101 protein-coding genes and 1 pseudogene (1 of these 102 cut by a window edge) are annotated in these 113,662 nt (G+C 71.6%); 55 read left to right on the top strand and 47 right to left on the bottom strand.

Annotation, left to right across the window (positions count from 1 at the left end; translation table 11 throughout):
* Window positions 1–260: 260 nt before the first annotated feature.
* Complete coding sequence (locus IE317_RS24140) at window positions 261–1,043, top strand: alpha/beta fold hydrolase (protein WP_191313611.1); 783 nt, start codon at window positions 261–263, stop codon at window positions 1,041–1,043.
* Window positions 1,040–1,798, top strand: a complete 759-nt coding sequence (locus IE317_RS24145; RefSeq protein ID WP_191313612.1) for an SDR family oxidoreductase — start codon at window positions 1,040–1,042, stop codon at window positions 1,796–1,798. The genes IE317_RS24140 and IE317_RS24145 overlap by 4 nt, the downstream gene beginning before the upstream one ends.
* On the opposite strand, the gene IE317_RS24150 is transcribed toward IE317_RS24145, so the two are convergent.
* Window positions 1,783–3,324, bottom strand: coding sequence for an IS1634 family transposase (locus IE317_RS24150; protein ID WP_191313721.1), 1,542 nt, complete (start codon window positions 3,322–3,324; stop codon window positions 1,783–1,785). The genes IE317_RS24145 and IE317_RS24150 overlap by 16 nt on opposite strands.
* Window positions 3,325–3,477: 153 nt before the next feature.
* Here IE317_RS24150 and IE317_RS24155 point away from each other — a divergent pair, with 153 nt between their 5' ends.
* The 5 genes from IE317_RS24155 to IE317_RS24175 all read left to right on the top strand — a co-directional run bounded on the left by IE317_RS24155 (window position 3,478) and on the right by IE317_RS24175 (window position 10,180).
* Window positions 3,478–6,075 (top strand): bifunctional FO biosynthesis protein CofGH, encoded by a 2,598-nt coding sequence (locus IE317_RS24155; protein WP_191313613.1) that lies wholly within the window; start codon window positions 3,478–3,480, stop codon window positions 6,073–6,075.
* Window positions 6,076–6,190: 115 nt separating this feature from the next.
* The gene (locus tag IE317_RS24160) at window positions 6,191–6,682 is read left to right on the top strand and encodes a DUF4232 domain-containing protein (RefSeq protein WP_268246900.1); all 492 of its coding nucleotides are present in this window, start codon (window positions 6,191–6,193) and stop codon (window positions 6,680–6,682) included.
* 90 nt (window positions 6,683–6,772) lie between these two features.
* A complete protein-coding gene (locus IE317_RS24165; protein WP_191313615.1) occupies window positions 6,773–7,627 on the top strand; it encodes a HalD/BesD family halogenase in 855 nt (284 codons plus the stop codon).
* 10 nt (window positions 7,628–7,637) lie between these two features.
* The gene (locus tag IE317_RS24170) at window positions 7,638–8,447 is read left to right on the top strand and encodes a class I SAM-dependent methyltransferase (protein WP_191313616.1); all 810 of its coding nucleotides are present in this window, start codon (window positions 7,638–7,640) and stop codon (window positions 8,445–8,447) included.
* The gene (locus IE317_RS24175; protein WP_191313617.1) at window positions 8,444–10,180 is read left to right on the top strand and encodes a choline/carnitine O-acyltransferase; all 1,737 of its coding nucleotides are present in this window, start codon (window positions 8,444–8,446) and stop codon (window positions 10,178–10,180) included. Before IE317_RS24170 ends, IE317_RS24175 begins: the two co-directional genes overlap by 4 nt.
* Before the next feature lie 28 nt (window positions 10,181–10,208).
* Here IE317_RS24175 and IE317_RS24180 read toward each other — a convergent pair whose 3' ends face one another.
* A complete protein-coding gene (locus IE317_RS24180; protein WP_191313618.1) occupies window positions 10,209–10,991 on the bottom strand; it encodes a class I SAM-dependent methyltransferase in 783 nt (260 codons plus the stop codon).
* A gap of 198 nt (window positions 10,992–11,189) precedes the next feature.
* Here IE317_RS24180 and IE317_RS24185 point away from each other — a divergent pair, with 198 nt between their 5' ends.
* The 9 genes from IE317_RS24185 (at window position 11,190) to IE317_RS24225 (ending at window position 25,452) form a co-directional block, all read left to right on the top strand.
* Window positions 11,190–13,427 (top strand): discoidin domain-containing protein, encoded by a 2,238-nt coding sequence (locus tag IE317_RS24185; RefSeq protein ID WP_191313619.1) that lies wholly within the window; start codon window positions 11,190–11,192, stop codon window positions 13,425–13,427.
* A 6-nt stretch (window positions 13,428–13,433) separates the two neighbouring features.
* Complete coding sequence (locus IE317_RS24190) at window positions 13,434–15,614, top strand: discoidin domain-containing protein (RefSeq protein WP_191313620.1); 2,181 nt, start codon at window positions 13,434–13,436, stop codon at window positions 15,612–15,614.
* A gap of 114 nt (window positions 15,615–15,728) precedes the next feature.
* Entirely contained in the window at window positions 15,729–16,403 is a 675-nt protein-coding gene (locus IE317_RS24195) for a response regulator transcription factor (RefSeq protein WP_191313621.1), read from the top strand.
* Window positions 16,400–17,827 carry a sensor histidine kinase gene (locus IE317_RS24200; RefSeq protein WP_191313622.1) on the top strand — a complete coding sequence of 476 codons (1,428 nt, stop codon included), beginning with the start codon at window positions 16,400–16,402 and terminating at the stop codon, window positions 17,825–17,827. Before IE317_RS24195 ends, IE317_RS24200 begins: the two co-directional genes overlap by 4 nt.
* A 1,122-nt stretch (window positions 17,828–18,949) precedes the next feature.
* A complete protein-coding gene (locus IE317_RS24205) occupies window positions 18,950–19,957 on the top strand; it encodes a LacI family DNA-binding transcriptional regulator (RefSeq protein WP_191313623.1) in 1,008 nt (335 codons plus the stop codon).
* 697 nt (window positions 19,958–20,654) lie between these two features.
* Window positions 20,655–22,031 carry an ABC transporter substrate-binding protein gene (locus tag IE317_RS24210; protein WP_191313624.1) on the top strand — a complete coding sequence of 459 codons (1,377 nt, stop codon included), beginning with the start codon at window positions 20,655–20,657 and terminating at the stop codon, window positions 22,029–22,031.
* Entirely contained in the window at window positions 22,009–22,977 is a 969-nt protein-coding gene (locus IE317_RS24215; protein ID WP_191313625.1) for a carbohydrate ABC transporter permease, read from the top strand. The genes IE317_RS24210 and IE317_RS24215 overlap by 23 nt, the downstream gene beginning before the upstream one ends.
* Entirely contained in the window at window positions 22,974–23,843 is an 870-nt protein-coding gene (locus IE317_RS24220) for a carbohydrate ABC transporter permease (protein ID WP_191313626.1), read from the top strand. Before IE317_RS24215 ends, IE317_RS24220 begins: the two co-directional genes overlap by 4 nt.
* A 31-nt stretch (window positions 23,844–23,874) precedes the next feature.
* Window positions 23,875–25,452, top strand: a complete 1,578-nt coding sequence (locus IE317_RS24225; RefSeq protein WP_191313627.1) for a glycoside hydrolase family 13 protein — start codon at window positions 23,875–23,877, stop codon at window positions 25,450–25,452.
* Window positions 25,453–25,509: 57 nt separating this feature from the next.
* Here the strand turns inward: IE317_RS24225 and IE317_RS24230 are convergent, their stop codons facing one another.
* Window positions 25,510–26,844 (bottom strand): LVIVD repeat-containing protein, encoded by a 1,335-nt coding sequence (locus tag IE317_RS24230; RefSeq protein WP_191313628.1) that lies wholly within the window; start codon window positions 26,842–26,844, stop codon window positions 25,510–25,512.
* A gap of 103 nt (window positions 26,845–26,947) precedes the next feature.
* Here IE317_RS24230 and IE317_RS24235 point away from each other — a divergent pair, with 103 nt between their 5' ends.
* Together IE317_RS24235 and IE317_RS24240 are read left to right on the top strand one after the other, a co-directional pair.
* Window positions 26,948–28,396 carry a peptide ABC transporter substrate-binding protein gene (locus tag IE317_RS24235; RefSeq protein ID WP_191313629.1) on the top strand — a complete coding sequence of 483 codons (1,449 nt, stop codon included), beginning with the start codon at window positions 26,948–26,950 and terminating at the stop codon, window positions 28,394–28,396.
* On the top strand, window positions 28,393–28,980 hold the full coding sequence (locus tag IE317_RS24240) for a nucleotidyltransferase domain-containing protein (RefSeq protein ID WP_191313630.1): 588 nt from the start codon (window positions 28,393–28,395) through the stop codon (window positions 28,978–28,980). Before IE317_RS24235 ends, IE317_RS24240 begins: the two co-directional genes overlap by 4 nt.
* Window positions 28,981–29,012: 32 nt before the next feature.
* On the opposite strand, the gene IE317_RS24245 is transcribed toward IE317_RS24240, so the two are convergent.
* Window positions 29,013–29,894 carry a LysR family transcriptional regulator gene (locus IE317_RS24245; protein WP_191313631.1) on the bottom strand — a complete coding sequence of 294 codons (882 nt, stop codon included), beginning with the start codon at window positions 29,892–29,894 and terminating at the stop codon, window positions 29,013–29,015.
* Window positions 29,895–29,964: 70 nt separating this feature from the next.
* Here IE317_RS24245 and IE317_RS24250 point away from each other — a divergent pair, with 70 nt between their 5' ends.
* The gene (locus IE317_RS24250; RefSeq protein WP_191313632.1) at window positions 29,965–30,972 is read left to right on the top strand and encodes an SDR family oxidoreductase; all 1,008 of its coding nucleotides are present in this window, start codon (window positions 29,965–29,967) and stop codon (window positions 30,970–30,972) included.
* Here the strand turns inward: IE317_RS24250 and IE317_RS24255 are convergent.
* From IE317_RS24255 to IE317_RS24270, 4 genes are all read right to left on the bottom strand, one after another.
* Window positions 30,969–31,703, bottom strand: coding sequence for an SDR family oxidoreductase (locus IE317_RS24255; RefSeq protein WP_191313633.1), 735 nt, complete (start codon window positions 31,701–31,703; stop codon window positions 30,969–30,971). The two genes, IE317_RS24250 and IE317_RS24255, sit on opposite strands and share 4 nt — an antisense overlap.
* 60 nt (window positions 31,704–31,763) lie before the next feature.
* Entirely contained in the window at window positions 31,764–33,668 is a 1,905-nt protein-coding gene (locus tag IE317_RS24260) for a S8 family peptidase (protein ID WP_191313634.1), read from the bottom strand.
* A 131-nt stretch (window positions 33,669–33,799) separates the two neighbouring features.
* Window positions 33,800–34,696 (bottom strand): NADP-dependent oxidoreductase, encoded by an 897-nt coding sequence (locus IE317_RS24265; protein ID WP_191313635.1) that lies wholly within the window; start codon window positions 34,694–34,696, stop codon window positions 33,800–33,802.
* A 23-nt stretch (window positions 34,697–34,719) separates the two neighbouring features.
* Window positions 34,720–35,292 carry a nucleotidyltransferase family protein gene (locus tag IE317_RS24270; RefSeq protein WP_191313636.1) on the bottom strand — a complete coding sequence of 191 codons (573 nt, stop codon included), beginning with the start codon at window positions 35,290–35,292 and terminating at the stop codon, window positions 34,720–34,722.
* Window positions 35,293–35,315: 23 nt separating this feature from the next.
* Between IE317_RS24270 and IE317_RS24275 the strand changes: the two genes are divergently transcribed.
* Complete coding sequence (locus IE317_RS24275) at window positions 35,316–35,762, top strand: GNAT family N-acetyltransferase (RefSeq protein ID WP_191313637.1); 447 nt, start codon at window positions 35,316–35,318, stop codon at window positions 35,760–35,762.
* Here the strand turns inward: IE317_RS24275 and lpdA are convergent.
* The 4 genes from lpdA to IE317_RS24295 all read right to left on the bottom strand — a co-directional run bounded on the left by lpdA (window position 35,752) and on the right by IE317_RS24295 (window position 39,664).
* A complete protein-coding gene (gene lpdA, locus IE317_RS24280) occupies window positions 35,752–37,143 on the bottom strand; it encodes a dihydrolipoyl dehydrogenase (protein ID WP_191313638.1) in 1,392 nt (463 codons plus the stop codon). The genes IE317_RS24275 and lpdA overlap by 11 nt on opposite strands.
* Before the next feature lie 373 nt (window positions 37,144–37,516).
* Window positions 37,517–38,380 carry an alpha/beta fold hydrolase gene (locus IE317_RS24285; protein ID WP_191313639.1) on the bottom strand — a complete coding sequence of 288 codons (864 nt, stop codon included), beginning with the start codon at window positions 38,378–38,380 and terminating at the stop codon, window positions 37,517–37,519.
* A gap of 39 nt (window positions 38,381–38,419) precedes the next feature.
* Window positions 38,420–39,181: a lysophospholipid acyltransferase family protein gene (locus tag IE317_RS24290; protein ID WP_373309104.1), complete on the bottom strand. Its 762-nt coding sequence runs from the start codon at window positions 39,179–39,181 to the stop codon at window positions 38,420–38,422.
* 78 nt (window positions 39,182–39,259) lie between these two features.
* Window positions 39,260–39,664 (bottom strand): nitroreductase family deazaflavin-dependent oxidoreductase, encoded by a 405-nt coding sequence (locus IE317_RS24295; RefSeq protein ID WP_191313641.1) that lies wholly within the window; start codon window positions 39,662–39,664, stop codon window positions 39,260–39,262.
* A gap of 216 nt (window positions 39,665–39,880) precedes the next feature.
* On the opposite strand from IE317_RS24295, the gene IE317_RS24300 reads away from it, so the two are divergent.
* From IE317_RS24300 to IE317_RS24325, 6 genes are all read left to right on the top strand, one after another.
* Complete coding sequence (locus IE317_RS24300; protein ID WP_191313642.1) at window positions 39,881–40,921, top strand: LacI family DNA-binding transcriptional regulator; 1,041 nt, start codon at window positions 39,881–39,883, stop codon at window positions 40,919–40,921.
* Window positions 40,922–41,002: 81 nt separating this feature from the next.
* Entirely contained in the window at window positions 41,003–42,136 is a 1,134-nt protein-coding gene (locus IE317_RS24305; protein ID WP_191313643.1) for a DUF993 family protein, read from the top strand.
* Window positions 42,136–42,948 (top strand): sugar phosphate isomerase/epimerase family protein, encoded by an 813-nt coding sequence (locus tag IE317_RS24310; RefSeq protein ID WP_191313644.1) that lies wholly within the window; start codon window positions 42,136–42,138, stop codon window positions 42,946–42,948. The genes IE317_RS24305 and IE317_RS24310 overlap by 1 nt, the downstream gene beginning before the upstream one ends.
* A 50-nt stretch (window positions 42,949–42,998) precedes the next feature.
* On the top strand, window positions 42,999–43,661 hold the full coding sequence (locus tag IE317_RS24315; RefSeq protein WP_191313645.1) for an IclR family transcriptional regulator: 663 nt from the start codon (window positions 42,999–43,001) through the stop codon (window positions 43,659–43,661).
* A 46-nt stretch (window positions 43,662–43,707) separates the two neighbouring features.
* Window positions 43,708–44,418 (top strand): response regulator transcription factor, encoded by a 711-nt coding sequence (locus IE317_RS24320; RefSeq protein ID WP_191313646.1) that lies wholly within the window; start codon window positions 43,708–43,710, stop codon window positions 44,416–44,418.
* Between the two features lie 2 nt (window positions 44,419–44,420).
* Window positions 44,421–45,701: a sensor histidine kinase gene (locus IE317_RS24325; protein ID WP_191313647.1), complete on the top strand. Its 1,281-nt coding sequence runs from the start codon at window positions 44,421–44,423 to the stop codon at window positions 45,699–45,701.
* Between the two features lie 174 nt (window positions 45,702–45,875).
* Here IE317_RS24325 and IE317_RS24330 read toward each other — a convergent pair whose 3' ends face one another.
* Window positions 45,876–46,697 (bottom strand): SCO6745 family protein, encoded by an 822-nt coding sequence (locus IE317_RS24330; RefSeq protein ID WP_415306552.1) that lies wholly within the window; start codon window positions 46,695–46,697, stop codon window positions 45,876–45,878.
* Between the two features lie 219 nt (window positions 46,698–46,916).
* Between IE317_RS24330 and IE317_RS24335 the strand changes: the two genes are divergently transcribed.
* The 4 genes from IE317_RS24335 (at window position 46,917) to IE317_RS24350 (ending at window position 51,482) form a co-directional block, all read left to right on the top strand.
* Complete coding sequence (locus IE317_RS24335) at window positions 46,917–48,308, top strand: amino acid permease (RefSeq protein WP_191313648.1); 1,392 nt, start codon at window positions 46,917–46,919, stop codon at window positions 48,306–48,308.
* On the top strand, window positions 48,305–49,048 hold the full coding sequence (locus IE317_RS24340) for a carbon-nitrogen hydrolase family protein (protein WP_191313649.1): 744 nt from the start codon (window positions 48,305–48,307) through the stop codon (window positions 49,046–49,048). Before IE317_RS24335 ends, IE317_RS24340 begins: the two co-directional genes overlap by 4 nt.
* A complete protein-coding gene (locus IE317_RS24345) occupies window positions 49,045–50,736 on the top strand; it encodes a flavin monoamine oxidase family protein (RefSeq protein ID WP_191313650.1) in 1,692 nt (563 codons plus the stop codon). The genes IE317_RS24340 and IE317_RS24345 overlap by 4 nt, the downstream gene beginning before the upstream one ends.
* An 80-nt stretch (window positions 50,737–50,816) precedes the next feature.
* Window positions 50,817–51,482 (top strand): TetR/AcrR family transcriptional regulator, encoded by a 666-nt coding sequence (locus IE317_RS24350; protein ID WP_191313651.1) that lies wholly within the window; start codon window positions 50,817–50,819, stop codon window positions 51,480–51,482.
* A gap of 108 nt (window positions 51,483–51,590) precedes the next feature.
* Here IE317_RS24350 and IE317_RS24355 read toward each other — a convergent pair whose 3' ends face one another.
* Window positions 51,591–52,322 (bottom strand): TetR/AcrR family transcriptional regulator, encoded by a 732-nt coding sequence (locus IE317_RS24355; protein ID WP_191313652.1) that lies wholly within the window; start codon window positions 52,320–52,322, stop codon window positions 51,591–51,593.
* Window positions 52,323–52,389: 67 nt separating this feature from the next.
* Between IE317_RS24355 and IE317_RS24360 the strand changes: the two genes are divergently transcribed.
* Together IE317_RS24360 and IE317_RS24365 are read left to right on the top strand one after the other, a co-directional pair.
* Window positions 52,390–53,268 (top strand): alpha/beta fold hydrolase, encoded by an 879-nt coding sequence (locus IE317_RS24360; RefSeq protein WP_191313653.1) that lies wholly within the window; start codon window positions 52,390–52,392, stop codon window positions 53,266–53,268.
* A gap of 73 nt (window positions 53,269–53,341) precedes the next feature.
* Window positions 53,342–53,821, top strand: coding sequence for a hypothetical protein (locus IE317_RS24365; protein WP_191313654.1), 480 nt, complete (start codon window positions 53,342–53,344; stop codon window positions 53,819–53,821).
* A gap of 243 nt (window positions 53,822–54,064) precedes the next feature.
* On the opposite strand, the gene IE317_RS24370 is transcribed toward IE317_RS24365, so the two are convergent.
* On the bottom strand, window positions 54,065–55,291 hold the full coding sequence (locus IE317_RS24370; protein WP_191313655.1) for a PucR family transcriptional regulator: 1,227 nt from the start codon (window positions 55,289–55,291) through the stop codon (window positions 54,065–54,067).
* A gap of 111 nt (window positions 55,292–55,402) precedes the next feature.
* Here IE317_RS24370 and IE317_RS24375 point away from each other — a divergent pair.
* Window positions 55,403–56,249: pseudogene (locus tag IE317_RS24375) on the top strand (SGNH/GDSL hydrolase family protein).
* Here the strand turns inward: IE317_RS24375 and IE317_RS24380 are convergent.
* The 3 genes from IE317_RS24380 to IE317_RS24390 all read right to left on the bottom strand — a co-directional run bounded on the left by IE317_RS24380 (window position 56,239) and on the right by IE317_RS24390 (window position 59,580).
* On the bottom strand, window positions 56,239–56,760 hold the full coding sequence (locus IE317_RS24380; protein WP_191313656.1) for a pyridoxamine 5'-phosphate oxidase family protein: 522 nt from the start codon (window positions 56,758–56,760) through the stop codon (window positions 56,239–56,241). The pseudogene IE317_RS24375 and the gene IE317_RS24380 overlap by 11 nt on opposite strands.
* A 2-nt stretch (window positions 56,761–56,762) precedes the next feature.
* A complete protein-coding gene (locus IE317_RS24385; protein ID WP_191313657.1) occupies window positions 56,763–57,746 on the bottom strand; it encodes an LLM class F420-dependent oxidoreductase in 984 nt (327 codons plus the stop codon).
* Between the two features lie 361 nt (window positions 57,747–58,107).
* Window positions 58,108–59,580, bottom strand: coding sequence for a carotenoid oxygenase family protein (locus IE317_RS24390; protein WP_191313658.1), 1,473 nt, complete (start codon window positions 59,578–59,580; stop codon window positions 58,108–58,110).
* A gap of 125 nt (window positions 59,581–59,705) precedes the next feature.
* Here IE317_RS24390 and IE317_RS24395 point away from each other — a divergent pair, with 125 nt between their 5' ends.
* Together IE317_RS24395 and IE317_RS24400 are read left to right on the top strand one after the other, a co-directional pair.
* Window positions 59,706–60,662, top strand: coding sequence for a winged helix-turn-helix transcriptional regulator (locus IE317_RS24395; protein ID WP_191313659.1), 957 nt, complete (start codon window positions 59,706–59,708; stop codon window positions 60,660–60,662).
* Between the two features lie 83 nt (window positions 60,663–60,745).
* Entirely contained in the window at window positions 60,746–60,931 is a 186-nt protein-coding gene (locus tag IE317_RS24400; RefSeq protein WP_191313660.1) for a DUF5302 domain-containing protein, read from the top strand.
* A 47-nt stretch (window positions 60,932–60,978) separates the two neighbouring features.
* Here IE317_RS24400 and IE317_RS24405 read toward each other — a convergent pair whose 3' ends face one another.
* Window positions 60,979–61,905 (bottom strand): MBL fold metallo-hydrolase, encoded by a 927-nt coding sequence (locus IE317_RS24405; protein WP_191313661.1) that lies wholly within the window; start codon window positions 61,903–61,905, stop codon window positions 60,979–60,981.
* An 84-nt stretch (window positions 61,906–61,989) separates the two neighbouring features.
* Between IE317_RS24405 and IE317_RS24410 the strand changes: the two genes are divergently transcribed.
* Window positions 61,990–62,934 (top strand): LysR substrate-binding domain-containing protein, encoded by a 945-nt coding sequence (locus IE317_RS24410; RefSeq protein WP_191313662.1) that lies wholly within the window; start codon window positions 61,990–61,992, stop codon window positions 62,932–62,934.
* Between the two features lie 38 nt (window positions 62,935–62,972).
* Here the strand turns inward: IE317_RS24410 and IE317_RS24415 are convergent, their stop codons facing one another.
* From IE317_RS24415 to IE317_RS24435, 5 genes are all read right to left on the bottom strand, one after another.
* On the bottom strand, window positions 62,973–63,773 hold the full coding sequence (locus IE317_RS24415) for a serine hydrolase (RefSeq protein ID WP_191313663.1): 801 nt from the start codon (window positions 63,771–63,773) through the stop codon (window positions 62,973–62,975).
* Complete coding sequence (locus IE317_RS24420; RefSeq protein WP_191313664.1) at window positions 63,770–64,843, bottom strand: Glu/Leu/Phe/Val dehydrogenase; 1,074 nt, start codon at window positions 64,841–64,843, stop codon at window positions 63,770–63,772. The genes IE317_RS24415 and IE317_RS24420 overlap by 4 nt, the downstream gene beginning before the upstream one ends.
* 161 nt (window positions 64,844–65,004) lie before the next feature.
* Window positions 65,005–66,198 (bottom strand): kynureninase, encoded by a 1,194-nt coding sequence (locus tag IE317_RS24425; RefSeq protein WP_191313665.1) that lies wholly within the window; start codon window positions 66,196–66,198, stop codon window positions 65,005–65,007.
* The gene (locus IE317_RS24430; protein WP_191313666.1) at window positions 66,195–66,989 is read right to left on the bottom strand and encodes a tryptophan 2,3-dioxygenase; all 795 of its coding nucleotides are present in this window, start codon (window positions 66,987–66,989) and stop codon (window positions 66,195–66,197) included. Before IE317_RS24430 ends, IE317_RS24425 begins: the two co-directional genes overlap by 4 nt.
* A complete protein-coding gene (locus IE317_RS24435; RefSeq protein ID WP_191313667.1) occupies window positions 66,986–67,801 on the bottom strand; it encodes a PaaX family transcriptional regulator in 816 nt (271 codons plus the stop codon). The genes IE317_RS24430 and IE317_RS24435 overlap by 4 nt, the downstream gene beginning before the upstream one ends.
* A gap of 48 nt (window positions 67,802–67,849) precedes the next feature.
* Between IE317_RS24435 and IE317_RS24440 the strand changes: the two genes are divergently transcribed.
* Genes IE317_RS24440 through IE317_RS24455 form a run of 4 tightly spaced genes read left to right on the top strand, consistent with a single transcriptional unit; the run spans window position 67,850 to window position 71,622 of the window.
* The gene (locus IE317_RS24440; RefSeq protein ID WP_191313668.1) at window positions 67,850–68,602 is read left to right on the top strand and encodes a creatininase family protein; all 753 of its coding nucleotides are present in this window, start codon (window positions 67,850–67,852) and stop codon (window positions 68,600–68,602) included.
* Window positions 68,595–70,109, top strand: coding sequence for a benzoate-CoA ligase family protein (locus IE317_RS24445; protein ID WP_191313669.1), 1,515 nt, complete (start codon window positions 68,595–68,597; stop codon window positions 70,107–70,109). Before IE317_RS24440 ends, IE317_RS24445 begins: the two co-directional genes overlap by 8 nt.
* Entirely contained in the window at window positions 70,106–70,798 is a 693-nt protein-coding gene (locus IE317_RS24450; protein ID WP_191313670.1) for an SDR family NAD(P)-dependent oxidoreductase, read from the top strand. The genes IE317_RS24445 and IE317_RS24450 overlap by 4 nt, the downstream gene beginning before the upstream one ends.
* Window positions 70,795–71,622 carry an enoyl-CoA hydratase family protein gene (locus IE317_RS24455; protein WP_191313671.1) on the top strand — a complete coding sequence of 276 codons (828 nt, stop codon included), beginning with the start codon at window positions 70,795–70,797 and terminating at the stop codon, window positions 71,620–71,622. The genes IE317_RS24450 and IE317_RS24455 overlap by 4 nt, the downstream gene beginning before the upstream one ends.
* Before the next feature lie 17 nt (window positions 71,623–71,639).
* On the opposite strand, the gene IE317_RS24460 is transcribed toward IE317_RS24455, so the two are convergent.
* Genes IE317_RS24460 through IE317_RS24480 form a run of 5 tightly spaced genes read right to left on the bottom strand, consistent with a single transcriptional unit; the run spans window position 71,640 to window position 75,418 of the window.
* A complete protein-coding gene (locus IE317_RS24460) occupies window positions 71,640–72,029 on the bottom strand; it encodes a VOC family protein (RefSeq protein ID WP_229902894.1) in 390 nt (129 codons plus the stop codon).
* Complete coding sequence (locus tag IE317_RS24465) at window positions 72,029–72,946, bottom strand: SMP-30/gluconolactonase/LRE family protein (protein WP_191313673.1); 918 nt, start codon at window positions 72,944–72,946, stop codon at window positions 72,029–72,031. Before IE317_RS24465 ends, IE317_RS24460 begins: the two co-directional genes overlap by 1 nt.
* A gap of 8 nt (window positions 72,947–72,954) precedes the next feature.
* A complete protein-coding gene (locus tag IE317_RS24470) occupies window positions 72,955–73,611 on the bottom strand; it encodes a histidine phosphatase family protein (protein ID WP_191313674.1) in 657 nt (218 codons plus the stop codon).
* Complete coding sequence (locus IE317_RS24475) at window positions 73,611–74,669, bottom strand: phosphotransferase family protein (protein ID WP_191313675.1); 1,059 nt, start codon at window positions 74,667–74,669, stop codon at window positions 73,611–73,613. Before IE317_RS24475 ends, IE317_RS24470 begins: the two co-directional genes overlap by 1 nt.
* Entirely contained in the window at window positions 74,666–75,418 is a 753-nt protein-coding gene (locus IE317_RS24480; RefSeq protein ID WP_191313676.1) for an SDR family oxidoreductase, read from the bottom strand. Before IE317_RS24480 ends, IE317_RS24475 begins: the two co-directional genes overlap by 4 nt.
* Window positions 75,419–75,811: 393 nt before the next feature.
* Here IE317_RS24480 and IE317_RS24485 point away from each other — a divergent pair, with 393 nt between their 5' ends.
* On the top strand, window positions 75,812–76,741 hold the full coding sequence (locus IE317_RS24485) for a hypothetical protein (RefSeq protein WP_191313677.1): 930 nt from the start codon (window positions 75,812–75,814) through the stop codon (window positions 76,739–76,741).
* A 152-nt stretch (window positions 76,742–76,893) separates the two neighbouring features.
* Here the strand turns inward: IE317_RS24485 and IE317_RS24490 are convergent, their stop codons facing one another.
* Entirely contained in the window at window positions 76,894–79,833 is a 2,940-nt protein-coding gene (locus IE317_RS24490; protein ID WP_191313678.1) for a helix-turn-helix transcriptional regulator, read from the bottom strand.
* Window positions 79,834–79,908: 75 nt separating this feature from the next.
* On the opposite strand from IE317_RS24490, the gene IE317_RS24495 reads away from it, so the two are divergent.
* Window positions 79,909–80,205, top strand: coding sequence for a nuclear transport factor 2 family protein (locus IE317_RS24495; protein ID WP_191313679.1), 297 nt, complete (start codon window positions 79,909–79,911; stop codon window positions 80,203–80,205).
* On the opposite strand, the gene IE317_RS24500 is transcribed toward IE317_RS24495, so the two are convergent.
* Window positions 80,200–81,834, bottom strand: a complete 1,635-nt coding sequence (locus tag IE317_RS24500) for an acyl-CoA synthetase (protein ID WP_191313680.1) — start codon at window positions 81,832–81,834, stop codon at window positions 80,200–80,202. The two genes, IE317_RS24495 and IE317_RS24500, sit on opposite strands and share 6 nt — an antisense overlap.
* 204 nt (window positions 81,835–82,038) lie before the next feature.
* Here IE317_RS24500 and IE317_RS24505 point away from each other — a divergent pair, with 204 nt between their 5' ends.
* Entirely contained in the window at window positions 82,039–83,727 is a 1,689-nt protein-coding gene (locus IE317_RS24505; protein WP_191313681.1) for a bifunctional 3'-5' exonuclease/DNA polymerase, read from the top strand.
* Window positions 83,728–83,948: 221 nt separating this feature from the next.
* Here IE317_RS24505 and IE317_RS24510 read toward each other — a convergent pair whose 3' ends face one another.
* The 4 genes from IE317_RS24510 to IE317_RS24525 all read right to left on the bottom strand — a co-directional run bounded on the left by IE317_RS24510 (window position 83,949) and on the right by IE317_RS24525 (window position 91,348).
* Window positions 83,949–85,709 carry a sialidase family protein gene (locus IE317_RS24510; RefSeq protein WP_191313682.1) on the bottom strand — a complete coding sequence of 587 codons (1,761 nt, stop codon included), beginning with the start codon at window positions 85,707–85,709 and terminating at the stop codon, window positions 83,949–83,951.
* 99 nt (window positions 85,710–85,808) lie between these two features.
* The gene (gene hrpA, locus IE317_RS24515) at window positions 85,809–89,648 is read right to left on the bottom strand and encodes an ATP-dependent RNA helicase HrpA (RefSeq protein WP_444859546.1); all 3,840 of its coding nucleotides are present in this window, start codon (window positions 89,646–89,648) and stop codon (window positions 85,809–85,811) included.
* Between the two features lie 168 nt (window positions 89,649–89,816).
* Window positions 89,817–90,065, bottom strand: coding sequence for a hypothetical protein (locus IE317_RS24520; protein ID WP_191313684.1), 249 nt, complete (start codon window positions 90,063–90,065; stop codon window positions 89,817–89,819).
* Window positions 90,066–90,184: 119 nt separating this feature from the next.
* Entirely contained in the window at window positions 90,185–91,348 is a 1,164-nt protein-coding gene (locus IE317_RS24525; RefSeq protein WP_191313685.1) for a lactate 2-monooxygenase, read from the bottom strand.
* Between the two features lie 112 nt (window positions 91,349–91,460).
* Between IE317_RS24525 and IE317_RS24530 the strand changes: the two genes are divergently transcribed.
* Entirely contained in the window at window positions 91,461–92,621 is a 1,161-nt protein-coding gene (locus IE317_RS24530; RefSeq protein WP_191313686.1) for a saccharopine dehydrogenase family protein, read from the top strand.
* Window positions 92,622–92,700: 79 nt separating this feature from the next.
* On the opposite strand, the gene IE317_RS24535 is transcribed toward IE317_RS24530, so the two are convergent.
* Window positions 92,701–94,170, bottom strand: coding sequence for a flavin-containing monooxygenase (locus tag IE317_RS24535; RefSeq protein ID WP_191313687.1), 1,470 nt, complete (start codon window positions 94,168–94,170; stop codon window positions 92,701–92,703).
* Window positions 94,171–94,236: 66 nt separating this feature from the next.
* On the opposite strand from IE317_RS24535, the gene IE317_RS24540 reads away from it, so the two are divergent.
* Both IE317_RS24540 and IE317_RS24545 read left to right on the top strand, forming a co-directional pair.
* A complete protein-coding gene (locus IE317_RS24540) occupies window positions 94,237–94,827 on the top strand; it encodes a TetR/AcrR family transcriptional regulator (protein WP_191313688.1) in 591 nt (196 codons plus the stop codon).
* A 175-nt stretch (window positions 94,828–95,002) separates the two neighbouring features.
* Window positions 95,003–95,839: a chitosanase gene (locus IE317_RS24545; protein ID WP_191313689.1), complete on the top strand. Its 837-nt coding sequence runs from the start codon at window positions 95,003–95,005 to the stop codon at window positions 95,837–95,839.
* 6 nt (window positions 95,840–95,845) lie between these two features.
* On the opposite strand, the gene IE317_RS24550 is transcribed toward IE317_RS24545, so the two are convergent.
* Genes IE317_RS24550 through IE317_RS24560 form a run of 3 tightly spaced genes read right to left on the bottom strand, consistent with a single transcriptional unit; the run spans window position 95,846 to window position 97,995 of the window.
* Entirely contained in the window at window positions 95,846–96,832 is a 987-nt protein-coding gene (locus IE317_RS24550; RefSeq protein WP_191313690.1) for a PHP domain-containing protein, read from the bottom strand.
* Window positions 96,833–96,841: 9 nt separating this feature from the next.
* On the bottom strand, window positions 96,842–97,345 hold the full coding sequence (locus IE317_RS24555; protein WP_191313691.1) for a metallophosphoesterase family protein: 504 nt from the start codon (window positions 97,343–97,345) through the stop codon (window positions 96,842–96,844).
* Window positions 97,342–97,995: a GntR family transcriptional regulator gene (locus tag IE317_RS24560; protein ID WP_191313692.1), complete on the bottom strand. Its 654-nt coding sequence runs from the start codon at window positions 97,993–97,995 to the stop codon at window positions 97,342–97,344. The genes IE317_RS24555 and IE317_RS24560 overlap by 4 nt, the downstream gene beginning before the upstream one ends.
* A 77-nt stretch (window positions 97,996–98,072) precedes the next feature.
* Here IE317_RS24560 and araD point away from each other — a divergent pair, with 77 nt between their 5' ends.
* The 3 genes from araD (at window position 98,073) to IE317_RS24575 (ending at window position 102,971) form a co-directional block, all read left to right on the top strand.
* Complete coding sequence (gene araD, locus IE317_RS24565; protein ID WP_191313693.1) at window positions 98,073–99,785, top strand: L-arabinonate dehydratase; 1,713 nt, start codon at window positions 98,073–98,075, stop codon at window positions 99,783–99,785.
* A gap of 153 nt (window positions 99,786–99,938) precedes the next feature.
* Window positions 99,939–101,720, top strand: coding sequence for a VanW family protein (locus tag IE317_RS24570; RefSeq protein ID WP_191313694.1), 1,782 nt, complete (start codon window positions 99,939–99,941; stop codon window positions 101,718–101,720).
* Window positions 101,721–101,771: 51 nt separating this feature from the next.
* On the top strand, window positions 101,772–102,971 hold the full coding sequence (locus IE317_RS24575; protein ID WP_191313695.1) for an MFS transporter: 1,200 nt from the start codon (window positions 101,772–101,774) through the stop codon (window positions 102,969–102,971).
* Between the two features lie 30 nt (window positions 102,972–103,001).
* Here IE317_RS24575 and IE317_RS24580 read toward each other — a convergent pair whose 3' ends face one another.
* Complete coding sequence (locus IE317_RS24580; RefSeq protein ID WP_191313696.1) at window positions 103,002–103,259, bottom strand: hypothetical protein; 258 nt, start codon at window positions 103,257–103,259, stop codon at window positions 103,002–103,004.
* A 210-nt stretch (window positions 103,260–103,469) separates the two neighbouring features.
* On the opposite strand from IE317_RS24580, the gene IE317_RS24585 reads away from it, so the two are divergent.
* On the top strand, window positions 103,470–104,744 hold the full coding sequence (locus IE317_RS24585; RefSeq protein WP_191313697.1) for a diguanylate cyclase: 1,275 nt from the start codon (window positions 103,470–103,472) through the stop codon (window positions 104,742–104,744).
* A 3-nt stretch (window positions 104,745–104,747) separates the two neighbouring features.
* Here the strand turns inward: IE317_RS24585 and IE317_RS24590 are convergent, their stop codons facing one another.
* Window positions 104,748–106,100: a TrpB-like pyridoxal phosphate-dependent enzyme gene (locus IE317_RS24590; RefSeq protein ID WP_191313698.1), complete on the bottom strand. Its 1,353-nt coding sequence runs from the start codon at window positions 106,098–106,100 to the stop codon at window positions 104,748–104,750.
* Between the two features lie 65 nt (window positions 106,101–106,165).
* On the opposite strand from IE317_RS24590, the gene IE317_RS24595 reads away from it, so the two are divergent.
* The 4 genes from IE317_RS24595 (at window position 106,166) to IE317_RS24610 (ending at window position 108,484) form a co-directional block, all read left to right on the top strand.
* A complete protein-coding gene (locus tag IE317_RS24595) occupies window positions 106,166–106,843 on the top strand; it encodes a dienelactone hydrolase family protein (RefSeq protein ID WP_191313699.1) in 678 nt (225 codons plus the stop codon).
* On the top strand, window positions 106,840–107,556 hold the full coding sequence (locus tag IE317_RS24600) for a phosphatase PAP2 family protein (RefSeq protein ID WP_229902895.1): 717 nt from the start codon (window positions 106,840–106,842) through the stop codon (window positions 107,554–107,556). Before IE317_RS24595 ends, IE317_RS24600 begins: the two co-directional genes overlap by 4 nt.
* 61 nt (window positions 107,557–107,617) lie before the next feature.
* Window positions 107,618–107,965: a GntR family transcriptional regulator gene (locus IE317_RS24605; RefSeq protein ID WP_229902896.1), complete on the top strand. Its 348-nt coding sequence runs from the start codon at window positions 107,618–107,620 to the stop codon at window positions 107,963–107,965.
* 21 nt (window positions 107,966–107,986) lie between these two features.
* Window positions 107,987–108,484, top strand: a complete 498-nt coding sequence (locus IE317_RS24610; protein WP_191313700.1) for a hypothetical protein — start codon at window positions 107,987–107,989, stop codon at window positions 108,482–108,484.
* Window positions 108,485–108,517: 33 nt separating this feature from the next.
* Here the strand turns inward: IE317_RS24610 and IE317_RS24615 are convergent, their stop codons facing one another.
* The 3 genes from IE317_RS24615 to IE317_RS24625 form a co-directional block, all read right to left on the bottom strand.
* The gene (locus tag IE317_RS24615) at window positions 108,518–110,119 is read right to left on the bottom strand and encodes a hypothetical protein (protein WP_191313701.1); all 1,602 of its coding nucleotides are present in this window, start codon (window positions 110,117–110,119) and stop codon (window positions 108,518–108,520) included.
* A 93-nt stretch (window positions 110,120–110,212) separates the two neighbouring features.
* Window positions 110,213–111,436, bottom strand: coding sequence for an RNA polymerase sigma factor (locus IE317_RS24620; protein WP_191313702.1), 1,224 nt, complete (start codon window positions 111,434–111,436; stop codon window positions 110,213–110,215).
* On the bottom strand, window positions 111,433–111,756 hold the full coding sequence (locus IE317_RS24625; RefSeq protein WP_191313703.1) for a YciI family protein: 324 nt from the start codon (window positions 111,754–111,756) through the stop codon (window positions 111,433–111,435). The genes IE317_RS24620 and IE317_RS24625 overlap by 4 nt, the downstream gene beginning before the upstream one ends.
* Window positions 111,757–111,818: 62 nt before the next feature.
* Between IE317_RS24625 and IE317_RS24630 the strand changes: the two genes are divergently transcribed.
* The gene (locus IE317_RS24630; protein ID WP_191313704.1) at window positions 111,819–112,280 is read left to right on the top strand and encodes a phage tail protein; all 462 of its coding nucleotides are present in this window, start codon (window positions 111,819–111,821) and stop codon (window positions 112,278–112,280) included.
* Window positions 112,281–112,284: 4 nt separating this feature from the next.
* Here IE317_RS24630 and IE317_RS24635 read toward each other — a convergent pair whose 3' ends face one another.
* The 3 genes in view from IE317_RS24635 to IE317_RS24645 are tightly spaced (at most 57 nt apart) and all read right to left on the bottom strand, a layout consistent with a single transcriptional unit that may run on beyond the window.
* On the bottom strand, window positions 112,285–113,151 hold the full coding sequence (locus IE317_RS24635; RefSeq protein ID WP_191313705.1) for an aminoglycoside phosphotransferase family protein: 867 nt from the start codon (window positions 113,149–113,151) through the stop codon (window positions 112,285–112,287).
* Window positions 113,152–113,208: 57 nt separating this feature from the next.
* A complete protein-coding gene (gene infA / locus IE317_RS24640; RefSeq protein WP_191313706.1) occupies window positions 113,209–113,430 on the bottom strand; it encodes a translation initiation factor IF-1 in 222 nt (73 codons plus the stop codon).
* A protein-coding gene (locus IE317_RS24645; protein ID WP_191313707.1) for a GNAT family N-acetyltransferase crosses the window boundary here: on the bottom strand, window positions 113,430–113,662 show its 3' end. Its footprint extends 466 nt past the window's final position; 233 of the gene's 699 nt are visible here — the last part of the coding sequence; its start codon lies off the right edge, out of view; its stop codon occupies window positions 113,430–113,432. The genes infA and IE317_RS24645 overlap by 1 nt, the downstream gene beginning before the upstream one ends.

A 113,662-nucleotide genomic window follows, 5' to 3' on the forward strand; every position in this document is an offset into this window, starting at 1 on the left:
CTCAATCGCGATCCGCGAGAGCTTGGTTCGTGTCCCGGCGGCCACCCGGTTTCCCTGGCGACTTGGAGAACTTTACATGCCCCGAAAGGGCCCGAAACAGGGGGGTCCCTTAACAAGATCAGCGCAGGTCAGACCCCGTGACGGAGCCCGTCCACGGCTCAGTCTGCCCCGAACCGGCCCGGAGCGCCACCGAAAGAGCATTGCTCCGACTACATTGCACCGTATTGCTCCGAAGCAAAGCTCCGCCTAGCGTCGGCGGCATGAACCTCGCGTACGACGACCTCGGGAGCGGGCAGCCCGTCCTCCTCGTCCACGGCCACCCCTTCGACCGCTCGATGTGGCGTCCCCAGGCCGAGCACCTCGCCAAGAGCGGCTACCGGGTCATCACCCCGGACCTCCGCGGCTACGGCACCTCGCCCACCCAGGACAAGACGACCGGCCTCGACGTCTTCGCGGACGACCTCGTCGAGCTGGCCGACCAGCTCGAGCTGGCGAGCTTCGTCCTCGGCGGCCTCTCCATGGGCGGCCAGATCGTCATGCAGCTGGTGCGGGACCACCCCGGCCGCGTCGAAGCCCTCCTCCTCGCCGACACCTTCGCCGGCCTGGACACCCCGCAGGCGAAACAGGCCCGCTACGACACCGCGGACCGCATCACCGAGGAGGGCATGGAGCAGTACGCCGAGGAGCTCCTCCCGAAGATGATCTCGAAAGAGACCCGCGCGACCAGGCCGGACGTCGAGACGCACGTCCACCGGATGATGCGCAACGCCCCGAAGGAAGGAGCGGCGGCGGCCCTGAGAGGACGTGCCGAGCGCCCCGACTACACGCCGACGCTGAAGCACATCGACGTCCCCACCCTGGTCGTCGTCGGCAGCGAGGACGAATTCACCCCGGTCAGCGACGCCGAGCTCATCCAGCGGGAAATCGGACCTTCGACCCTGGTGGTGATCGAGGGCGCGGGCCACCTGCCTAACCTGGAACGCGAGGCCGAGTTCAACGACGCCCTCACCACGTTCCTGACCAGCAGCGGAGCAACTTCATGACCCAGCAGACCGTGTTCGTGACCGGCGCGAGCGCCGGCTTCGGCGACGCCATCGCGCGCCGGTTCGCCGCCGAGGGCGCCCGCGTGATCGCCGTCGCCCGCAGCGCGGACAAGCTCGAGAAGCTGGCCGGCGAGCTCGGCGACGCCGTCCTCCCGGTGACCCTCGACGTCAGCGACCCCGAAGGCGTGCGAGGAACGATCGGCGCCCTCCCGGAGGAGTGGAACCAGGTCGACGTCCTGGTCAACAACGCCGGCCTGGCCAAGGGCCTCGAGCCCGCGCACCGGGCGGACCTGCGGGACTGGGACGAGATGATCGCGACCAACGTCCGCGGCCTCGCGCACGTCACGCGCGCCCTGCTCCCGGGCATGGTCGAGCGCGGCCGCGGCCACGTCATCAACATCGGCTCGATCGCCGGCACCTACCCCTACCCCGGCGGCAACGTCTACGGCGCGACCAAGGCGTTCGTCCACCAGTTCAGCCTCAACCTGCGCAGCGACCTGCACGGCACCGGCGTCCGGGTCACGAACGTCGAGCCCGGCCTGGTCGGCGGCACGGACTTCTCGAAGGTCCGGTTCGACGGCGATCAGGCCAAGGCCGACAAGGTCTACGAAGGCACCACGCCGCTGACCGCCGACGACGTCGCCGAGTCCGTCTTCTGGGCCGCGAACCAGCCGAAGCACGTGAACATCAACGTCATCGAGCTGATGCCGGTGGTGCAGAGCTTCTCGGCGCTGCAGATCTACCGCGAGAGCTGAAACAGCGAGAACAACGCCTGCCGGCCGGGGTCCAGCTCGGTCAGCAGGCGCTTGGTCCGCGGCCGCCCGCCGGTGGACGGGTACGTCAGGACCAGCTCGCCGATGCCCGCGAGCTGGTCCAGCAGCTCCCGCACCGACAGGTTCATCCCCGCCCGGTCGGCCTCGCGCCGCATCAGGTGGGTCACCGTCGCGGCGAGCACCGAGATCAGGCCGTGCGCGGCGATGCGCTGCCGCGTCCACTCCCAGCGCGGGGTCGGGCCGGTGACGGCGGGCCCGGTCAGCCAGCGGAACGTCGATTCGAGGTGGGTGCGGGCGCGGTAGGCGGTGACGACCTCGGCGACCGGCCAGTCCCGGTCGGTGACCAGCACCTGCTTGCCGAAGAACTCCTCGTCCAGCCGGGCCAGCGCCGCCGCGTCGATCCGCCGTTCGAGCCGGATCTCGCCGGGCCGGTTCCCGCTCAGGACGGCGGTGAGCACGCGCTCGATGCGCCGGCCGCGGGTCACGCGGCCGATTTCGGCGTGGACCTGGGCCCGGTCGCCGCGGTGGGTGCCCGCGGCGAGGGCCTCGGCGAGGCCGTCGAGTTCGCGGGTCGCGGTGGCCAGCTCGTCGGCGAACGCGCGGGACTGGGCGGCGTGCAGCGTCGCCGAGTGGGTCAGGATCACCCGCCGCCGGACGCCGTCGACGACCGCGTGCGTGTCGAGCGCGGTGAGGCCGGCGAACCGCTCGGGGTCGACGCGCTTGCGTGCGGACGCGGGCTGGGTCAGCAGCTCCGGGTGGTCGGTCAGCGGCAGTGATCCGACGAAGCCGCTGCGGGAGCCCAGGTCGAGCTGGGCGGCCTGGCCGGAGTGGAAGACGAGGGTGGCCGGGCCCAGTTGCCCCATCAGCGAGGCGAACGTCGGTGCTGTTCCGTCGTCACGCCGGTAGACCCGTGACGCCAGGGGAATGGCGCCGTCGCGGGTCACGCGCAGGCCCGCGCCGGCGAGCACCCCCTGGCAGGCCGAGGGCAGGGTGCAGTCGGCCGGGGCGAAGGCGGCGAACTGCGGGACGTCGACGGCGAGTGCCGCGTGGTCGTCGAGGGTCGCCAGCACGGCGGAGGCGACGGTTTCTTCGATGCCCTCGATGCGTTCCGGGGTGAGGCGCTCCAGGGCCCGCCACAACCCATCCACTGTGGACAGCCGGGGCCGGACGACGTCCGCGGCCGAGGCCCACCACGATTCGATCGGCGTCTCCGGGGCGGTCGCGCGGTGCAGGACCGCGACGGCGAGGGTCAGCCCGAGCGATGGCTTTGCGCGCACGACGTCGTCGACGCGGGCGACGAAGTCCAGCCGGGTCAGCGTCGCCCACACCGCGGCGACGTCGCCGTAGGTCCGGTACGACACCGAGGCGGGTTCGCCGCCCGGAACGGCGCGGGCGATCTCGTCGGCCGTGCCGAGGTAACGCTGGGTCACCACCCGCGGCTTGCCGTCCACCCGCGCGGACTCCGCCAGGTAGTAGTACGTCCGTCCGCCGATCTTCTTGCCGACCACCGATGCCACCCTTTAGGTAATACACGCCGACGCGCTGATCGACAACCACGTGAACCCGCTGACCTGCGGCGACGATCACGCGCCCGACCAGGCCCCGACAGGTGCGGAACACACACTGGCTGGTCGCGCGAGGACGGTCCTAGCGTGGGCGGAATGGGACCCGAACCCGACGCCACCACCCCGACCGCCTCCGCGATGCGCCGCGCGCTCGCCCGGGCGCGTGACGGAAAGACACTGGACGTCACCGAAGCGAGCGTCCTGCTGCACGCGCGCGGTGACGACCTGGCCAAGCTGTCCGAGTACGCCTCCCGCATCCGCGACGCGGGGCTGGCCGAAGCCGGCCGCGCCGGCGTCATCACCTACAGCCGCAAGGTGTTCATCCCGCTGACCCGGCTCTGCCGCGACCGCTGCGGCTACTGCACGTTCGTCACCGTGCCCGGCCGGCTCGAATCGCCGTTCCTGTCCCCGGACGAGGTCCTCGACATCGCCCGCAAGGGTGCCGAGATGGGCTGCAAGGAAGCCCTCTTCACGCTCGGCGACCGGCCGGAGGACCGCTGGAAGGCCGCCCGCGAGTGGCTGGACGCGCACGGCTACGACGACACGCTGTCCTACGTCCGGGCGATGGCGATCCGGGTGCTCGAAGAGACCGGCCTGCTGCCGCACCTCAACCCGGGTGTGCTGACCTGGCAGGACTTCCAGCGGCTCAAGCCGGTCGCGCCGTCGATGGGCATGATGCTGGAGACGACCGCGACCCGGCTGTGGAGCGAGAAGGGCGGCCCGCACTACGGCTCGCCGGACAAGGACCCGGCCGTCCGGCTGCGGGTGCTCGAAGACGCCGGGCGCAGCAGCGTCCCGTTCACCACGGGTGTCCTCATCGGCATCGGCGAGACGTTCGAAGAGCGCGCGGACGCGCTGTTCGAGATCCGCAAGGTCGCCAAGACCTACGGCGGCATCCAGGAAGTCATCGTCCAGAACTTCCGGGCCAAGCCGGACACGAAGATGCGCGCGACCCCGGACGCCGACCTCGAAGAGCTGGCCGCGAACATCGCCGTCGCGCGGCTGGTGCTCGGCCCGAAGATGCGCATCCAGGCGCCGCCGAACCTGATCGGCAACCAGTACGACCTGATGATCCGCGCCGGCATCGACGACTGGGGCGGCGTGTCGCCGCTGACCCCGGACCACGTCAACCCGGAACGCGCCTGGCCGCAGATCGACGAGCTCGCCCGCCGCACCGAGAAGGCCGGCTTCGAGCTCAAGGAGCGGCTGACCATCTACCCGGAGTACGTCAAGGCCGGCGAGCCGTGGCTGGACCCGCGGATCACGCGACACGTCGCCGCGCTCGTCGACTACGACACCGGGCTGGCCCGCGAAGGGGCGATGCCGGTCGGCCTCCCGTGGCAGGAGCCGGACGGCGGCTGGCAGGAGTCCGGGCGCACCGACCTGCACACCGAGATCGACTCGAGCGGCCGCACCGAGGACCGCCGCAGCGACTTCGACTCCGTGTACGGGGACTGGAAGGAGATCGGCGACCGGATCAAGACCGGGCCGGCGAAGTTCGACACGGACATCCTGGAAGCGTTGCGCAGCGCGGAAAAGGACCCCGCCGGGCTCTCCGACGACGCCGCGCTGGCGCTGTTGCACGCCGACGGCCGCGAACTCGACGCGTTCACGAAGATCGCCGACGACCTGCGCCGGGAGACGGTCGGCGACGACGTCACCTTCGTCGTCACGCGGAACATCAACTTCACCAACGTCTGCTACACGGGTTGCCGCTTCTGTGCCTTCGCACAGCGTCGCACCGACGCCGACGCGTACACGCTCTCGCTGGAGCAGGTCGGCGACCGCGTCGACGAGGCGTGGGCCGCCGGCGCGACCGAGATCTGCATGCAGGGCGGCATCCACCCGGACCTGCCGGGCACCGCGTACTTCGACCTCGCGGCCGAGGTCAAGCGCCGTCAGCCGGAGATCCACCTGCACTCCTACAGCCCGATGGAGGTCGTGAACGGCGCTTCGCGGACCAACCTCTCGCTTCGCGACTGGCTGATCGCGGCGAAGGAGTCCGGCGTGGACTCGCTGCCGGGCACGGCGGCGGAGATCCTCGACGACGACGTCCGCTGGGTGCTCACCAAGGGCAAGCTGCCGACGTCGGAGTGGATCAAGGTGGTGACGACCGCGCACGAGGTCGGGCTGCCGACGACGTCCACGATGATGTACGGCCACGTCGACACACCCGCGCACTGGGTCGCGCACCTGAAGCTGCTCGCGCGGCTGCAGCGCGAGGGCCTGGAGAAGCACGGCCGGCGCGGGTTCACCGAGTTCGTGCTGCTGCCGTTCATCCACCAGAGCGCGCCGATCTACCTGGCCGGTCTCGCCCGCCCGGGCACGACGCTGCGCGAGAACCGCGCGGTGCACGCGCTGGCCCGGCTGCTGCTGCACGGCATGATCGACAACATCCAGAGCTCCTGGGTGAAGCTCGGCGAGGAGGGCAGCCGCGCGGTGCTGCAGGGCGGCGTCAACGACATCGGCGGGACGCTGATGGAAGAGACGATCAGCCGGATGGCGGGCGCCTCGCACGGGTCGTACAAGACGATCAGCGACATGCGCGCGATGGTCGAGCCGCTGGGCCGCCCGCTGGTCCAGCGCACGACGGGCTACGGACGGCCGTCGGCCGAGCGGCTCGCCGCGGCGGCGGCGTCGGACGGCGTCGCGACGCAGGTGCGCAAGCCGCTCCTGCCGCTGCTGACCCCGTGAAGCAACGCAGTGAATGACTCATTCCTGGCGTCCGACGTCAGGAATGAGTCATTCACTGCGTCCGCTAGCCTTGCGCCGCATGGGGGTTTCTCGCTTCGCACCGCTTCTCGCCGTAGTGCTTCTCGCGGGTTGCGGCAGTACGCCGCCACCCGCTCCGACACCCACCCCGCCGCCGAGCCCGACGTACGGGCCGCCGCCGCAGGGCGGGCTGTCCCTTTCGGTCGGCCAGGTGGAAGCGGGCCTCGGGCACCGCGCCAGCGTCCTGACGCTGACCAACCGGGACACCGTGCCGCGGAAGGTCACCGGCTACCCGGACCTGAAGGTCCTGGCGGGCGACGGCAGCCCGCTCGACGTCCAGGTCCTGCACGAGACGTCCTACTTCGCCCCGGATCCGGGACCGCAGGACCTGACGCTCCAGCCGGGTGAGAAGGCGCTGTCGGTGCTCGCCTGGTCGGCGACCGTCACCAGCGGCGGCCGGCACACCGGCGCGGCGATCGCGGTCGTCCCGATACCCGGGGAGCCGGTGCAGAAGCAGCCCCTGGAGACCGACCTCGGCACCACCGACACGGTCAAGCTCAGCGCGTGGGCGACGAAAACCGGCCATTGACGACCGTGTGTCACCGCTCACAAACCGACGGTTGACCAGCGGGCTTCTGTGCTACCTCTGTTCCTTCACCCGCCGGAAGGGACCTCGACGATGAGCACCTCCGTAGCGCCACTGGAAATGGTCGACACCGGCCGCTACCCGCTCACCGACCCGGGCGGGCACGCCTGGCGGGAGACGGTCGAGCGCACGCGCGCGGACCTCGCCGCCGTCGGCTGCAGCGTCCTCACCGACTTCATCCGCCCCGAACTGCACGAGGTGCTCCGCGCCGAGTGCGCCGCACTCGAACCGCACGCCTACACGAAGATCGAACAGGTCAACGCCTACAACACCGCGATCGGCGAGCCGCTGCCCGAAGACCACCCCGGCCGGACGATCATGGAACGCGGCAACGCCTTCGTCGCGCGCGACCGCATCCCGGCGTCGTCGATCATCAGCCGGCTCTACACGAGCCCGGTGTTCCAGCGGTTCGTCGCCGACTGCTTCGGGCTGCCGGAGCTGCACGAACTCGCCGACCCGCTGTCCGGGCTGACGCTCAACGTGATCGCGCCCGGCCGCGCGCACCCGTGGCACTTCGACACGAACACCCACACCGTGAGCATGCTGACGCAGGCCGCGGCGGACGGCGGGACCTTCGAGTACTGCCCGAACATCCGGTCCGCCGCGGACGAGAACTTCGCCGCCGTGCGCTCGGTGCTGGCCGGCGACACCGGGCCGGTCCGGCGCCTGGACCTGCAGCCCGGTGATCTCCAGCTGTTCAAAGGACGCTTCGCGCTGCACCGCGTGAGCACCGTGAAAGGGGCGACCGCGCGGCACTCCGCGATCTTCGCCTACAGCGAGCGCCCGGGGGTCATCGGCAGCGCGGAGCGAACGCGCCAGCTGTTCGGCCGCGTCCTGCCCGCCCACCTCGCGGAGCGGACCGCCCGCGGCGACGAACTGCTCGACTAGGAGCTGGCCCGTGCCTTTCGACTCGACCGGCAAGATCTCCTTCGACCACATCTACACCGCGCCCGACCCGCGTCCGTTCTTCGGCACGCTCAAGCGCGTCGGCTACGGAATCCCGCAGCTGGCGAAGCCGTACTTCGCGAAGCTGATCGCCGCGCACCCCGCCGAGCGGCCCACCGTGCTCGACGTCGGCTGCTCGTACGGCATCAACGCGGCCCTCCAGCGCTGCGAAGCGACGATGGACGACCTCTATGCCCACTACACGGCCCCGGCCGTGCGCGCGCTGGACCACGCGGCGCTGGTCGAGGCGGACCGCAAGCGCGTGCGCCCCGGCGGCCCGAAGTTCTACGGCCTGGACAGCTCGGCCCCGGCCGTGGAGTACGCGCTTTCCGCCGGCTTCCTCGACGAAGCGATCCACGCCGACCTCGAGCGCGACGACCCGGACAGCACCCAGCAGAAGCTCCTGGACGACGTCGACCTCGTCATCTCGACCGGTTGCGTCGGGTACGTCACGGAGAAGACGCTGTCCCGGGTCGCGCGCGGCTCGCGGCCGTGGATGGCGCACTTCGTGCTGCGGATGTTCTCCTACGAGCCGATCGCCGACACCCTCGCCGAGCTGGGGTACGAGACCACGAGCGTCGGCGGGGTGTTCCGGCAGCGGCAGTTCGCCTCCGCCGAAGAGCAGACGCAGATCCTGGACACGCTGAGCGCGGCCGGGGTCGACCCCACCGGGCTGGAGTCCGACGGGTGGCTCTACGCGCAGCTGTATGTTTCCCGTCCTGCAGGCTTGCCCGAACTCGAACTCCCCGACGAAGAAGGATGACCGTGAGCAGTCCGGAATGGTCCACCCGCACCTTCGGCAACGAGGACCGGCTCCCCCGCGTCCCGCTCCCCACGCTGGAGGACAGCTGCCACCGGTTCCTCGAGTGGTGCGCCCCGCTGCTGACGCTGCCCGAGCAGGTGGAAACCGAAGCGGCGGTCGCGGCGTTCCTGGCGTCTCCCGGGCCGGAGCTGCAGGCCCGGCTCGAGGAGTACGACCGCTCGCCCGGCGTGCGCAGCTGGCTCGACACGTTCTGGCCGTACCGCTACCTCGGCCGCCGCGACCGGATCGCGCTCAACGCCAACTTCTTCTTCCTGTTCCAGGACTCCCCGCTCGGCCAGGTCGAGCGCGCGGCCGAGCTGACCGCGGGCGCCGTGGACTACAAGCTGAAGCTCGACCGCGAACTCGTCCCGCCGGTGCTCCTGCGCGGCACGCCGCAGTCGATGGTGCAGCACCAGTACCTGTTCTCCGCGACGCGGATCCCGGGCGAGCTGCTCGACACCGCGCGCACCCGGTACCCGTCGCCCGAGCGGCACATCGTCGTGTTCTCGAAGGGCACGCCGTTCCGGATGGACGTCCTCGCCGAAGACGGCCGCCCGTACTCGCCGGCGCAGCTGGCCGACGGGCTGCGCGCGATCCTCAAGGACGACCACGTCACCGACGTCCCGGCCGGGTCCTTCACCACGAAGGCGCGTGCCGAGTGGGCCGCTTCGCGGGCCGCGCTGCTCGACGCGGGCAACGCCGCCGCGCTGGAAACCATCGAGACCGCGTTGTTCTGCCTGTGCCTGGACGACTTCACGCCGCCGGACGCCCTCGAAGCGGGCAACCGGCTGCTGTACGGCGACAACCGCTGGTACGACAAGGCCGTGTCGCTGATCGTGTTCGAGGACGGCACCGCGGGGATCAACGTCGAGCACTGCGAACTCGACGGCACGACGATCCTCGGCTTCACCGACGCGCTGCTGAGCGGCTCGCGCGAGGAGCGCACGCCGGCGGACGGCGTCCCGGGCTACGAAGTCGTCGAGTTCACGCTGACCGACGCCCTCCGCGAAGACGCACGCGCGGCCGCCGCGGCCTTCAAGGCGTACGCGGACGCGACGGCGACGCAGACGGTGTCGTTCGACTTCGGGGCCAATCGGGCGAAGGAGCTCGGGATGTCCCCGGACGCCTTCGCGCAGATGTCGTACCAGCTGGCGCATCGTCGCGCGAAGGGCCTGACGGGCGCGACGTACGAGTCGATCGCGACCCGGCAGTTCCAGAACGGCCGGACCGAGGCCATGCGGGTCGTGACGCCGGAGGTCGTGCGCTTCGTCGACGTCATGACGTCAGATGCCTCTCGCGAGGAGAAGCGCTCGGCGTTCCGCGAGGCCGCGGCGAAGCACGTCGCGCGGGCGAAGGAGTGCCAGGCCGGGGACGCGCCGGAGCAGCATCTGTGGGAGCTGCAGCTGATCGCGAAACGCCACGGGGAAGCGACGGACCTGCCGCTGTACTCCTCACCGGGCTGGCTGAAGATGCGCGACGACTTCCTGAGCACGAGCTCGGCGCCGTCGGTCAACATCCAGTACTTCGGGTTCGGCTCGACCAGCCCGCAGTGCATCGGGATCGCGTACGTGCTGCTGCCGGATCGGTGGAACATCTACCTGAGCACGCCGAAGCACGTGTCGGCGGAGATGTACCGCTTTGCGGACGAGCTCGCTGTGGCGGTGCGGGAGCTGCAGGAGCTGCTGGCCGAGTAAGCAGCGAGCCGGGGACCCCGCGGCGGAGTCACGCCGTGGGGTCCGACACCACCAGCACCAGCGAGCCTTCGAACGACGGCTGTTCCCGCAGCCTGCCGTACCGGCGTTCCCACGTGCCGTCGTCGAGGTCGTGCCGGAGTTCCGCCGCGAAACGGTGGTGCACGCGGTCGTCGACGAAGCTCCAGGCCGAGCACGACAGGCGGGCGCCCGGGTCCAGGAGACGTTCCGGGCGGGCGTAGTAGGCCTCGTTGAAGCCGTCCGTGCAGTCGATCGGGATCGGGACTCCGATGATCGACGTGTGGCCGCCGAGGCCGTCGGCGATGTCGTCGACCGACGGGTAGCGCCGCGCTTCGGTCTCGATCACCTCGGGGGCGTAGTCGAGCAGCCAGAAGCGGCGCAGCCGATCCGGGTCGCAGGTCAGGATGGCGATCGGGCCGCGGGTGACGCGGCGCATCTCCTTGAGGCCGGCCCACAGGTCGTTCCACTGGTGCACGCTGAACGTGCTCATCGCGCCCTCGAACGCCCGGTCCGGGAACGGCAGCTTCTCGGCGACGGCGTCGACCGCCGGCGGCAGGCCCGCCGGGCGCTGCGCGCGCATCGACGCCGACGGCTCGACGGCGGTCACTTCACGATCTTCGGGTTCGTACGCGCCCGCGCCCGCGCCGACGTTCAGCACGGTCCGGGCATCCCCCAGCGCGTCGAGGATGTACCGGCCGATCCGGGGATCCGGCTTGCGGTAGTCGGTGTAGACCCCGCCGATGGCGCCGTAGTCGGCGTCCCCGGCGCTCCCGTCCGCACGTCGCTGGCTCATGACGGAAAACTATCAGCGCGGACCACCGGCGGAGGCGTTGCTCCGCCGGGCGTAAGCGGACGTCGGGCGTGCGGCTCAATCGTCAATTCCTGTCGCAAACTTGCGTAAGTTCGTTCGACTATTGCGATTTCTTGTCCACGATTCGTATGATCCCGATCACAGAGGTCCCCACCAGCTGCGGAAAGGCCAGTGCTGCCCATGTCTCCCAGCTCTGTGTTCAGTGCGCCCAAGTTCCGGTTCGGTGCCCTCGCCGCCGCGGTCGTCGCCGCGGCCGGCGCCACCGTCGCCGCGGTTCCGGCCGGGGCGGTCGCCGCCGGGCGCGGCGCGACCGTTCCCTTCGTCGAACAGGAAGCGGAAACCGCCGCCACGAACGGTGCGGTCATCGGCCCGAACCGGGCCGCGGGCACCCTCGCGGGCGAAGCCTCCGGCCGGAAGGCGGTGACGCTGTCCGGCCAAGGCCAGTACGTCGAGTTCACGCTCACCGCGCCGGCGAACTCGATCGACTTCCGGTACAGCGTCCCGGATGCCGTCACCGGGACGATCTCGCTGTACGTCGGCGGAACCCACAACCGGGACATCGCCCTGACGTCGAAGTGGGCCTGGTACTACGGCTCGTACCCGTTCACCAACAACCCGGGTGACGGCCACGCGCACCACTTCTACGACGAAACCCGCGCGCTGCTCGGCACGTCCTACCCGGCCGGCACCAAGATCAAGCTGCAGGTCGACGCGGGTGACGTCACCCCGGCCACCATCGACCTGGCCGACTTCGAGCAGGTCGGCGCGGCCGCCGCACGGCCCGCGAACTCGGTGTCCGTCACCGACTACGGCGCCACCGCGAACGACACGACCGATGACGCGGGCGCGTTCGACGCCGCCGTAGCCGCCGCGAAGAGCCAGGGCAAGGAAGTCTGGATCCCGTCCGGCACCTTCACCCTCGGCCACCACATCACCGTCGACCAGGTGACGATCCGCGGCGCCGGACCCTGGTACTCGGTGCTCACCGGGCCACGCGCCGGGATCTTCGGCAAGGGCGAACCGGCGAGCTGCGGAACGCCGACGTATCCCGGGAACCCGGCCGTGCCGGGCGTCAGCAGCGCGGTCAAGCTCTACGACTTCGCGATCATCGGCCAGGTCGACGCGCGCGTGGACTGCGACCAGTCGAACGCGATCGGCGGGGCACTGGGCGGCGGCTCGGTCGTGCAGAACCTGTGGCTGCAGCACACGAAGGTCGGGCTGTGGCTCGACGGGCCGTTCGACGGGCTCACCGTGTCCGGCAACCGGATCCTCGACCAGACCGCCGACGGGCTCAACCTGCACCAGGGCATCAGCAACACCGTGGTGACGAACAACTTCCTGCGCAACACCGGCGACGACGGCCTGGCGATGTGGTCCGAGCACGACGCCGACCACCACAACACGTTCTCCTTCAACACCGTGCTGCTGCCGATCCTCGCCAACAACATCGCGGTCTACGGCGGGCACGACAACACCGTGTCCGACAACGTCGTGGCCGACAACCAGGACCAGGGCGGCGGCCTGCACATCGCCAACCGGTTCAGCGCCGTGCCGCTGTCGGGAACGACGACGGTCGCGCGCAACACGGCGATCCGCACCGGCGTGCTGGACTCGAACTGGCAGTTCGGCGTGGGCGCCCTGTGGTTCGACGGCCGCGACTCGGCCATCACCGGCCGCATCGACGTCACGGACAACGACCTGGTGGACAACAACTACGAGGCGATCCAGTTCATCGACGGCGCCACCACGGACGTGCACTTCGACGGCGTCCGGATCACCGGTGCCGGCACGTTCGCCTGGCAGCTGCAGTCGAAGCCGTCGGGGTCGGTGAAGAACGTCGTCGCGACCGGGATCGGCCGCGCGGGCGTCTACAACTGCATGGGTCCGGACGCCATGAGCGGCCTGGCCGACCAGGGCGGCAACTCCGGCTGGACGACGACGTACTGCGGCTCGTGGCCGGCGCCGGTGTACGGCTCGGACAACGGCGGCACGACGACTCCGCCGACCACCACGCCGACCCAGCCGGGCGGGAACCTGGCGCTGCACAAGAGCGTCAGCGCGTCCGGCTCGCAGGGCGGCTTCCCGCCGGGCAACGCCGTCGACGGCGACGCGAACTCCTATTGGGAGAGCACGAACAACGCCTTCCCGCAGACGCTCACGGTGGACTTCGGCAGCACGGTCAGCGTCTCCCGGCTGGTGCTGAAGCTGCCGCCGTCTTCGGCGTGGGGCACGCGCACGCAGACGATCTCGGTCGACGGGATCAAGGCCGCGGCCGGCTACTCGTTCAACCCCGCGTCCGGCAACACCGCAACCGTGACCTTCCCGGCGGCCTCGGTGCGCACCCTGCGGCTCACCTTCACCGGCAACACCGGCTGGCCCGCCGGGCAGCTGTCCGAACTCGAAGCCTATTCCTCCTGAGAGGTGATGACGATGTCCCGCATTCCGGCGTTGCTCGCCGCCGCGCTCGCCGCGTCCGGCCTGACCGTGCTCTCCGGCGCCACTCCGGCCGCCGCGGCCACCTGTCCCACCACCGCGTCCGGCGGCGCCAGTGTGCCCTTCCGGACCGTCGAGGCCGAGTGCTCGGCGACGAACGGCTCGGCCGTCGGCCCCGACTACACGCAGGCGTCGATCGCCTCGGAGGCCTCCGGACGCCAAGCCGTGCGGATCACGACCGGCCAGTACGTCGAGTTCACGCTGCCCGCCGCGGCGAACTCGATCAACGTCCACTACAACCTGCCGGACGGTTCGTCCGGCCGTCTCACGGTGCTGGTCAACGGGACCAGGCTGGCCCTGCCGGTCTCCTCCCGCTATTCCTATGTGGACACCGGCTGGATCCCCGGCGCGAAGACGCACCACTTCTTCGACGACGCCCGGCTCCTGCTGGGCCAGAACCTGGCGGCCGGCGCGAAGGTGCGCGTGCAGGCCGATTCCGGGGACGTCGGCCAGGCGACCATCGACCTCGCCGACTTCGAGCAGGTCGGCGGCGCGGGCACGAAACCGGCGAACGCGCTGTCGGTGACCGACTACGGCGCCACGCCCAACGACTCGTCGGACGACTCGCAGGCGTTCCGCACCGCATTCTCGGCGGCCCGTTCGCAGGGGCGTGAGGTGTGGGTTCCGTCGGGGCGGTTCGAAATCGGATCGGCCCTGCAGATCGACCAGACGACCGTCCGCGGCGCCGGACAGTGGTACACCGTGCTGCACGGCAACAACATCTTCAACAACGGCAGCGCGTCCGGCAACATCAAGCTGTACGACTTCGCGGTGTTCGGTGACGTGACCGAGCGCAACGACGGCAGTCCCGACAACGCGTTCCACGGCGTCCTCGGCAACGGATCGGTCGTATCCGGCCTGTGGATCCAGGACACGAAGTGCGGGCTGTGGCTGATGAACGGCGCGTCGTCGAACGTCACCATCGAGAACAACCGCATCCTCGACACCCAGGCCGACGGCGTGAACTTCGACGGCGCGGTCACGAACTCGACGCTGCGCAACAACTACCTGCGCAACAACGGCGACGACGGGCTCGCGCTGTGGTCCAACGGCCAGGCCGACTCGGGCAACACCATCGCGAACAACACGGTCGTGCAGCCGAACCTGGCCAACGGCATCGCGCTGTACGGCGGGTCGAACAACACAGTCAGCGGCAACCTCGTCCAAGACACCAACGCCCTCGGCGGCGGCTACCTGGTGGCGAACCGGTTCAACTCGGTCCCCCTGAGCGGCACGGTCACGCTGTCGAACAACACCGCGCTGCGGGCCGGTGCGCTCGACCCGAACTGGCAGTTCGGCGTCGGCGCGCTGTGGTTCGACGCCCGCGACCAGGCCATCACCGGCGTGACCATCCGCGTGACCGGGTTCACCGCGATCCAGAGCCCGTACGAGGCCATCCAGTTCATCGACGGCAACGGCGCGGGCAAGCCGATCCAGGGCATCACGATCGACGGCGTTTCGGTGCAGGGTGCCGGCACGTTCGTGGCCCAGTCCCAGACCCAGGGTTCGGTCTCGATCAGCAACCTGACGGCCTCCGGCGTCGGCGTGACCGGGACGTACAACTGCCCCTACCCGGCGTCGATCCCGCGGATGACCTTCAGCGGCTCCGGCAACAGCGGCTGGACCGGCACCTGGAGCGACTGCTCGACCTGGCCCGCGCCGAACTCGGGCCCGCAGCAGCCGCAGCAGCCCGGCTCGAACATCGCCCGCGGGAAGGCGATCAGCGCGTCCGGGTCGCAGGGCGGGTTCCCGCCGTCGAACGCGAACGACGGCGACGCGAACTCCTACTGGGAGAGCACGAACAACGCCTTCCCGCAGACGCTGACGGTGGACCTGGGCACGGCCTCGTCGATCAACAAGGTGACGCTGAAGCTGCCGCCGTCCTCGGCCTGGGGCGCGCGCACCCAGACGGTGACGATCTCCGGCAGCACCGACGGCGGTTCGTACACGACCCTGGTGGGCTCGCGCGGCTACGCGTTCGATCCGGCGTCCGGCAACACGGCGTCGGTGTCCTTCGCGACGACGTCCCAGCGGTTCGTGCGGCTGACGTTCACCGGCAACACCGGCTGGCCCGCCGGTCAGGTGTCGGAGTTCGAGGTGGCCGCGGCCTGATCCCGGCCGGCACAGTGTGACGAAAGGGCACGGCGGCTCGACGGTTCCGCACGGAACCGCCGGGCCGCCGTGCCCTGCATTAATCTCGCCGGGAGATCATCCCGGGGAGGACCAGTGCCACGTCTGCTGCTCGTCGAAGACGACGAAGCCCTGGCCGAAGCGCTTTCGCTGGCGTTGCGCGCACTGGGCCACGACGTCGTCCACGCCCCCACCGGCGAGCACGCGCTGACGTCGCTGGGCGACGCCGAGTTCGTCCTCCTCGACGTCATGCTGCCCGGCATCGACGGTTTTGAGGTCTGCCGCCGCATCCGCGCCCGCAGCCGGCTGCCGATCGTGCTGCTGACCGCGCGCGGCGACCCGATCGACGTCGTGGCCGGGCTCGAGTGCGGCGCCGACGACTACGTGGTCAAACCGGCCGAGCCGCGGGTGCTCGACGCGCGGATCAAGGCGATCGGCCGCCGCGCGCAGCCGGCCGTGCCGGAAGCCGGGCTGCTGCGCGTGGGCGAGCTGGAGATCGACGCCGCCGCGATGAGCGTCACCCGCGGCGGCGACGAACTCGCGCTGACGGCCACGGAGATCCGGCTGCTCGTCGAATTCGCCGAGCACCCGAACCAGGTGCTGAGCCGTCAGGTGCTGCTCAAGCGGGTCTGGGACTACGGCTACGTCGGTGATTCGCGGATCGTCGACGCGGCGGTCGCGCGGCTGCGGGCGAAGGTGGAGGACGACCCGGCGAACCCGGTCCTGCTGCGCACGGTCCGGGGCCTCGGCTACCGCCTGGTGACGAAGTGAGGCTCCCGGCCGTCAGCCTGCGGACGCGGATCGTCGCGGCGATCGTCGGCGTGACCACGACGGCGACCGCGGTCATGGCCTACTCGGCCTACCAGGTGCAGGCCGACGAAGCACTGGGCCGGTTCGCCTTCTCGTCCGTGCGGAACGCGGCGGCCGACCGGAAGGCCATCGTGGAGTTCTCGCCGGACGACACCGCCGTGTCGCTGGGCACCGTCGCCGACCACCTCGGCCCCAACCCGGACTGGGCGCTGATAACCGAACGGCCCGGGGGCCCGGTCGCGGTCGTGCGCAACGCCATCGATGCCGGCACCCTGCCCGCGACCATCCCGGCGCCCGACAAGCTCGAAATGCTGGGCGCCGTCCGCGACGAGCTGTTCCGCCAGCGGGGGCCCGACCAGATGGGCGTGGCGTACACGAGAGTGCCGCGGACCGGCCGGAAGGTGTTCGTGGTCAACGCGAACCTGCCGAAGGACGGTTACCACCTCGTCGAGTTCTTCGACTTCAGCCAGTTCGACGGCGACCTGACCGAGCTGCGCTGGAAGCTGGTCCGCATCGCACTCGGGGTCAGCGTGCTCGGCGCCGGCGTCGCGTTCTTGATCGGCCGCCGGATCCGCCGTCCGATCAAGGCGCTGTCCACGGCCGCCGACGAGCTCGGCGCGGGCGCGCTCGAGACCCGCGTGCCGGTCAAGGGCCGGGACGAGATCGCCGCGCTCGCCGGGTCGTTCAACACCATGGCGGCCCGGCTCGGCGAGTCGATCGACGAACTGCACGCGAAAGACCGCCAGCAGCGGCGGTTCGTCGCCGACGTCGCCCACGACCTGCGGACGCCGCTCGCCTCGATGATCGCCACCGTCGACAGCCTCGACCATTCCGAGCCCGCCACCCGCACCCGCGCCGCCGAAATCCTCGGCACCCAGGCCCGGCGGCTCGCCAAGCTCGTCGAAGACCTCCTCGAAATCGCCCGGTTCGACGCTGGGAAGGCCGACCTGAGGCTGGCGCCGGTCGACCTCGCCGACCTGGTCGCCGACGCCGCCGAGGTCACCGGCGTCGAGGCCGCCGTGACGGCGAGCGGGGACGTCACGGTCGTCGCCGACCCGCGGCGGGTGCACACCGTGGTGGCGAACCTGCTGAGCAACGCCGTCCGGCACGGGGCCGCCCCGGTGACGGTCACCCTCGACGGAACCGGTGACGACGTCGTCGTGCGCGTCGCCGACGCCGGTCCCGGGGTCCCGGAGGACCTGCTGCCGCTCCTGTTCGACCGGTTCACCCGCGGCGACCACGCGCGTCAGGCGACCGAAGGCAGCGGACTCGGGCTGGCGATCGCCCGGGAGAACGTGCTGGCGCACGGCGGCTCGCTCGCGGTGCACAACGACGGCGGTGCCGTGTTCACCGTGCGGCTCCCCCGGGGCGTCGAGAACGCCTGAGCGGCGGTCAGCTCGCGCGGGTGCAGCCCGTCGAAGTACGGCAGCGGCAGGGAGGCGAGCAGCGCCGCGGCGGCGAGCAGCGGGAGCGGGCGGAGGTCCCGCGCCGGGCTCAGCCACAGCACCACAGCGAAGTTGACGACGAGCAGGAAGCCCCAGCGCGCCCAGTCCCAGCCGGCGAAGGCGAGCAACGCGGGCGCCGCGACGGCCGCGACGGCGAGCGCGTCGAGGCGCTGCAGCAGCGCACCGAACACGACCACGGCGAAGATCGGGGCCACGTACAGCAGCACCTCGGTGATCGAATACAGCTGCCAGCTCTGGCTCTGGGTGCGTTCGAACAAGGCCAGCGCGTCGGCTCGCGGGGTGAAGTCCGCGGCGGCCAGCGCGGTTTCGAGCCGCGCGACCGCGCCCGGGCCCGACGCCGGGAGCGCGAGCACGGCGAGTTCCGCGACGACCGGCGTCACGAGCAGCATCGCCGTGGTGCGTATGGGGAACCGCCGGAACAGCACGATCGCGAAGACGGGAAGGACCGTGAGGGCCGCGATCTCGTGGGTGAACACCGCGGCGGTCATCAGCCCGGAGGCCACCGCGGGCCGGCGCGGCAGCTGCCACAGCGCGGCGAACAGCAGCAGGTACAGGACCTGGTCGAAGTAGCCGACCTCGTGGAAGAGGAACCCGCCGGAAGGCAGCAGCAACCAGCCGGCGACCAGGAGCTTCCGGGCCGGGTGACGGGCGCGGGCGAACGCGACAGCCACCACCCCGAGCACCGCGGCGAGGACGGCGAACGCGGCGGCCGCGAACACCCAGTACGCGTACCCGGTCGCGAGGGCGAGCGGGTGGAGCAGGGTGCCGACGAGGAACCGGCGGTGGAAGCCGTCGGTCAGCGAAACGGCCTCCAGCGTCACGGCCCAGTCGCCCGGCAGCCGGAACCCGCGGTAGGCGGCGAGGAGGAGGGCGGCGGCGAAGAGCGCGTTGAGCCCGCGAGACGTGGTGGTGCGGTCGAGGGTGCTGGTCACGACGGCCAAGCTAGGAACGGGATGTGCGGGTGCCGTGACGATTTATCACCGGGTCCGCACCGGTTCCGCACGTCGTGCTTTTGCGCTCGGTTGCTGTAAAGTTTCGGCCATGACGCGTCGTCTTGCCGAAGTCGCCCGCCAGGTGGGGGTCAGCGAAGCCACGGTCAGCCGGGTGCTCAACGGCCGGTCGGGGGTGTCGGCGAGCACCCGTGCCGCCGTGCTCACCGCGCTGGACGTGATGGGGTACGAGCGGCCCACCCAGCTGCGGGGCGAGCGCGCCCGCCTGGTCGGGCTGGTGCTGCCGGAGCTGCAGAACCCGATCTTCCCGGCGCTGGCCGAGATCATGGGCAACGCGCTCGCCCAGCAGGGGTTCACGCCGGTGCTCTGCACCCGGACGGCGGGCGGGGTGTCCGAAGCCGAGTACGTCGAGCTGCTCCTGCAGCAGCAGGTGTCGGGGGTGGTGTTCGCCGGCGGGCTGTACGCGCAGGCGGACGCGATCCACACCCACTACCACCACCTCGTCGAGCGCCGGTTGCCGACGGTGCTGATCAACGCGGCGGTCGACCACCTCGGACTGCCCCAGGTCTCGTGCGACGACGCCGTGGCCGTCGAGCAGGTCGTCGGGCACCTGAGTTCGCTCGGCCACGAGAAGATCGGCCTGGTGCTCGGGCCCTCGGACCACGTGCCGTCGCAGCGGAAACTGTCGGCGTTCCGCTCGTATGCGGCGAAGCTGGGGTTGCCGGTACTGGACGAGCTGGTCGAGCACGGCATGTTTTCGATCGAGGGCGGCCACGCGGCGGCGGCCCGCCTGTACCCCCGCGGCGCGACGGCGGTGCTGTGCGCGAGCGACCTGCTGGCGTTGGGCGCGATCCGCGCGGCCCGGCGGCAGGGCCGGTCGGTGCCGGAGGAGATTTCGGTGGTCGGCTACGACGACTCGGCCCTGATGAACTGCACCGACCCGCCCCTGACGACCACCCGGCAGCCGATCGAGGCCATGGGCCGCGCGGTGGTGGAACTGCTGGTCAAGCGCATCAACGGCGGCGAGGTGGCGGCGGAGGAGCTGCTGTTCGCGCCGGAACTGGTGGTACGGGGGTCCACGGCCCGGCGCACCGCCTGATCTGCGGTTTCGAGTAGCGCGACGGCTTGCGAGCCGTCGCGCTCTTTTGTGCGCCTGCCTGGCCCGGCCGGCTGGTTCTCGCCGCCGGAGACTCCCCGCCCCTCGGCCAGGGTTCCGGCAGTCGGTCGCCGCAGCGGCGATCCGGGGTGGAAGCCGGGGTCTGCCGGTGGGCTTGGTCCGAAGGTGCGGCTGACCTGGGTGGGTGTCAGGTCGCCTTGGCCGACAAGCCAGGGCTTCCTGACCGGCTGGCAGCTTGGTGCCCACCACCCCGAAGCCGCGATTGTGACTACGGCCGGCAGTACCGCGTCAAGGCGGGAAAGCGTGCCTTGACCCGGCGCCACCGGCCGTGTTCTGGCTTCGGATCGGGGCGGTGGGGAGGCCTGGGTGGGGTGCGGGTTCGGGCGTCAGCGTCCCGTTCGTGCCGGTGGGGCAGCTGAGGAGCACAGCCACTGGCCCGGCCGAACTCCCCGCCCTCCCTGGGGGCCGTGCCCATGTCCAGCTTATCGGCCCCCTCCGACACAAAGCCGGAAAAGACCCCCGTCGCAGCCTCCCTGCCCACATCGCACTCCTCCTGTGGACAACCATCGCCTGTTCGTAACTTGCAAAGTCTCGTCGGCTTATTGCGCCGATCCGGTCTGCCACTTTAGAGTGACCGCAATCACGTGACAGCCGTCGCGACCCCGAGAAGAGGCTTGAGATGAGCAGTCCCTGGTCCAGAACCGCCGCCCGTCGGGTGTTGTGCCTGATCGCCACCGGCACCCTTGCCCTCACCGCAGCCGCCTGCGGGGACGGCGACACCGCGGCCCAGACCGGCGGCAAGGTCAAGATCACCGTCACCGGCCAACCGCCGACCAGCCAGCCGTTCGAGCGCAGCGTCTTCGACGCCGACGTCAAGGAGTTCGAGGCGGCGCACCCGAACATCGACATCGATCCGCACGAAGGGTTCATGGACCCGAAGACGTTCTCCGCGAAGCTCGCCGGCGGGCAGCTCGAAGACGTCTACTACGTCTACTTCACCGATCCGGCGCAGATCATCGCCCGCCACCAGGCCGCCGACATCACCGAAGCCGCGAAGAGCGTTCCGCACGTCAACGACATCAAGCCGGAACTGCTCGACAACTTCCGGGACGCGGGCGGCAAGCTCTACGGCCTCCCGACCATGAACTACACGATGGGCCTGCTCTACAGCCGCCCGCTGTTCCAGAAGGCCGGGCTCGATCCGGACCAGCCCCCGCAGACGTGGGACGAAGTCCGCGAGGCCGCGAAGAAGATCGCCGCGCTCGGCAACGGGGTCGTCGGGTACGCCGACTACAGCAAGAACAACCAGGGTGGCTGGCACATGACCGGCTGGCTCTACTCGATGGGCGGCGACATCGCGCGCAAGGACGGCGACAAGTGGGTCGCCGACTTCGCCAACGACAAGGGCAAGAAAGCCCTCCAGTACCTGCACGACATGCGCTGGACCGACAACTCCATGGGCGCCAAGCAGCTCCTGGAGGCCCAGGACGTCCAGCGCATGATGGGCGCCGGCCAGCTCGGCATGTACATGGCGGCCCCGGACAACGTCCCGGTGCTGGTCAAGCAGTTCAACGGCAAGTACGAGGACTACGGCATCGCCGGCATGCCCGGCGGCCAGGGCACCCTCCTCGGCGGCGAGGGCTACATGATCAACCCGAAGGCGTCGCCGGAGAAGATCAAGGCCGGCCTCGAGTGGATCCAGTGGAAGTACCTCAACCCGGACCGCTTCGAGAAGCACATCCAGCAGTACGTGGACGGCAAGCAGCCGGTCGGCCTGCCCGCCGAGCCGACGCCGGACGTCTGGACCGGCGCCGTCCGCGAACAGCAGCTGGCCCTGAAGGCCAAGTACGCCAACGTTCCCGCCGCGAACTACAAGTCCTATGTGGACACGACGAGCCGGATCAAGGGCAGCATCGAACCGCCGAACGCGCAGCAGATCTACGCCGCGCTCGACAGCGTGATGCAGGCCGTCCTGACCGACCAGAACGCGAACATCGACGAGCAGCTGAAGTCCGCCGCGTCGAAGGTCAACAGTGTCCTCGCCCAGGTCAAGTAGCCTGCTCGCCTGGCCCGCGGCGAAACCGTCGCGGGCCGGGCGCCCGGCCGCAGCACCGGCGAACCGCACCCGGCTGAAGCGCAAGCTCAAGGAGAACCTCACCGCGTACGGCCTGCTCTGCGCCGCGCTCGTGGTGTTCGCGCTGTTCTCCTGGTACCCGATCGTGCGCGGGGTGCTGCTGAGCTTCCAGCAGGTCGACTTCGTCAACGCGCCGACGTGGGTCGGATTCGGCAACTTCACGCGGCTGTTCGAAGACCCGCTCTTCGGCGTCGCCTGGCGCAACACGCTGCTGTTCACCGGGCTCGCGCTGGTCTTCGGTTTCGCCGTCCCGTTCCTCACCGCGGTGCTGCTGAACGAACTCCGCCACGCCAAGGCGTTCTTCCGGCTCGCGGTCTACCTGCCGGTGATGCTGCCGCCCGTGGTCACCGCGCTGATGTGGAAGTGGTTCTACGACCCGGGTCCCGGCCTGTTCAACTCCGCGCTCGGCGCGGTCGGCCTGCCCGGCGGCCAGTGGCTCGACTCCTCCACCACCGCCATGCTGTCCCTGGTCTTCGTCTCGACGTGGGCCAACATGGGCAGCACCACGCTCATCTACCTCGCCGCGCTCGGCACCATCCCCGGCGAGCTCTACGAAGCCGCGGAGCTCGACGGCGCCGGGCTGTGGAAACGCCTGCGGCACGTGACGTTCCCGCAGACCCGGTTCGTCCTGCTGGTGCTGCTCCTGCTGCAGATCGTCGCGACCATGCAGGTGTTCACCGAACCGTACGTGATGACCGGCGGCGGCCCGGACGACTCGACGGTGACCGTGCTCCTGCTGCTCTACCGCTACGCCTTCGTCTACAACGACTTCGGCTCGGCGAGCGCGATGAGCCTGCTGCTGTTCGTGGCGCTCGGCGTGTTCTCGGCGTGGTACGTCCGGCTGACGCGGAAGGCGGACCGATCATGAGGACCCTCGTCTCCCCCGGCGCGCTGCGCAGCCCGCGCGGCAAGCTCATCTACGGTGTCGTGTTCGCCTGCACCCTGGCGATCTTCGTCCTCGCCTTCCTGTTCCCGCTCTACTGGGTCGTCACCGGCGCGATGAAGTCGCCGCAGGAACTGGCGCAGACGCCGGCGACGCTCGTCCCGCACGAGTGGCACCCGGAAACGTTCGCCGACGCCTGGGACCAGCTCAGCCTGGGCAAGTACTTCCTCAACACGCTGATCGTCGCCGGCGGCGCGTGGCTGGCGCAGCTGGCCATCGACGTCCCGGCCGCGTTCGCGCTGTCGAAACTGCGGCCGAAGTTCGGCAACGTCGTGCTCGGGCTGATGCTGGCCACGCTGATGCTACCCGCGACCGCGTTGCTCGTCCCGACGTACGTGACGGTGACGGACCTGCCGCTGCTGCACCTCAACCTGATCAACTCGCCGGCCGCGGTCTGGCTGCCCGCGGCGGCGAACGCGTTCAACATCTACCTCCTCAAGCGGTTCTTCGACCAGATCCCGGACGAACTCATCGAAGCCGCGCGCCTCGACGGCGCCGGCCCGGTGCGCACGCTCTGGCGGATCATCCTGCCGATTTCGCGGCCGATCCTGGCCGTGGTGTCGATCCTCGCGGTGGTCACCGCGTGGAAGGACTTCATCTGGCCGCTGCTGGTGTTCCCGGACACCGGGAAGCAGACCCTCTCGGTGATGCTGCAGCGGGTGGCGATCGACATGCCGCTCAACGTGCTCGTCGCCGGGATGGTGCTGGCCAGCCTGCCGATGGTGGCGCTGTTCCTCGTGTTCCAGCGGCAGATCCTCGCCGGGCTGACCGCCGGCAGCCTCAAGGGCTGAGCTTTCCCAATCGACTAGGAGGGGCACTTTCGTGACCGACAAGACCGGCTGGTGGCGGAGCGCGGCGATCTACCAGGTGTACATCCGCAGCTTCGCGGACGGCAACGGCGACGGCGTCGGCGACCTCGCCGGCGTCCGCGCCCGGCTGGACCACCTGGCCGACCTGGGGATCGACGCGATCTGGTTCACGCCGTGGTACCCGTCGCCGATGGACGACGGCGGCTACGACGTCGCCGACTTCCGCGACATCGAGCCGCTGTTCGGCACCCTCGCCGAGGCGGAGGACCTGATATCCGAGGCCCACACCCGGGGCATCCGCGTGATCATCGACATCGTGCCCAACCACTGCTCCGACGAGCACCGCTGGTTCCAGGCCGCACTCGAAGCGGGCCCGGGATCGCCGGAGCGGCAGCGGTTCTGGTTCCGGCCCGGCCGCGGTCCGGACGGCAGCGAGCCGCCGAACAACTGGAAGTCCCGCTTCGGCGGCTCCGCGTGGACCCGCGTGCCGGACGGCGAGTGGTACCTGCACCTCTACAGCTCCCGCCAGCCCGACTTCAACTGGGACAACCCGGAGATCCGCACCGAGTTCGAGGACGTACTGCGCTTCTGGTTCGACCGCGGCGTGGACGGCTTCCGCATCGACGTCGCCGACGGCCTGGTCAAGGACCCGCACCTGCCCGACGTCGACGAGGGCGACGAGACACCGTTCTCCGACCAGGAGGGCCTGCACGAGATCTACCGCTCGTGGCGCAAGATCGCCGACAGCTACGGCGGCGAGCGCGTGCTGGTCGGCGAGATGTGGCTGCCGGACATGGCGCGGGCCGCGCGGTACCTGCGCCGCGACGAACTGCACTCGGCGTTCAACTTCGATTTCCTGGTCTGCCCGTGGGACTGCCGGCGCTTCCGCGACGTCATCGACCGGACGCTGAAGGCCCACGACGAGGTCGGCGCGCCCGCGGCCTGGGTGCTGTCGAACCACGACGTCACCCGGCACGTCACCCGCTACGGACGGCAGGGCGACACGGGTTTCTCGTTCGCGAACCGCCTGCACTCGGCAACGGTGGATCTCGAGGCGGGCACCCGTCGCGCCCGGGCGGCGGCGCTGCTGACCCTCGCGCTGCCCGGCGGGCTGTACGTCTACCAGGGCGAAGAGCTGGGGTTGTGGGAGGTCCTGGACATCCCCGACGAGCTGCGCCAGGACCCGGTCTTCGCCCGGACGGGCGGCGCCGACCCGGGCCGCGACGGCTGCCGTGTCCCGATCCCGTGGTCCGGGACCGAGCCGCCGTTCGGGTTCGGCAGCGGCGGGGCCTGGCTGCCACAGCCGCTTGCCTGGGCGGACTACACGGCCGAGGCGGAGGCGGCCGACCCGGCGTCGATGCTGTCGCTGTACCGCACCGGCCTGCGGCTGCGGCGGGATCTGCCGGCGGGCTCGCTCGAATGGCTGTCGCTCGGCGAGGGGGTGCTGGCGTTCCGGCTGGGGACGGAGTTCACGTTCGCGTTGAACTTCTCGGCCTCGCCGGTGCCGTTGCCCGACGGGGAGATCCTGCTGGCCAGCGGCCCGGTTTCGACCGAGCTGCCGACGGACACCGCGGTCTGGCTGCGGCAGTAGAACACACCGGAGGCCGCCGTCGAGCGAACTCGGCGGCGGCCTCCGGTGCCTCAGGGCCTACTTCGTGAGCTGCAGGACGTCCACACCGCGGGTGTTGTCGGCCACGTACACGTACTTCCCGTGCCAGTAAGGCGCCCATGCGCTCGCGTCGGCCGGGCGGTAGTACGCGATCTGCCGCGGGTTCGTCGGGTCGCTGACGTCGAGGAACCGGGTGCCCTGCGCGTAGAACGACTGCACCAGGATCTTGCCGCGGACGTCGAAGTAGTGCGCCGAGCAGTCGTCCGAGGCCGGGTCGCTGCCCTCCTGGCCGTTCACGCTCCACGTGCCGACGCTCTGCAGGCGGAAGGGCTGCGAAGGCGTCGAGCGCCAGCCTTCGCCGTGGTACGACCCCTTCAAAGACGAAATCGTCAGGACGCCGTCGCCCGCGCAGCCGTCGACGAAGTTCTCCTCCGTCGCGTAGATCAGGTCCTGGCCGCGCCACGCGCCGTCGCCGATGCGGTGGCCTGCCGGGTGGAAGCTGTTGTGCATGAACCGGGAAGGCGCGGCCGTCTCGGCGATGCCGCCGCCCGCGTACGGGATCGGCTCGTGCGCGGTCGCGCGGCGAATTTTGCCGGACAGCGGGTCGCGGTGGATCCCGGAAGTCCAGTAGCCGCGCACCCCGCCGCGGCCGGAGACCCAGGCCACGCCGTCGGCGTCGACCTGCACGTCGTGCACGTAGTCGGTCTTGCCGTCGTTGCGGGCCAGCTCGATCGGCTCCGGGTTCACCTTCGGGTGCTTCGGGTCGCGGATGTCGGTGACCCAGATCGGCCGCCCGCCCCAGTCCGCCGGCTGGTTGTCGGCCTTCGCCGGGCCGCCGGTCCACAGGTAGCGGCAGCCGTCGACGCAGCTGGTGGTGTGGCCGGCCGGCACCTGGACGTAGCTGAGGATCGCCGGGGCCTCGGGCTTCGCGACGTCGACGACGTAGATGCCGGACTCGCCGGTGTGCGTGGTGCCGCCGTACGCCCGCGGGTCGCGGGAGAGGAACACCAGCTTGCGGTTCTGGTCGACCTCGGTGTCCTCAGTCTCCCACAGCCCGGGCAGGCTGACCTGGCCGACCAGCTTCGGGGCGGCCGGGTTCTTCGTCAGGTCGTAGACCTTGAGCCCGAACTCGCCGGACACGACCATGACGTCACGGCGCCCGTAGTCGAGGAAGTTGATCGAGATGGCGCCGGCGGCGTCGGGCACGTTGCCGACCGCCTTGACGTTCTTGACCGCCCCCGGGTCGCCCAGCGTCCGGGCGGCCGGAACCGCTGGTTTGTCGTCCTCACCGCAGGCCGCGGCCGGGAGCCCGGTCGCGACGAGCGTGGCGCTGACGGTGACGGCGGCGAAGCACGACCGCAACCAGGTGCGCACGGCAAACCTCCCAGAACGCTCCGAGCGTGACCACCGAACGGTACGACGGAGATCAACCGGACACAACCGTCTTTTGTTGGCTCTTGACTGGTAGGACTGGCGCATGCGCTTGCTCGCCCTGTTCGCCGTCCTCGCCCTCGCCGTCACGGGCTGTTCCGGTTCCGAAACCGGCCGGCCCGGCGTGCTGTCCGTCGGCATCCGGGAGCCCGCGACGCTGCTGCCCGCCGACCTCGCCGACCAGGCGGGCCGGCTGGTGACCGGCGCGCTGTGGACCCCGCTGGCCGACTACGACGCGGCGACCGGGAAGGTCACGCCGCGCGCGGCGGCGTCGATCGAGAGCACCGACCGGGTGCACTGGACGGTCAAGCTGCGGCCGTCGACGTTCCACGACGGCACGCCGGTCACCGCTCAGTCCTATGTAGACACCTGGCGGGTGGTCGCCGGCGAGCAGTGGGTGTCCTCCCCGGTGCTGACGAAGCTCCTGCGGGCCCGCGAGATCACCGCGACGGCTCCGGACACGATCGCGCTGACCCTCGACCGGCCGTCCGGCCAGGTGCCCGCGCTGCTCGCCGCGCCCGGCCTGGTCCCGCTGCCGGCGTCGGTGCTCGCCTCCCGCGACTGGGACGGCTTCGCGAAGGCACCGGTCGGCAACGGCCCGTACCGGCTCGACGGCGGCTGGAAGCCGGGCTCGGGCGGCATGCTCAAGCGCGTCGGCACCGGGAAGGCCGAGGAGATCGAGCTGCGCGTCGGCGAACCGGCCGCCCAGTACGACGCGGTCAAGGCGGGCACGCTCGACCTCGCGACCGAGGTCCCCGGCGAAAAGCACGAAGCCATGCACACCGACTTCGGCGACGACCACCACGCGACCTGGGCGCTCCCGGAGGCGGGCTACCTCGCGTTCCCGGTGGCGAATCCCCGGTTCGCCGACGCGACGGTCCGCCACGGCTTCGCCCTCGGCGTCGACCGCGCGGCGCTGGAAGCCGGCCCGCTCGCGCACCAGGTCGACCCGGCCAAGGCGCTGCTGCCGCCCGCGGACGCGCCGGGCGAGCGCTCGGGTACCTGCCGCCCGTGCAGCTTCGACGCCGCGGCCGGCAAGGCGCTCCTGAAGCAGGCTGCCTTCCCCGGTGGCACCACTGTCTACTTCGGACCAGGCGCGGAGGCGTGGACGCGCACCCTGGTGGTCGGGCTGCACCAAGCGCTGGACGTTTCCGTGACGGCACAGGCGGCCCCGCGCACGGACCAGCTCGACGGTCCGTCCACTCTGGACGTCAAACTGGCCACGGGGAGCCCGTACGAGCTGCTTTCCGAGCTGGCCACGGCCTCGGGGTACGGCGACGACGTCTTCCGCCAGAACCTCGAGCTGGCCGGCGCGGCGGCCACCCCGGAGGAGGCGGGTGAGCTGTACCGGCTGGCGGAGAACCAGCTGCTGCGCGACCTGCCGGTGGCCCCGCTGTGGTCGGGCCACGGCCACGCGGTGTGGGCGTCGCGGGTCCACGACGTCACGGCGACGCCGTTCACCGGCCCGGTGCTGGCGGGGATCGGCGTCTCGTGAGCTGGGAGCCCGCGTCCCTGCCCGAGGTGGCCGAGCTGTTCGCGCAGGTCCGCCTGCCGTGGTGGATCGCGGGCGGGTACGCGATCGAGCTGGCGGTGGGCCGGGCGTTCCGCGAGCACGCCGACGTCGACGTCCTGCTGCTCCGGCGCGATCAGCACGCCGTCCAGGAGGCGCTGCCGTCGTGGGAGTGGTGGGCGGCGGACCCACCGGGCACGCTGCGGCCGTGGGCGCGCGGCGAGGTCCTGGGCGACGACGTCGACGACGTGTGGTGCCGCCCGTCGGCGGCCGCGCCGTGGCGGATCCAGTTCATGCTGGACAGGGCCGAGGGCGACGAGTGGGTCGCCCGCCGGAACCCCGCGGTGCGCCGGGAAATCGCCCTGCTCGGCCGCATCTCGGCGGAGGGCGTCCCGTACCTGGCGCCGGAGGTGCAGCTGTACGCCAAGGCCCACGGCACCCGCCCGAAGGACGAGCAGGACTTCGCCGCCGCCCTGCCGGTGCTCGACGCGACGCAACGGCACTGGCTCGCGGACGCCCTGCCACCGGGCCACCCCTGGCAGCCTGCCCTCTCCCGCGGCCGGTCGTGAGTGAAAAAGCGGGTTAGAACCCGCTTTTTCACTCACGAGACGGTGGCGTGCTTGGCGAGGGTGTCGATGAACGCCCGGGTCAGCGGGTCGGGAGCCGCGCGGGTGTAGGCCGTCAGCGTGCGCCGGACCGGCACGCTCGGACGCAGCACCCGGCCGTCGAACCGGGCCGGGAGGACGTTCGCCGGGACCAGGGCCGGGCCCAGACCCGCCGCCGCGAGGATCGGCGCCGCCGCCGTCTGCTCGGTGCGGACCGCCGCGCGGGGGCGGAAACCCGCCGCCGCGCAGGCCGCGTCGACCAGCTCGGCCAGGCCGTTGCCCGGGGCGTAGTGCACCCACGCGCAGCCGGCGAGCGTGGCCAGGTCGACTTCGCCGGTGTCGTCGTCCTCGACGGCGCCGTCGGCGGGCAGCACGACGACGAACTCCTCCACCCCCAGCTCCCGCACCGGCCCCGCCCAGTCGCCGGGCCGCGGGCCGAGCGCCACGTCGGCCTCGCCCGCGGCCATCGCTTCGCGCAGCTCGTCGGCGTGCCGGAACTCGATCAGCCGGACGTCGACCTCGGGCCGGTCGCGGCGCCACACGCGCAGGGCAGGCGGCAGCACACCGAGGCTGACCGAGTACACCGTGGCGACCTGCAGCTCGCCCGCCGTCGTCCCGGACGCGAGCCGGGCCGCGCAGCGCGCTCGCTCGGCGTCGGCCAGCGCCGCCCTGGCGTGCGGCAGCATCGCCCGGCCCATCGGGGTGAGCCGGACGGCCCGGGGCAGCCGTTCCAGCAGCGGCCCGCCGAGACCGCGCTCGAGCGCCCGCATCTGGTGCGACAGCGCGGGCTGCGTCACGTGCAGCTGCTCGGCGGCCCGGGTGAACGAGCCGGTGTCGACCACCGTGACCAGGTATTCGAGCTGCCGGAGGCTTGTCATGAACTCAGCTTATCGACTTGGTGACAACTAAGCCTTGGACTTATCGATTGCGTGAGCCGAGCCTGGAGACATGGAACGCAAGACAGCACTGGTCGCCGGGGCCAACGGGATCATCGGCCGCACCCTCACCGAACACCTGCGCACGAGCGGCTGGGACGTCACCGGCCTCTCCCGGCGCGGCGGCCCCGGCACGATCGCCGTCGACCTCCTCGACCCGGCCGACACCCGGGCGAAACTCGCCCCGCTGACCGGCGTCACGCACCTCTTCTACGCCGCCTACCAGGACAAACCGACGTGGGCGGAGCTGGTCCCGCCCAACCTGGCGATGCTGACGAACCTGGTGGACGCGGCCCCGCCCGGCCTCGAGCACGTCAGCCTGATGCAGGGCTACAAGGTCTACGGTGCCCACCTGGGCCCGTTCAAGACTCCGGCGCGCGAGAGCGACGCCGGGCACATGCCGCCGGAGTTCAACGTCGACCAGCAGCAGTTCCTCGAACGCCGGGCGGGCTCCTGGACGTGGTCGGCGATCCGGCCGTCCGTGGTCGGGGGCACGGCCCTGGGCAACCCGATGAACCTGGCGCTGGTGATCGCGGTGTACGCGTCGATTTCGAAGGAACTCGGACTGCCCCTGCGTTTCCCGGGCAAGCCGGGCGCGTACGACAGCCTGCTGGAGATGACCGACGCGGGCCTGCTCGCGTCGGCGACGGTCTGGGCCACCGGCCACCAGGGCGCCTTCAACATCGCGAACGGCGACCTGTTCCGCTGGCGCGAGCTCTGGCCGAAACTGGCGGCGTACTTCGAGCTGGAAGTCGCGCCGCCGCTGCGGATGTCGCTGGCCGACGTCATGGCGGACAAAGGTCCACTGTGGACCCGCATGGCTTCGGAACACGGCCTCACGGCGTCCTACGCGGACGTTTCGAACTCGTGGGCGTTCGGCGACTTCGTGTTCGGCTGGGACTACGACATGTTCGCGGACACGTCGAAGTCACGCCGGGCCGGGTTCCACGAGTACGTGGAGACGGAAGAGATGTTCTACCGGCTGTTCGACGAGTTCCGGAAGGCGCGGGTCATTCCCTAGCCGCGGCCGATGAACGGCATGGTCGTCGCGGTGACGGTGAGGAACTGGACGTTGGCCTCGAGCGGCAGCCCGGCCATGTACCGCACGGCGTCGGCCACGTGCCGGACGTCGAAGGTCGGCTCGGCGAGGATGCGGCCGTCGGCCTGCGGGATGCCGGCGGCCATCCGCTCGGTCATCTCGGTGGCCGCGTTGCCGATGTCGATCTGGCCGCAGGCGACGTCCCAGGCCCGGCCGTCCAGGGAGATCGACCGGGTCAGCCCGGTGACGGCGTGCTTGGTGGCGGTGTAGGCCACGCTGGCGGCCCGCGGCGCGTGGGCGGAGATCGAGCCGTTGTTGACGATCCGCCCACCGCGCGGGTCCTGGTCCTTCATCAGGCGCACGGCCTGCCGCGCGCAGAGGAACATCCCGGTGAGGTTGACGTCGACGGTCCGCTTCCAGTCTTCGACGGACAGCTCGGCGACGGTTCCGCCCGCGGAGATCCCGGCGTTGTTGAACAGCAGGTCGAGCCGCCCCCACCGGTCGCGCACGGCCGCGAAGAGCGCCTCGACGGCCTGTTCGTCGGCGACGTCGGTGGGCACGGCGAGCGCGTTCTCGAAGCCCTCGGCGGTTTCCTCGAGCGCGGAGGCGCGCCGCCCGGCCAGGGCGACCTGGTAGCCGTCTTCGAGGAGTGCCCGGGCCACCGCCCGCCCGATGCCCGAGCCCGCTCCGGTGACCACCGCCGTTTTCGCCATGCCCACGACCCTAACGAAAAAGGGCCCGGCGCAGGCCGGGCCCTTTTCGCGAACGGGGACCTACTTGGCCGCCACGCCCAGCGCCGCCAGTGCCGGGCCGGCCATGATCACGCCGGTGCCGGTCACCGTGTCGAAGCCGGGCGTGCCCAGGTCGATCGCGCTCGACACCAGGGCCGAGCGGATCTGGGCCGGGGTCGCCGTCGGCTTGCCCGACAGCAGCAGGGCCGCGATAGCCGCCGCGTGCGGGGCCGCCGCCGACGTGCCGAAGAACGGCTGGAAGCCCGTCACCGAGGTGGCGACGCCGTCGGCCGCGGTGATGTCCGGCTTGGTGCGGACCGTGCCGCCGGTCGAGGAGACGTTGCCCGGGGTGATCGCCGAGCCGTCGGCGTTGTAGAACAGGCGGCGCTTGCCGTCGGAGGAGAACCGCTCCCACTTGCTCGACGCCGTGTACAGGCCGGGGTACGGGCCGGCCGGGTTGGCCGGGTCACCGGTCTCCAGGGGCCGGGTGAACGCGCCCGCCGCCGGCGCCGCCGCCACGCTGAACGCGTTGACCGCGGCCGAGTGGCCGTTCGTGACGCCGTTGGTGCTGAACGCCTTGAGCGAGCCCGAAGCGACGAACCGGCCGCGGATCACGTTCAGCGCGATGAAGCGGTCGGCGCCGCTGTACTTGACCACCGCGACCTTGTAGCCGGAGCCGCTGGTGGGCACGGACGCGATCTCGTACGGGTTCTGCGAGCCGGACTGCGCGTTCTCGCTGGAGGCCACGACGCTGCCGGAGGAGTTCAGGATGAACAGGTCGTAGTCGTTGGCGGAGCGGCCCCACGGGTCGGACCAGAACAGCGTCACCGGGCGGCCGAGCGAGCCCGCGGAAAGCGCGTCGAAGTTTTGGATGGTGCTGCTCGGGTCGAAGTCGTGCGGGGTGCCGGTGACGCCGCTGATCTTCGACGACGAGGCCCGGAAGTCGCCCTCGTAGTAGCCGCTGGTGCCGTCGGTCGCGTTGCCCGAGTTGCCGGCCGAGGAGAAGTAGAGCGCGCCGGCCGCGGTCACGTCGTTGACCGCCTGCGCGACCTGCGTGTCCTGGAACGGCGACTCGTCGAAGTAGGAGACGTCATCGACGATGATCTGGCAGTTGCCGGTGCTGCGCAGCGCGCGGATGTTCGCGGCGAAGCTGGCTTCGCTGGTGAACGCGGTCGCGAAGCCGAGCGTCGCGTCCGGCGCGAGGTCGTGGATGATCTCGAGCATCGCGGTGCCCTCGTCGCCGCTGCCCTTCTGCCCGGACAGGACGTCCACCGCGGGCAGCTCGCCGGCGGCCTGCGACTTCGCCAGGGAGTCGACGCCGTCGGAGAGCACGCAGACCTTCACCCCCGAGCCGCTGACGCCGTAGGTGGCGCGGGCGGTGTCGGCGCCGTGCGCCTTGTCGCCCTCGGACACCTGCGTCGCGGCGGCGGCCTGCGCGGCCACGGCCTTCCGGGCGTCCCGGTTGCCCGGCTCGCTCCAGGTGGTGGCCTGCGCGGCGGGCTTCACCTCGGCGACGTCGGCCCGGCCGGCGATCGCGTCCAGCGCGGACAGCGGCAGGTCGGCGCGGACGCCGCCGTCCGGCGAGACGGACCGGACCGCACCGCCCGCCGCCGTGACGGCGTTCGCGACGGCCGTGCCGTGCGCGGCGATGTCCACCGAGACGGTGCCGGTGGTGCTGACGCCGACGCCGGAGCGGTATTCGGGCAGCTTCGCGGCCAGGGACCGGTCGGCCCGCAACCGCTTCTCGACGACCAGCTGGCTCGATTGCTTGCGCTCCGCGGGGCTCAGGCTCTTCTTGATGCTCTGCAGTGCGTTGATGCCCGCTTCGGTGCGCGCGGCCGCCGCGTCCACCGTGGACGGCTGCGCCGCCGAGACCCCCGTGGTCAGCAGCAGCGCGCCGACCGTCAGCGGAACCGCGTGCGCGGCGACCCGGCTGAATCTCACCATCGATGTCTCCCTGTGGTACTCGGCCACTCGACCGGGTGCAATGGGGGGAATCTAAGGAGTGACCGGACCGGATTCCAGCGACCAAAGTCGGGAACGCCTACGGGTCCACATGCTGGAACAAACCGGGTCACTCAAGGAAACGTGAGAACTATTTTTCCCCGGCCGTGCCCGGTCTCGATTTCCCGATGCGCGGCCGCCGCCTCGGTGTACGGGTAGGCCCGGCGCACGGTGAAGCGCAAGTCGCCCTTGGCGTAGAGCGCGGCCAGCTCGGCCAGCCGCGCCGCCGAGCGTCCGGACTTCGAGACGAGCACGCCGAGTTCCGCGGCCCGGTCGTGGTCGACGAGGGTGAGGATCCGGTCCCGCGCTCTCACCAGTTCGAGTGAGACGTCGAGGGCGGCTCCCCCGGCGCCGTCGAGCACGACGTCGACGCCCTGCGGCGCGGCGGCTTCGATGCGGTCCTTCAGCCCATCGCCGTAGACGACGGGGGTCGCACCCAGCTCACGCAGGTGGCCCTGGTTGGCTTCGCTCGCGGTGCCGACCACCCGCGCGCCCTTGAGTTTCGCGAGCTGCACGGCGGCGGTCCCGACCGATCCGGCGGCGCCGTGGATGAGCAGCGTCTCCCCTTCGCGCAGGTTGAGCGCCTCCAGCGCGATCGACGCGGTCTGCGTACCGGCGGTGAACCCACCGGCCACTTCCCACGGCATTTCCGGCGGCTTCGGCGTGACATCGGCGGCGGGGACGACGATGTACTCGGCGGCGGCCTGCACGGCGGTGAAGCCGAGAACTTCGGTCCCGGCCTCGAGTTCGCCTTCGTCGACGACGCCGGCGAACTCGTTCCCGGGCACCCGCGGCCAGGTGAGCTTCAGGTGCGGCGGTTCCCACCCGGCCCGCACGGCGGCGTCGTACGGCTGCACCCCGGCGGCCTTGACCCGCACCCGGACCTCCCCCGGCCCGGCGTGCGGTTCCGGCAGGTCGAGGACGCGGAGCACTTCGGGCCCGCCGAATTCGGTGAACGCTACGGCTTTCATGGCCCTCAGTGTGAAACTTCGAGCTACCTTGAAGTCAAGACGGTCAGCTCCGGCCACCGGCTCCGCCACCGGGCCGCTTTCCGTTCGTACACCGCCCGCGGCGCCAGCACGGGGTTCGGCCGGACGACCATCGCGAAGAGGTCGTCGAGGCCGTGGGGCGCATAGAACCGCCAGGTTCCGCCGGGCTCGAGCCGCACCCCGACGCACGAGCAGACGGCAGGAAAGGCGTCGATCGCGGCTTCGGTGCTCGGGAAGGGCGAGCATGGCGTGCCGAACTTCGCCTCGTACCATAGGTGCACACGCGCCTCGTTGCGCACTTCGACGTCGACGCGCAGATCTTCGCAGGCCTCGGCGACCGTGCGGATCACCCGGTCTTCGGCGGCCCAGCTCAGGTCCGCGGAATCGTGGTAGAAGAGGTCGTAGTCCTCGATGCCGTGGGTCGCGGCACGCTCGCTGAGGACGTTCCACACGGTCTGCACGACGCAGCCGGCGGTGAGGTACCAGCCCGGCAGGTCGAACTCCCGGGCCCGATGCAGCAGTTCGACGAGGATTTCGTTGCGCCACAGGACGGTCCGGAGCGGGTCGAAATCCGTCATGGCTCCATCGTAGGCTGGCGCACATGGGCCAGATCGAAATCATCCGCGCCGCGCCGGACCAAGCGCCCGCCCTGACCGCCCTCATGCACGCTTCCGCGGCGTACCAAGGCGAATATGCGTCCATCTTGGACGGTTACGCCGTCACACCCGGGTACGTCGAAGCCAATCCGACCTTCATCGCCGCCCGGGACGGCAAAATCCTCGGCTTCTCCGCGCTCGTGGCCGCGGAACTCGACCTGCTCTTCGTCGCCGACGCCGCGCAGGGGCTCGGCATCGGCGCGCGCCTCGTCACCCACATGCTCGCCGAGGCCCGCAAGCGGGGGCTGGAGTCGGTGCGGGTCGTCTCGCACCCGCCCGCCTTGGCCTTTTACGTGCGGATGGGCGCGCGGCGCACCGGCACGATCCCGGCGAATCCGCCGAAGGTTCGCTGGGACCGGCCGGAGCTCCGCTTCGACGTCCCTACATGTTGATCATGTGGCCCGCGAGGCCGTGGATCGCTTCCTTCACCGCTTCACCCAGCGTCGGGTGGGCGTGGACGTTGCGCGCCACCTCGTGCACCGTCAGGTCCCACTGCTGGGCCAGAGTCAGCTCCGGCAGCAGCTCCGTCACGTCCGGGCCGATCAGGTGGCCGCCGATCAGTTCCCCGTACTTCGCGTCGCTGATCAGCTTGACGAACCCGGCCGCGTCGCCCAGGCCGTGGGCCTTGCCGTTGGCGGTGAACGGGAACTTCGCCACCTGGACGTCGAAGCCCTTCTCGCGGGCCTGTTCCTCCGTCCAGCCGAAGCTGGCGATCTGGGGCTGGCAGTACGTCGCGCGCGGGATCATCGGGAAGTCGAGCTCCATCGTCTCGGCGCCCGCGATGGTCTCCGCCGCCACGATGCCCATCGACTCCGACGCGTGCGCCAGCATCAGCTTCGCCGTCACGTCGCCGATCGCGAAGATGTGCTCGACGTTCGTGCGACCGCGGCCGTCCACGGCGATCGCGCCGCGTTCGGTCAGCGCCACGCCCGTCTTCTCCAGGCCGTAGCCCTCCACGCGCGGCTGGAAGCCGATCGCCTGCATGACCTTGTCGGCCTCGAGGACCTGCTCGCCGTTCTTCTCCGAGGACACCGTCACGCGCACCGACGAGCCCGAGTCGTCGATCGACTCGACGCGGGTGGACGTCAGCACCTTGATGCCGAGCTTGCGGTACCGGCGCGCCAGCTCGGCCGACACCTCGGCGTCCTCCAGCGGCACCATCCGGTCGAGGAACTCGACGATCGTGACGTCGACGCCGTAGTTGTGCAGCACGTAGGCGAACTCGACGCCGATCGCGCCCGCGCCGGCGATCACGATGCTCGACGGCAGCTCGCTCGTGAGGATCTGCTCTTCGTAGGTGACGACCCGCTCGCTGCGCGAAGTCCCCGGCAGCAGCCGCGTGGTCGCGCCGGTCGCGATGACGCAGTGGTCGAACGTGATCTGCGAGCCGTTGACCTCGAGGGTGTGGTCGTCGACGAACGTGCCGTGCCCGTCGAACTCGGTGATCTTGTTCTTCTTCATCAGGAAGTGCACGCCCTTGACGCGCCCCTCGGCGACCTTCCGGCTCCGCTCGTACGCGGCCGTGTAGTCGACCTTGATCGGGCTGTCGGAGGAGATGCCGAACGCCTTCGCCTCCTGCGTGACGACGTGCGCCAGCTCGGCGTTGCGCAGCAGCGCCTTCGACGGGATGCACCCGACGTTCAGGCAGACACCACCCCAGTACTTCTCCTCGACCACCGCGGCGCTCAGCCCCAGCTGGGACGCGCGGATCGCCGCGACGTAGCCGCCCACCCCGGCCCCCAGCACGACGACATCAAAGTGTTGTGCACTCATACCTCGAAACTACCCTTCCGAGCAGCGGTCGGCGGGGTGACCCGGGCCTCACGCAGCCCGGCGCGCCGCAGGTGGGAGCGGCCGCTTCCGTGGAGCGGCCGGGGCGGCGAATAGCGCACCCGGCCGGCCCGAGATGCTCGAGGCATCGGGATGGCCGACTACACCGGTGGTCTCCACAACCGCCGCTCCACCGGGAGCCAAGCAGCGGACCGAGCTGCCGGCTGCTCGCGAGCCAGACAAGGCCACGAACGCCGCCGACACCCCCCGAGCAACGCACCAACCTGCCACCCGCCCGCGAGCCAAACAAGGCCACCAACACCGCCGACAGCGCCCCAAGCAGCGAGCCACCCGCTCCGGCGCACCGACCCGGGCCTCACGCCGCGAACAGCCCGCGCAGGGCCTCGACCACCTCCTCCGGCCGTTCCTCGGGCAGGAAGTGGCCGCAGTCGAGCACGTGCGTCCGCAGGTCCGGCGCCCACGAGCCCCACACCGCCGCCGGGTCGAAGGGCAGCTCGCCGGCCGGTCGCTGCCACAGCGCCGCGACCGGCATCGAAAGCCGCCGCCCGGACGCGCGGTCGGCTTCGTCGTGCTCCGCGTCCACCGTCGCGCTCGCCCGGTAGTCCGCGCACACCGCCGCGATCGCCTCCGGCGTCGAGGCCGCCGCCAGGTACTCCGCCCGGACCTCCGGCGGGATCGCGCCCGCCTCCCGCGTCCAGGTGTCCAGGAAGTGCCCGAAGAACTCCGACGGCGCCGCGGCGAGCATCCGCTCCGGCAGCGGCGGCGGGTACGCCAGCAGGAACAAGTGGAACGCGAAGACCCCGTCGGTGCCCCGCAGCGACTCCCACAGGTTCACCGCCGGGATCACGTCGAGCACCGCCAGCCGGCTGACCGCCTCGGGGTGGTCGAGCGCCGCCCGGAACGCCACCAGTGCGCCCCGGTCGTGGCCGGCGAGCGCGAACCGCTCGTGCCCCAGCGCGCGGGCCAGCTCCACGACGTCCGCCGCCATCCGCCGCTTCGAGTAGTCGCCCGGTGGCTTGTCGCTGCCGCCGTAGCCGCGCAGGTCCGGGCAGATCACCCGGTGGTCGCGCGCCAGCGACGCCGCCACGTGCCGCCAGGCCATGTGCGTCTGCGGAAAACCGTGCAGCAGCACCACCGGTGGCCCGTCGCCACCCTGCGCGACGTTGAGCTCGGCGTCGCCGACCGGAACCCGCTCGTACGAAAACCCGGAGATCGTCATGCGGGCAGGTTCTCACCCACCACCGACAGTTTCGGGCGGTCAGGCCGCGGCCGGACGCTCCTCGCCGCGGATCGACTCCAGCAGCGACGTCACCTCGCCCATGATCCGGGCCGTCGCCTCCTCCAGGACCTCGCGGGTCAGCGGCCGGTCGCGCAGGTCCGACAGGTCGACCGGCTGTCCGGCGACCAGCTCGACGGTCTTGCGCGGCCATCCGCGTGGGAATTTCGCCGTCGACGGCAGCAGGTGGTGGGTTCCCCAGTTGGCCACCGGGATCACCGGGGCGCCGGTCTCCAGCGCCGCCCGCACGACGCCGGTCTTGCCGCGCATCGGCCAGCCGTCCGGGTCGTTCGAGAAGGTGCCTTCCGGGAAGATCGCGACGCATTCGCCCGCCCGCACGGACGCCACCAGTTCGCGGTAGGCCTCCGCGGCCGTCGCCGCGCCGCGGTAGACCGGGATGTGCCGTCCCGAGCGCATCACCCGGCCGACCACCGGCAGCTTCCAGAGCGAGGCCTTCGCCAGGTAGCGCGGCACGCGCCCGGCGGCGAGGCAGAACGCCGTCAGCGTCGTCGGGTCGGCGAACGACAGGTGGTTCGACGCCACCAGCACGCCGCCGGTCTTCGGGATGTGGTGCGAGCCGCGCACCCGGAACCGGGTGGTCTGGACGAGGAACTGCCAGACCACCTCGATGGCGAAGCTGTACCAGGCGCCCCGGCCGGCGCGGGCGAAGCGCCGGCCGTAGGCGATCATCTGGCGTCGGGTGAGCAGCTCACCTTCGGTGTCCAGGGCGGTCCAGCGGTCCATGGGTGTCATTCGTAGCCCACGACCGGCCGGATCGGCCCGTACCCGCGCCGAACGCGGCGCAGATCACAGCGAAAAACTTCAGAGCCGCTCGAGCACCACGACGGGGATCTCCCGATCCGTCTTCTTGGCGTACTCGTTGTAGTCCGGCCAGACGGCGGCGAGCTTCTCCCAGAGCTTCGCGCGCTCCTCGCCGGACGTGGTGCGCGCGCGGGCCCGGAACTTGTCCGCCTTCACCTGGACGCCGACCTCCGGGTGCTCGAGGAGGTTGAAGTACCAGCCGGGGTGGTTCGGCGCGCCGCCCTTGGAGGCCACGATCACCGGGTTTCCGTCGACTTCCTGGTAGATCAGGGCGAACTTGCGCTCCTGCCCGGTCTTGCGGCCCTTGGTGGTCAAGACCAATGTCGGGACGCCTTCCTGCCAGTCGTGACCGACCTCGCCGTCGGTCTCCTCGTAGCGGCGGACGTGCTCGTCACCGAACAGCATGCGTGGTTCCTTTCGCGTGGGTCAGCAGTGGCGGGCTCACTACTTGAAGGTTCTCCTTGTTTCCAACAAACTCGCGGCGCGCGATCTTCCCGAACGTTTTCACTCGTTCGGGGGAGGTCCCCCGAGCAGCGGCTTCTCGGGACACACCCTCCTCCCAGTAGATTGCACCGACCGAGCACGCCGAGACACTCGAGACCGATCTTGGAGGAGCCAGCCATGAAGGCCCGGCCGCACGTGACACTCGAAGACGTGGCACGCAGCGCGAACGTCTCGCTCGCGACGGCGTCGCGGGTGCTCAACGGCACCGCGTCCGTCCGCGCCGACCTGCGGGAGCGGGTGTCCGCCGCCGCGGCCGAACTGGCCTACGCCCCCAACGCGCACGCACAGGCCCTCGCCGGCGGCACCCACCGCACGGTCGGCGTGATCTGCCACGACGTCAGCGACCCCTACTTCGCCGCCATCGCGGGCGGGGTGATGCGGGTGGCCACCGACAACGGGCTGCTCGTCATGCTCGCCGGCACGTTCCGCGACCCGGACCGCGAGGTCGCCTACGTCTCGACGCTGCGCGCGCAGCGGGCCGCGGCCATCCTGCTGATCGGCTCGGCGTTCGAGGACCGGGCGTGGGAACGCGCGATGGCCGCCGAGCTCGAGCCGTACCGCCGCGGCGGCGGCCAGGTCGCGGCGGTCAGCCGTCACCGCGGGCTCAAGATCGACACCGTGCAGCCGGACAACAAGGGCGGCGCCGCGGCGCTGGCGAAGGAGCTCGTCGGCCTCGGTCACAAGCGGTTCGCCGTGTTGGCCGGGCCACGGCGGCTGAGCACCGTGATCGACCGGCTGGCCGGGTTCTCCGGCGAGCTCGCCGCGCACGGCATCGAACTGCGCGAGGAGGACGTCGTCGAGGCCGCATTCAGCCGCGACGGCGGTTACGAGGCGACGAAACGGCTGCTCACCGGCCGCAAGCGCAAACTGCCGACCTGCCTGTTCGCCGTCACCGACGTGATGGCGATCGGCGCGCTGACGGCGTTGCGCGAGGAAGGCCTGTCCGTGCCCGGCGACATCTCGGTGGCCGGCTTCGACGACATCCCGGTGGTCCGCGACCTGGCCCCGGCGCTGACCACGGTCCGGCTGCCGCTGGAGGAACTCGGCGAACGCGCCATGGACCTGGCGATCAAGGGCTCCGCGGGCACCCGGCCGCGGACGGTCCGGCTGTCCGGCGAAGTCGTCCTGCGCGAAAGCACCGGACGCCCCAAGCGCTGACCCCACCGGGCCTTGTCGCGGCGCGGCACAGGCCCTACCGTGGGTTGAGAAAGCGCTTTCTGATCCTTCCGGAGGTCCTCGATGCTCGTGCTCCCGGCCCCCGGCGGCGAGCTGCTGAACTGGTCGCCGTCCGGGCCACGGCCCCCGGCGCCCCCGCCGACGCCACCGACCTCGCGCATCGCCTACGCCGCCGCGCACGTCGTCGCGGACGCGCTGGCCGACGAGCCCTACGCCGTGGACTGGGAAACGACGCTCGCCTTCCGCGAGCACCTCTGGTCGTCCGGCCTCGGCGTCGCGGAGGCGATGGACACCGCGCAGCGCGGCATGGGCCTCGACTGGGCGACGACGCAGGAGCTGGTGACCCGCACCGGCGCGGTCGCGGCCGGACGGCGCTGGTGCGCCGGCGTCGGCACCGACCAGCTGCCGCCGGGACCGGCCACCGTGGCGTCCATTGTGGACGCCTGGCGCGAGCAGCTCGACCTGGTCGCCGGCGCGGGGGCGGTCCCGGTCGTGATGGCCAGCCGGGCGCTGGCCGCGGCGGCGACGGGCCCGGACGACTACCACGCGGCGTACGGGAAGCTGCTGTCCGAAGCGGGCGGGCCCGTCCTGCTGCACTGGCTGGGCGAGCAGTTCGACCCGGCGCTGGCCGGCTACTGGGGCCACGACGACGTCCGCGCCGCCGCCCGCGAGCTGGCCACGCTCTGCACCGAGCACGCCGCCACCATCGCCGGGGTCAAGGTGTCGGTGCTCGACGCCGACGTCGAGGTCGGGTTCCGCCGGGCGCTGCCGGACGGCGTCGCCTGCTACACCGGCGACGACTTCAACTACCCTTCGCTGATCGCCGGGGACGGCGAAGGCCACAGCGAAGCCCTGCTCGGCATCTTCGACCCGCTCGCCCCGGTGGCCGCGGCGGCGCTGGCCCGCCTCGACGACGGCGACCACGCCGGCTTCCGCGCGCTGCTCGACCCGACCGTGCCGCTGTCCCGCGAGATCTTCCGCGCGCCGACCCGGCACTACAAGACCGGCGTGGTGTTCCTGGCCCACCTCAACGGCCACCAGGACCACTTCCGGATGATCGCCGGGCAGGAGTCCGCACGCACGATCACCCACCTGGCCACGCTGCTGCGGCTGGCCGACGAGGCCGGCGTGCTGGCCGACCCCGACCTGGCCGAGGCCCGGATGCGGCCGTTGCTGCAGGTCGCGGGGGTCGCGTGATGGATCCGCGGCTGAGTCTCAACCAGATCACCACGAAGTCCTGGTCGCTGCCCGAGGCGGTGGCCGGCTGCGCCGAGGCGGGCGTCGGCTGGATCGGGCTGTGGCGCGACAAGGTCGCCGAGGCCGGCGTCGACGAAGCCGCGCGGCTGCTCAAGGAGCACGGGGTCCGGGTGTCGTCGTTGTGCCGCGGCGGGTTCTTCACCGGCGTGACGCCGGAAGGGTCCCCTGTGGACGGTGTGGCGCAGACCCGCGAGGCGATCGACGAAGCCGCCGCGCTCGGCGCCGACGTGCTCGTGCTGGTCGTGGGCGGGATCGCGGGCAACGACCTCGCCGCGTCCCGGCAGCGGGTCGCCGACGCGGTGGGTTCGCTGGCCCCGTACGCCGGGGAGCGCGGGGTCCGGCTGGGTCTGGAGCCGCTGCACCCGATGCAGTGCGCGGAGCGCTCGGTGCTGTCCACTGTGGATCAGGCGCTGAAGATCGCCTCGGAGCACCCGGCCGAGCAGGTCGGCGTGATCGTGGACGAGTTCCACGTCTGGTGGGACCCGCGGATCGAGGAGTCGATCGCCGCGGCCGCGGGCCGGATCGCCGGGTTCCACGTGTGCGACGTCCTGGTGCCGCTCCCGGACCCGCTGCTCGGCCGCGCCCTGCCCGGCGACGGCCCGATCGACCACCGCCGGCTGCGCGCGGCCGTCGAAGCCGCGGGCTACACCGGGCCGATCGAGGTCGAGGTGTTCAACGCGGACCTGTGGGCCCGGCCCGGCGGGGACGTGCTCGCCGAGACCGTTACGGCGTTCGAGCGATACGTGGCCTGATTCGGTCCACGTGGCGGTACAATGGGACCACCAGGCGGATGGGGTCGCTCGTGAAGACAGACGAAGACGGATCGGTCCGGAGCGTGCTCCGCGCGTTCGACCTGCTCGCCCTCTTCACGGAACACCGCCGGACCTGGGCCGTCAAGGACCTCACCGCGGCCAGCGGCCTCGCGAAGACGACCGTGCTGCGGCTGGTCGCCACCTGTGAGCAGCGCGGCCTGCTGTGGACGCGGCCCGACGGGCGGATCACCGTCGGGCCCGGGATGCTGCGCTGGGCGCAGCTGGCGAACACGGCGTGGCAGCTGCCCGAGCCGGTCCGCCAGGTGCTGCGCGAGCTGGCCGGGGAGTGCCGGGAGACGGTCAACCTGTACGTGCGCAGCACGTCCGTGCTCGTCTGCGTGGCCCAGCAGGAGGGACCGCTGGCCATCCGGCACGTCGGCCGCGTCGGCGACGAGCTGCCGCTCGGCTTCGGGGCCGCCGGGCGGGTCCTCGACGGCACCGAGGGGGCCGCGGTCACCCACGACGAGCCGGAGCCCGGCGCGTCCAGCGTCGCCGCGCCCGTGCACGACGGCGACGGCCGGCTGCTCGCGGCGCTGGCGGTCACCGGGCCCAGCAGCCGGTTCGGCCCCGGCGAGGTCGCTGCGTTCACCGAAGCCGTCACCGCCGCTTCGGTGCGGATATCGCAGATCGGCCTCGGGACACGGGCGGAATAGGCCACAGCTGTCCAAGATCCGCCGGGTCGTTGGTTAGGCTTCCCGCATGCCGAACCTGCTGGTGGTGGAAGACGACGCCGCGATCGGCAGCGTGCTCGAATCGACCCTGCGACTGCACGGTCACCAGGTGTGCTGGTGCCGCGACGGGCGGACCGCCCTGCAGGCCGCCGAACCCGGCGAATTCGACCTCGTCCTGCTCGACCTCGGCCTGCCCGACCTGGACGGCGTCGAGGTCTGCCGCCGCCTGCGGGCCGCGCTGCCCGCCGCGGTGCTGGTCATCCTCACCGCGCGGCAGGAGGAGATGGACGTCGTCGTCGGACTCGACGCCGGGGCCGACGACTACCTCACCAAGCCGATCCGGCTGGGCGAGCTGCTGGCCAGGGTGCGGGCGCACCTGCGGCGCGGCGCGCCGGCCGGGGCCCGGCCCCCGGTGACCATCGCCGGGCTGACCGTCGACATCGCCGGCCGCCGCGCCACCCTGGGCGGGCGCGAGGTGGTGCTGCGCGCCAAGGAGTTCGACCTGCTGGCCCGGCTCGCCGAGCAGCCCGGCGTGGCGGTCAGCCGGGAGACGCTGATGTCCGAGGTCTGGGACGCCCACTGGTACGGCTCGACCAAGACACTGGACGTGCACATCGCGGCGGTGCGCCGCAAGCTCTCGGCGGCCGCCGGACCCGACGACGAGGTGCCGCGGATCGCCACCCTGCGCGGGCACGGCTACCGGCTGGAAGACCCGGCCCGGTCCGCGGCCGAAGGGTAGCCGTGCGCCGCCGGATCACCTCGCTGACGGTGCTGGCCGCACTCGTCGCCACCCTGCTGTTCGCGCTTCCGCTGGGCTTCGCGGTGTGGCAGTACTACCACGACGACGCGAAAGGCGACCTGGAGCGGGCCGCGGACGGCGCCGCGCTCGCCGTGTCACACGAGCTGAACGCCGGCCTGACGCCGGACGTGCCGCCGTCCGAGGACGAGGACGGCGACGTCGAAGTCGCGATCTACCTCCCGGACGGGCGGCTGGTCGCCGGGCGCGGGCCCGCCGTCGCCGGCCCGGTCGAACGGCAGGCCGCCAGGGCCACGGTGGACGTCGTCATCGGCCGCGAAGGCGACGAAATGGCCTTGGCGGTGCCGGTGGTCAGCGGCTCCCGGCTGACCGGCGTGGTCCGCGCCGCGCGGCCGCTGTCCCAGCTGCGGCTGCAGATCATCCTGACCTGGGTCGGCATGACCGGGCTCGCGGTCGTGACGACCGGGGTGAGCTGGCTGCTGGCCCGGCGGTTCACGAAGCGGCTGGTCCAGCCGCTCGAGGAGCTCGCCGCGACGGCCGAACGGCTCGGCGACGGCGACTTCACGGTCCGGTCGCCGCGCGCGGGCATCCCCGAGATCGACCAGGTCGGCGAGACGCTGGACGCCACCGCGGCCCGGATCGGCTCGACGCTGGAGCGCGAGCGGGCGTTCTCCGCGGAGGCGTCGCACCAGCTGCGCACGCCGCTGACCGGGCTGCGCCTGCAGCTCGAAGCCGCGCTGGAGACACCGGCCGCGGACCCGTACGCGGCGATCCGCGCCGGCATCGCGTCCGCCGACCGGCTGGAACGCACCATCGAGGACCTCCTGGCGCTGGGCCGGGAACGCCGGGCACCACGGGCCGAACTGGACCTCGGCACGCTCCTCGACGAAGTCCGGCAGGCCGGCGAGGCCCTGCTCGCGCCGCAGGGCCGGGCCATCCGGATCCTCCGGGAAGACCCGCCCCCGGCGCGCGTGGCGGCCGCGGCGGTCCGGCAGGTCCTCGGCGTGCTGCTGGACAACGCGGTGACCCACGGGCACGGCACGGTCACGGTCCTGGCCCGCGACGCCGGTGACGCGCTCGCCATCGACGTCGCCGACGAAGGCCCGGACCTGGGCGAGAAAGACCCGTTCGCGACAGCCCCCACCGGCCACGGCATCGGTCTGCGCCTGGCTCGCGGCCTCGCCGAAGCCGAAGGCGGCCGCCTCCGGCTCAGCCGCCCCGACCCGCCGACGTTCACCCTCCTCCTCCCCGCCGCCCCGCCGTGACCGGAGGGGCATCACCCGTGTCCACAGGGGCATCACGCGTGATTGGAAGGGCATTACGTGTGATTGGAGGGGCATCACGGTGATGCCTCCCGGATCACGCTCGATGCCCCGCGGATCACGCTCGATGCCTCCCGGATCACGGGTGAAGCCCGCCGGATCACGGTGGTGAGCCGGTCACATCGGGAAGGTTTTCCGGAAGGTGGCCGAGAGGGGCTCGAGGTCGGCGATGAGGTGGTCGAGTTCGTCGGCGGTCAGGGCGTCGTAGGGGGCCTCCGCGAGCCGGTCGGTCATGGCCTCGACGCGGTCCTTCGTGGCCCGGCCGGCGGGCGTGAGCCAGCCGTCCGGGCCGACGAGGCCGCGGGCGCGCATGCCGTCGATCACCGCGTCCAGCTGGGCGGCGGGCAGGTGCCAGACCCGGCCGAACTTCTCCGCGGGCAGGTCGACGGACAGGGCGTGGAGCACGTGGGCCTCCGTCCCGCCGATGCCCTCGGTCAGCAACGCGACGGTGTGGCCGTCGCCGCGGTGCTCCCGCAGCAGGGTGGCCGCGTGCCACAGCCGGGCCACCGGTTCCTGCGGCACCGGGAGCGCACGCAGGGCGGCGTAGAGCGGACGTCCCCCGACCGGCGCGCTGGTCGCCGCCTTCAGCAGCAGGTCGGCGGCGCGGGCGACGCGCGGGTCGTCGGCCAGGTCACCGAGGACCCGCCGCATTCCGGCGACGCAGCCCCACTCGCGGGCGGCCAGCGCCGCCTCGGGCGTGGTCAGCTCCCAGACGCGGGGGATGTGGCGGGCCACCTCGCCGGGTGCGAAGTTGTAGAAGACCGCGTGGACCACCTCGGCGGGCACGTCCCGGCCGAAGGGGGCGGCCCGGCCGGCGAAGTAGGCGTCCCACACGTTGCGCAGGCCGAGCGCCATCAGGGCCTCGTCCGACTCGTCGGCGAAGTAGGGCACCAGGCCGATCGGCTCGACCAGGTCGTACATGCGGCGGGCGACGGGCATCTTCTTCCCCCTGCGGGTCCGGGCGGCGCCCTCGTGGCGGCCGCTCACCCCCTCCACGAACGGCTCTCCCCGGATCCGACAACGCCGGCCTGAGCAAAATCGGCTTCGGAACGAATCGCCATGATTCGTCGTCGCTGTGCAATGAATCACCTGTGATTCATCTGTACGGGCAACGTTCTCGTGTTTTCCGCTCCGGAGACGACCGTTACCGTCGTCGGCATGACTTTGCGAGCCGCGACGGTGCGGCGGAAACCGGTCGCCGACCTGGTCGCCGAAGGCGATCATGGCACGTTGAAGCGGTCGCTCGGCCTCGGGCAGCTCACCATGCTCAGCATCGGGGCGACGCTGGGCAGCGGCATCTTCGTCGTGCTCGGCGAGGCCGTCCCGGTGGCCGGCCCGGCTGTGGTGCTCTCGTTCGTGCTGGCCGGCGTCACGGCGTTGTTCTCCGCGCTGTCCTACGCCGAGCTCGCCGGGATGATCCCGCTGTCCGGATCGTCGTACTCCTACACCTACGCCACCCTCGGCGAGCTCGTCGCCTGGGTCTGCGGGTGGTGCCTGGTGCTCGAATACGGCGTCTCGGTCGCCTCGGTCGCGGTCGGCTGGGGCCAGTACCTCAACGAACTGCTGCGGCTGGCCTTCGGCTTCACCATCCCGGACGCGCTCAGCGGACCGCCCGGCGACGGCGGGGTCGTCAACGTGCCCGCCATCCTCGTCGTCGTCCTCGCGATGCTCCTGCTGCTGTCCGGCGCCAAGGAGAGCGCGCGGGCGAACGCGGTCATGGTCGCGGTCAAGATCGGCACGCTGGTGCTGTTCTGCGCGATCGCCTTCAGCGCGGTGCAGGCGAAGAACTTCACGCCGTTCCTGCCGCTCGGGCTGGCCGGGCTGAGTGCCGGTGGCGCCAAGCTGTTCTTCTCCTACATCGGCTTCGACGCGGCCTCGACCGCCGGCGAGGAGGCGAAGAACCCGCAGCGCGACCTGCCGCGGGCGATCCTGCTCTCGCTCGGCATCGTCACCGTGCTGTACTGCCTGGTCGCGGTGGCCGCCGTCGGCGCCCTGCCCTGGCAGCAGTTCGACGGCCAGGAGGCCGCGCTTTCGCACGTGCTCGACGTCGTCTCGGACAACCCGTTCTGGGCCGGGCTGCTGGCCGTCGGCGCGATCGTGGCGATCTCCAGCGTCGTGCTGACCGTCCTCTACGGACAGACCCGCATCCTGTTCGCGATGTCCCGCGACGGCCTGGTCCCGCCCGCTCTCTCCAAAGTGGACGCGAAGACCGGCTCCCCGCGGACCAATACCCTCGTGGTCTCGGCGTTCGTCGCCGTCCTGGCCGCCTTCATCCCGCTCGGCAAGCTGGCCGACGCCACCAGCATCGGCACGCTGTTCGCGTTCGGGCTGGTCAACATCGCCGTGCTGATCCTGCGGCGCAGCCAGCCCGACCGCCCGCGGACGTTCCGCGTCCCGCTCGCGCCGGTGACGCCGATCCTGGGCGTGCTCTGCTGCGCGTACATGATGCTCAGCCTCGACGGCGCCACCTGGCTGGTCTTCGGCGCCTGGATGGTCCTGGGGCTGCTGATCTACTTCGGTTACGGGATGCGGAAGTCGAGGCTGGCGTGAGGGTCGCGATCCACCAGGGCCCGCTCGAGGACCTGCGAGAAATCAACGCCGACCTGGTCGTCACGGCGGAGATGAGCACGACGGGTTACCACATCGGCGCTCGCACGCACGAGCTCGCCGAACCCGCCGACGGCCCCACCGCGGCCCGGATGTCCGCCCTCGCGCGGCAACTGGGCACCGCGCTGGCCTACGGCTACCCGGAAACCGACGGCGAGCACGTCTACAACAGCGTCCAGCTGGTCGACGCCACCGGACGCCGGCTGGCCAACTACCGCAAGACGCACCTCTTCGGCGACCTCGACAAGGCCTGGTTCACCCCCGGCGACGAGCCGGTCGTCCAAGCCGACCTCGGCGGCCTCCGGATCGGGCTGCTGATCTGCTACGACGTCGAGTTCCCCGAGCTGGTCCGCGCGCACGCGCTCGCCGGCACCGAACTGCTGGTCGTGCCGACCGCGCTGATGAGCCCGTACGAGCTGGTCGCCGACACGCTCGTGCCCGCGCGGGCCTACGAAAGCCAGCTGTTCGTCGCCTACGCGAACCGCTGCGACACCGAGCGGGAGCTGACCTACTGCGGGCGGTCCTGCGTCGTGGCCCCGACCGGCGAGGTGCTGGCCCGCGCCGGGGCCGGGCCCGAGGTGATCACCGCCGACGTCACCCGGGACGCCTTGGCCGCGTCCCGCCTGGAAAACACCCACCTGGCCGACCGACGGCCCGACCTGTACCGGGGAACCACCGCATGACCTCCGCCGTTCCGACCGCGATCCACCACGACGAACCGGCGGGCCGCCCGATCACGATGTTCGGCCCGGACTTCCCGTTCGCCTACGACGACTACCTGGCCCACCCGGCCGGCCTGGGCTCGGTGCCCGCGCACCGGCACGGCACCGAGGTCGCCGTGATCGGCGGCGGCCTTTCCGGGATCGTCACCGCGTACGAGCTGATGAAGCTGGGCCTGCGGCCGGTGGTGTACGAAGTCGCCGAACTCGGCGGCCGGCTGCGCACCGTGCGGTTCCCCGGCTGCCCGGACGACGTCGTCGCCGAGATGGGCGCGATGCGCTTCCCGCCCGCGTCGACCGCGCTGTTCCACTACATCGACAAGGTCGGCCTGGAGACCACGCCGTTCCCCAACCCGCTCGCCCCGGGAACGCCGAGCACCGTCGTGGACCTGAAGGGGCAGAGCCACTACGCGCGTACACCCGAGGACCTGCCGGCCGTCTTCCGGGAGGTCGCCGCGGCCTGGGACCGCACGCTGGCCGAGCACGCCTCCTTCGCCGAGATGCAGACGGCGATCCGCGACCGCGACGCGAAGACGATCAAGCGGCTGTGGAACGAGCTCGTCCCGCGGCTGGACAACCAGACGTTCTACGGGTTCCTCTGCGACTCCCCCGCGTTCGCCTCCTTCCGCCACCGCGAGATCTTCGGCCAGGTCGGCTTCGGCACCGGCGGCTGGGACACCGACTTCCCCAACTCCATCCTGGAGATCCTGCGCGTGGTCTACACGGGAGCGGACGACGAGCACCGCAGCATCGTCGGCGGCAGCAGGCAGCTCCCGCTCCGGTTGTGGGAGCACGCCCCGGAAGGCATCGCTTTCTGGCCGTCCGGCACCAGCCTCAGCACGCTGCACGGCGGACGGCCGCAGCCCGGCGTCGCGCGGCTGCACCGCACGGCACCGGCCAACATCACCGTGACCGACGCGTGCGGGCACATCCGGACGTTCCCGGCCGCGGTGTTCACCGCGCAGAGCTGGATGCTGCTGTCCAACATCGAGTGCGACGAAGCGCTCTTCCCGATCGACCACTGGACGGCCATCGAGCGCACGCACTACATGGCGTCGTCGAAGGTGTTCGTGCCGGTCGACCGGCCGTTCTGGCTGGACCGAGACGCAGGCACGGGCCGCGACGCGATGAGCATGACGCTCACCGACCGGATGCCGCGCGGCACGTACCTGCTCGGCGACGACCCGGACGCGCCCGCGGTGATCTGCCTGTCCTACACGTGGGCCGACGACTCGCTGAAGTGGCTGCCGCTGCCGGTGGGCGAGCGCGTCGAGGTGATGCTCCAGTCGCTGCGCGAGATCTACCCGGGTGTCGACGTCCGGCGGCACATCATCGGCGACCCGGTGACCGTGTCGTGGGAGGCCGAACCGCACTTCATGGGCGCGTTCAAGGCGAACCTGCCCGGCCACTACCGCTACCAGCAGCGGCTGTTCACGCACTTCGTGCAGGACGAGCTGCCGGCGCGCTACCGCGGGCTGTTCCTGGCCGGTGACGACATCTCGTGGACGGCGGGCTGGGCCGAGGGCGCGGTCCAGACCGCGCTGAACGCGGTGTGGGGCGTGCTGCACCACTTCGGCGGGACCACCGATCCGGCGAACCCGGGCCCGGGCGACGGCTTCGCGGACATCGCACCGATCACGCTGCCGGACTGACCGTGCCCCGATCGTGGGAGCACATCCGACATAGTGCGGACTACCCTGCCCGGCGCAACGGCCCGTGCAACGATGGGCGGATGAACACCGAGCCGGCGCCGAGATGGCGAAGACTGGAACCGGACGAACGGAAGGAACAGATCTACGCTTGTGCGGCGCGGCTGTTCGGTGAGCGTCCCTACTCCGCAGTGTCCACTTCGGACATAGCCGCGGCGGCCGGGGTGGCGCGGGGGCTGATCAACCACTACTTCGGCACCAAACGCGAGCTGTACCTGGAAATCATCCGCCGCGCGCTGACCGTGCCGCGGCTGGCCGTCGAGATCCTCCCCGACGGGCCGCTCGAACTGCGCGCGGACGTCGCCATCGAGTGGTTCCTCGACATGGTCACCAGCCAGGAGCGGATGTGGCTGGCCGCGATCGCGCCCGAAGGCATCGGCCGCGACCTCGAGGTGGAGCGCATTCTCGAAGAAGCCGACCGCGAATCCGCCGACCGCGTGCTGGAGGCCGTCGGGCTGTCCCGGGAAAGCGAGCACGGACCCGAGCTCAACGCGCTGGTGCGCGCGTTCGGCGGGATGGTGAAGGCAGCGGGCCGGGAGTGGCTCGTGCGCGGGTCGCTGACGCGGGACCAGGTGCACCTGCTGCTGTCGAAGTCGCTGGTGACCCTGGTCGGGGAGATCTTCCCGGCCATCCAGGCGGAGCCGCCGCGCACCGGCCCGCCGTCACCGCGGCCGGGCGACTCCGGGTAGACCGAAGCCCCCGGCGCCACGAGGGGGAGGAGGGCGCCAGGGGCTCCGGGTCAGTGGGCGAACCACCGACGCACGCCCACGGTACGCCGCGGCACTGTCAAGTCGCTGTCAACCCGAGATGTCCGGATTGCGAAGTTCGTCCAGCCGGTGCGCCAGACCGTCGAGACACCGCCTGACCGCGTAGTCGTAGAGCTGCGCGTAGTAGCCGGAGGCGAGGTCCGGGTCGCCCATCAGGTCGTGCATCGCCGCACCCAGCTCGGCCATCCCCGGCAGGTCGGCCCGTTCGCGGTAGGTCGCGTACTCCTCGGTGTTGTCGATCCGCAGGGCGAGCGCGCCGTCGCGGTCGTCCTCCATCGCGACGAACTGGCAGGCGGTCATCAGCAGCAGGTTGTAGGCCAGCACGCTCTCGCGGCCGAAGCCGGCGGCCAGCAGCACGCCGATGCCCGCGTCGATGGACCGCGTGGCCGCCTCGACCGACGGGCCGAACAGCGCCAGCCGCCGTGCGCAGCCCGGGTAGGTCCGCAGCACCGCGCGCAGGCCGGCCAGCAGCTCGGTGAACCACTCCTGCCACGGCAGCCGCTCGTCCGGCAGCTCCAGCAGCCCGACGACCCGGTCGACGACGGCGTTCACCACCGCGTCCCGGTCGCCGACGTGGTGGTAGATCACCGCCGGGTAGGCCTCGACCGAGCGGGCCAGCTCCCGCAGCGTCCAGTTGTCCAGGCCGCGCTGGGCGGTGAGGGCGGTGGCCGCGCTGACGATGCGGTCGGCCGTCAGCGCCGGCAGTCCCGCCGCGGCCCGCGACCGGGGGCGCTGGCCCGTACCCGAGGATGAGGTCGGCATGGGGCGTAACGGTAACGGCACCGCCGGGCCGGGTGCCAGGTCCGCGCGGGTACGGCAGGATCGGGGTATGGCACGCGCACAGGCCAACGGTCTCGAGCTCGAGTACGACACCTTCGGCGACCCGGCGGCCCCGCCGCTGGTCCTCGTGATGGGCCTCGGCGCCCAGATGATCACCTGGGAGGACGGCTTCTGCGAACTGCTCGCCGGCCACGGGTTCTTCGTCGTGCGCTACGACAACCGGGACGTCGGGCTCTCGACGTGGCTCGACCACCTGCCGCCGCCGGACCTGGCCGCGCTGGCGGCCGGCGACCTCACGAGTGCGCCGTACACGTTGTCGGACATGGCGGATGACGCGGTGGGGCTGTTCGACGCGCTCGGTATTTCCCGGGTGCACGTCGTCGGCGCGTCGATGGGCGGGATGATCGTGCAGCAGCTGGCGATCGACCACCCGGACCGGCTGCTGTCGATCACGTCGATCATGTCGACCACCGGTGGCCGGTCGGTCGGGCAGGCCGAGCCGTGGGCGCTGGCGCTGCTGACCCGGCCGCCGGCGTCGACGCGGGAGCAGGCGCTGGCGGACAGCGTCGAGGGCTACCGGAAGCTCGGCTCCCCCGGCTACCCGGACGACGAGGCGTTCCTGCTGGCGAAGGCGGCGTTGCACTACGACCGCGCCCGCCACCCGGTGGGCACGCTGCGCCACGCGGCGGCCGTGGTGGCGTCCGGCGACCGAACGGCTCTTTTGCGTTCGGTGCGCTTGCCCGCGTTGGTCGTCCACGGCGACGGGGACCCGCTGATCAACGTCAGCGGCGGCAAGGCGACGGCGGAGGCGATCCCGGGCGCGGAGCTGGTGGTGATCCCGGGGATGGGACACAACCTGCCGCGCGCGGTCTGGGCGGAGATCGCCGGCGCGATCAAGGGCGTCACCGAGCGGGTAAACGAAACGTAAAGATCGCGGGCCTGGGTGTAGGGAATGTGTCCTGGGCCACGCTTTGGCTTGTCCGCCGGACTGGACTGGGCGGATGACACCGGGCTTCGGATTTCCGTTCGGGTGCGTGGCCGCCGTCGCCGCCGTGATCGTGGCGGACCTGGCCGGGGCGACGGGCCGTCCCTGGTATGCGCTGGTCACCCTGGGCGCGGTCGTCCTGGCCTTCGCCTGCCGAATTCCCCTCACCGCCGCGGGCGGCGTCGCCGTGGTCGCCTGGGCGTTGCACACGGGTTTCATCCTCGGCCGCTTCGGCGAACTCACCTTCGGCGCCCCGGCCCGCCTCGCCGCGCTCGTCCTCGCCGCAGCCCTGGCCATCGGCGCCCTGACCCGCGCCGCGTCGACCCTCCAGGTACGCAAGCCGGCTTCCCGCTCACGCCAGCCGACCCTTCAGGTACGCAAGCCGACCCTTCAGGCACGCCATCCGACCCTCCAGGTACGCAAGTCGTCCCTCGGGGTACGCGAGTCGTCCGTCCGGGTTCGCGAGTTCGCCGGGCGGGTGCTCCGGGTGCCGTGATCGGAGGGGTCAGCTCGCGTGTTCCGAAGGTCAACTCGTGTACCTGGAGGGTCGGCTTGCGTACCCAAGGGGTCGGCTTGCGTACCCAGGGGGTCGGACTGCGTGCCTGGAGGGTAGGGCGGCGTGATCAGCGGCGCGTCTCGCGTGATTGGGGGCGTAACTCACGTGATTGGGCACGGATCTCGCGTGATTGGAGGGGCATCTCGCGTGATCCCAGGGGCATCTTGCGTGATTGGAGGGGCATCACCCGTGGTGGGCGGCGCGGCGGGCGGCTGAGGCCGCCATGATGCGGGGCAGGCCGGCCGGGTGGAGGGGGTCGATGCCGGTGAGGTCGCGGATGCGGCGGAGGCGGTAGTCGACCGTGTTGGGGTGGACGTGGAGCTGGGCCGCCGTGCGACGGCGGTTCGTGTCCAGGGCCAGGTACGCGTCCAGCGTCTCGGCCAGCTCCGGGTGCGCGGCGAGGGGGTCGAGCGCCGCCGCGAGGCGGTCGCGGGCCACTCCCGGACGGGTCAGCTGGTACTCGACCAGGACGTCGTCGAGGGCGTACAGACCCGGCGGCCGGCCGAACCAGCGCAGCACGTCCAGCACTTCGCCGGTCCGCGCGGCCACTTCCCGGACCTCCGCGGGCGCCGCCGTTTCCGCGGCCGCCAGCACGGTGACCCCCGCCGCGCGCCCGGCCGCCTCCAGGACCGCGTGCCAGTCCGGGACGCGCCCGGTCACCGGCAGCAGGACGAGCCCGCCGGGACCGTCCAGTGACGCGAGCACCCCGTCACCGCACAGCCCTTCGAACGCCGCCAGGAACCGGCGGAGCTTGCGCCGGACGGCGATCTCGGCGTCCACCCCCGGCGACTCCTCGTCCGCGTGCGGCCCGAGTTCGACGCTCAGCACGAGGTACCGCGCGGGCAGCGTGATCCCGGCGCTGCGGGCGACGACGTCGACCGGCCCGCCGTCGACGAGCACCGACAGCAGCGTCCGGCGCGCGGTGTGCTCGTGCCCGACCTTCGTCCGCAGCTCCTCCAGGTACCCGCGCGTCACCGCGCCGGTGACCGTGCCGACGAACGCCAGCACCCGGTCCGCGACGTCGAGGAGGTCGGCGACGTCCGCGCGGCCCGAAGAGGCCGAGCCGACGGCGAAGATCTCCCGCGCGCCGACGTGGTACGCGGTCAGCACGGCCTCCAGCGGGAAGCCCTCCTCCGCCCGGCGGACCGCGGACGCGCCCACCTGCCGCAGCTCGGCCGCGTTGAGCTCGCGGTCCTCGCGCAGGCTCCGCGCGAACGCCCGCACCGCCTGCCGGGTGATGCCCGCGATGTCGCCGGCCAGTTCCTCCACCGGCAGCCGCCGGTAGTCGGCGACCTCGGCCTGGATGCGCGCGAGCACCCGGGCGATCAGTTCGGGCTCCTCCCGGGTGAGCCGCTCGTGCACGCGCTGCCCGCCGAGGGTGAGCTCCCCGCCGCACTTGTGCTCGGTCACAACCGATCCCCTCGTTCTCTGCCCGGATTCCCAGTCAATCCCGTGACGTCCGGTGCCGATGGTGTCACGGAGACCAACATTCGGCACTGCGTCAAGGAGGACGGCGTGCGAGTGAGAACGACGGCGTTCATCGCGATCATGGTCACCGCGCTGACGGGCGCGACGGCGGGACCGGCGGCCGCGGCCCCCGCCGGCGAGTACGTGGCACTGGGGGATTCGGCGGCGGCCGGGCCGCTGATCCTGCCGCCCGACCTCTCCTCCCCCCGGCTGCCTCCGCTCGCTGGCGGACTACCCGCACGTCGCCGCCGAGGAGCTCGGCGTGCCGCTGAAGGACGTCACCTGCTCCGGCGCGACGACGGCGGACATGACCGCCCCGCAGCAGACGTCGGCCGGCGCGGTGCCGCCGCAGCTGGACGCGCTGAGCGAGCAGACCCGCACGGTGACCGTGACGATCGGCGGCAACGACATCGGCCTGGTCGGGGCCGCGACGAGCTGCATCAACCTGCTGCCCGGCATCAACCCGGACTGCGTGGACCGCTACACCGCCGGCGGCCACGACCAGCTGGCCGAGAAGATCGCCGCGTTCGAGCCGGTGTGGGGCGCGCTGCTGGACGCGATCCACGCGAAGGCACCCAACGCCGACGTCTTCGTCGCCGGCTACGGCACCTACCTGCCGCACAACGGCTGCTGGCCGGTCGCGCCGCTGACCCCGCGCGACGCGAACTACATCCAGGGCAGCATCGACAAGACCAACGCCGCCCTCGCCCGGCAGGCCGCCGCGCACGGCGCGCAGTACGTCGACGTCCGGACGGCTTCGATCGGACACGACGTCTGCAAGCTGCCCGGCGTGAAGTGGTTCGAGAGCGTGGTCCCGACGTCGGTCGCCGCACCGATGCACCCGAACGCCGACGGCATGGCCGCGTTCGGCCGCCTGGTCGCGGCGGCGATCAGCGGGTGAAGTCCCAGCGGGTGGCGCCGTGGGGTTCGGCGGTGGCGACGCCGAAGGCCGTGTGCAGGGTGAGCCGGTACAGGTGCCAGGGCGCCGGCCCGGCGCTCGCCGCCATGAAGGGCGCGTTGAACCCGCCGTCCTCCACCGTCGCGGGCCAGCCGCCCTCGCGGTAGACGGCCGCCACCCGCTCGAGAGTGGCCGGGTCGGCGACCCGGTGGGCCTCGCCTTCCATGGTGAGGTCGAGGCCGCGCAGCCGCACCGACACGGTGCACGCCGGGTTCGCCGCCAGGTTGCGGGCCCGGCGGGTGCCCGGCCCGCTCACGAAGTACAGCGCGTCGTCCACCCAGATCGCGCCGACGCCGGCGGCGTGCGGCCGCCCGCCGGGGCGGACGGTCCCGACGAAGAAGGTCAGGTCTTCCGTGGGGGTCTGGGTGGCGAGGAGATCGCGCGCCCTGCTCCACGGCAGCGCCGCGGACCCGGGGGTTCGGTCGAGGTTCCTGGTTTCGCTGGCTTCGCTCATGCCTACGCGTCGAACGGGACGACGGCGGATCGACACGCGGCGAGAGTTTTCCCGCCGCCGGGGTCGTCGTCGCTGGTCGCGGGCACGATGGCCAGCTCGTCGACACCGGCCTCCGCGTACTCGGCGGCCTTCGCGGCGATCTCGGCGCCGGACCCGAGCAGGCCGACCACGGCGATGGCCTCGACCGGCACCGCGGCCAGCAGTTCACGCGGGTGCGGCCGGGTGCGCGCGAAGTCGATCAGGTCGCCGAAGCCCGCCGCGCGGAACATGTCCGCGTAGCCGGGAGCGGCGAGGTAGCCGACCACGCCGCGGCGGAGCTGCTCCAGCTCGGCCGGGCCCGGGTCCGCCGCGGCGACCACCCACGCGGCCACCGGCGGCGGCGGGGTCCCGAGGCGCGAAGCGGCTTCTCGCAGTCCTCGCACCAGCGTCGCCGCGGCCGCCGGGCTCACGAGGTTGACCACCATCCGGTCCGCGTGCCGCGCGGCGACGTCGAGCGCGCGCGGCCCGAACGCGGCGACCGTCACCGGGGACTTCGGGGCGGGCAGCCGCAGCCGGTAGCCCCGCGAGCCGACGACCTGGCCGTCCACAGTGGACTTCTCCCCGCTCAGCAGCTGCCGGACCGCCACGGCGGACTCCGCCAGTGCCGTGGCCGCACGATCGCGCGAGCGGCCGTGCCAGCCGCGCACGACGACGTCACTGGAGGTCCCGAGCGCGACGCCGGTCGCGCGGCCGGTCAGCGCCGCCACCGACGCGACGCCCACGGCGATCATCGCCGGGTCCCGCACGGTCACCGCCAGCGGCCCGAAAGTCAGCGAAATCCGCGAGGTGGCCGCCCCGATCGCCGTGCCGAGCGCGAAGGCGTCCCACGTCGCCATTTCGCCGATCCACAGCTCCGGGTAGCCCGCGGCCTCCGCGGCGCGGGCGGTGTCCAGTGCCTCCTCCGGCGGCCGGTCCTGCCAGAGCCCCAGCGACACCGAAAGCTTCACGCACGTCCTCCTGTACGGAACAGCCGGTTCGCCGTCCCCGGGAGACGACGAACCGGCACCAGCCCAAGGCCGCCCCGGCGAGCGGTGCTCGCCGTATCCGGTCGCGGAGGACAACCCGGCACACCATACGGGGTGCCGACCGGCCACGCCGCCTGCTCGCACCCCTCCGGCGAGCAGAAAGCGTGCCCGGCAACCGCTTCCGGGTACGCCGCACGACCGCGTGCGGCGTTGTTTCGTTCCGATCGGCCGGCGCGAGCCCTCCGGGCCGGCGCCTGCCCGCTCTCCTCGAGCCGGCCGATCGTCTCCGCCGCGCACCATCCCCACGCCCGGGAAGCCCCGGGCGCGACCCTCTCGACGGTGCTCAGGAGCGGAGGTTGTCCAGCTGGTCCGCCCGGACCCAGGTCGCGTGAAAACCGAGCGGGACACGCTGGGGAAGCAGGACCCTGGCCACGGGTCCGGCAGCGAGGTCGGCGGCGTCGAAGACGTCCAGTTCCGAGCGTCCCTCACGCTCGTCCTGCACGAACGTCACCAGATACCCGTCCGCCGAATCGACGGGTGCTCCTTCGCGGGGTGCGAACGGAGCCTCGCTGCCCCACCGGCCGGGACCGAACCGGTATTCGGTCTTCGTGCCGGCAAGATCGTCGCGGCGCACCAGCCCGTCGAACTTCAGCGTCGACTCGGGCGAGATGTGCACCGCGTAGGAGTACCGGTTCCGCCGTCCGACGCCGCGGGCGTCGACGGTCGGGAACTCGGTGTTGTCGTCGTCGAGCGGGCCCTCGTGGCACGCGCCGGTCCGCAGGTCGAAGCGGTAGCGGTGCAGCTGGGCGTCGAGCCGCAGGTAGGACAGCATCTTCGCGAGCGGCGTGTGCGCATCGGCGCGCGGCTGCGGACGCTGGACGCGGCAGACGTCGAGGACGACTTCGCCGCCCTGCTCCCAGGCGTTGACCACGTGGTAGATGTAGCACGGGCTCGCTTCGAACCACCGGATCTGGCTACCGTCTCCGTAGCGTGGCAGGACGCCGAAGCGGCTCGGCAGCGAGCGGTCGAAGTGCAGCTTGTGGCGGCCCTGTTGCGCCGCCGCGTGGTCCTGGACCAGCGGCAGGTCCATCAGCACCGCGTAGTGCTCGGTGATGGCCATGTCGTGCGGCAGGCGCGGGCCGGGCAGCTCGACGTCGGTGGTGGTCACGACCCGGCCGTCCGCGCTGATCACGCCGTAGCGCAGGTACGGCGGGCGGGGCCCGTAGTCGAACCAGAACAGCTCGCCGGTCGTCTCGTCGACCTTGGGGTGGGCCATCATGTCGCCGGCCAGCGTGCCGAGGAAGTCTTCGGCGCCGAGGGTCTCCAGCGAGAGCGGGTCGACCGCGTACGGCGAGCCGCACAGGTACCAGGTGGCGAGGATCCGGCCGCGGTGGAAGACGACGTCGGTGTTGGCGTTGTCCTTGAGGCCGAGGCCGTGGCTGTTGCCGAAGGGGTTGCCCCGCGGGTTCTCCATGACCCCGGTCCAGAGCGCCTTGCCCGCCGCGGACTCGGCTTCGAAGGCTTTCGTGCGGATCCAGCGGTTGCGATAGCGGGCCTTGCCGTTCTCCAGGTGGACGGCGTGGATCATGCCGTCGCCGTCGAACCAGTGGTAGCGGCCTTCCGGGGCGAACCGCGGGTTGGGGCCGTTGCGCAGGTAGACGCCGTTGAGGTCGTTCGGGATTTCGCCGATGACCCGCAGGTCCTCGGCGTCGATCTCGGTGCTGACCGGGGCGTGGACGCCGAGCAGGTAGGGGTTCGCCTCGGCCGCGTCCGCCGTCCTGGCCACCATCAGCGGCTGTTCGGAGGTGCTGGTCATGGACTGCTCCCTGGCTGCGCTGGCTGATGGAGAAGAGACTATGATTTGTGTACCCAGCTGTCAATAGGCTTCTTTTGGTGTAGTCAGGTGCTACCCTCAGGAGGCGATGTAACGAGGGGGACGAAGTGGTGGAGGCGACTGCACAGCGCGTCCGGCCGGCGGGAGATCCGCTCCGCCGGGCGCTCGAGCTGGTCGGTGATCAGTGGACCCTGCTCATCCTGCAGAGCCTGTTCCTGCGTTTCCGGCGGTACGAAGAACTGCGGCTGCGCCTGGGCATTTCGCCGACGGCGTTGTCCGGACGGCTGCGGGACATGGTGGACGCGGGCATGCTCACCCGGGTCCCGTACCGGGACGCGCGCCGCACGCGGCACGAGTACCGGCTGACCGAACGCGGTCTCGAGCTGTGGCCGCTGCTGATCTCGATCTGGGCGTGGGAGCGCGAGTGGGTCGAAGGCCGCCGCGAGGTGCTGCCGACGCTGATCCACCTCGACTGCGAGCTGGCTACATCAGCGCCGCTCGGCTGTGCGGCGTGCGGCCGCCGGGTCGACGCCCGGGACGTCCGCGCGGAACGGCTGGACGGCACCGGCGTCGCGGCGGCGACGGCGTCCAAGCGCTTCCGCCGCAAGGACGCGGATTCGCTGGCCGGCGACCCGCTGATGTTCTTCCCGGACACGATGGAGCTGCTCGGCGACCGGTGGTCGACCGGCCTGGTGGTCTCGGCGCTGCTCGGGTGCCGGCACTTTTCGGAGTTCGAGCGCGAGCTGGGCATCGGGCCGAGCGTGCTGTCGGCCCGGCTGAGCAAGCTGGTCGAGGTCGGCGTGCTGCGCACGGGCACGGCGGCCACGCGCACGGACGCGCGCGACTACCGGCTGACGGCGAAGGGCCTGGCGTTCTTCCCGGCACTGGCGTTCATCGCGGAGTGGTCGCGCGGCTTCGAGGTGGCGGGCCAGGAGCCGGACATCACGCTGCACCACATCGAATGCGGCGAGCGGCTGCGCCCGATGCTGCTGTGCGACCACTGCGGCCGCCCGCTGACCCGCACGTCCGTGCAGTTCGGCGGCGTGCCGAGCCCGCAGCGCTGACGACGTGACCCAAATCGACTCGCCAAGCAGTTTGAGTGATGCCAGGCTGGGGCGGTCACACGTCGTCGTTTTCGGAGGTAAGCATGAGTGAACCGGACCCGTCGCCCAGCGGCGAGGAGGACGACGTCAAGCGCAAGTTCCGCGAAGCGCTCGAGCGCAAGCAGGCCCACGCGCGCACGGGAGCGTCCCACGAGAACGGCGGCGGCAAGAACCAGCACGCCCACGGCCCGGCGGCGAACAAGCGCACGTTCCGCCGCAAGAGCGGCTGAGACGACGGATCGAAGGCCCCACCGCGAGCGGTGGGGCCTTCGCCGTGTCAGGGCGTGAACTCGCCGAGGTGGTCCAGGACCACGAATTCACTGCCCGGGCTCGCCGCCGCCACCGCCTTGCGCAGCACCTCCAGCCCGCCGTTGGGGTCGTGGGCCTGGCCCAGCGGCAGGTCGAAGTCGTCCCAATGGGTGGCCGCCACCCGGCTCGGGTGGCCCAACGTGCGCAGCAGCCGCGGGAGGTACTCCCGGACCTTCGCCCCGCCCGGCGGCACCAGCACGACGTCCGGCCGCAGGCCCGCCAGCTCGGACTCGACGTAGTTCGAACCGCCGAAGTCCAGCACGCTCGCCCCGCCACCGGACACCAGGTACGCCAGCGTGCCGCCTTCCAGCAGGTCCGAAATCACCCGCGGGCGATCCCGGCGGGACAGGGACCGGGTGCCGGGGAAGGCCACCTGCGCCCGGGCGCCCGTCGCCGAGTGCAGGGAGCGCAGTACCCGGATCGAGTAGCCGTCGAACACCAGGTCCTCGCCGCCGGTCGCGATGGCCAGCTGGTCCTCGGGCGCTCCCATGGCCCCCATGAGACTCAAATGCGTCTCGGTGCCGATGACCGTCGCCCCCGTCCGCTGCGCCAGGTAGGGGACGTCGGTCAGGTGGTCGTAGTGGCCGTGGGTCACCAGGATGTGGTCCGCCCGGAGGAAACCGCGGTCGAGGTAGCCGTCGATCAGCGCGCGGTTCACCGAAAGCGGTGTTCGCGGATCCGCGCCGGCCGACGTGTACGTCCCCGTCTTGAACCGGGTCAGCCACGGGTCGATGAGGACCGTCTTCGACCCGATCCGGATTTCCCAGCCGTTGTTTCCCCACCACCGCAACGTCATTCCCGAAGCCGCTCGCGCCACGGCCGGGACGCCCGCCAGGATCGCGGCCGCCGCCGCGCCCGCGCCGAACAGCCCGCGCCTGCTCACTCCTTTGTCCATACCGGACACCCGACCACGACCCGGACCCCGCTGTCCAAGATCACCCGGAAGGCAATTCGATATGCGGACGGCTATCGTCGCAGCGTGGACCATCTCCGTTCGCTGCGCTATTTCCTCGTGGTCGCTGACGAACTGCACTTCGGCCGGGCCGCCGACCGGCTCGGGATCGCGCAGCCGCCGTTGAGCCAGCGCGTCAAGCGGCTCGAAGCCGAGCTGGGCGCGAAGCTGTTCGAACGCGGCCGCCGCGTCACCCTCACCGAAGCCGGCGAAGTGCTGCGTGCCGAGGCCCGGGACCTGCTCTCCCGGTGGGATCGCATGACGGCGCTCGTCGCGAAGGCCGAACGCGGGGAGCTCGACAGCCTGCGCGCGGGTGTACCCCCGGAACTGCCCGGCCGGGTGCTGGCCGCGATCCTGACGAAGTTCGCCGAGGAGTGTCCGGCCGTCCGGCTGGACCTGCAGGAACTCACCACCGCCGAACAGGCCCGGCTGCTCGCCGACCGCGAACTCGACGCCGGTCTCCTGCAGCTGCCGGTGGACGCGGTCGGGCTCGAACTCGGCCCGGTCGTCGACACCCCGCTGGGCGTGGTGCTCCCCCGCGACTCGCCGCTCGCCCGCCGCGCCCGGCTCACCCTCGCCGACCTGGCCGGGGAAGGCCTGGTCCACGCCCCGCGCGCCGCCGCGCCGGGAAGCTACGACACGCTGCTGCGCACCTGCTGGGACCACGGCTTCCGCCCGGCCGCGATCCGGCACGCCCGCAACCCCGAGTTCGTGCTGGGCCTGGTCCTGGCCGGGCACGGCGTGGCCTTCGAACCCGGCGCGCGCAAGGAACCGCGGGTGGTGTGGCGCCCGCTCGAAGGCGAGGTGCTGCGGGCCCGGATGGCGTTCGCCTGGCCCTCGACCACCCCGCACCCGCAGGCGGCGACGCTCGCCGGGATCGCGGCCGGGGTGCTCGGCGACGACGGGGTTTCGCGGCTGGTGCCACCTCCGCAGGGTCCCCGGCCGTGGGACGTGTTCTACGAACGGAGCTGACCTGAACCGCGGCGCCCGGCCGGCCCGCCGACCGCCACCTACGACCGCAACTGCTCGACCGCCGTCCGGGCGGCTTCCCCGATCGCGCGGTCGATGTCCGGGCGCCGCAGCGTCTCCCCGCCGCCGGTCGTGAACACCGCCACCGCGTACTCCGCTCCGTCCGGGTAGGTCGCGACGCCGATTTCGTTGCGGATCCCCGGCATCGTGCCCGTCTTGCCCGCCACCGCCACCTCCGGCGGGAACCCCGCCGTCAGCCGGTGCCAGCTGACCTGCGCGGACATCCATTCCCGCACCGGGGCACCCGCCTCGTCGGCCCAGAGCGCCGACAGCAGCGCCGTCATCTCACGGGGCGTGGTCGCGGACGTCCGAAGTGGATCCAGCGCCCGCAGCGGCCGGCCCGCGCCGGTGTCTTCGATGATCGTGCGCAGCACGTCCCGGGGCGCGCCGAGCACCGTCGTGCGGGTCAGGCCCAGCTCGGCCAGCAGCGACCGGACGTTGTCCACGCCCACGCGGTCGAACAGCAGGTCGGCGGCCGTGTTGTCGGAGACCGAAAGGGCCAGCAGCGCCGCGTCCCGCAGGCTGTAGGAAACGTCGTCCGCGAACCCCGCCGAACCGGTGCCGCCCAGGCGGTCCGCCGCCGACACGTGCACCCGGTCGGCCGGGTCCAGCAGCCCGGCCGCGACCTGCCGGGCGAATTCGTACGCCAGCGGCACCTTCACCACGGACGCCAGGACGACCGGCGAGTCCTCGTCCAGCCCCACCGAATCGGGAGAACCGAGACGGTGGGCGTGCAGGAAACCCCGCACGCCCACCGCTTCGAAAATCGCGGAAAGGCTCACCCGGTCATGATGGACCGCAGCCGCCCGACCTCCGCCATCCGCCGCTCGGCGAGCCGGTCGGCCGCCGTCGCCGGGGGCACGCCGTCGGTGTCGGCCAGCGCGAACACGGCCTTCGTCGTGTCGTAGATGGCCGTCGTCTTGCGCTTCGCGCGGTCGAAGTCGAAGCCGTGGCGCTCGTCGTCGACCTGGATCACGCCACCGGCGTTGACCAGGTAGTCCGGCGCGTACAGGACACCCCGGTCGGCGAGCTGCTTGTCGATGCCCGCGTGCGCGAGCTGGTTGTTCGCCGCGCCGCAGACGATCCGGGCGCCGAGCACCGGCACGGTTTCGTCGTTCAGCACACCACCCAGCGCGCACGGCGCGAAGACGTCCAACTCGGCCCGCACCAGGGAGTCCACATCGGACGCGACTTGCACGGACGGGTACACCGACCGGGTCCGCTCGATGGCCGGCGACCACACGTCGGTGATCGTCACCTGCGCGCCGGCCTCGACGAGGTGCCCGACCAGGATGTGGCCGACCTTGCCGACGCCGGCCACGCCGACGCGCTTGCCGGCCAGGTCCGGGCTGCCCCAGACGTGCTCGGCCGAGGCCCGCATGCCCTGGAAGACGCCGAACGCGGTCAGCACGGACGAGTCGCCGGCGCCACCGTCCTCGGGCGACCGGCCGGTGACGTACTGGCTTTCGCGGGCCACGACGTCCATGTCCTGCACGTACGTGCCCACGTCGCACGCCGTGATGTAGCGGCCGCCCAGGGACTGCACGAAGCGCCCGTACGCGCGCAGCAGCGCTTCGGACTTGAGCGTCTTCGGGTCGCCGATGATGACGGCCTTGCCGCCGCCGAGGTCGAGCCCGGCCAGCGCGTTCTTGTACGCCATGCCCTTGGACAGCGCCAGGACGTCGTCGAGCGCGTCGGATTCGGTGGCGTAGGGGTGGAAGCGCGTCCCGCCCAGAGCGGGGCCGAGCGCGGTGGAGTAGATGCCGATGATGGCCTTGAGGCCACTGGCCTGGTCGTGGCAGTACACGACCTGTTCGTGCCCGGTGCCCCGGGCGAACACTCCTTCGGTCACGGTGGTGACTCCTTTGTCATCCGCGCCCGGTTTCGTGGCCGGGACGCGCTTCACGGGTTGGCGGGTTCCCGGTGCGGAGGTCGTCCGCTCGGGTGCCCGGGACCAACCTAGATCCCCGATGATCGCGAGACCAGTGGTGGTCTCGGCATACGGACCGGTAATCAGCCCGCGATCACCTTGCCCAGGGTGCGCATGGCCGTCTCGAGCTGCGTGTCCGACAGGTACGGCGCCGGACCGAAGCGCAGGTACGACCCCCGGCTGTCGGTGCGGACGCCTTCCACGGCCAGCGCCGCCTGCAGGCCGGCCGCGTCGGCGCAGCGCAGCGAGAGGAACCCGCCGAGCCGCTCCAGCTCCACCGAACGGTCCCGCGTGACGACGTCCTCGGGCAGCCCGAGCGAGTCGAACACCGACGCGAGCAGGCCGACCTGGTGCTGCGACACCTGGCGGAGGAACTCGGGGGTGAGCCCCTGCTCGGCGAAGAACCGCTGCACCCGGACGCCGCGGTAGTGGCTGGCCGGGTCGTAGGTGGCGCCGGCGAACCGGTCGCCGCCGATGGCGTAGGGCACCTGGCCGGGGTGGCGCTCGTCGGCGAGGGCGCCGAACTCGGCGTACCAGCCGGTGATCACCGGCCGCAGCTCCTGGGCGTGCGCGGGCAGCCGCAGGAAGCAGTTGCCCTCGCCCAGCTGCAGGTACTTGTAGCCGCCACCGAGCACCCAGGCGTTGGTGAGCCCGAGGTCGTGCAGGGCGAACGGCACGACGCCGAGCGCGTGGTAGGCGTCGACGACGAGCTCGATCGAGCGGCCGCGGCAGACGTCGGCGAGGTGCGCGAGGCCCGGGACGAGCCTGGAGGTCTCGAACAGCACGGCCGAGACGAGCACGGCGGCGGTGTTGCCGTCGACCTCACCCGCCACGCGCTCGGCGAGCGTCGTGACCGGGTCGAGCGGCACCCGCACCACCTCGACGCCCTCCTCTTCGAGGCGGGCGAGCTGACGGCGGAGGGTGTGGAACTCGCCGTCGGTGGTGACCAGGCGCGGCCGGCGCGGCAGCTCCATCGCCGACAGGAACCGCAGCACCAGGTCGTGCGTGCTCGCGCCGAGCGCGTATTCGCCGTGCGGGTCGCCGAGCAGCAGGCGGAAGCCCGCACGCAGCTGGTCCGCCTTCGCGGAGGCGCGCTCCCACTTGGCGTCGACGTCCCGGGCGGCGTCGGCGAAGGACTCCAGAAGCCCCTCCTCGGCGACGTCCGGCCAAGCCTGGTGCGAATGCCCGGAGAGCAGCAGGCGGTCGGCCACCGCAAACCGGGTGTAGTGCGCGGCGAGGCTGTTGGCGTCCGCGCGCAGGTCGTCCAAAGTGGTCACAGTCGGCTCCGTACGGCCCAGAGATCCGGGAACATCGGCTGGAAAAGCGTGGTACGCAGGTAGGTCGCGCCGGATGATCCTCCCGTCCCGGTCTTGTCGCCGATGGTGCGTTCGACCATCTTCACGTGCCGGTAGCGCCACTCCTGCATCCCTTCGTCGAGATCGACCAGACACTCCGCGACGACCGAGGGTCCCCCGTCGTCGCTGTACACGTCCAGCAATATCGCCTGCAGGGCCGGGGACGGCTCCACCGAGCGAGTGACGTCTCGGTCACACTCCACGGCATAGCCAGAAACCTTGAGGTACGCGAGAAAAGAGTCGAACAAGGACGGTCGCGCCATCGCTTCGGCAATGCGTTTGCGCTGCTCGCCGCCTTCGGGGTAGTGCGCGAACACGCGCTCGTCACGCCGTCCCAGCACCGCCTCCAGCTCGCGGAACTGGGCCGACTGGAAGCCGCTCGAAGCGTCCAAACGGGCGCGGAAACTGGTGAACTGGCTGGGCGTCATGGTTTCCAGCACGTCGATCTGCGCGACCGCGACCTTGAGGATGGTCAGGATCCGGCGCAGCGTCCGGATGGAGTGCGCGGTGTTGCCCTTTTCCAGGTTCGCCTGGAGGAAGGCAGCTTCGTGCAGGATCTGCTTGAACCACAGTTCGTACACCTGGTGGATCACGATGAACAGCAGCTCGTCGTGCTCGTCGGAGCGCAGGCGCTGCGCGTTCAGCACGTCGTCGAGCCCGAGGTACGAGGTGTAGCTCAGGGCTTCCTGCGTTGCTTGGCTGGGTTCGGTCATCCCTTGGTCACCTCGTCGAAATGGCGCTGCGCGGGGTCCGCGAGCGCGGTGTACAGATCGTGGAACAGCTCGACCGCCGCCGCCCGGCAGTCCGGGGCCGGCACCAGGCCGGCGGGCAGTTCCGGGTCGAGCGACGGGAACATCCGGAAGGTGTGCACCAGCCGGGTGCGCACCGCGAACGCCTCCGCGTCCGGCGGCTCCCGGCCCGCGTACCCGCCGAACTGGCCGACGAACGCGGCGTACCGCGCGGCCAGGTCGTCGAGGTCCCAGGCCCGGCCGGCGAACCGGCGGACGTCGAGGGCGGCCGACGGGCGGCCGAGCAGCAGCCCGGCGTGCTCGGTGACGTCCAGCTCGTCGAGCAGGGCCACGACCTCGGCCTCCCGGTCGTGCGGGGCGATCCAGGTGCCGTCGGAGTAGGGCCCGAACCCGAGGAACCGCAGCCGCCGGACCAGGCGTTCCCGCGCCTGGCGGCGGCTCTCCGGGATGTTCTGCCAGAGGACGGTCCACTCGCCCGCGGCGCGCTCGCGGCGGCCGAGGGAGAAGATCCGGTGGTCGCCGTCGGCGAGCAGCGCGACCGTGCGCTGGGTCAGCGAGTAGTGCACGGTGCGGCCTTCGCGGTGGCGCTGCAGGAGGCCGCGGCGCACCAGGCGGGTGAGCGCGATCCGGGCGGCGCCGTCGGAGAAGCCCAGCTCGGCGAGCACCGCGACCAGGCCACCCGACCACACCCGGCGGGTTTCGCGCGGGTGCACGTAGCTGCCCAGCAACGTCATGACCAGCTCCTGGGGGCCGGCTTCGAAAGCGTCTCCGGGCATGGGAGCAACTCTATACACCCCAGGCCGCTGCGGTGTAGCTTGATTTGCGTGACGTACTTCGCGGACCTCACCTCGCGGCAGGTCGCGGCACTGCCGGACGACGACCGCGTCCCGGTGCTGCTGCTGCCGGTGGGCGCGATCGAGCCGCACGGCCCGCACGCGCCGCTGGGCACGGACCCGCTCATCTCCCGCGGGATGTGCGAGCGCGCGGCTTCCCGCTTGGCCGCCGACGAGGACGTCCACGTGCTGGTCCTGCCCGAGGTGCCGTACGGGGTGACGCGGTTCGCGGCCGGGTTCGCCGGCGGTGTCCACATCGGCGAAGAGACGCTGCATTCGCTGCTCGTCGACATCGGGTCCGCGCTCATCGGCCAGCGGCTCCGGCGGATCCTGCTGGTCAACAACCACTTCGAACCCGCGCACCTGGTGACGCTGCGGCGAGCCGTGGAGACGCTGAACTTCGCCTACGACGGGCGCGTCGCCCTGCTCGACCTGGTCCGGCGGCGGCACGTGGAGCGGCTGACCGAGGAATTCCGCTCGGGCGAGTGCCACGCCGGGCGGTACGAGACGTCGCTGGTGCTCGCCGACCGGCCCGAGCTGGTGGACCAGGCGCTGATGCGGACGCTGCCGCACGTTCCGGTCAGCCTCGCCGCGGCTCCTCCCGACGCCGGCTTCCTCGCCATGGGGATGCCGGACGCGTACTGCGGCAAGCCCGCGGAGGCGACCGCGGCCGAAGGCGAAGAGACGTTCTCGACGCTGACCGACCTGCTGGTGGAAGCGATCCGGGAGCTGGCCCGTGAGTGAGCCGTTCAACCTCGCCACGCACTTCCTCGACCGGCACGTGACCGAAGGCCGGGGTGACCGGACCGCCTTGTACGTCGGAGACCGGACGGTCAGCTACGCGTCGCTGACCGCCTTGGCCAACCGCGCCGGCAACGTCCTGCTCGACGCGGGTGTCCGAAAAGGACAGCGGGTGCTGCTGGCGTTGAGCGACGGCGAGGAGTTCGTCGCGGCCTGGTACGGCGCCCAGAAGATCGGCGCGGTCACCGCCGAGGTCTACCCGTTCCTGCAGCCCAAGGACTACGCGTACTACCTCGGCTACACCGAAGCCGTGGCGGTGCTCGCGGACGCCGTCACACTGCCCGCGCTGCGCGAGGCCGGTGCGACGGGGTTGCTCGTCACCGGCGTGCCCGAAGCCCAGCTGCGCCCCGGCGAGCGTCCGTTCAGGACTTTGGTCGACTCCGCATCGGACGCATTGGAAGCCGCGCCGACCACTCTGGACGACGTCGGCATCTGGAAGTTCACCACCGGCAGCACCGGCGCGCCCAAGGCGTGCGTGCACACCCTGCGCAGTCCTCTCGAAAGCTTCGAGCGGTACGCGGTGCAGGTGCTCGGCCTGCGCGAGGACGACCGGGTCCTGGCCGTGCCCAAGCTGTTCTTCGGCTACGCGCGCGACCTGGTGGCGCTGTTCCCGTTCGGCGTCGGCGCCGCGGGGATCGCGTTCCCGGAGCGCAGCACGGCGGACCTGATGTTCGGGCTGATCGCCCGGTACCGGCCGACCGTGCTGGTCAACGTGCCGACGATGATGAGCGCGATGGTCGCCCACCCGGCCGCGGCGGAGCAGGACCTGAGCTGCCTGCGGATGGCGACGTCGGCGGGCGAGGCGCTGCCCCCGGAACTGCACCGGAAGTGGGACGCGGCCTTCGGGGTGCCGGTGGTGGACGGGATCGGCTCGTCGGAGGCGTACCACATCTACCTGTCGAACCGCCCGGGCGCCGCGCGCGCCGGCACGCTCGGCACACCCGTTCCCGGCTACACCGCGCAGGTCGTCGACGAACTCGGGCAACCCTTGCCGGACGGCGAAATCGGGCCGCTGCGCGTGACCGGGCCGACCATCGCGCTGGAGTACTTCGGCGACCCGGAGAAGTCGGCGCGGACGTTCGACGGCGACACGCTGACCTCCGGCGACCTGTTCAGCCGCTCCTCGGACGGGTACTTCCGCCACCACGGCCGCGCGGACGCGCTGCTCAAGGTCGGCGGGGTCTTCGTCGCGCCCGGCGAGATCGAGGACTGCCTGCTCGGCCACCCGGCGGTGGTGGACTGCGCGGTGGTCGGCCACGAGGTCGACGGCCTGGTCGTGCCGCGCGCGTACGTCGTGGTGCGTTCCGCGGTGTCGGCCGATGAGCTCAAGACGCACGCGAAAGCCCACCTGGCCAAGCACAAGTACCCCCGCGAGGTGGTCTTCATGACGGAACTCCCCCGCACGGCCAACGGAAAGCTCGACCGGCGCGCCCTGGCGGTCCGCCCGTGAGCCGCCTGGTGGTGGTCACCGGCGGCACCCGCGGCATCGGCGCGGCGATCGCCGACCGGTTCCGGTCGGCCGGTGACACGGTGCTGGCGCCGGGCCGCGCGGAGTGCGATGTCACCTCCGAGGAAGCCGTGGCCGCGTATTTCGCGTCGGCGGGCCCGGTCGACGTGCTGGTCAACAACGCCGGGATCTCCTCCAGCGCCCCGGTTTCCCGGACTTCGCTGGCCGAGTGGCGTTCGCAGTTCGAGGTGAACGCGACCGGGGCGTTCCTGTGCACGCGCGCGGTACTGGACGGCATGCGTTCGCGCGACAGCGGCCGGATCGTCACGGTGGCGTCGACGGCCTCGCACGTCGGTTACCGCTACACGGCCGGGTATACCGCGTCGAAGCACGCGGCGGTGGGCTTCATGCGCGCGGTGGCGGCGGAGCTGACCGGCACCGGCGTCACGGCGAACGCGGTGTGCCCGGCGTTCGTCCGCACCGACATGACGGCGACTTCGGTGGAGCGGATCGTCTCGCGGTCCGGACGGTCCACTGCGGAGGCGGAAGCGGCACTGGCGGCGGCGTCCCCGCTCGGCCGGCTGCTGGAGCCGTCGGAAGTGGCGTTCGCAGTGTCCTTTTTGGCGGCCCCGGAAGCCGCCGCGATCAACGGCCAGACCCTCGTACTCGACGGCGGAGGAATCCAGTCATGAGCCCGTTCCGCGCAACTGCCCCGCTGACGAAGGAGTGGGAGCACTTCGGCTTCACGGTGGCCGACGGGGTGGCCACCGTGACGTTCACGCGTCCGGAGAAGCTGAACGCGCTGACGTTCGACGTGTACGCGGATCTGCGGGACCTGGTCATCGAGCTCCCGCAGCACGAGGACGTCCGGGTGCTGGTGATCACCGGTGAGGGCCGCGGGTTCTGTTCGGGCGGCGACGTCGAGGAGATCATCGGCGAGCTGCAGAAGTTCGAGACGGCGGAGCTGCTGGAGTTCACCCGGATGACCGGCGCGGTGGTGAAGGCCCTGCGCGAGTGCCCGCTCCCGGTGATCGCGGCGGTCAACGGGGTGGCGGCCGGGGCGGGTTCGGTGATCGCGCTGGCCAGCGACTTCCGGTTGCTGGCGGAGTCGGCGAAGTTCGCGTTCCTCTTCACGAAGGTGGGCTTGGCCGGCGCGGACATGGGGTCGGCGTACCTGCTGCCGCGGCTCGTCGGCCTGGGCCGGGCGACGGAGCTGCTGATGCTGGGCGACAAGGTTTCGGCGTCACGGGCTGCGGAGATCGGCCTGGCTTCGCAGGTGGTTCCGGACGCTTCGCTGGCTTCTACGGCCGCCGCTCTGGCCCGGCGGCTGGCTGACGGACCCGCCCTGGCGTACGCGACGACCAAGGTGTTGCTGACCCGCGAACTCGACATGGACCTGGGCAGCGCGATCGAGCTGGAGGCGATCACGCAGGCCCTGCTGATGACGGCGAAGGACCACAAGGAGTTCTATGCGGCCTGGTCCGCGGGGCGGGAGCCCCGCTGGACCGGCCGCTGACCGTCCGGTCCGCCGCGTCAGGGCACCACTTCGGCGAGGCCGATCAGGTTGCCCTCGCTGTCGCGGAACCACGCGGCCCGCTCGCCGCTGCCCTTGCTCGGGTAGTTGCCGCGGATGTCCATGATCCCGCCGCGCATGCCTTCGTACTCCTCGAACACCACCCCGCGCTCGCGCAGCACCGCGACCGTCGATTCGAGGTCGTCGACGTAGAAACCGGCCTGCGTGAACGAACCGTCGGAAACCCCTGCCGAGGCGTACAGGCAGAAGACGCCCGACGCGCCTTCGTACCGCAGGCCGCCTTCGCGTTCCTCGACGGCCTCGAGCCCGAGCTTCTCGGCGTACCAGCGCCGGGCGCGGGCGAGGTCCTGGGTGGGGAGGCGGGTTTCGATCCGGACGTTGCTCAGCATCATCCGATGGTAGGCGTCACCGCGATCGCCGACTCCTCCAAAGAGCCGAAATACAGCCGTCCGCGCCACTCGCGCACACCCACCAGCATGTGGAAGCCGGGGATTTCGCCCCGCAGCTCGCGCACCACCGTCCCGTCCGCCGCCACCCCCAGCACGCCGACCTCTCGCCCCGGCGAGGGCTGCAGCGACGTCGGCAGCCGCCGGACACCCGCCCGCACGAACGCCGGGAGCCGGCGCACCACGTCCAGCGCCGCCACCTTCGGCGACGCCTGGGTGATCCAGATCAGCCCGTCCGTGCCCGTCGAAATATTGTCCGGGAAGCCCTGCAGGCCGTCGACGAAGACGTCGGTCCGGCCGTCGTCGAGCCACACCCGCGACACGCGGCACGCGCCGGTCTCCGCGACCGCCACGAACGATTCGTCCGGCGCCAGTGCGACGCCGTTCGCGAACTGGAGGCCGTCGACGAGCAGGTCGATCGAGCCGTCCGGGGACCGGCGCAGCAGCCGGCCGCCCGCCGTCTGCTCGATCAGGTCGTCGCGCCAGTTGTCGATGCCGAAGCGGCGGGAGGAATCCGTGAAGTAGACCGTCCCGTCGGAGGCCACCGCCGCGTTGTTGCAGAACACGAAGTCCAGGCCCAGGGCGGAAGTCGCCAAGGTGGACACCGCACCGCCCGCCAGCGGGAGCACCAGCAGCCCGGCCCGCGCGTCGCAGATCAGCAGCTCGTCTTCGCCGTACAGCTCCAGCCCGAGCGGGCGCCCGCCGGTGTCGGCGATGACGTCGATGCGCTGCCCGTCGGGCGACAGGCGCAGGATCCGGCCGTCGTCGACGCCGGTGTAGATCCGGCCCTCGGCGTCGACGACGACGTCCTCCGGGCCGTGGCCGTTCACCGGGTACAGCGTGACCTCGCCGAACTGCATCGAGCCTCCTACCGGTAGGTGAGCAACGCGGCCGCGTCCGCCTCGAAGTGCGGGTGCTCGTTGAACGACAGCAGCGTGACGCCGCCGCGGCCGGACACCAGCTTGGTGATCCCGCCGTTGACCGTGACGCGGTTGAGCTTGAGCAGCCCGGCTTCCGGGGTGCCCATGAGCAGGCCGCAGATCGTGGCGATGACGCCGCCGGAGGTGAACACCACCGCGTGCTCGCCCTTGCCCAGCGACGCCACCAGGTCGGCCAGTGCTTCGCGGCACCGCGCGAGGAACGCCGGCCACGTCTCGGCGCACGGCCCGCCGTCACCGGCCGACGTCCACGCCGTCAGGGCCGCGTCCAAGACGCCCTGGTAGGCCCGCGAATCTTCTTGGGGCGCCCCGCCGGCGTGGTGGCGCGCGATGTCGACGTGGTCGTACTCGTTCCAGCGCGGGTCCTCGGTCACCGGGACGTCGCTGCCGAGCACCTTCAGCGCCGTGGCCGCGGTGTCGCGCTGCCGGGCCAGCGAACCGGACCGGACCTGGTTGAAGACCACGTTGCGCCGCAGCAGTTCCGCACCGACCACAGTGGACTGCTCGAAGCCGCGCGGGGACAGCGCGTCGTAGTCGGCCGCGCCGAAGGACGCCTGGCCGTGCCGGACCAGGTAGATCGCGCCCACTACGCGCTCCCCTTCGCGAGGATTTCGCGGCAGCGCCAGTCCAGGTAGTTGACGAACTGCCAGAAGTCCTTGAACGCCGGGTTGCGGGTGGCGCCGTCGCGGTAACGGCGGTACAGCTGCTGCAGCACCGCGGCGAGCCGGAACAGGCCGTAGACCTCGTAGAACCGCCAGTCACCGACCTCGAGCCCGGTATTCTCGGCGTAGCGCGCGACGAACTCCTCGCGGGTGAACATGCCGGGCAGGTGGGTCGGCTGGCGGCGGCTCGTGTGCATGACGTCGTCGTCGCCGGCCTCGACCCAGTAGGCGAGCATGCTGCCCAGCTCCATCAGCGGGTCGCCGAGCGTGGCCATCTCCCAGTCGAGGACACCCGTGATGTTCAGCGTCGACGGGCCGTCCAGGACCAGGTTGTCGAGCCGGTAGTCGTTGTGGATCAAGCAGATCTTGACTTCACCGGGCTGGTTCGCGGCCAGCCAGGCGCGCACCTCGGCGAAGTCGCCGACGTTGTCCGTGCGCGCCGCCACGTACCGCTCCGACCAGCCGCGGATCTGCCGCTCGACGTACCCGGCGCCCTTGCCGAGGTCGGCCAGCCCGGCCTTCTCCACGTCGACGGCGTGCAGGTCGACCAGCCGGTCGACGACCTTGCCGGACAACTCGCGGGCCTGGCCGGCGGTCAGCGTCATGCCCGGCGGGAGGTCGCCGCGCAGGATCAGGCCGTCGAGCTTCTCCATGACGTAGAAGTCGCCGCCGAGCACGGCCGGGTCGTCGCCGAAGGCCACCATCCGCGGCACGTACGGGAACACCGGCTTCAGCGCGTGCTGCACGCGGTACTCACGCCGCATGTCGTGCGCCGACGCCGCTTTGTGCCCGGCGGGCGGGCGGCGCAGGATCAGCTCGCGGTCCGGGTAGGTCAGCAGGTACGTCAGGTTGGACGCGCCGCCGGGGAACTGCCGGACGTGCGGCGGTTCGCCCCCGAGGCCCTCGACCTTCGCGCTGAGCCAGGCGTGCACCGCGGCGACGTCGAAGGTGTCCTCCGCGCGGACCTCGACCGGGGCGTTCACGCGAACTTCCGCAGCAGCGCGGCCGGCACCACGCGCATGACGGCGCTCAGCGGCACCCACGGCCACGCCGGGACGTAGGCGCGGCGCGGCTCGGCCTCGATCGCCTTGGCCAGCGCCCGGGCGCCGGTGTCCGCTTTGGCCAGCAACGGGTTCCGGCCGATCCGGTCGTTCATCTCCGACTCGATGTAGCCGGGCCGGACGTCGGTGACGGCGATGCCCCGGCGCTTCAGCTCGATCCGGGTGCCGTCGACGAACGCCGAGATCCCGGCCTTCGACGCGGCGTACGCGGTGAGCTTGCCCGGGAAGGGCCGGAGCGCGCTGAACGAGGAGATGACGGCGAGGTGGCCGGCGCCCTGCTCGCGGAAGATCCCGGCAGCGGCCTCGATCTGGGCGGCGGCCGCGACGAAGTTGACCTCGAGGGTCTGGCGGTTGGCGTCGAACCGGCCGGTGCCGACCCGCTGCCCCTTCCCGAGCCCGGCGTTCACAATCACCCGGTCGAGGGACCCGAGTTCGGCGCGGAACTCCTCGAAGACGGCGAACACGCGGTCGTGGTCGGTGACGTCCAGGGTGCGCGTGACGACCTTGATCCCCGGGTGCGCCGCGGTCAGCTCGGCGGCCAGCTTCTCGAGCCGTTCCGTGCGCCGCGCGCACAACGCCAGGTTGCGCCCTCTCGCGGCGAACTGACGGGCCATGCCTTCGCCCAACCCGCTGCTGGCGCCGGTGATGAGGATGTTCTGCCGGAGGACCATGCTCGGATGCTACCCGGTGGTAACAAGACCGGTGGCCCGGCGCTGGGGGCGTCGCCGGGCCACCGGTCATCGCGCGGTCACCTCGGCCGGTCGCACAACTCGGCCGGGTGAACCGGAGCCGGAACCGCTCACGCGGCCGGTCGCACCTGCGCCCGGGTGGGCCGTGAGGGGGAGGCGGTGCCACCGGCGCAGGCAAGTCATACAAGCGCGTCGGCCCAGGCCGGGGCAATGGTTCACAGTTGCCAGTACTAGCCCGTTCGCCCGAGTGGGCCCCACCGGGACCGGGGTGGCGGCCCGGCCGAAGAGGGGGGCCGAGACCGCGCGGAAAACTGCTAACGTGCTCCGTGTCGGGGATCGTCGGGGGACGGCATGGGGCGGGTCGGGATTTCAGCGATGGCGGGCAGCACGGTGGGTGACGGCCAGGAGAGCGGGCGCACCGAATTCGCCATCCGGCTGCGCGCGGCCATCGCCACCAGCGGGTTGTCGCTCGACCGGATCCAGGCGCGGCTGCGGGCCCGCGGCGTCGTCGTCAGCGTCACCGCCCTCAGCTATTGGCAGTCGGGCAAGCGCCAGCCGGAGCGGCAAAGCTCGCTCTCGGCCGTCCGCACGCTCGAAGAAATCCTCGACGTCCCCGCCGGATCGCTGCTCGGGCTGCTGCCCCCGCCCCGGCCCCGAGGCGGCGCCGGGAAGCGCCACGCCGGCGGCGAGCCGCTGTCGTTCCCGCGTCAGGTGCTGCAGCCGCTGCTGGAGAAGGTCGGGGCGCCGCACGCGCTCGACCGCCAGCAGCCGCTGAAGATGGTCGGGCTGCACGACCTGTGCGAGATCGCCGCCGACGGCGGACAGCGGGCAGTGACCGCGCGGGCCGTGTTCCAGGCCGCCGCGGACGGCCAGGACCGCTGGCTGCTGGTGTACACCCAGGACGACCCGGCGGCGGGCGTCCCCGAGCTGCACGCCGTGCGCAACTGCCGCATCGGCCGCGCCGAGACCGACGAAGCGCACGGCCTGCTCGTCACCGAACTGCTCTTCGACCAGCCGATCAACCGGGGCGAGACGCACCTCATCGAGTACACGCTGACCAACAGCGGGCCGCCGTACCCGGAGTGCCGCAACACCCACTACCGGGAGTTCCGCCGCCCGGTGCGGGAGTACCTCCTGGAGGTCCGCTTCGCCCCGGGCACGGCGCCGGGCCACTGCTGGCAGTACTCGCGAAACGGCGCGACCGGCACGCTCGCCCGGCGGCCCCTGAAGCTCGACGGCGCGGACGGCGTCCACGCGGTGGTGTTCGACTTCGGCCCGGGCGTCTTCGGCATCGACTGGGACTGAGCCGTACCCAGCCAGTCGGCCTGCGTACCTGGACGGTCGGCCTGCGTACCTGGAGGGTCGGATGCCGTGCCTGGAGGGTCGGCTCGTCGGCCGACCCCTCCGGTACGCAAGCCGACCGCCTGGGTACGCAGGCCGACCGTTTCGGTACGGCGTCAGGGCAGGCGGGCCGCCGCGAGGGTGGCGAGTTCCGTGCGGTTCGCGATGCTGAGCTTCGCGTACACGTGCGCCAGGTGGGTCTTCACCGTGCCGCGGCTCATGAACAGCCGGGCGCCGATCTCCGGGTTCGTGCAGCCCTCGGCCGCCAGCTTCACGACCTCGAGCTCCGTCGGTGTCAGGCTGCCCCAGCCGCTCGACGGGCGGCCACGGCTGCCGCGGGCCCGGCGGACGAACGCCACCACGTCGTCCAGCTCCATCGGCGGCTCGGCGGTCACCAGGCCGAGCGCGTCCAGCTCCGCCTGCGCGGACGGACGGCGAGGCACTCGCAGCTCCGCCCGGGCCTGCGAAGCCGACCCGAGGACGCGAGCGGCGTCGGCCTCGCGGCCGGTGCGCGCGAACAGCGTCGTCAAAGCGTCGAGACTGGCCAGGACGCCCAGCCGGAGGCCGTGGTCGAGGCGCAGGGTGAGGGCTTCGTGGTGCAGCTCGGCGGCCTGCTCCGGCTCCGCGAGGTACCCCTGCTGGTCCAAGGCCTCGGCCAGCGGCGACGGCAGCGACCAGCGGCGGGTCAGCTCGACGGCGGTGGCCAGCACCTCCGCGGCCTCGTCCACCCGCCCGAGCGCGCGCAACAGAGCGCCGCGTTCGGGCAGCCCCTGCGCGGCCATGTACGTCCCGGGCACGGCTTCGCGCTCGAACCAGCGCAACGCCTCTTCGGCCTCGCCTCGCCGCCAATGCAGCTCGCCCAGCACGCCGGCCATGCCGGGGACGAAGACGTCCCCCGCCGTCTCGACCAGCCGCAGGAACGGCTCCATCACCCGGAACGCGGCGTCGACGTCCCCGGCCAGGCCATGCACCCGGGCCAGCTGGCACAGGGTCGTGTTGACCCGGTGGAAGTCTCCGAGCGGCGCGGCGACGTCGACGGCGTGCGAGGCGAGTTCGCGCGCCCGCGGCAGGTCCGCCGCGGCCAGCGCACTCGCCGACTGCACACTGAGGACGGTCGAGGCGAGCCCGCGGTCACCGCGCCGGAGCAGGCCCTCGGCCGCTTCGGCCAGCAGCGGTGCCGCTTCGCCGTGGCGGTCGCGGATGGTGTGGATGATTCCGCGCAGCATCAACGCGCTGTCCCGCGCGAAGCCGTCGGCTTCCTTCCCGGCTTCGACGGCGAGGTCCCACGCCGTGTCCAAGTCCGTGTACAGGTGCCCCAACGCGGTCAGGGACAGGCATCGCGCACGCAGGTCCGCTTCGCCGAGCTCGGTGGCGAGTTCCAGGCCCTGCCGCGCGGCTTCGACGTCGAACGGTGCCGTCGTGTCCGCGATCAGGCCCATCCCGGTCAGCAGCCGGGCCTGCAGCAGTGTCCGGTCGTCCGGGCACCGGGCCACCGCGCGCTTGAGGTAGGCCAGGCCCTCGTGGCCGCGGCCGTGCAGGTTCCACAACCACGCGACGGCGGCGGCGAGCCGGCGGCCCCGCGCGGGATCTTCCTGCGCCAGCCCCCATTCCAGGGCCGCGCGCAGGTTGTCGCGCTCGGGCTGCACCCGGGCGCGCCAGGCGTCCTTGTCCCGGTCGAGCTCGGGCTCGGCGGCTTCGGCCAGCGCCAGGTAGTGGTCGAGGTGCCGGTCGCGGAACGCGGCGGTCTCCCCCGCCTCGGCCAGCCGCGCCGCCGCGTACTCGCGGAGCGTCTCCAACAGCCGGTAGCGGCCGTCTTCAGCCAATACCAAAGACTTGTCGACGAGCCGGCCGAGTGCGGGCAGCACGGCCGGGCCACCCGCTGCGTCCAAGGTGAACCCGCCGGCGAACACCGCGAGCCGCCGGAACACCGCCCGGTCGCGCTCGTCGAGCTGGTCGTGGCTCCACGCGATCGAGCCTTCGAGGGTTCGCTGCCGCGCCGGCACCCCGCGCGGACCGCGGGTGAGCAGGGCGAACCGGTCCTCGAGACCGGCGTCGATCTGGTGCGGGGTCAGGGTTCCGAGCCACGCCGCGGCCAGCTCGACGGCCAAGGGGATGCCGTCGAGCCGGGTGCAGATCGACCGGACGGCGGCCGCGCTGGAGGCGTCGAGGGTGAACAGCGGCCGGACCGCGCCCGCGCGCTCGACGAACAGCGCGACGGCCTCCTCGACGGCCAGCGGCGGCACTCGCCACACCGTCTCCCCCGGCACGTCCAGTGGCTCCCGGCTGGTCGTCAGCACGGCGGCTTCGGGGCAGGACCGCAGCAGCTCGACCGCGATTTCGGCGGCACCGTCGAGGACGTGCTCGCAGTTGTCGAGGCAGAGCAGCACGCGGCGGTCGCGCAGTTCCGTCGCGACCGAGCGGGCCGCGCCGGCCCGGGGCTCCACCGGCACGCCGAGCGTCGCGGCGACCTGCTCGGCGACCTCGGTGACGGCGTCGAGCTCCACCCACCAGACGCCGTCGGGCCAGTCGGTGCTCGCGGCGACCTGGGCAGCGAGCCGCGTCTTGCCGCTGCCGCCGGGCCCGGAGAGGGTCACCAGGCGCGTCCCGGCCAGCAGCCGCCGGACCTCGGCGACTTCGGTGTCGCGGCCGACGAACCCGGTCAGCTGGACCGGGAGGTTGTTCGGGACGGCGTCGAGCGAGCGCAGCGGCCCCGGTGTCTCGCCGAGCTCGAAGACGCGCTCGGGCGCGGTGAGGTCCGGCAGGCGGTGGACGCCGAGGTCGTGCAGCGTGACGGCGTCCCCGAGGGCCGCCGCGGTGCGGGCCGACACGAGGATCCGGCCGCCTTCGGCCAGCGCGCGCAGCTGGGCGCAGCGGCGGACGGCGGGGCCGGTGGGCGTGCCGTCGTCGCGCATCAGCACGTCGCCGGTGTGCACGGCCGCCGGGCCGGTGGTCAGCGCCGCGAGCGCCTCACCGGGGGTCGCGAAGACGACCGGGGCGGCGTCGGCGGCGCAGACGATCGTGACCGTGCCGGCCGGGAGCAGTTTCGTCGCAGTCATGGCCCGGTCAGTCTGCCAGCGGATCTCGGCCAGGTGGCCGATGTTGCGGCGGTCGGTGCCTGCGATTTTCGAACGGTGGAGACGTTCGAGGAACTGCTGGCCCGCTGGCGGGACGCCGACGCCGAGGGCGACACCGAGGCACTGGCGCCGCTGCTCGCCGACGGCTTCCGCGGCGACGGCCCGGCCGGGCGCGTGCTCGGCAAGGACGGCTGGCCCGGCCGCGTCCCGGCGAGCGCGTTCCGGTGGACGCGCCTGCAGGTGACGCCGTCGGTCGGCGTCGCGACCGGGCACCGCGACGGCGTCGCCTGCACGGTGGTCGCCGAACGCCGGGACGGGCGCTGGCGGGTCGTCAACGTCCAGCGGGGCTCATGAGAGCTTGGTGCGCAGCACCTTTCCGGTGGCGTTGCGCGGCAGCTCGTCCAGGAACTCGACGTCGCGGGGCACCTTGTAGCGGGCCAGGTTCGCCTTGACGTAGTCGCGGATCTCGTCGGCGTCGAGGTCGGCGCCTTCGGCTTTCACCACGAACGCCTTCAGCCGCTGCCCGAACTCCGGGTCCTCGACTCCGATCACCGCCGCCTCGATCACGTCTTCGCGCTCGACCAGGAGGTTCTCCACCTCGATCGGGAACACGTTCTCGCCGCCGGAGACGATCATCTCGTCGTCGCGGCCGTCGATGAACAGCAGGCCGTCTTCGTCGAAGTGGCCGACGTCGCCGCTGGAGAGCAGGCCGTCGATGATCTCCTTGTGGCGGCCGTCGGTGTAGCCGCCGAAGCTGAGCCCGCTGCCGACGAACACGCGTCCCGTCACGTTCGGCTCGGTGATCTTCCGGCCCTTTTCGTCGTAGAGCGCCACCTTGCAGCCGACCGGCGCGCGGCCGACCGTGCCGGGGGCCTTCGCCCAGTCCTCCGGCGTCGCGACCGTCGCCACGGCGACCTCGGTGGAGCCGTAGAGGTTGTGCACGACCGGGCCGAACGCCTCGTTCGCCCGGTTGCCCAGGTCCGGCGACAGGGCCGAGCCGGCGACGAAGATGATCCGCAGCGCCGAGGTGTCGTACTTCTCCCGGACGTCCTTCGGCAGGTCGACGATGCGCTGGAGCATGGTCGGCACCAGCACGAGTGCGGTGCACTTGTGCTCGGCGACACCGCGCAGCGCCTCTTCGGGGTTGAACTTGCGCCGCATCACGACCTTCGAGCCGAGCGCGAAGGACAGGATGAACTGGGACAGACCGGTGCCGTGGAACAGCGGCGCGCCCATGTAGGTGGCCTCGTTCGACCGCAGCGGGATCCGGTCGAGGAACTGCGCCGAGGCCAGCGCGGAGGTGTGCGGCCGCGGTGCGCCCTTCGGCGTGCCGGTGGTGCCGCTGGTCAGCAGCACGAACCCGCCGGGCTTGGCCGGCGCGGGCCACGGCCGGTCGTCGGTGCTGGCGATGATCTCGTCGAGCACCGGGACGGTCCGGTCGGTCAGGTCCGAGCCCGGGTCGACCCAGGCGAGGTAGCGGTCGACGCCCTCGGGGATGGCGTCGAGCAGGCCGGTGAACTCCTGGTCGTAGACGAGCGCGGTGACGCCTTCACGCTTGGCGACGTCGCCCAGCTGCGGCTTCGCGAAACCGGTGTTCATCAGCAGCAGGCGGACGCCGAGCTTGCCCGACGCGGCCATCGTGATGACCAGCCCGCGGTGGTCCCGGCACAGCGCGGCGACGACCTGGCCCGGCTTGATCCCGCGCTCGGACCACGCCCTGGCCAGCGCGTTCGACTGGTCGTCGAGCTGTTTGTAGGTGAGCGGGCCGAGCTCGTCGACGATGCCGACGGCGGCCGGGTCGCGACGGGCGGAGATGTGGTTCGCGCCGGCGAACGGGCCGAACTTCCGCAACGCGACCAGCGAACGCACGCCCTCGTCGACCCGGGGGAAGGGAACGAGGCCCGCGCGTCGCATCACGTCGACGCTGCGCACCGTCTCGGTCACCTTGTCCGCCACCGTGGTGGCGAGCGCGACCAGGCTCATCCGGGCACCTCCGTTGCTGCGGGGAGAGAGCTGACGCCGTACCGGCGGTATGGGAGCTACTGGAGAGTAAACCAAGGGTAGGCCGAACGCACCAGCCCGCGAGCGAGCGGAAACTGGCAGCGGCATCCGGGGCTCCGCCCCGGGGCGGGGGCTCCGCCACCCGCGCCCCCGAAAAATGTCGGGGGTGGTCGGCATGATGTCCGGGTGCAGGTGATCGCAGGGCGAGAGGAGGACGGGAGCTTCAGCGTGCACACGCCGTCTTCGACGGTGAACGGCCTGAACGAGGCGGCTTTCGCGGGGCTGGCGCGGGAGCTGGAGGAGTCGATGGCGCCGCGATGGGTGTTCCCCTCGGTGGAGCGGACGTACCCGGTGCTGATGGCGGCCGGGCTGCGGGTGCGGCGATGCTACGACCTCGAGCTGGCCGAGGGGCTGTTGCTGGCGTACGAGGGCGCGGAGGAGCAGTCGCGGAGCCTGCGCGCGGCCTGGGCCAGGGCGAACGGCGAAGAACCGCCAATCGAGCAGTCCGCCGTCGAGCAGGCGCAGCCGACGCTGTTCGAGACCCGGGTGCCGACGCTGCCGGAGGGCGTGACGGTCGTCACGGCGGTGCGGCGCGTCCTCGCGGAGCAGGAGCGGCGGGTGGCGGCCACCGAGCACCCGGACCGGATGCGGGTGCTGCTGGCCGCGGAGTCGGCGAGCGCGCTGGCCGCGGCGGAGATGTCGGCCGACGGCCTGCCGTGGCGCGCCGACGTGCACGAGGCGCTGCTGGCGGCCCGGCTGGGGCCGCGCGTGCCGGCCGGGCAGCGGCCGAAGGCGCTGGTCGAGCTGGCGGCGAAGATCAGCGAGGCGTTCGGCGGGCGGCCGGTGAACCCGGACTCGCCGCCGAGCGTGGTCCGGGCGCTGGCCCGCGAAGGGATCGAGGTGCCGGCGGCGCGGAAGTACCTGCTGAAGGGGATCGACCACCCGGCGGTCGGGCCGTTGCTGGAGTACAAGGAGCTGTCGCGGCTGTACACCGCGAACGGCTGGGCGTGGCTCGAAGAGTGGGTCAGCGACGGCCGGTTCCGGCCGCACTACGTGGTCGGCGGGGTCGTGTCCGGCCGGTGGGCCAGCCGCGGCGGCGGGGCGCTGCAGATCCCGAAGGTGCTGCGGACGTGCGTCCGGGCGGACCCGGGCTGGAAGCTCGTGGTGGCCGACGCCGCCCAGCTGGAGCCCCGGGTGCTCACCGCGCTGTCGGGCGACCGCCGGCTCGCCGACGTCGCGGCGGCGACGGACCTGTACGCGCGGCTGGGCGAGGCGTTGTTTTCCGGCGCCCGCTGGGTGCCGGCGGCCGACGACGACCGCGACGACCGCGCGCGGGCGAAGATCGCGATGCTGTCGGCGATGTACGGGGGCACGTCCGGCGAAGCGGGGCCACTGCTGGGGTTGCTCCGGCAGCGCTTCCCGGACGCGGTGTCCTATGTGGAGCGTGCGGCGCAGGCGGGCGAGCGCGGCGAGCGGGTCCGGTCCCGGCTGGGCCGCACTTCACCCGCGCCGTCGGCGGCGTGGCGCGCGCTGACGGGCGGGCTGGCCTCGGACGAGGCGGCGGAGCTGAAGGCACGCCGTGCCTCGCGCGGCTGGGGCCGGTTCACCCGCAACTTCGTGGTCCAGGCGAGCGCGGCGGACATGACGGCGGTCATGCTGGCCACGCTGCGCACCCGCTTGCCTTCGCCCGCCCACCTGGTGTTCTTCCAGCACGACGAGGTGATCGTGCACACCCCGGCCGAGCTGGCCGCCTCCGTCGCCCGGTCCATCGAAGACTCGGTGACGGAGGCGGCCCGGATGCTGTTCGGCCCGGCCTGCCCGGTCCGGTTCCCGATGCAGACCGCCGCGGTCGACACCTACGCCGACGCCAAATAGCGAGTGATGCCCCGCCAATCACGCGAGAAGCCCGCCCGATCACGCGAGATCGCCGTCCAATCACGCGAGTTCCGGCTCCGCTCGCGCGAACGACCCCGCAGATACGCCATCCGACCGCTCAGGTACGCACCCCGACCGTCCAGGTACGCACGCCGACCGCCCAGGCACGCACGCCGACCGCCCAGGCACGCACGCCGACCGTCCGGGTGCGAGGCCGGCCGCTACGGGAACATCGGCAGTGTCTGGGTCACGACGTCCTGGTTCGGCAGCGTCCTCCCCGGGTTGCCGCGGAAGTCCGTCCACACCGGGTGCAGCCGGAAGTCCGCGCCCACCGCCACGGCCGTGTAGTCGCCGATGAACACGCCCTGCAGCTCCTTGCCCGTCTCCGCTCCCGTCGAGACGAACTGGACCTGCGGATTCGCCGTCTGCGTGGTGATCCGGCGGAGCGGGGACAAGCCGTCGCCCCAGCCGGTCGCGTACGCGTAGTCCAGGCCGATGCCGTTCGGGTCGTAGGCGCGCGTGTAGGTCGTCACCGCGACTCGCCCGGCGAACGCCGCCACCGCCGGGAACACCTCGTCGGCGCCCGTGCCGATCTTCACCGGCTTCGACCAGCCGTGCCGGCCGTCGGACCCGCTCAGGAACGCGTCGCCGTTCGTCTTCACCGACTCGCCGTCGCGGTACGTGCCGTTGCGGTCGTCGGCCCAGGTCACCCACAGGTGGTCGGTCACGCGGTCGTACGTCAGCTGCGGGAAGCTGTTGACGCGGAAGTTCTCGCCGGTCAGGGCGTTGTTGGCGACGTCTTCGTCGATCGGGAAGTCGAAGTCGAGCCCCACCTCGGTGTGCCGGAAGCTCCGGCCGCCGTCGCGGGAGGTCGCCACGACGACCGCGTCGTGGTCGGCGGGCTGGTCGCACGCGGCCGTCGCGCACACCGACGTCTCGTACGCGACCTGGAGCGTCCCGTCGCGGGTGACCACCGGGTTAGAGCCGCTGCCGAACGGCGTGATTCCGCCGTGGAACCCGGTCAGCGACGGCGAGATCCGCTGCATCGGCGACCACGTCCGGCCGAAGTCGCGGGACTTCGACAGCACGATCGGCGATTCGACGAACGCGCCGGATGCGTCGTAGGTGAACTGCGTCCAGGTCACGTAGACGTCCCCGGTGACCGGGTCGGCGGCGATCCACTCCTTGTCGTTGAAGATGTTCGTGGGTGTCGGCGTGCCGGCGGGCGTCACGCCGTCGAGGTGCAGGATCGCCGGGTCGCCGAAGCTGCGGCCGCCGTCGTGGGACACCGACACCGCGATGCCGCTGGCGAGCTGCTGGTCGTCCGGCACCGCCGCGCGGCTGAACACGAGCGTCGCGTAGTAGACGGTGTTGTGCGGCCCGAACGCGATCGCCGGGTCACCGGCCGCGTCCATGTAGGACAGTGGCGCCGAAGCCCCGGTCGGGTAGTCGAGGTGCGGCAGCTGGACGTTCGCCCAGCTCCGGCCGCCGTCGAACGAGGTGTAGGCGAAGCCGCCGGAGTCGTTGCGGGCCTCGCGCGTGTTGTACAGCCGGTAGTCGTTCGCCCCGGCGACGATGTTGCGCGGGTTCTCCGGGTTGACGGCGACCGTGGTCTCGTTCTGGGCCGTGCTGCACCCGGTCTGGCTGCCGGTCGGCACGATGGTGTCACCGTCGATGACGTCGGTATTCGGCGCGAGCGGCCGGTACGGGTTCGGCTTGCCGAGGTAGGTCTGGCAGAGCGCGGACAGCGCGGGGTCGTCGCTGTCCTCGTCCTCCCCCTCGGCGAACTGCTCCTTGAGCAGCGGGTTCGGGACGTCGTGCCGAGCGTCCTCGGCGAGCTTGTGCTTGCCGGCGTGCGGGCTCACCGGCAGCGGCGATCCCCCGGCGGCGGCCTGCGCGGGGTGCGCGAGGGCGAGCGGCAAAAGCAGCGCGGCGCAGGCGGCGACGATTCTTCGCCTGGCGGACGAAACACCCAAGGACATCGGAAAGTCCTTTCCCAGGAAGGTCTCCAGCCGACCCAGGCTTGTCCGGCGGGCGCACCCGGTCAACCGACGGAAGTGGGGAGCCGGACATACCCGGCGTCACCCCAGTGCGTCGTCCAAAGCCTTCGTGATCCGCTTCAGGGACACCGGATACGCCGTTCCCAGCGTTTGCGCGAAGAACGAAACCCGCAGTTCCTCGATCATCCACCGCACCTCGCGCAACGCCGGCGATGACGTTCCCGGCGGCAGCGATGCCAAGGCGTCGGTGTACTCGCGGGTGATCCACGCGATGTCCGCCGTCCGCTGCAGGTCGCGGGTCGGCTCCGAAACCAATTTCTCCAGCCGCCGGGAAATTCCCTGCAGGTAGCGCACCACGTGACGCAGTCGCGCCGCGCCCGTCTCCGTCACGAAGCCCGGGTACACCAGGCCCGCCAGCTGGGCGCGGATGTCCGCCAGGGAGTCCGCCGGACCGCGGGTCGACGGCAGCTGGACCTCGACGTCGTTCGCCGCGCGGAGGATCTTCTCCACGTCCGTCAGCACCGCCAGCACTTCCGGGTGCAGGCCCGCCCGGACCTTCTCCAGCAGCACCTTGAAGCCGGTCTCGTCGAACACCGGGCCGCCGCCGGCCGCCATCAGGGCGTCGACCGCGCAGTCGACGCAGTCCTCGAGCAGCGCCGCGACGCTGCCGTGCGGGTTGCGGTTCAGCACCAGCTTCGACGAATTGGACAGCGACCGCGTGATGAACTTCATCGGCGAGCTCAGGTTCAGCCGCAGCATCCGCCGCGTACCCGCCCACATCGCGTGTTCCTGCTCGGCCGGGGTGTCCAGCAGGCGCACCGCCACCGACGCGCCCTCGTCGACCAGCGCCGGGTACGCCTTGACGTCGTGCCCGCGCTGGGTCGACTCGAACACCTTCGGCAGCGAACCGAACGACGGTTTCGTCAGCCCGGCCTTCTCGAGGGTGTTGGCCGCCTTGGAGATCGTCGCGCGGACCTTCGGCGCCAGCCGCCGTTGCAGCTCCGCGATGTCCTTGCCTTCGGCGACGCGCTTACCGCGCTCGTCGACCACGCGGAACGTCATCTTCAGGTGCTCGGGCACCGAGGAAAGGTCCCAGTCCGCATAGGGCACCGTGATCCCGCGCAGCGCCCGCAGCTCGCGGCCGAGCACCTCCAGCAGCGGACCGTCCGAAGGGGACACTCGCGAAAGGACGTCCCGCGCGGTGTCCGGCGCCGGGACGAAGTTGCGGCGCAGCGCCTTCGGCAGCGACTTGATCAGCTGCGTCACCAGTTCCGCACGCAGTCCCGGCACCTGCCAGTCGAAGCCGTCCGGCGTCACCTGGTTGAGCACCGGCAGCGGGATGTGCACGGTGACGCCGTCGGCGTCCGCGCCCGGCTCGAACTGGTAGGTCAGCTTGAAGACCTGCGTGCCCTGCGTCCACGAGTCGGGGTAGTCGCCCTCGCGGACACTGCCCGCGGACTCGTTGATGAGCATGGACTTCTCGAACGACAGCAGGTCCGGGTCGGTGTGCCGCGCCTTCTTCCACCAGCTGTCGAAGTGGCGCACCGAGACGACGTCCGCCGGGACCCGGGCGTCGTAGAACTCGTACAGCGTCTGGTCGTCGACCAGGATGTCGCGCCGCCGCGCGCGGTTCTCGAGGTCCTCGACCTCCTCCAGCAGTGCGCGGTTCTCGGCGAAGAAGTGGTGGCGCGTCTGCCAATCCCCTTCGACCAGCGCGTGCCGGATGAACAGCGCCCGCGACATCTCCGGGTCGATGCGGCCGTAGTTGACGCGGCGGTCGGCGATCAGCGGGACGCCGTACAGCGTCACCTTTTCGGTCGCGATCACCGCGCCCTGCTTGCGTTCCCAGTGCGGCTCGGAATACGACCGCTTGACGACGTGCTGGGCCAGCGGCTCGACCCACTCGGGCTCGATGCGCGCGTTGACCCGCGCCCACAGCCGGGACGTCTCGACCAGCTCCGCCGACATCACCCAGCGCGGCTGCTTCTTGAACAACGCCGACCCCGGGAACACGCCGAACCGGGCGCCCCGCGCGCCCAGGTAGTCGCCCTTCGCCGGGTCCTTGAGCCCGATGTGCGAGAGCAGCCCGGCGATCAGCGACGTGTGCACGCGCTGCGGGTCGGCCGGTGCGGTGTTCGTGTTCAGCGAGATGCCGAGCGGCTTGGCCAGCTGACGCAGCTGGCTGAAGATGTCCTGCCACTCGCGCAGGCGCAGGTAGTTCAGGTACTCGGTGCGGCACATGCGCCGGAACTGGTTGCCGGACAACGTCTTCTGCTGCTCGGCGACGTACTCCCACAGGTTCAGGTAGGCGAGGAAGTCCGACGTCGGGTCGGCGAACCGGGCGTGCTGGGCGTCGGCCGCTTGCTGCTTCTCGGCCGGGCGCTCGCGCGGGTCCTGAATGGACAAACCCGCCGCGATGATCATGACCTCGCGGACACAGCCGTTCTTCGCCGCCTCCAGCACCATCCGGCCCATCCGCGGGTCGACGGGCAGCTGCGCGAGCTTGCGGCCGATGTCGGTGAGCCGCCGGTCCGAGGAACTGACGCTGTCGAACGCGCCGAGTTCCTGCAGCAGGCCGATGCCGTCGCTGACCTGGCGGCGGTCCGGCGGTTCGACGAACGGGAACGCGGCGATGTCGCCGAGGCCCAGCGAAGTCATCTGCAGGATGACCGACGCGAGGTTGGTCCGCAGGATTTCGGGATCGGTGAACTCGGGCCGGCTCTCGAAGTCCTCTTCGGAATAGAGCCGGATGCAGATGCCGTCGGACGTCCGGCCGCAGCGGCCCTTGCGCTGGTTCGCCGACGCCTGCGACACCGGCTCGATCGGCAGCCGCTGCACCTTCGTGCGGTGGCTGTAGCGCGAGATCCGCGCGGTGCCCGGGTCGACGACGTACTTGATGCCCGGCACGGTCAGCGACGTCTCGGCGACGTTCGTCGCGAGCACCACCCGGCGCCCGGTGTGGGACTGGAAGATGCGCTGCTGCTCGGCCGACGACAGCCGCGCGTACAGCGGCAGGACCTCGGTGTTGCGCAGGTTCGCGCGGTTGAGGACGTCGGCGGTGTCGCGGATCTCGCGCTCGCCGGAGAGGAACACCAGGATGTCGCCGGGCCCTTCGGCGCAGAGCTCCTCGACGGCGTCGAGGATGCCCTGGGTCTGGTCGCGTTCGTCGGCGTCTTCCGAGGGGTCGTTCGGGTCGACGAGCGGCCGGTAGCGCACCTCGACCGGGTACGTCCGGCCGGAGACCTCGACGATCGGCGCGTCGTCGAAGTGCTTCGAGAACCGCTCCGGGTCGATCGTCGCCGAGGTGATGATGACCTTGAGGTCGGGGCGGCGCGGCAGCAGCTGCTTGAGGTAGCCGAGGATGAAGTCGATGTTGAGGCTGCGCTCGTGGGCCTCGTCGATGATCAGCGTGTCGTACTGGCGCAGCGACCGGTCGGTCTGGATCTCGGCCAGCAGGATGCCGTCGGTCATCAGCTTGACCAGCGTGTCCTGCCCGGACTGGTCGGTGAACCGGACCTTGTAGCCGACGGCGTCGCCGAGCTCGGTGTGCAGTTCGCTCGCGATCCGGTCGGCGACCGTGCGCGCGGCCAGCCGCCGGGGCTGGGTGTGCCCGATCTGGCCGCGGATGCCGCGGCCGAGCTCGAGGCAGATCTTCGGCAGCTGGGTGGTCTTGCCCGAGCCGGTCTCCCCCGCGACGATCACGACCTGGTGCTTGTCGATCGCGGCGGCGATCTCGTCCTTGAGCTTGCTGACCGGCAGCTCTTCGGGGTATTCGATCTTGGGCACGCTCTCGCGCCGCGACTGGACGCGCAGCTCCGCCTTGTCGACGTCGGCGGCGATCTGCGCGAGCACGGAGTCGCGGTTGCGGGCCTTGCGGGCGCCTTCGAGCCGGCGACGCAGCCGCTGCTCGTCGCGCGGCATCAGCTCGGGCAGGCGCGCACGCAGCGCTTCAAAGGGAGATGGCGTGGACATTCTTGGGCCAAGGATAGCCGTGTGTGACGAACCCGGCCTCCGAATATCCCCGGCGCGTGACCGGGCGCACGCCGAAGGCCCCCTCGCGGGCGGCGAGGGGGCCTTCGAAAACGCGCGTCAGCCGGGCCGGCCGGGCTGCTGCGGCGACTGGACCGGCGCCTGCTGCGGCGCCTTCTTGGCCCGGCCGAGCGCCACCGACCCGCCGATCAGCGCGAGGCCGACCAGTCCGAGGACGATGCCGAACAGCGGCTGCATGTCGCTGGCCCAGGACAGGATCCGGAACTCGTAGTCGAACTGCTCGAGGATGATCGTGCCGAACCCGAGCACGGCGCACAGCACGCCGATCCGCATCATGATCGAAGACATGGGAAAACCCCCTCGTGAAAAGACTGATGGAACCACCGGTCCGTCCCCGAGCGGCCGTGGCGAGGCAGAACCGTAGCGGCCCCGGACCCCGCTGTCGCCGGAAATCCCGATTCGTTACCTCACGTACGCTGCACCGAATCCGGCCCCAGGTCGGCGAGCGTGCGGTGGCCGGACAACCCCATGGTCAGGTCGAAGTCCGCCAGCAGGCTGCGCAGGACGTGCCGGACGCCGTCCTCGCCCGCGTGGGCCAGGCCGTACACCCACGGGCGGCCGACCAGGACCGCCCGCGCGCCCAGGGCCAGCGCCTTGAGCACGTCGGCCCCGGTGCGGATGCCCGAGTCGAACAGCACCTCCATCCGGTCGCCGACCGCCGCGACGATGCCCGGGAGGGCCTCCAGGGCGCCGAGCGCGCCGTCGACCTGGCGGCCGCCGTGGTTCGAGACCACGATGCCGTCCATGCCCGCCTCGGCCGCGCGGCGTGCGTCCCCGACGTGCTGGATGCCCTTGAGCACGATCGGGCCGTCCCAGTGCTCGCGCAGGAACGGCAGCTGGTCCCAGGTCCGGTCGGTGCCGGTGAGCATGCCGATCCAGCGCAGGATCGCCATGTTCAGGTCCTCCTCCGGCGTCTTCTCCAGCAGGCCGCGGAACACCGGGTCGGTGAACGGGACCGCGCAGCCCTCGCCCTTGAGGAACGGCAGGTACGCCTGGTCCAGATCGGACGGTCGCCAGGCGAGCGTCCACGTGTCGAGGGTGACGACGAGCGCGGTGTACCCGGCGTTCTTCGCCCGGGTCAGCAGGCTCGCGCAGACGTCGTTATCGCCGGGCCAGTACAGCTGGAACCAGCGCGGGCCGTCGCCGTTGGCCGCGGCGACGTCCTCGATGCCGGTCGACGACGCCGTGGAGAGGATGAACGGCAGGCCGACCGACGCGGCGGCGCGGGCGGTCGCGGACTCGGCGTCCGGGTGGACGATCGACTGGACGCCGACCGGCGCGACGGCCACCGGCGCCGGCAGCCGGGTGCCGAGCACCGTCGTGGCCAGGTCGCGGTCGGTGGCACCGGTGAGCATCCGGGGCACGATCCGCCAGCGGTCGAACGCCTCGCGGTTGGCGCGGGCGGTCGCGCCGGAGCCGGCCGCCCCCGCGACGTAGGAGAACGGCCCGGGCGCCATGATTTCGCGCGCCGACGCCTCGAGCTTCGTCGCGTCGGTCGAGCACGGCGGCAGCTGACCACCGAGTCCCTGCAGGTAGATCTCGTTCTGGTAGCTGCCGAAGCGTTCGGTCACGGTTGCCTCCTCGCGTTCGAGGGGGCACTGTACCCGCCGGTAGTTCATCCGGCGCCGGGAAGTGACCGGTGGGTAACCTGAGCCGCGTCGACGTCCCCCCGAAGGAGCCGCCATGCGCGCGTACGACGTGGTCCTGTTCGGCGCCACCGGGTTCACCGGCGGCCTGACCGCCGAGTACCTGGCCCGGCACGCGCCGGCCGGCCTGCGCTGGGCGCTGGCCGGGCGCAACCGGGGCAAGCTCGAAGCCGTCCGGACCCGGCTCGCCGGGATCGACGACCGGTTCGGCTCGCTCGACCTGCTCGTCGCCGACTCCGGCGACCGGGCGTCGCTGGTGGCGGTCGCCTCGTCGGCGAAGGTGGTGATCACGACCGTCGGCCCGTACCTGACGCACGGCGAGCCGCTGGTGGCCGCGTGCGCCGAGGCGGGCACCGACTACGTCGACCTGACCGGCGAGCCCGAGTTCGTCGACCGGATGTACCTCGCGCACGACCGGCGGGCCCGCGAGACCGGCGCGCGGCTGGTGCACGCGTGCGGGTTCGACTCGATCCCGCACGACCTCGGCGCGTGGTTCACCGTGCAGCAGCTGCCCGAAGGCGTGCCGCTGCGGGTCGACGGCTACGTCCGGGCCGGCGGGATGCCCTCGGGGGGCACGTTCCTCAGCGCGCTGACCATCATGTCCCGCCTGCCGGCCGGAGCACGGGCGGCCCGCGAGCGGGCGGCGGCCGAGCCCCGGCCGGCCGGGCGGTTCGCGCGAGCCCCGCTCGGGCGCCCGCACCGGGTCGCCGACCCGGGCTGGTGGGCGGTGCCGCTGCCGACGATCGACGCCGAGGTCGTCCGCCGGTCGGCGGCCGCGTCCGCGCGGTACGGGCCGGACTTCACCTACCGGCACTTCGCCGCGGTGAAGCACCTGCCGGTGCTGGCGGGCGGCGTGGCCGGGGCGGGCGCCCTGCTCGCCGCGGCCCAGGTCCCGCCGGCCCGGCACGCGCTGTCCCGGCTGCTGGCGCCGGGCAACGGCCCGAGCCCCGAGCGGCGCGCGCGGTCGTGGTTCTCGGTGCGGTTCGTGGGCGAGGGCGGCGGCTCCCGGGTGGTGACGGAGGTCTCCGGCGGCGACCCGGGCTACGACGAGACGGCGAAGATGCTCGCGGAGTCGGCGCTGTGCCTGGCGACGGACGAGCTTCCCCCGACGTCCGGCCAGGTGACCACGGCGACCGCGATGGGCGGCGCGCTGGTGGACCGGCTCACCAAGGCGGGGATCCGCTTCACGACGCACTGACCGGGTTCCCGTATCCGGAAGGCAATGAATGACTCATTCCTGGCGTCGGACGCCAGGAATGAGTCATTCATTGCGGTCCTCAGGAGGCGTGCGCACTGCTGGCCTCGTAGTCGGCTTCGCGGAACTCGCCGACCTGCGCACGCAGCCGCCCGGTGGAGAACGGCCAGCTGAAACTGTTGCGCCCGTTGACATCCGTGTAATAACTCGAACAACCGCCGGACTGGTAGACCGTGCCCGGCAGGGCCGCCTGGACCTGCGCGTTGAACGCCGCCTGCACCTCCGGGCGGACCGACAGCGACGTGCCCGCGGAACGCAGTGTCCGGGTCACCGCCGCCACCGTGTGCCGCAGCTGCGCCTCGACGATCGTGAACGCCGACGAGTGCCCGGTGCCGAGGCTGGGCCCGAGCAGCAGGTACAGGTTCGGGAACCCGGCCACGGACGTCCCCGCGTACGCCCGCGGGCTGCCCTTCCAGTGGTCGTCGAGGCTGCGGCCGTCGGCGTCGAACACCCGCGCCGACACCGGCATGTCGAGGATGTGGAAGCCGGTTCCGAAGATGATCGCGTCGACCTCGGCCGACGAGCCGTCCGCGCCCAGCACGCGAGGACCGTCCACCGCGCGCACGGCGGTCGGGTGAACGTCCACATGGGACTGCGTCAGCGTCCGGTAGTAGGTGTTGGACATCAGCAGGCGCTTGCAGCCGAGCGTGTAGTCCGGCGTCAACGCCCGGCGCAGCAACGGATCCCGCACGGCGAACCGCAGGTGGGCGAGCCCGATCTTCTGCACCTGCCGCAGCAGCCACGGGTGCCGGAAGCCGAATCCGAGCGTCTCCATCAGGCCGTACTCGGTGCCGCGCAGCGCCCGCTGCAGCACCGGGAACCGCCGCAGCAGGAACCGCTCGACACCGGGCACGTGGTGGTCCGGCTTCGGCAGGACCCACTGCGCGGTGCGCTGGAACAGGTGCAGGCGCGCCACGCGCGGCACGATCTCCGGGACGAACTGGACCGCGGACGCGCCGGTGCCGATCACCGCGACCCGCTTGCCGGCCAGGTCGTAGCCGTGGTTCCAGCGCGCGGAGTGGAAGACCTCGCCGGGGAACCCGGCCAGCCCCGGCAGGTCCGGGACCAGCGGTTCGTGCCAGGGACCGGTGCCGGCGACCAGGATCCGCGCGGTGTACGGCCCCTTCGACGTCTCGAGCTCCCAAAGGGACTGCCGGGGGTTCCACTGCGCACGCGTCACTTCGACGCCGTAACGGATCTTCCCGGTGACGCCGAAGCGCGCGGCGGTGTCCTGCAGGTAGGCCCGGATCTCGGCCTGGCCCGCGAACGCGCGCGTCCACTCGGGATTGGGCGCGAAGGAGTAGGAGTACAGCGCGGACGGGACGTCGCAGGCGCAGCCGGGGTAGGTGTTGTCGCGCCAGGTTCCGCCGAGCGCGCCGGCCTTCTCGAGCACGGCGAGATCGCCGACGCCGGCCTGCGTGAGGCGGATGGCGGCCCCCAGCCCCGAGGCCCCGGCACCGACGACGAGGACCGCGAAGTGACGTTGTTCCATTTTCGGAGACTAACAGTATCCGAAAACCATCGGTACCCCAATTCCGAAGTTCGCTAGAGTGCCCGCATGGCCCGACTCACCCGCGCGGAAAGCCAGGCACGCACCCGCGAGCAGCTGATCGAGACCGCCAAGCTCCTGTTCCTGCGCGATGGCTACTCGGTGACGTCGCTGGAGAAGGTCGCCGACGAGGCGGGGTACTCGAAGGGCGCGGTGTACTCGAACTTCCGCAGCAAGGACGAGCTCTGCCTCACGGTCCTCGACCGCATCCACGACGAGCAGGTCGCCCTGATCGCCGAGGCGCTGGCCGGCGCCGACGGAATGGAAGGCCTGCTGACGGCGTTCCAGACCTGGGCCGAGCGCAGCATCGGCGACGAGGCCTGGACCGCCCTGGAAGTCGAGTTCGCGACGAACGCGCGGCGCGACCCGCACGTACGCGCCGAGCTGGCCGCGCGCGACAAGGCCATCCGCGAAACCATCGCCGGCCTGCTCACCGGGTACGCCGAGCGGTTCGGGATCACGCTCCCCATGTCGGCCGACGACGCCGCGACGGCCCTGCTCAGCCTGGGCATCGGGCTCGGCGTCCAACGTGCGATCGACCCGACGATCCCGGTGTCCGTGCTGCCGGACGTTATCCGCCTGTTCGCTGGGGCGCGCTGAGAAGTCCTTTGCGGACCCTCGAAAAGTGGTCTGGACCGTTCACGAACATGAACGGATTCCACCTCTTGTGGAGCTCGCTGACTCTTCGCTACCGTGTCGCTACGCCGCAGCTCCACCCGCATCACCCGTACCGCCGTGATCCGACGGCGCATCCCGCGGAAAGGGTTCCCTCCCCATGAGCAAGAAGTTGCGGCCGGTTCTCATCGGCACGCTCGGCGCCGCGTCCGTCGCGGCCCTCGTGATCACCACGCCCGCGTTCTCCTCGGCCGCCCCGGCGCCGGTGAGCGCGTCCGTGCTCGCCGTCGGCGACCTTTCGGCGCCGGCGAAGAAGGAAATCGCGATGAAGCTGGTCTCCAGCGCGGAAAACTCCTCGCTGGACTGGAAAGCGCAGTACAAGTACATCGAGGACATCGGTGACGGCCGCGGCTACACCGCGGGCATCATCGGCTTCTGTTCGGGCACCGGTGACATGCTCGAACTGGTCGAGGCGTACACGAATTCGGTCCCGGACAACCCCCTCGCCAAGTTCCTTCCCGCGCTGCGCAAGGTGAACGGCACGGACTCGCACGCGGGCCTGGGCTCGGCGTTCGAGAGCGCCTGGAAGCAGGCCGCGGCGACGACGGCGTTCCAGACGGCGCAGAACAACGAGCGCGACCGCGTCTACTTCAACCCGTCGGTGAACCAGGGCAAGGCGGACGGGCTGAGCAACCTCGGCCAGTTCGCCTACTACGACGCCATCGTGATGCACGGACCGGGCACCAGCTCCGACAGCTTCGGCGGCATCCGCAGGACGGCGATGCAGAAGGCGAAGACCCCGGCCCAGGGCGGCGACGAAGCCACGTACCTCAAGGCGTTCTTCGCCGCGCGCAAGGTGATCATGAAGCAGGAGGAGGCGCACGCGGACACCTCCCGCGTGGACACCGAGCAGCTGAAGTTCCTGAATGAAGGCAACTTCGACCTGCACACGCCCCTGAAGTGGAAGGTGTACGGCGACTCGTACACGATCAACTGAGCCGGGTCATCGGGTCAGGAGCGCATCCGCCGTCCGGGTGTTGAGGATGCGCTCCGGCCCGATGCCCGCCTTGATCGCGCGTTCGCACCCGTAACCCAGCCAATCCAGCTGCCCCGGCGCGTGCGCATCGCTGTCGATCGTGAAGTCACACCCGATCTCCGCCGCCAGCCGCAGCAACCGCATCGGCGGATCCAGCCGTTCCGGCCGCGAGTTGATCTCCACCGCGACCCCGTTCTCCCGGCACGCCGTGAACACCTTCTCCGCGTCGAACTCCGACTCCGGCCGCCCGCGGCCCACCACCAGCCGTCCGGTGCAGTGGCCCAGCACCCGCACGTGCGGGTTGCGGACCGCCGCCACCATCCGGCGCGTCATGTCCCGCGAAGGCATCCGCAGCTTCGAATGCACGCTCGCCACCACGAAGTCCAGCTGCCCCAGCAGCTCCTCTTCCTGGTCCAGCGATCCGTCGTCGAGGATGTCGACCTCGATGCCGTGCAGCAACCGGAACGGCGCCATCAGCTCGTTGGCCTTCGCGACGATCTGCATCTGCGTCCGGAGCCGGTCCGGGGACAGCCCGTTCGCGACCGTCAGCCGCGGCGAGTGGTCGGTCAGCACCATCCACTCGTGGCCGACGTCCCGGCCCGCGACCGCCATCTCGCCGATCGAACTGCCGCCGTCCGACCAGTCCGAATGGGTGTGGCAGTCGCCGCGCAACGCCGACCGCAGCGGCTCCCCGTCCGGCAGCTTCTTCTCGACGATCTTGCCCCGGTACGCCGGGTCGCGGCCGGCCAGCGCGTCCTCGATCACCCCCGCGGTGGCCTTGCCGATCCCGGGCAACGACGTCAGCGTGCCGTTCTCCGCCATCTGCGCCAGCTTCTCGGCGCCGGTCTTGTCGACGGTCGCCGCCGCGTTGCGGAACGCGCGGACGCGGTAGGTCGGTTCCCCCGCGCGTTCGAGCTGGAACGCGATCTCCCGCAACGCCCATGCCGGATCCATGGGACCTGTCTACCCCCTCCGGGGCAGTTGATGCAGCTCGACGTCCGCCAAGGCACCCTCGCGCACCACGGCGGTCTGGTACGTGCAGTACGGCTGGCGACGCCGGTCGGTCGGCGAACCCGGGTTGAGCAGCCGCAGCCCGGACGGCGTCACCGTGTCCCACGGGATATGGCTGTGGCCGAAGACCAGCACGTCGGTGTCCGGGAACTGCGCGTCGCACCGCTGCTCGCGGCCCTGCTTGGCGCCCGTCTCGTGGATCACGGCCAGGCGCACGCCGTCCAGCTCCGCCCGCGCGATCTCGGGCAGCCGGGCCCGCAGGTCCGGGCCGTCGTTGTTGCCGTACACGCCGATCAGCCGCTTGCTGCGCGCCTCCAGCTCGTCGAGCAGGGCGACATCGACCCAGTCGCCCGCGTGCACGACGACGTCGGCGGCCGCGACCTCGGCCCACACCTGCGGCGGCAGCTCGCGGGCGCGGGCGGGCAGGTGCGTGTCGGAGATCAGCAGCAGCTTCATCCGATGGCCTTCAGCACCCGCTCCAGGAACCCGCCGATGTGGTCGCGCAGCAGCGCGGCCGCGCCCTCGGCGTCGCCCTTCTTCGCCGCGGCGAGAACCGCCTTGTGCTCGGTCCACTCCTTCTTCCAGCTCGGGTTGGCCTCCCAGCCGACGACGCTGATCAGCGCCGCGCGGTCCTTGAGGTCGTCGAGGATGCTGACCAGCAGCGGGTTGCCGCAGCCGCGGTAGAGGGCGCGGTGGAACCGGCGGTTCAGCAGGCTCAGCGCGGCCTGGTCCTTGTCCGCGATGGCCGTCGACGCCTCCTTCAGCGCCTCGGCCGCGTCGTCCAGCAGCTCGGGTTCGTGCTGCTCGACGGTCCGCCGGACGGCCTCGGGTTCGAGCACCATCCGCACGTCGTAGACGGACTTCGCGAGCTCGGCGTCGACCGTGATCACCGACGCGCCCTTGTACGGGCTGAACGTCACCAGCCCGGAGTTGGACAGCACCTTGAGCGCCTCGCGCACGGGGGTCTTCGACACGCCGAGCCGCGCGGCCAGCTCCGCTTCGACGAGCGGCTGGCCGGGCACCAGCTCCCGGGTCAGGATGCCGCGGCGGATCTCCTCCAGGACCACTTCGGTCCGGGAGGCGGGCAGGCTGAACGTCCCGGTCATGACGCGCTCCCTAGGTAGTGTCGGAACCCATTCAACCAGGCCAGGCAGATCGTATATCAGATGCCATACTGGATTGCATGAAGCAACCCGAGGAACTCCGCAGCCACCGGTGGTTCGGCGGCGACGAACTGCGCACCTTCAGCCACCGCGCCCGCAGCCGCCAGCTCGGCTACAACCCGGAAGAGCACCTCGGCAAACCGGTCATCGGCATCCTCAACACCTGGTCGGACATCAACCCCTGCCACATGCACCTGCGCGAACGCGCCGAACAGGTCAAGCGCGGCGTCTGGCAGGCCGGCGGCTTCCCGCTGGAGTTCCCGGTCGCCACGCTGTCGGAGACCTACCAGAAGCCGACGCCCATGCTCTACCGCAACCTCCTCGCCATGGAGACCGAGGAGATCCTGCGGTCCTACCCGATCGACGGCGCCGTCCTGATGGGCGGCTGCGACAAGACCACGCCGGCGCTGCTGATGGGCGCGGCCAGCGCCGGCCTGCCCGCGATCTTCGTCCCCGCCGGGCCGATGCTGCGCGGGCACTGGCGCAACGAGGTCCTCGGCAGCGGCACCGACATGTGGAAGTACTGGGACGACAAGCGCGCCGGGCTGATCGGCGACGCCGAACTGTCCGAACTGGAGCGCGGGCTGGCCCGGTCACCGGGGCACTGCATGACCATGGGGACGGCGTCGACCATGACTTCGGCCGCCGAGGTGCTCGGCGTGACGCTGCCGGGTGCGGCGTCGATCCCCGCCGTCGACTCCGCGCACCACCGGATGGCCGCGGCCAGCGGCGCGCGGATCGTCGACATGGTCTGGGAAGACCTCACCCTCACGCAGGTGCTGGACAAGCGGGCCTACGCCGACGCCATCACCACCGTGCTCGCGCTCGGCGGCTCGACCAACGCCGTGATCCACCTGATCGCGATGGCCGGCCGCAGCGGGATCCCGGTCAGCCTGGCCGACTTCGACGCCATCGCGCGGCGCGTGCCGGTGCTGGCGAACATCCGGCCCGGCGGCGCCTGGCTGATGGAGGACTTCTACTACGCGGGCGGCCTGCCCGGGCTGCTGTCGCGGCTGACCGACCTGCTGCACACCGACCGGCTCACCGTCACCGGCCGCACCCTCGGCGAGAACCTCGAACCGGCGCGGGTGCACAACGACGACGTCATCCGGACCCGGGACAACCCGGTCGCCGCCGAGGGCGGGGTCGCGGTGCTGCACGGGAACCTGGCGCCCTCGGGCGCGGTCATCAAGCACATCGCGGCCGAGGAGCACCTGCTGACGCACACCGGCCCGGCCGTCGTGTTCGAGAACTACCCCGACCTCAAGAAGCGGATCGACGACCCGGCGATCACCGCGGACTCGGTGCTGGTGCTGCGCGGCTCCGGCCCGCTCGGCGGCCCCGGCATGCTCGAGTACGGGATGCTGCCGATCCCCGCCCACCTGCTCGAACAGGGGGTCCGGGACATGGTCCGGATCTCCGACGCGCGGATGAGCGGCACCAGCTACGGCGCCTGCGTCCTGCACGTGGCCCCCGAGTCGCACGTCGGCGGCCCGCTGGCGCTGGTCCGGGACGGCGACCTGATCACCTTGGACGTTCCGTCCCGGACCCTGCGGCTCGAGGTGTCCGATGAGGAGCTGGCGCGACGGCGTGCGGAGTGGACCGCACCGGCCCCGCGGTTCGAACGCGGTTACGGTGCGCTCTACAGCGAACACATCACGCAGGCCGACGCAGGCTGCGACTTCGACTTCCTGGCCCGCGCCGGCCACAACCCCGAACCCGACGCCCGCTGACCCGAGGGGCACTTTCACGTGAAAGTGCCCCTCGGGTCAGGATTCCGTGACCGATTCATCCCCCGTTAGGGCGAGTAGTACGGCTTGTCCGGGTGCCCCGTACGCTGTTCCCGTCACCGACGCAACCCGGTGCCGCGTTGAAGGGGTGGAGAGTTGCCGTACGAACCGCACTGGCCCGACTCGCACGGCGAGCAGACCGACGTCCTCCCGGTCGTCCGGCCCCAGCCGGAACCGGGTCCCGCCGCGAAGCGCTCCTTCCGCAAGGCCGGCCTGATCGCGGGCGGCGTCTTCGGCGTGCTGGTCGCGATCTACGGGATCGACATCCTGATCAGCCAGGGCAGCGTCCCGCGCGGGGTGACCGTCGCCGGCGTCGACGTCGGCGGGATGGGCCGCGAGGCGGCCGAGCAGGAACTGCGCGGGAAGATCGAGCCGCGGCTCACGCGCCCGCTCGCCGTCACCGCGGGCGAGTACCAGGGCACGCTGGCGCCGACGCTCGCCGGGCTGAAGCTCGACTGGCCGAAGACCCTCGACCAGGCGGGCGAGCAGCCGCTGAACCCCTTCACGCGCCTGTCTTCGCTGTTCTCCAGCCGCGAGGTCGGCGTCGTCAGCCACGCCGACAACGCCAAGCTCACCGGCGCGCTGGAGTCGCTGCGCGCCCAGGTCGACCGCGACCCGGTCGAGGGCACGGTGAAGTTCGAGGGCGCCAAGCCGGTCGCCGTGCCGCCGAAGACCGGGCAGAAGCTCGACGTGCCGGCCGCGACCGCCGCCGTCGTCGAAAAGTGGGCGAGCGGGGAAACGCTGGTGCTGCCGGTGACCAGCACGCCGGTCCGCACCACGCCGGAAGCCGTCCAGGCGGCACTCGACGGCTTCGCGCGGCCCGCCGTGTCCGGGCCGCTGCTGATCAAGGGCGACGGCAAGGTCGCCACCGTGAAGCCGGAGGCGATCGCCGCGGCCATCACCTTCGAACCGGCCGACGGCGGCGGGCTGAACCCGAAGATCGACAACGCGAAGATCGCCGAAGCCGCCGGGCCGCAGCTGAAGTCCACCGAGAAGGAGGGCAAGGACGCGACCGTCGTCTTCGAAGGCGGCAAGCCCGCGGTCGACCCCTCCACCGACGGGCGGACCATCGACTGGGACCCCAGCCTCAAGCCGCTGCCCGACGTGCTGAAGAAGACCGAGGGCCGCGAAGTCCCGGCCGTCTACAAGGACAGCCCGGCGAAGGTGACCACCGAGCAGGCGAACCAGCTCGGCATCAAGGAAGTCGTCGGCGAGTTCACCACCCAGAAGTTCGCGGCCGACTCCGGCGTGAACATCCGGGTCGTCGCCCAGAAGGTGAACGGCGCCATCGTCAAGCCCGGGGAAACCTTCAGCCTCAACGGTTTCACCGGCCCGCGCGGCACCGCCCAGGGCTACGTCGAAGCGGGCGTGATCAAGGACGGCGCCCCCGGACGCGAGGTCGGCGGCGGCATTTCGCAGTTCGCGACCACGCTGTACAACGCGGCCTACTTCGCGGGCCTGAAGGACGCGGGGCACAAGGAGCACAGCTACTACATCAGCCGCTACCCCGCCGCGCGCGAGGCGACGGTGTTCCAGAACCCCAACGGCTCCAGCGTCATCGACCTCAAGTTCACCAACGACTCGCCGACCGGCATCGCGATCCAGACGATCTGGACGCCGTCGTCGATCACCGTGAAGCTGTGGGGCACCAAGCGCTACACCGTCGAGTCGATCGAAGGCGCCCAGACCAACCAGAGCGAACCCCCGACCAAGCCGGGGCCCGCCGAGAACTGCCACCCCTCGAACGGCGCGCCGGGGTTCACCACCAGCAACACCCGCGTGCTCAAGGACGCCGCCACCGGCCGCGAGGTCGGCCGGTCGACCCGGACGGTCCACTACAACCCGCAGCCGAAAATCGTGTGCGGCGAAGGCCAGTGACCTCCGAACGGACGTTCACCCTGAGCGTCCGCAACGGTACCCTGAGTGCCCATGAAACTGCGCGCGGCAGGCTTCCGGGACGTCCTCGCCGTGACCGAGTTCCGGGCGCTGTTCGCGGCCCAGCTGGTTTCGGTCACCGGTGACCAGCTGGCCCGGGTCGCGCTGTCGATCCTGGTCTACGACCGGACGAATTCGCCGGGCTGGGCCGCGCTGACCTACGCGCTGACGTTCCTGCCCGACCTCGTCGGCGGGCCGCTGCTGGCCGGGCTCGCCGACCGGCACCCGCCGCGGGCGGTGATGGTCCTGTCCGACCTCCTGCGGGCCCTCGCGGTGGCCGTGATGGCGCTGCCCGGGCTCCCGCTGCCGGCCGTCGCGGCGCTGCTGGTCGGCGTCCAGCTGTTCAACCCGGTCTGGAACTCGGCGCGCGCCGCGCTGCTGCCGCAGGTGCTGCCGGGCGAGACGTTCGTGCCCGGGATGGGCCTGCTGATGATGCTGGTGCAGGCCGGCCAGGTCGCCGGGTTCGCGCTCGGCGGGCTGCTCGTGGCCGGTCTCGGCACCGGTGGCGCCCTCATGGCGGACGCGGCGAGCTTCGCGGTGTCGGCCCTGTTCCTGGTCTCCGGGGTCCTGCCGCGGCCGCCGCGGGAAACCTCGGGTGTCCGCTGGTGGCCGCACGTCCGGGCGGGCTGGACGGTCGTGGCCGGCGACCGGCGGCGGCTCGCCCTGGTGGCGCTGGGGTGCGTCTCGGGGTGCTACATCGCGGGCGAGGCGATCGCCGCCCCGTACGCCGCCGAGCTCGGCGGGGGCCCGGTGGTCGTCGGGCTGCTGCTCGGGACGTTCGCGCTGGGGAACGTGCTGGGCATGGCCGCGTTGTCGCGGATCCCGCCCGCGCAGCGGGGCCGGCTGCTGGGGCCGCTCGCGGCGCTGGCGTGCGCGGCTTTGCTCGGCTGCGCGCTGAAACCGGACCTGGTGGCCACTTTGGCGCTGTTCACGCTGTGCGGAGTGGCCAGTTCGTACAACTTGATCGCGAACACGACGTTCGTGCAGCTCACCCCGGACGCGCAGCGCGCGCAGGCGTTCGGGTTCGCGTTGACGGCGTTGCGGGTTTCGCAGGGCCTGGGCGTGGTGCTGGCGGGGCTGGCGGCCGAGCGGGCGGCTCCGCACGGCGTCGTCGCGGGTGCGGGTGCGATCGGCGTGGTGGCGGCGCTCGGGGCGGCCCGGCTGTGGCGGCGGGCGCACCCGGAACCCCGGTGACCGGCGCGGACGCCGGTCACCGGGACCCGATCAGGACTGCGTCCAGTCGGTCGGGCACTGCGGCAGCGCTGGCGCGACGCCGGGACGGGTCCAATCGGTCGGCAGCTCGCGCACGGTCCAGTCAGTGGGCAGTGCGCGGGCGGTCCAGTCGGTCGGCAGCTGCCGCGGGGTCCAGTCGGTCGGGATCGCCCGCGTCCAGTCGGTGGGGAGCTGCCGGGTCCAGTCGGTCGGCCGCTGCGCGCGGCGGCGGGACGGGACGATGTTGCTGCCGTTCAGGAAGTGCGACATGGTGTTCTCCTGGTTGTGAGGGGAAGTTGCACGGTGCGTGATCGGACCGTAGCCTGACCGGCCTAGTGACACACCGCGGTCATTCGATTACAGTGACGATTTCCGCGAAGAGTTCCGTCCTGAACAGAAGGGCGTTTCGTGGGATTGTCCGGGTCCCAAGGGCGAAAGCCCAGCTCAGAACGTCCACGATCAGGTATCCGAACGTGGGCGATGTGGAAGCTGGCCACTCCGGTGTTCGGCTACGTCCTCATCGTCGACGCACTGGCGCTGATCGCGGTCCTCTCGACGGCCGCGCTGGTGCCGATCACCACCTCATCGCTGCTCTGGTGTGGACTGATCCTCGCCGGTGAGGTCGTACACCTCGAGGCGGCGCAACGGATCGAGCGCATCCGCGAGCTGGCCGCCGACGGCCGCCCGCACATGCACCTGCAGTCGATCTGGATCTTCGCCGGGCTGCTCCTGCTGCCCCCGCCGCTGGCCACGCTGGTCATCGTCGTCAGTTATGCCCATTCCTGGGTCCGCGTCTACAAACGGCGGGGCGTGATTCACCGGAAAGTGTTCTCCGGGGCCACGGTAATCCTCGCGTGCACGGCCGCCGGGGCGGTGTTGTGGGCGGGCACCGGGCACGTGGCGCCCTACGTGCCGTACCTGGACGGTTTCGGCGGGATGCTCGCGCTGCTGACGTCCGGGATCGTCTACTTCGGGCTGAACTACGTGCTGGTGATCGTGGCGATCCTGATGAGCAACCCGGGAAAGCCGCCGCGGCAGGCGTTCGGCAACCCGTCGGACGTGCTGATCGTGCTGGCGGCGGTCGGCGTCGGCTGCGGGATCGCGCTGGTGATGACGGTCCGGCCGTGGCTGCTGCCGGTGCTCATGGTGACGCCGGTGGCGCTGCACATCGGCCTGCTGCTCCCCCAGTTCCAGGCGGCCGCGCGCACGGACTCGAAGACGGCGCTGCTCGCGCCGGAGTTCTGGGTCCAGCTGGCCCGCAACGAGCTGGCCCGCGCGGCGGAGTTGTCCTCGACGGCCGGCGTGCTGATGATCGACATCGACCACTTCAAGGCCATCGACGACGGCAACGGCCACCTGGCGGGCGACGAGGTGCTGCGCGCGGTCGCGGCGGCGATCCAGGGCTCGGTCCGCGGCGGCGACTACGTGGGCCGCTTCGGCGGCGACGAGTTCGTGGTGCTGCTCCCGGGCACGACCAGCGCGGAGATCGCGTCCGTCGCGGACCGCATCCGCACGGCGATCGCCCGGATCGAGGTGCCGGTCCCGGTGGTCCGCCCGGGCAAGCCCGAGGTGATCAGCGGCCTGACGGCCTCGATCGGCGCGGCGGTGTACCCGGAAACGGCCACGGAGTACACGATCCTGCTGCAGGCGGCGGACGACGCCGTGTTCGAGGCCAAGGCGGGCGGCCGCGACCGTGTGGTCCTGGCGACCGCCCGCACCGAGCTCACCCGCCCGGAAATCCCCGACGCGCTCTGACGGCTAGGGCAGCGTCGCCAGCGATTTCTCGAGGGCCGCGTCGGACAGTTCGTCGTCCACCATGTCGCCGGCGAGGTAGGCGCCGTACGCCGGCAGATCCAGGTGGGCGTGGCCGCACAACGCCGTGAGGATCACCTTCTCCTCGCCGGTTTCCTTGCACCGCAACGCTTCCTGGATGCACGCCGCGAGTGCGTGGGTCGGCTCGGGTGCCGGGATGATGCCTTCGGACCGGGCGAACCGCACCCCCGCCGCGAAACACTCCTGCTGCCCGATGGCGATCGCCTCGATCAGGCCGAGCTCGTAGATGTGCGAAATCAGCGGGGACATCCCGTGGTACCGCAGCCCGCCCGCGTGGATCGGGTCCGGGATGAACTCGTGGCCGAGCGTGTGCATCTTGAGCAGCGGCGTGAGCCCGGCCGTGTCGCCGAAGTCGTAGGCGTACCTGCCACGCGTCAGCGACGGGCACGCGGCCGGCTCGACCGCGCGGATCACCGGGTCCATCCGGCCGGCCAGCTTCTCGCGCAGGAACGGGAAAGCGAGCCCGCCGAAGTTCGAGCCGCCGCCGGTGCAGCCGACCAGGACGTCCGGCGTGTCGCCGGCCAGCTCGAACTGCTTGAGCGCTTCCTCGCCGATCACCGTCTGGTGCAGCAGCACGTGGTTGAGCACGCTGCCCAGCGCGTACCGCGCGTCCGGGTCCTGCGCCGCCTGCTCGACGGCTTCGCTGATGGCGATGCCGAGACTGCCGGTCGAATCCGGGTGCTGCTTGAGGATCGCGCGGCCGGACTCGGTCAGTTCGGACGGGCTCGGGTGGACGGTCGCGCCGAACGTCTCCATCATCAGCTTGCGGTAGGGCTTCTGGTCGTAGGACGCGCGGACCTGCCAGACCTCGCACTCCAGCCCGTACTGGGCGCAGGCGAAGGCGAGCGCGCTCCCCCACTGGCCGGCGCCGGTCTCGGTGGTCAGCCGCGTGACGCCCTCGGCCGCGTTGTAGAACGCCTGCGGCACGGCGGTGTTCGGCTTGTGGGACCCGACCGGGCTGACGCCCTCGTACTTGTAGTAGATCCGCGCGGGGGTGCCCAGCGCCTTCTCCAGCCGTCGCGCCCGGAACAGCGGCGACGGGCGCCAGAGCCGGTAGACCTCCCGCACCTCCTCCGGGATGTCGACATAGCGATCAGTCGTCACTTCCTGGGCGATGAGCGCCTGCGGGAACAGCGGCGCGAGGTCGTCCGGGCCGACGGGCTCGCGCGTGCCGGGGTGCAACGGCGGTGGCGGCGGCTCGGGCAGGTCGGGGATGACGTTGTACCACTGGGTGGGGAGGTCTTTTTCGTCCAGGACGTACTTGGTCTGCTCAGCCATCGAACCTCCTTGTTCGGCACCTCAACCTAGGACGCTCGAGGCCGCGGAACCAGTACGGTGATCGGGTGAGGAATTCAGTCCTGAACGACATCCCGATCCGGCAGCCCCCGTCCGGCCGCGGCCCCGGTCTGGTGCTGGTCCAGGAGATCTTCGGCCTGGACGACTACCTGCGCTCGGTCGCCGCGGACCTGGCCGCCATGGGGTACGTGGTGGCGATCCCGGAGCTGTTCTGGCGGACGGTGCCGGGGTGGTCGTCGACGCACGACGAAGCCGGGGTCGCGGCGTCGTCGGAGGTGGCGGCCTCCTTTGACCCGGCGCTGGGGCTGTCGGACGTCCTGGCCACGATCGCCCACCTGCGCTCGCTGCCGTCGGTGACCGGCGGCGTGGGCGTCCTGGGCTTCTGCCTGGGCGGCTCGATGGCGTTCGCCGCGGCGGTCGAGGGCGACCCCGACGTGGCGGTGTCGTTCTACGGCTCGAGGGTGCCGGAGCAGATCGACGGGCTGTCCCGGGTCGAATGCCCGATCCAGTTCCACTTCGGCGGGCAGGACCCCTACATCCCGCGGTCCGACGTGGCCGCGGTGGAGGCGGCCGTGGCGGCCCACCCGGGTGCGGAAATCCACGTGCAGGAGGAGGCCGGGCACGCGTTCCACAACCACGTGGCCCCGATGTTCCACCACCCCGGAGCGGCGGCCCGGGCGTGGGAACTGACGACGGAGTTCCTGCGGCGGACCCTGCCGGCGTGAAGACGGCGCTCCTCCGGGGTGCCGGCGGGCGCCCCGGAGTGCTCGCCGAACTCGTCTTCCTGCTGCTCTGGTTCCTGCTGTTCACCCGGCTCGACGCCGCTGTGGGCAAGGACTTCGCGGCCGCCGACGCCAACGCGCAGGCCCTGCAGGCCGTGGAAGGCGCGGCGCACCTGGACATCGAGCTGAGCGCGAACACCTGGCTTGCCGGTCATCCGCTCCTCGGCCACCTGGCGGTGTACGTGTACCGGCTGTACTACGTGGTGGTGTTCGGCGTGCTCGGGTGGGTGTTCCTCCGGCACGCCGGGGCCTACCGCCACGTCCGCCGGACGATGGTCGCGATGACGGCACTGGTCCTGCCGGTCTACTGGGCGGTGCCGATGTCGCCGCCGCGGTTCGCGCTGCGGGGCGCGGTCGACGTCGTCGCCCGGTACGACCCCTTCGGCCTGGAGAGCTGGACGCACCCCACCCATCACACCGCGATGCCGAGCATGCACGTGGGCTGGTCGCTGTGGTGCGCGTACGCGGTGTGGTACGCGCTGCGGGCCACGCACCCGCGGCCGGCGTGGTCGGCGTGGTCGTTCCCGGTGCTGATGGCGGCGGTCGTGTTCGGCACGGCGAATCACTACGTCCTGGACGTCGCCGGCAGCGTCGCGCTGCTGACCGTCTCGATCTTCGTGGCGTCACTGTGGGGACGGCTCGCCGGATCCCGGTAGTCCGGATCCGCGCCGGGGACGTTGACCGCCACGCTCAAATGGTGCTAATAATACTAGCACTATGAGATGGGAAGTCGATCACTCCTCGCGAGAGGCGTTGCCACGCCAGATCATGGCGTGCGTACGGCGGGGTGTGGCTTCGGGGGAACTCGCCGTCGGCGAGCAGCTGCCGCCGGCGGCCGAGCTGGCACAGGCACTTTCGGTCGACCGCAACACGGTGCTGGCCGCCTACCGGCAGCTGCGCGACGACGGCGTACTGGAGTTCCGCCGGGGCCGCGGGGCCCGGGTCGCGTCCGCCGTCACGGAACCGGGCCCGGTCACCGAGGCCGCGCAGGCGCTCGTGACCATCGCCCGCCGGCACGGATTGGGGCGGCAAGACCTGGTTCGCCTCATCGAGAAGCTGACCTGACCACCGAGAGGACGGTGCCCCATGACGGCGCTCCCCGGCTCCGGCCGGTATTCGGTCTACACGGGACGCGTGACGAACTGGCCGCTGGTGGTGATCTTCGGCGTGGTCATGATGGTGCCGCTGCTGGCCTTGGCCGCCATGTCGCGCGGCGGCTGGCTCCACTCGGGCAACCCCACGCTCGCCCTGCTGGCGGGGGCCGCCGCGGTGCTCTTCACCGGGCTGACCGGGTTGAGCGTCCGGACGACAGCGGGCCCCAACGGCGTCTCGGTCCACTGCGGCGCCTTCGGCTGGCCCCGCCGCACCTACCAGCTGGACGACATCGAGCGCGCCGAGGTGACCGAGCTGTCTTCGGTGTGGAACCTGATGCTCGGCCACTACTGGACTCCGCGCAACACCTACTTCACGGTCCGGACCGGCCCCGCCCTGCGACTGGTCACGCGCACCGGCCGGACCGTGACGATCACCGTTCCCGACCCCGCCGCGGTGATCGCGATCGTCCACGAGGCGAAGTCCGCCTGACACCGCGATCCGGGTGCCGGGCGCGCGCCAGGGCTATGGCCTCGGGGCGGGCGGATCCACCGGCCACAGCGGCCCGGACGGCAGGCGCGGCCAGGGCGGGTCCACGGTGGCCCGCGCCGCCGGGTCGCGGGCGCCGGCCCACCAGCCCGCCGCGACGATCAGCGGCAGGCAGACCGCGGCGAGGATCAGGCCGAGGCCGGTGGCCGCGTCGTGGTCCTGCGGGTGCCCCACCGTCCAGCCCAGCAGAGGTCCGGCGTACGCCAGCCCGGTCAGGACGGCGGCCGCGACGACGGCGGTCATGCGCGGCCGGTGCAGGAGCGGTTGCCCCAGTGCGAGGCCGGCGCCGATGCCGACCAGGCACAGCACGGTCACCAGCCAAGGGCCCGTCGCCATCCCGGAGTCCGAGGTGAAGAACGCCACCGCGCCGAGGACCGGGAGGCTCAGCACGACGAGCAGGACGAGGGGAACCACGGCGGTGAACCCGCGGCCGAGCCTGCTGCGCACCCGGCCGGCGGCCACCGTCATGCCGATCAGCAGCGCGAGCACGGTGAACAGCCCGGCGTTCATGACGCCGTCCCCGATCACCCGGCCGAACGCGATGAGCGGCGCCGGCCGGATGTCCAGCCCGGTTTCGGGGAGCACGACCGGGAACTGGCGCCAGGCACCGTCGGCGCCGCGGACCAGCATCCCCTCCACCCCGTTGGCCACGAGCACCTCGTGTCCACCCGGGACGGTCCGGACGGCCACCTCGGCACTGCCCACTTTGGACAGATTGACCACCTCGGCCGGGAACGGGTGCTGGCGCAGGACGAACTCCCACCGGGCGGCGGGCAGCTCCCAGGCGGTGTGCCAGGTCCGGCCGCCGTCAGTCGTCTCGTCGACGCCGGGCTGCCGGCCACCACTCGGCAGCCTCCCCTGGTTGTCGAGGTCGGCGGTGCCGCGCACCCGGTAGCAGTGTGCGGCCACGTCGGGCACGCAGGCTTCGGCCTGCCGCTTGGGCGGCGGCGCCGAGGAGTCCGACGGCGACGGCACCGGCGACACGAACTTCCAGCCGTCGACGCCCGAGGACGAGGCGTAGACCCCGTCGGCCGCCTCGATCACCACCTGCGACCCGGCGGTCTTCACCGATTCGACCGCCTGGGTCGTGTCCATGGGCGCCGACGTCGCGGTGATCGCCAGTACCGCGAACGGCGCCACGACCACCACCCGCACCCGGAACGCCAGGCCGGCCGGTAGTGGCGGCGCGGCCGTCACCCGGCGCCAGGCCCACCAGGAGAGGCCCAGTGCGGGCAGCGCGACCAGGTCGGCCGGATCGGCCAGGACCACCGAAGGCCCGTTGACCACCGACCACGCCGCCGAAGCGACCCCGGCGCCGACGGTGATCAGCTTGACCAGCGCGAACCCGGCGCCGGTCACCAGCACCGAGGCCGCGGCCCCGGCCCGAGCGGCGAAGAACAGGCCGAGCAGCAGCCCGAGCAGCGGCGGTGCCGCCACCAGCCCGGCCACGTCGCTGAGCTTGCCGGTGACGAGCCCCGGCCACGCCGGTTTGAGCACGTGGTCGTTGAGCAGCAGCACCGCGGTGGCGCCGACGCTCAGCGGATGCGCCAGCCAGCGCAAGAAGACCCCAGTTCGCATTCCGTACAGCCTGCGGTGCGGTGATCACGACCACGACACGGCTCGGCCCCGGATCGAACCCGGGTACGCGCCGGTTCGGCCGACGACCTCGAGCTACCCCAGCTGGTCCCGGCGGCGCGTCAGGTACGCGACCTCGGCGGTGTTGCCCGCCAGCTCGATGGCTTTGCCGTACGCCGCGCGGGCTTCCTCGTCGCGGCGCAGGCGCCGCAGCAGGTCGGCGCGGGTCACGTGGTAGGCGTGGTAGCCGGCCAGCTGGTCCCCGAGCCGGTCGACCGCCGCCAGCGCCACCTCCGGGCCGTCGAGTTCCGCGACCGCGATCGCCCGGTTGAGGGCGACGACCGGCGAGGCGTCGACGCGGACGAGCTGGTCGTAGAGGGCGACGACCTGCGACCAGTCGGTGTCGCGGATGTCGCGCGCGGACGTGTGCACGGCGTTGATCGCCGCGAGGATCTGGTAGCGGCCCGGCGCCACTCCGGCGGCGAGACGCTCGCGCACCAGCCCGTGCCCCTCGGCGATCAGCGCCGCGTCCCAGGTCGCGCGGTCCTGCTCGTCGAGCGCGACCAGCTCGCCCGCCGACACCCGGGCGGGACGGCGGGCCTCGGTGAGCAGCATCAGCGCGAGCAGCCCGGTCACCTCGCCGTCGTCCGGGAGGAGGGCGTGGAGCAGGCGGGTGAGCCGGATCGCCTCGGCGGTCAGGTCGTGCCGGATCGGGTCGGTGCCGGGGCCGGTCGCCAGGTAACCCTCGTTGAAGACGAGGAACAGGACCGTGAGCACGCTGGACACGCGGGCGGGGAGGTCCTCGGCGGACGGCACGCGGTACGGGATGCGCGCCGCCTTGATCTTGGCTTTCGCGCGGGTGATCCGCTGCTCCAAGGTGGTCTCGCGGACCAGCAGGGCGCGGGCGATCTCGGGCACGGTCAGGCCGCCGACCATCCGCAGGGTCAGCGCGACGCGGGCGGGCGTCGCCAGCGCCGGGTGACAGCACGTGAAGATCAGCCGCAGCCGGTCGTCGTCGATGGCACCGGAAGGCTCCGGCGGGGTGTCGTCCTGCACCATCCAGGCTTCGCGGTGCTTGTCGTCGCGCTTGCTCTCCCGCCGGAGCCGGTCGATGGCCTTGCGGTTCGCGGTGGTGGTCAGCCAGGCACCGGGGTTCGGGGGCACGCCGTCGGCCGGCCACCGCTCGACGGCGGTCGCGAACGCCTCGGCGGCCGCGTCCTCGGCGAGGCCGAGGTCGCCGAAACGCCTGGTCAGGGCGGCCACCACCCGGGCCCACTCCGCGCGGTGCACCCGGGTCACCGCCTCCTCGACGTCACTCACCGGATCGGCCGGACTTCGATCTTCCGGTCGCAGACCTTCGACGCCTCGGCGGCGAGCTCGAGCGCCACGTCCGGATCGGCGACGTCCCACACCCAGAAACCGGCGAGGTACTCCTTCGACTCCACGAACGGCCCGTCGGTGAGCACCACCTGCTCGCCCCGGTTGTCGACGACCGTGGCGGCGTCGGTGTCCGCGAGCCCGCCCGCGAAGACCCAGTAGCCGTCGGCGACCAGCCGGTCGTTGAACTCGCTGATGGCCGGCTGGCGGTCCGTGCGGCCGGGGTTCTCCTTGTCGTCGATGACGGAGACCAGATACTGCATACAACATCCTCTCCGGGAGTGGCCTACGCTGAGTCCGGTCAGGACACACGCGGAGGAACACCATGCCCTACACCGTGGACTTCGACACCGTATCGACGACCGGACTGGAGTCGTCGCCGGTGGCGGATGCGCTGGCCGGGTTGCGGGCGAACGAGGCCCGCTACTTCAAGAACAAGTACGACCACGTCTTCACGGTCGAGCCCGCCGACGCGGCGCGGCCGATCATCGACCGCGTGCACCGCATCCTCGAGGAGGAACGCGGCATCGTCATCGCCTCGCGCCCGCTCGAGGCGACCGAGTTCCAGGTCGAGAACATCCGGTGGTCGTACGTCTTCTACGAAAACGGCCTGTCGATCAACGTCCTGTACACCGTGGACGAGGGCGGGAAGCGGGCGGTCGGGTTCAAGCTCTCCGACGGGATGGAGGTGCCCGCGGAACTGGCCTCCTTCAAGTTCGCCCGCCAGAAGTCGAAGCTGGCCGGCACCATCCGCGGCTCCTACTTCGTCATCAAGAACGAGTACTGACCGTTCACCCCGCGAGGGCTTCGGTGATCTGGCGGGTCGTCTGCGCCGCGACCCGCGGGTCGACGGCCGCGTACGCCAGGTAGGCGGTCAAGCCGGTCGCCAGCGCCCAGCCGCGGCCGCGGGTCCAGGTGGCCTCGTCGACGCCGAGCGCCGTGCGGAAGGTGGCTCGCGTGCCGGCCGACATGAGGGTGAAGGCGATCATCAGGTCACAGGCCGGGTCGCCGGGCCCGAGCTCACCGAAATCGATGACCGCGCTGGGGCGCCCGCCCGCCGTCAGCAGGTTGCCCGTGTGGAAGTCGCCGTGGCACCAGACCGGTGGACCGGCCCACGCGGGTGCCGCGAGGGCGGCGTCCCACAGTCCGGTCAGTGCCGATGGGTCGAACGCGTCGCCGACTTCCTCGATGGCGGCCCGGGTCGCCGCGTCCCGGATGGCGAGCGGGCGGACGGCGAGGTCCGCGGCTTCGCCGTCGAACCGATGCAGCGCGGTCAGGAACCCGGCCAGCTCGACGGCGGCCTCGTGCGAGCCCGACAGCGCTTCGACCGTGGCCACCTCGCCGTCCAGCCAGCGCGACACCGCCCACGGCCACGGGTAGCCGAAGTCCGGCTCGCCCACCGCCACCGGGACGGGGACGGCCAGCGGCAGCTGCGGCGCCAGCCGCGGCAGCCACTCGGCTTCCTTCGCCGCCTGGCCGATCGCGCCGGCGTGGCGCGGCAGCCGGACCGACAGCTCGTCGCCCAGCCGGTGGATCACGTGGTCCGAGCCGGCCGGGGCGTACCGGGTCAGCGGCCGCCCGGCCCACTGCGGGAACTGCGTGCCGACCAGCCGCCGCACCAGCGCGGTGTCGATGGCCGGGGCCGTCTCGACGGTCAAGGGAGCTCCTCCGGGGAAGCCGTCACCAGGTCCGGGGACCTGGTGACGGCTTGCGGACTAGGTGCGGTACCGGAACAGGATCCGGCCGCGGTTCAGGTCGTACGGGCTCAGCTCCACCAGGACCCGGTCGAACGGCAGGATCTTGATGAAGTTCTTCCGGATCTTCCCGCTGATGTGCGCGAGCACCTTGTGCCCGTTCTCCAGCTCGACCCGGAACGTCGCGTTCCGCAGGCACTCGACGACGGTGCCCTCGACTTCGATCCCGGCGGTGTCGGCCATCAGCGCAGCACCAGCTCGAGGTTGCTGCCCACGCGGCGGGCTCCGGCACCTTCGAACAACGCGATCGCTGCCGGGTTCGTTTCGTTCACTTCGGCGGAAGCCGCCGGGATTCCCTTGTCGTGCAACGCGTTCAGCACGTACGTCAGCAACGCGCGGCCGATTCCGCGCCGCCGCCGATCCGCACGGACCGCGATCAGCCCTATCCGCGGCTGCCGCGGCACCGCCGCCAGCC

The organism is Amycolatopsis bullii (assembly GCF_014654205.1).
Classification (GTDB): Bacteria; Actinomycetota; Actinomycetes; order Mycobacteriales; family Pseudonocardiaceae; genus Amycolatopsis; species Amycolatopsis plumensis.

What these genes read in the sequence shown, in the direction of transcription:
- IE317_RS24140 (WP_191313611.1), top strand. Translation starts at nt 261, where the DNA reads ATGAACCTCGCGTACGACGACCTCGGGAGCGGGCAGCCCGTCCTCCTC.
- IE317_RS24145 (WP_191313612.1), top strand. Translation starts at nt 1,040, where the DNA reads ATGACCCAGCAGACCGTGTTCGTGACCGGCGCGAGCGCCGGCTTCGGC.
- IE317_RS24155 (WP_191313613.1), top strand. Translation starts at nt 3,478, where the DNA reads ATGGGACCCGAACCCGACGCCACCACCCCGACCGCCTCCGCGATGCGC.
- IE317_RS24165 (WP_191313615.1), top strand. Translation starts at nt 6,773, where the DNA reads ATGAGCACCTCCGTAGCGCCACTGGAAATGGTCGACACCGGCCGCTAC.
- IE317_RS24175 (WP_191313617.1), top strand. Translation starts at nt 8,444, where the DNA reads ATGACCGTGAGCAGTCCGGAATGGTCCACCCGCACCTTCGGCAACGAG.
- IE317_RS24180 (WP_191313618.1), bottom strand. Translation starts at nt 10,991, where the DNA reads ATGAGCCAGCGACGTGCGGACGGGAGCGCCGGGGACGCCGACTACGGC.
- IE317_RS24185 (WP_191313619.1), top strand. Translation starts at nt 11,190, where the DNA reads ATGTCTCCCAGCTCTGTGTTCAGTGCGCCCAAGTTCCGGTTCGGTGCC.
- IE317_RS24190 (WP_191313620.1), top strand. Translation starts at nt 13,434, where the DNA reads ATGACGATGTCCCGCATTCCGGCGTTGCTCGCCGCCGCGCTCGCCGCG.
- IE317_RS24205 (WP_191313623.1), top strand. Translation starts at nt 18,950, where the DNA reads ATGACGCGTCGTCTTGCCGAAGTCGCCCGCCAGGTGGGGGTCAGCGAA.
- IE317_RS24210 (WP_191313624.1), top strand. Translation starts at nt 20,655, where the DNA reads ATGAGCAGTCCCTGGTCCAGAACCGCCGCCCGTCGGGTGTTGTGCCTG.
- IE317_RS24220 (WP_191313626.1), top strand. Translation starts at nt 22,974, where the DNA reads ATGAGGACCCTCGTCTCCCCCGGCGCGCTGCGCAGCCCGCGCGGCAAG.
- IE317_RS24235 (WP_191313629.1), top strand. Translation starts at nt 26,948, where the DNA reads ATGCGCTTGCTCGCCCTGTTCGCCGTCCTCGCCCTCGCCGTCACGGGC.
- IE317_RS24245 (WP_191313631.1), bottom strand. Translation starts at nt 29,894, where the DNA reads ATGACAAGCCTCCGGCAGCTCGAATACCTGGTCACGGTGGTCGACACC.
- IE317_RS24250 (WP_191313632.1), top strand. Translation starts at nt 29,965, where the DNA reads ATGGAACGCAAGACAGCACTGGTCGCCGGGGCCAACGGGATCATCGGC.
- IE317_RS24255 (WP_191313633.1), bottom strand. Translation starts at nt 31,703, where the DNA reads ATGGCGAAAACGGCGGTGGTCACCGGAGCGGGCTCGGGCATCGGGCGG.
- IE317_RS24260 (WP_191313634.1), bottom strand. Translation starts at nt 33,668, where the DNA reads ATGGTGAGATTCAGCCGGGTCGCCGCGCACGCGGTTCCGCTGACGGTC.
- IE317_RS24265 (WP_191313635.1), bottom strand. Translation starts at nt 34,696, where the DNA reads ATGAAAGCCGTAGCGTTCACCGAATTCGGCGGGCCCGAAGTGCTCCGC.
- IE317_RS24270 (WP_191313636.1), bottom strand. Translation starts at nt 35,292, where the DNA reads ATGACGGATTTCGACCCGCTCCGGACCGTCCTGTGGCGCAACGAAATC.
- IE317_RS24275 (WP_191313637.1), top strand. Translation starts at nt 35,316, where the DNA reads ATGGGCCAGATCGAAATCATCCGCGCCGCGCCGGACCAAGCGCCCGCC.
- lpdA (WP_191313638.1), bottom strand. Translation starts at nt 37,143, where the DNA reads ATGAGTGCACAACACTTTGATGTCGTCGTGCTGGGGGCCGGGGTGGGC.
- IE317_RS24285 (WP_191313639.1), bottom strand. Translation starts at nt 38,380, where the DNA reads ATGACGATCTCCGGGTTTTCGTACGAGCGGGTTCCGGTCGGCGACGCC.
- IE317_RS24290 (WP_373309104.1), bottom strand. Translation starts at nt 39,181, where the DNA reads ATGGACCGCTGGACCGCCCTGGACACCGAAGGTGAGCTGCTCACCCGA.
- IE317_RS24295 (WP_191313641.1), bottom strand. Translation starts at nt 39,664, where the DNA reads ATGCTGTTCGGTGACGAGCACGTCCGCCGCTACGAGGAGACCGACGGC.
- IE317_RS24300 (WP_191313642.1), top strand. Translation starts at nt 39,881, where the DNA reads ATGAAGGCCCGGCCGCACGTGACACTCGAAGACGTGGCACGCAGCGCG.
- IE317_RS24305 (WP_191313643.1), top strand. Translation starts at nt 41,003, where the DNA reads ATGCTCGTGCTCCCGGCCCCCGGCGGCGAGCTGCTGAACTGGTCGCCG.
- IE317_RS24310 (WP_191313644.1), top strand. Translation starts at nt 42,136, where the DNA reads ATGGATCCGCGGCTGAGTCTCAACCAGATCACCACGAAGTCCTGGTCG.
- IE317_RS24320 (WP_191313646.1), top strand. Translation starts at nt 43,708, where the DNA reads ATGCCGAACCTGCTGGTGGTGGAAGACGACGCCGCGATCGGCAGCGTG.
- IE317_RS24330 (WP_415306552.1), bottom strand. Translation starts at nt 46,697, where the DNA reads ATGCCCGTCGCCCGCCGCATGTACGACCTGGTCGAGCCGATCGGCCTG.
- IE317_RS24335 (WP_191313648.1), top strand. Translation starts at nt 46,917, where the DNA reads ATGACTTTGCGAGCCGCGACGGTGCGGCGGAAACCGGTCGCCGACCTG.
- IE317_RS24345 (WP_191313650.1), top strand. Translation starts at nt 49,045, where the DNA reads ATGACCTCCGCCGTTCCGACCGCGATCCACCACGACGAACCGGCGGGC.
- IE317_RS24350 (WP_191313651.1), top strand. Translation starts at nt 50,817, where the DNA reads ATGAACACCGAGCCGGCGCCGAGATGGCGAAGACTGGAACCGGACGAA.
- IE317_RS24355 (WP_191313652.1), bottom strand. Translation starts at nt 52,322, where the DNA reads ATGCCGACCTCATCCTCGGGTACGGGCCAGCGCCCCCGGTCGCGGGCC.
- IE317_RS24360 (WP_191313653.1), top strand. Translation starts at nt 52,390, where the DNA reads ATGGCACGCGCACAGGCCAACGGTCTCGAGCTCGAGTACGACACCTTC.
- IE317_RS24365 (WP_191313654.1), top strand. Translation starts at nt 53,342, where the DNA reads ATGACACCGGGCTTCGGATTTCCGTTCGGGTGCGTGGCCGCCGTCGCC.
- IE317_RS24380 (WP_191313656.1), bottom strand. Translation starts at nt 56,760, where the DNA reads ATGAGCGAAGCCAGCGAAACCAGGAACCTCGACCGAACCCCCGGGTCC.
- IE317_RS24390 (WP_191313658.1), bottom strand. Translation starts at nt 59,580, where the DNA reads ATGACCAGCACCTCCGAACAGCCGCTGATGGTGGCCAGGACGGCGGAC.
- IE317_RS24400 (WP_191313660.1), top strand. Translation starts at nt 60,746, where the DNA reads ATGAGTGAACCGGACCCGTCGCCCAGCGGCGAGGAGGACGACGTCAAG.
- IE317_RS24405 (WP_191313661.1), bottom strand. Translation starts at nt 61,905, where the DNA reads ATGGACAAAGGAGTGAGCAGGCGCGGGCTGTTCGGCGCGGGCGCGGCG.
- IE317_RS24430 (WP_191313666.1), bottom strand. Translation starts at nt 66,989, where the DNA reads ATGACCGAACCCAGCCAAGCAACGCAGGAAGCCCTGAGCTACACCTCG.
- IE317_RS24435 (WP_191313667.1), bottom strand. Translation starts at nt 67,801, where the DNA reads ATGCCCGGAGACGCTTTCGAAGCCGGCCCCCAGGAGCTGGTCATGACG.
- IE317_RS24455 (WP_191313671.1), top strand. Translation starts at nt 70,795, where the DNA reads ATGAGCCCGTTCCGCGCAACTGCCCCGCTGACGAAGGAGTGGGAGCAC.
- IE317_RS24460 (WP_229902894.1), bottom strand. Translation starts at nt 72,029, where the DNA reads ATGCTGAGCAACGTCCGGATCGAAACCCGCCTCCCCACCCAGGACCTC.
- IE317_RS24465 (WP_191313673.1), bottom strand. Translation starts at nt 72,946, where the DNA reads ATGCAGTTCGGCGAGGTCACGCTGTACCCGGTGAACGGCCACGGCCCG.
- IE317_RS24480 (WP_191313676.1), bottom strand. Translation starts at nt 75,418, where the DNA reads ATGGTCCTCCGGCAGAACATCCTCATCACCGGCGCCAGCAGCGGGTTG.
- IE317_RS24485 (WP_191313677.1), top strand. Translation starts at nt 75,812, where the DNA reads ATGGCGGGCAGCACGGTGGGTGACGGCCAGGAGAGCGGGCGCACCGAA.
- IE317_RS24490 (WP_191313678.1), bottom strand. Translation starts at nt 79,833, where the DNA reads ATGACTGCGACGAAACTGCTCCCGGCCGGCACGGTCACGATCGTCTGC.
- IE317_RS24500 (WP_191313680.1), bottom strand. Translation starts at nt 81,834, where the DNA reads ATGAGCCTGGTCGCGCTCGCCACCACGGTGGCGGACAAGGTGACCGAG.
- IE317_RS24510 (WP_191313682.1), bottom strand. Translation starts at nt 85,709, where the DNA reads ATGTCCTTGGGTGTTTCGTCCGCCAGGCGAAGAATCGTCGCCGCCTGC.
- hrpA (WP_444859546.1), bottom strand. Translation starts at nt 89,648, where the DNA reads ATGCCGCGCGACGAGCAGCGGCTGCGTCGCCGGCTCGAAGGCGCCCGC.
- IE317_RS24520 (WP_191313684.1), bottom strand. Translation starts at nt 90,065, where the DNA reads ATGTCTTCGATCATGATGCGGATCGGCGTGCTGTGCGCCGTGCTCGGG.
- IE317_RS24530 (WP_191313686.1), top strand. Translation starts at nt 91,461, where the DNA reads ATGCGCGCGTACGACGTGGTCCTGTTCGGCGCCACCGGGTTCACCGGC.
- IE317_RS24535 (WP_191313687.1), bottom strand. Translation starts at nt 94,170, where the DNA reads ATGGAACAACGTCACTTCGCGGTCCTCGTCGTCGGTGCCGGGGCCTCG.
- IE317_RS24540 (WP_191313688.1), top strand. Translation starts at nt 94,237, where the DNA reads ATGGCCCGACTCACCCGCGCGGAAAGCCAGGCACGCACCCGCGAGCAG.
- IE317_RS24545 (WP_191313689.1), top strand. Translation starts at nt 95,003, where the DNA reads ATGAGCAAGAAGTTGCGGCCGGTTCTCATCGGCACGCTCGGCGCCGCG.
- IE317_RS24550 (WP_191313690.1), bottom strand. Translation starts at nt 96,832, where the DNA reads ATGGATCCGGCATGGGCGTTGCGGGAGATCGCGTTCCAGCTCGAACGC.
- IE317_RS24555 (WP_191313691.1), bottom strand. Translation starts at nt 97,345, where the DNA reads ATGAAGCTGCTGCTGATCTCCGACACGCACCTGCCCGCCCGCGCCCGC.
- IE317_RS24560 (WP_191313692.1), bottom strand. Translation starts at nt 97,995, where the DNA reads ATGACCGGGACGTTCAGCCTGCCCGCCTCCCGGACCGAAGTGGTCCTG.
- araD (WP_191313693.1), top strand. Translation starts at nt 98,073, where the DNA reads ATGAAGCAACCCGAGGAACTCCGCAGCCACCGGTGGTTCGGCGGCGAC.
- IE317_RS24575 (WP_191313695.1), top strand. Translation starts at nt 101,772, where the DNA reads ATGAAACTGCGCGCGGCAGGCTTCCGGGACGTCCTCGCCGTGACCGAG.
- IE317_RS24580 (WP_191313696.1), bottom strand. Translation starts at nt 103,259, where the DNA reads ATGTCGCACTTCCTGAACGGCAGCAACATCGTCCCGTCCCGCCGCCGC.
- IE317_RS24585 (WP_191313697.1), top strand. Translation starts at nt 103,470, where the DNA reads ATGTGGAAGCTGGCCACTCCGGTGTTCGGCTACGTCCTCATCGTCGAC.
- IE317_RS24590 (WP_191313698.1), bottom strand. Translation starts at nt 106,100, where the DNA reads ATGGCTGAGCAGACCAAGTACGTCCTGGACGAAAAAGACCTCCCCACC.
- IE317_RS24605 (WP_229902896.1), top strand. Translation starts at nt 107,618, where the DNA reads ATGAGATGGGAAGTCGATCACTCCTCGCGAGAGGCGTTGCCACGCCAG.
- IE317_RS24610 (WP_191313700.1), top strand. Translation starts at nt 107,987, where the DNA reads ATGACGGCGCTCCCCGGCTCCGGCCGGTATTCGGTCTACACGGGACGC.
- IE317_RS24615 (WP_191313701.1), bottom strand. Translation starts at nt 110,119, where the DNA reads ATGCGAACTGGGGTCTTCTTGCGCTGGCTGGCGCATCCGCTGAGCGTC.
- IE317_RS24625 (WP_191313703.1), bottom strand. Translation starts at nt 111,756, where the DNA reads ATGCAGTATCTGGTCTCCGTCATCGACGACAAGGAGAACCCCGGCCGC.
- IE317_RS24630 (WP_191313704.1), top strand. Translation starts at nt 111,819, where the DNA reads ATGCCCTACACCGTGGACTTCGACACCGTATCGACGACCGGACTGGAG.
- infA (WP_191313706.1), bottom strand. Translation starts at nt 113,430, where the DNA reads ATGGCCGACACCGCCGGGATCGAAGTCGAGGGCACCGTCGTCGAGTGC.